Origin of the sequence: Kitasatospora sp. NPDC018619, from assembly GCF_044391605.1 — a bacterium.
In the GTDB taxonomy this organism is placed as follows: domain Bacteria; phylum Actinomycetota; class Actinomycetes; order Streptomycetales; family Streptomycetaceae; genus Kitasatospora.
The window spans coordinates 114,323-227,854 of sequence record NZ_JBISAI010000013.1; the positions used below are offsets into that span (position 1 = coordinate 114,323).

Consider the following 113,532-nt stretch of genomic DNA (forward strand, 5'->3'; position numbering starts at 1 on the left):
CGGCTGGCCGGGCGAGTACCCGTACACCCGCGGTCTGCACCCGACCGGCTACCGCGGCCGGACCTGGACCATCCGGCAGTTCGCCGGCTTCGGCAACGCCCGGCAGACCAACGAGCGCTACCGGATGATCCTGGACGCGGGCGGCGGCGGCCTCTCGGTCGCCTTCGACATGCCCACCCTGATGGGCTACGACTCGGACGACCCGAAGTCGCTGGGCGAGGTCGGCCACTGCGGCGTGGCCATCGACTCGGCCGCGGACATGGAGGTGCTGTTCGCCGGCATCCCGCTCGGCGAGGTCACCACCTCGATGACGATCAGCGGCCCGGCCGTGCCGATCTTCTGCATGTACCTGGTCGCCGCCGAGCGCCAGGGCGTGGACCCCGCCGTGCTCAACGGCACCCTCCAGACGGACATCTTCAAGGAGTACATCGCCCAGAAGGAGTGGCTCTTCGCCCCCGAGCCGCACCTGCGCCTGATCGGCGACCTGATGGCCTACTGCGCCGAGGGCATCCCCGCGTACAAGCCGCTGTCCGTCTCCGGCTACCACATCCGCGAGGCCGGGGCGACGGCCGCGCAGGAGCTGGCGTACACCCTCGCGGACGGCTTCGGCTACGTCGAGCTGGGCCTGTCCCGCGGCCTGGACGTGGACGTCTTCGCCCCCGGCCTGTCCTTCTTCTTCGACGCCCACGTGGACTTCTTCGAGGAGATCGCCAAGTTCCGCGCGGCGCGCCGGATCTGGGCCCGCTGGATGCGCGAGCACTTCGGCGCCAAGACGGACAAGGCGCAGTGGCTGCGCTTCCACACCCAGACGGCCGGCGTCTCGCTGACCGCGCAGCAGCCGTACAACAACGTGGTCCGCACCGCCGTCGAGGCGCTGGCCGCGGTGCTCGGCGGCACCAACTCGCTGCACACCAACGCGCTGGACGAGACCCTGGCGCTGCCCTCCGAGCAGGCCGCCGAGATCGCCCTGCGCACCCAGCAGGTGCTGATGGAGGAGACCGGCGTCGCCAACGTCGCCGACCCGCTGGGCGGTTCCTGGTACGTCGAGGCGCTGACCGACCGGATCGAGCAGCAGGCCGAGGCGATCTTCCAGCGGATCCTGGACAAGGGCCGCGAGGACCACGAGATCGGCCCGATCACCTCGGGCATCCTGCGCGGCATCGAGGAGGGCTGGTTCACCGGGGAGATCGCCGAGGCGGCCTTCCAGTACCAGCAGTCGGTGGAGAAGGGCGACAAGCGCGTGGTCGGCGTCAACTGCCACCCGCGCAGCGTCACCCCCGAGCTGGAGATCCTGCGGGTCAGCCACGAGGTCGAGCGCGAGCAGGTCCGGGTGCTGCGCGAGCGCAAGGCGGCCCGGGACGACGCGGCCGTCCGGGCCGGGCTGGACGCCGTGCTGGCGGCGGCGCGCTCGGGCGAGTCGATGATCCCGCCGATGCTGGACGCGGTGCGCGCCGAGGCGACGCTGGGCGAGATCTGCAACGCGCTGCGGCAGGAGTGGGGGACGTACCAGGAGAACGCCATGTTCTGACCGGCCCGGCCGGGCGCCGCGGAGCCGCCGTACGGGATCCCGTACGGCGGCTCCGCCGTGTCCTGCGCCGTGTCCTGCGCCGGGTCCTCAGTCGGGGAGGTCGGCGAGGAGCGGCCCGAGCAGCAGGTCGCTGAAGCGGCGGGTCCACTCCGGGGTGATCGGCTCGCCGCTGACCAGGACGCGGTGCTCGACGGTGCCCGCGATGGTGTCGAAGATGATGTCGACCTCCTCGCGGGCCGAGGCGGCGTCGGTGTCCGGGCCGAGTTCGCCGCGGGCCTGGGCCGCCGCCCGGCCCTGGCGGACCAGCCGCTTCTGCGGGTCGACGATGGACTCGCGGATCCGGCGCCGCAGCTGGCGGTCGCGGGTGCCCTCGGCGAACAGCGCGAGCAGCGCGGCCTGGGTCTCCGGGCGGGCCAGCAGGTCGGCGAACTGCGCCACCACGGCCTCGATGTCGGCCCGCAGGCTGCCGAGGTCGGGCATCACCAGGTCGTCGAAGAGGCTGGCGACGGCGTCCACCACCAGCTCGTTCTTGGACGGCCAGCGGCGGTACAGGGTGGTCTTGGCGACCCCGGCGCGGCTGGCCACGTGGCCCATGGTGAGCCCGCCCCAGCCGAGTTCGGCCAGGGCCTCGCGGGTGGCGTCGAGGATGGCGCGGTCGGCGGCGGCGCTGCGCGGGCGGCCCTTGGCCCGGGCGGCGGCCGCGGGTTCCGGGGCGGGGCAGGCCGGGGCGGAGCACACCTGGCCGGTGCTCGCCGTGCTGTCCGGGCTCGCTGGGGGCTGGGCGGCCGGCACCGGGCCTCCTTGCGCTTTACTGGTAAGTAACTTGGGTGGGGCTGGTAACCGTAGCGACTGTTCGCCCGTTCGGGCAGCGGGGCGGGCCGGGAAAGTGGGGCAGGTCACGTCGCCGAACCGCCGGTGGGGCTTGCGGGCGGGGCACCGGCTCCAGTTACGCTACGACTCGTAGCGAAAGCAGTGACAACCAGGCGCCGCCTCCCGTGGGACGGGAGCGGCGTGGGCGCGGGTGGGGATCCGCGCCGAACGGTCCAGGCTACCGGGGGAGGGGCACCGCGCCCGGGAACCCGCACCGCGCGGCCCGCGCGGGGCGACTTTCCGGAGGTTGGTGCCCGCGAGCAGCGCGGACGGGGGAGGATGGTGCCATGCAGCCACGGAATTCGCGTCTCAACAGCTCCGCCCTGCGCGGAGCCGTCGACCTCGCCGCAGTGAAGGCGGCCGGCGAAGCCGCCCAGAAGGCCGAGCAGGCCCGGGCCGAGCGGGCCCGCCAGGCGGCCGCCGCCGAATCGGCCGGGGTCGCCCCCGCCCAGCCCGCCTACCAGCTCGTCATCGACGTCACCGAGGACACCTTCGAGACCGAGGTCGTCCAGCGCTCCACCGAGGTGCCGGTCGTCATCGACTTCTGGGCCGAGTGGTGCGGGCCCTGCAAGCAGCTGAGCCCGGTCCTGGAGGGGCTGGTCGAGGAGTACGCCGGCCGCTTCGTGCTCGCCAAGATCGACGTGGACGCCAACCCGCTGCTCTCGCAGCAGTTCGGCATCCAGGGCATCCCGGCGGTGATGGCCGTGGTGGCCGGCCAGCTGGTGCCGCTGTTCCAGGGGGCCGAGAGCGCCGCCAACATCCGCAAGATCCTGGACCAGCTGATCCTGGTCGCCGAGCAGCGCTTCGGCGTGGTCGGCGGCGCGGCCGCCCCGGGCGGGGCCGCTCCCGAGGCCCCGGCGCGCCCGGAGGACCCGGCGCTGTCCGCCGCGCACGACGCGCTGGACGCCGGGGACCTGGGCGGTGCCATCCAGGCGTACCGGAACGTGCTGGCCGACCAGCCGGGCAACGCCGAGGCCAAGCTGGGCCTGGCCCAGGCCGAGCTGCTGCGGCGGGTCGAGGGCCTGGACCTCCAGACCGTCCGGGCGGCGGCCGCCGCCGACCCGAAGGACCTCCGGGCCCAGCTGGAGGCGGCCGACCTGGACCTGGTCGGCGGCCACGTCGAGGACGCCTTCGGGCGGCTGGTGGCCACCGTCGGGCGGACGGCCGGCGAGGACCGGGACACCGCCCGGCTGCGCCTGCTGGAGCTGTTCGAGGTGATCGGCCCGGAGGACCCGCGGGTCGTCGCGGCCCGTACGGCGCTGGCCCGCGTGCTGTTCTGAGCCGGGCTCGGCACCCGCGCCCGGTCCGGCTCCGCGCCCGCGCCGGGTCCGGTGCCTGGCACGGCGGATGACCTGCGGTGTCGCCTGGTGATTTGGCGACAATCCGGTCAACCGGACAGAGGTTTACCAAATCTTGATTTCACCCGTGGGTGGTCACCTTGTGTGACCACCCACGGGTGTTTCGCCGGTGTTTCCGGCAGATTTCCCCGTCACCAATCCTTCAAGGCGTCACGCACGGTGCGAATCACCCCGATTCCGTGATCGCCTCCACCTGATGTTGCATTACCCGTCAGTAAGGCACCTCTTGTGCTTCGCCCGGGATTCAAGCACGATCGGCCACGCCCGGTCCCGGGCTCCACCCCCGACTCCGGTCGGCCACGCGGAGCGCGGGATCCCCACCGGGCGGTCCGCCGGCCCCGGCCGGCGGGAGGGAGGGCAGGGGGGTATCCGCGGTCCCACGGCGGTTCCTGTCCTTCGACCGGCCGCGCGGCCCTGCGCGGTCGCTGGTTGTCGCTCGGGGGTGATCGCCGATGTCGTCGGCCCTGCCCGCCGTCCCGCCAGGACGGCCGGTGCTCGGACGGGAGGCCCGCTGCACGCCGGCCGCTCCCGCGTCCGCCGACGCCCAAGGCGCTCTCCGCTACCGAGGACGTAGCTCTCTCCCATCCCAGGCCCCCACCGGTGCGGGACGCGCCGCCGGGGAGCCGGAGATGTACGTCCTAGAAGGAGGACTCGCATGTCCCAGACCTACGGCAAGACCCGCTGGAAGCGCTTCGCCCTGGTGATGGTGCCGAGCGTCGCGGCCACCGCGATGGTCGGCGTCTCGATCGCCAACAGCGCGCTCGCCGCCTCGTTCAGCATCTCCGGCCAGTCGTTCAAGGTGAGCACCACCCACCTGCACGGGAGCAACTTCGCCCAGTTCGGCACCGTCGACGTCGAGGCCAACGGCACGCTGCACCCGGTCGCCGTCTCGGCCTTCGACCACGCCGACATCGAGAACCTGTGCCAGTCGGTGGTGACCGACCTGTCCGGCTTCGGCCTGGGCAAGATCACCCTCCAGCTCAACGCCGGTACCGAGGCGGGCAAGCCGGTCCAGGCCGACAACCTGCTGATCGACCTGGAGCAGCTGAAGGCGGACGCGACCTTCACCGACATCAACATCGGCCAGGACGCCTCCACCCTCACCGGCTCGGCGACCCAGGGCTGGGCGCCCCACCCGGCCGTCCAGAAGGCGACCGGCAACAAGGGCCTGCCGACCGGCGGCACCGGCTTCGCCCAGGCCGCGAAGGAGGCCGATCTGACCGGCGTCCAGCAGACCGCCCGGGCCACCTCCGCCGGAACGTTCAAGCTGAACGGTCTGAGCCTCTCGCTGAAGAACGGCGACGGCAAGGGCAACGAATGCTTCTGAGCCTCGCCTGACGGCGCGCCGCACGGCGCGCCCGAGTGACGGCCCCGGGCCGGGACGGCGGTGCTCCGCCGCCCCGGCCCACCTCCATCGTTCCTCCCTCGTAGCGACGTCGAGGAGTTGCACCATGTCCAGCGCAACGGTCGAGACGCGGCCCCAGCGGCAGAACCCCGCCGGGTGGCTCTGGCGGCACTTCCGTGAGTTCCGCCGCACCAGGCCCTTCTGGGGCGGACTGCTGGCCATGATCGCCGGCGTCCCGATCCTCTACTTCCCCTACGCGCACCTGTCGTTCGGCGGCCTGACCATCGCGATGTCCACCACGGCGGGCGCCGGCTCGCTGATCATCGGGGTGCTGATGGCCATCCTCGGGCTGACCGCGTGGTTCCAGCCCGCGGTACGGGTCTTCGCGGGCATCGCGACCATCCTGCTGACGCTGGTGTCGATCCCGGTCTCCAACCTCGCGGGCTTCGGGCTGGCGCTGCTGCCGGGCCTGGTCGGCGGCGGGCTGATGGTCTCCTGGGCGCCGCTGCCCGAGCCGTCCGCCGCCCCGGCGAGGGCCCGGCGCCGGCGCCGTCCCGGGGGCGCCGCCCAGGCGACGGCCGGGAACGCCGCCGCCCGTGCCGCCGACGAGCCGCCCACGGCCGTGCTGCCCGCCCAGGGCGGCCGGCCGCAGCCGGAGGACGGGGCCGCCGTCCCGCGGCAGGCCGCGGCCGTGGACCAGGAGGAGGCGCGGTGACCGGGCCGGCCGAGCAAGCCGACGGCACGACCGCTCCCGCACCGCGCTCCGGCCGGCACGCCGCGCCGCGCACGCCGGTACGGGTCCGGCTGCGGGGCCGGGCGCTGGCGATGGCCGCGGTGCCGACCGCGCTGCTGATGGCCGCCGCCTACACGCCCAACCCGGCGGTCGCCGAGTCCGCGGCCGGCAAGCCCTGCGGCACCGCGCCGGCCACCGTGCCGGACGTCGCGCCGATCGAGACGCCGGTGCCCAGGAGCGAGCTGCCCGAGCCGCCGGGCCCGTCCACCGGAGCGGGCCAGGGCCCGACCGCGGCGCCCGCGCCCGGCGCGTCGACCGACCCGGGCTCGGTGCCGACCGGGACGCCGACCACCGCGCCCGCCCAGGCGCCGACCGCGCCGGCCGAGCGCTCCGCCGCGACCGGCGGCGCGACCGGCGGCGCGACCGCGTCCGGCGCGACCGTGTCCAGCGCGGTCTACCGCGGCGACGCCGACGGCGCCGGTACGGCGGACCGGACCGGGCTGATCGACGACCTCGTCAACGGCGTCAACCGGCTGTTCACCCCGAACGGCTCGCCCACCCCGACCCCGGGCGGCGCCCCGACGACCCCCGCCCCGCCCACCGGCCCGGCCACCCCGACGGCCCCCGCCCCGCGCACCGGCACCCCGGCGCAGCCCGCCCAGCCGCAGTCCCAGCCTCCGGCCGCCGCCCCGCAGACCGAGCCGTCCGCGGCCGGCGCCGCGACCGGCGCGCCCTCGCCCGCCGCCACGCCCGCCGCCACGCCGAGCAGCCGGCCGAAGCCGTCCGCGACGCCCTCCGCGGGAGCCCCGGCGACGCCCTCCGGCACCCCGTCCGGCACGCCCACCGAGAACCCCGACTGCGACGTGGACGCGCGGGGCCTGACCGCCGGCGCGGCCGCCCCCGGGCACGTCGTGCCCGAGCAGAACTGGACCCTGAAGACCAGCCGGCTCGCCCTGCACGGCGCGGCCTTCCACGGCGTGTACGACGTACGGACCCCGACCGGCAGCAAGCGCGTCCTGAAGTTCGTGGTCGACAGCGTGGACATCGACAACCTCGACATGTCGACCCTGGAGGGCAACGGCGTCACCTTCCACGTCCAGGGCGGCCCCGGGACGACCTCGACCATGCGCAAGGGCCCGATCACCATGTACGTGGAGCGGCTGTCCGGCCACCTCTCCAAGGTGCTCGGCCTGCCGATCCCGATCGACCTCGGCGAGATCACCCTCACCCCGGACACCCTGCCGCGCTGGCTGTACGACCTGATCGGCGCCATCCCGATCCCGCTCGACCTGGAGCTGACCGGCGTCACCGCCAAGCAGGCCGGCCAGTTCGGCGGCACCCTGCACATCCCGGGGATGCACCTGTTCAACGACGACGCGCCCTACAGCGACAAGTAGCGGACGCCCCAACGCCCGTGGGGCGGCCCTCCCGGAGGAGGACCGCCCCACGGGCGTTCAGGGCTGACGGGGGCTCACTCGCCCCGGGTGCCCAGGTGGTGCACCTGCACCATGTTGGTGGTGCCGGGGACGCCGACCGGGACACCGGCGGTGACGATGACGGTGTCGCCCTGGGCGAGCCGGCCGAGCCTCAGCAGCTCCCGGTCGACCTGCGCGACCATCGCGTCGGTGGTGGCCACCTGCTCCGTCACGTACGCCTCGACGCCCCAGCTCAGCGAGAGCTGGTTGCGGGTGGCGACGTCCGGGGTGAAGGCGATCACCGGGATCGGCGAGCGGTAGCGGGACAGCCGGCGCGCGGTGTCGCCGGACTTGGTGAAGGCGACCAGCGCCTTGCCGTCCAGGAAGTCGCCCAGCTCGCACGCGGCGCGGGCGACGGAGCCGCCCTGGGTGCGCGGCTTGCGGCCCGGGTTGAGCGGCTGGAGGCCCTGGGAGACCAGCTCCTCCTCGGCCTTCTCGCAGATCCGGCTCATGGTGCGGACGGTCTCGACCGGGTACTTGCCGACGCTCGACTCGGCGGACAGCATGACCGCGTCGGCGCCGTCCAGGATGGCGTTGGCGACGTCGGAGACCTCGGCGCGGGTCGGCCGCGAGGCGTGGATCATCGACTCCATCATCTGGGTGGCGACGATGACCGGCTTGGCGTTGCGGCGGGCCAGGGTGATCAGCTGCTTCTGGACCAGCGGCACCCGCTCCAGCGGGTACTCCACGGCCAGGTCGCCGCGGGCGACCATGATGGCGTCGAAGGCGAGGACGATCTCCTCCATGGCCTCGACGGCCTGCGGCTTCTCGATCTTGGCGATGACCGGCACCCGGATGCCGACCTCGTCCATGACCTCGTGGACGTCCTTGATGTCGTCCGCGTTGCGGACGAAGGACAGCGCGATCATGTCGACGCCCAGGCGCAGCGCGAAGCGCAGGTCGTCCTTGTCCTTCTCGGACAGGGCGGGCACGTTCACGGCCGCGCCGGGCAGGTTGATGCCCTTGTTGTTCGAGAGCACGCCGCCCTCGACCACCACGGTCCTCACCCGCGGGCCGTCGACGCTGACGACCTCAAGGGCGATGACGCCGTCGTTGATCAGGATCGGGTCGCCGGGCTTCACGTCGCCGGGCAGGCCCTTGTAGGTGGTTCCGCAGATGTGCTGGTCACCGGGGACGTCCTCGGTGGTGATGGTGAACTCGTCGCCGTTGTCGACGGTCACCGGGCCGTTGGCGAAGGTCGCCAGACGGATCTTCGGACCCTGGAGGTCGGCCAGGACGCCGATGGCCTTGCCGGTGTCCTCCGAGACCTGGCGGACCTTGCGGTACCGCTCCTCGTGGTCCGCGTGGTTGCCGTGGCTCATGTTCAGTCGGGCGACGTTCATGCCCGCCTCGACGATGGCCTTCAGCTGTTCGTAGGAGTCCGTCGCCGGACCCAGGGTGCAGACAATTTTCGCTCGGCGCATATGGATCAGTCTATCCGTTCGTGTTATGGGTGCATTCGGCACGGACCGGGAGGAATCGCCGACGAAAGCTTCCGAGGAGTGAGACGAATCCGTATCAGTCCTCGGACTCCCGGCGTTCCCGGTGCACCAGCGCGAAGGCCTGTCGGGCGATCTCCAGCTCCTCGTCGGTGGGCACCACGGCGACCGCCACCCGGGCGTACTCGGGCGAGACGAGCCGGGCCGCGCCGGACCGCACCGAGTTCAGCTCCGGGTCGACGGCGATGCCCAGCTCCTCCAGCCCCGCGGTGGCCGCCGCGCGCACCGGCGCCGCGTTCTCCCCGACGCCGGCGGTGAACGCGATCGCGTCCACCCGGCCGAGCACCGCGTAGTAGCCGCCGATGTACTTGCGCAGCCGGTGGATGTACGCGTCGAACGCCAGCCGTGCGTCGGCGTCCCCCTCGTCGGCCCGGCGCATGATCTCGCGCATGTCGTTCTCGCCGCACAGCCCGCGCAGGCCGCTGCGGCGGTTGAGCAGGTCGTCGATCTCGTCCACGGACAGCCCGCCGACCCGGTGCAGGTGGAACACCACGCCGGCGTCGATGTCGCCCGATCGGGTGCCCATGACCAGGCCCTCCAGCGGGGTCAGGCCCATCGAGGTGTCCACGCAGCGCCCGCCGCTGACCGCCGAGGCGGAGGCCCCGTTGCCCAGGTGCAGCACGATCACGTTGACCTCGGCCGGGTCCTTGCCGATCAGCCGGGCGGTGGCCCGCGAGACGTACTGGTGGGAGGTGCCGTGGAAGCCGTAGCGGCGCACCCGGTGCTCGTCGGCGACGGCCTTGTCGATCGCGTACCGGGCCGAGTACTCGGGCATCGAGGCGTGGAAGGCGGTGTCGAACACGGCCACCTGGGGGAGGTCGGGGCGCAGCGCCCGGGCGACCTCGATGCCGGTGATGTTGGCCGGGTTGTGCAGCGGGGCGACGGGGATCAGCCGGCGGATCTCCTTGAGCACGTCGTCGGTGACGACGGTCGGCTCGGTGAAGCGCAGGCCGCCGTGCACCACCCGGTGGCCGATCGCGGCCAGCTCGGGGGAGTCCAGCCCGAGGGCGTCGGCGGACAGCTCCTCGGCGACGGCCTTGAGCGCGGCGGCGTGGTCCGGGAAGGCCTGGACGGTCTCCCGGGGCTCGCCGGTGCGCGGGGTGTGCACCAGCCGGCCGCCGGCCTCGCCGATCCGCTCGACCAGCCCGGAGGCCAGCTTCGCGCCGTCCAGCATGTCGATCAGCTGGTACTTCACCGACGAGGAGCCGGCGTTCAGGACCAGGACGCGGGTGCCGTTCCTCATGCGCCCGCCTCGCCGCGCCCGGCGGCCGCGCCGCGGGATCCGCGCCCGGTGGTGGTTCGCTCGTTCACGCCTGCGCCTCCTTGTGGTCCTGGGACTGGATGGCGGTGATCGCGACGGTGTTGACGATGTCCTGCACCAGCGCCCCGCGGGAAAGGTCGTTGACGGGCTTGCGCAGCCCCTGGAGCACCGGGCCCACCGCGACCGCGCCGGCCGATCGCTGGACGGCCTTGTAGGTGTTGTTGCCGGTGTTGAGGTCCGGGAAGATCAGCACGGTGGCGCGGCCCGCCACCGGCGAGCCCGGCAGCTTGGTTGCCGCGACGCGGGCGTCCACCGCCGCGTCGTACTGGATCGGGCCCTCGACCAGGATGTCCGGGCGCAGCTCGCGGACCAGCTCGGTGGCCTTGCGGACCTTGTCGACGTCCGCGCCGGAGCCGGAGGTGCCGGTCGAGTACGAGAGCATCGCGACCCTCGGCTCCACCCCGAACTGGGCGGCGGTGGCGGCCGACTGGATGGCGATGTCGGCCAGCTGCTGGGCGTCCGGGTCGGGGTTGACCGCGCAGTCGCCGTACACCAGCACCCGGTCGGCCAGGCACATGAAGAACACCGAGGAGACGATCGCGGCGCCGGGCGAGGTCTTGATCACCTCGAAGGCGGGCCGGATGGTGGCGGCGGTGGAGTGCGCCGCGCCGGAGACCATGCCGTCCGCGATGCCCTCCTGGACCATCAGGGTGCCGAAGTACGAGACGTCGGCGACCACGTCCAGGGCGAGCTCGACGGTCATCCCCTTGTGGGCGCGCAGCTTCGCGTACAGCTCGGCGAACTGGCGGCGCAGCGGGCTGGTGGCCGGGTCGACGATCCGCACCTGGGCGCGGTCGGCGCCCGGCTCCTCCGCGGGCAGGTCGATGCTCAGGGCCGCGGCCTTGCGGCGGACGGCGTCCGCGTCGCCGAGGAGGGTGAGGTCGCAGATGTTGCGGCGCAGCAGGATCTCGGCGGCGCGCAGCACCCGCTCCTCGGTGCCCTCCGGGAGCACGACGTGCCGGCGGGCGCCCCGGGCGCGCTCCAGCAGCTCGTGCTCGAACATCATCGGGGTGACCCGCTCGGACCGGCCGACCTCGATCAGGTTGGTCAACTCGGCGGTGTCGACGTGCAGTTCGAACAGGCCGAGGGCGATCTCGGCCTTCCGGGGGCTGGCCGAGCCGAGCTTGCCCTCCAGGTGGGTCAGGTGGGCGGCGGTGGGCCAGCTGCCCTCGGGGACGACGGCGACCGGGGTGCCGGGGGCGAGCCGGGCGGCCAGCGCCATCACGTTGGGGCCGGGGTGCTGGCCGAGGGTCAGCAGCACGCCCGCGATCGGCGGGGCGCCGGCGGCGTGCGCGGCCAGTGAGCCGACCACCAGGTCGGCGCGGTCCCCGGGGGTGACCACCAGGGCGCCCTCGGTCAGCGCGTCCAGGAAGGTGGGCAGCATGGCGCCGCCGAAGACGTAGCCGCGCACGTCCCGGGCGAGCCCGGCGGCGTCCCCGACCAGCACCTCGGCGCCGGTCGCCTCGACCAGCTGCGCGACGGTGGGCGCGGCCAGGGCCGGCTCCTCCGGGATGACGTAGGCGGGGATCGGCAGCTTCTCGGTCAGGGTGCGCTGGATGCGCTGCTTGGCGCCGGGGGCGACCCGGTTGGCGATCATCGCCAGGGTCTCGCAGCCGAGGTCGGTGTACGCCCGGTGGGCGTTGCGCACCTCGGCGACGACCGTCTCGGCGTCCCCGCCGTGGCCGCCGACCACCGGCAGCACGGCGGCGCCGAACTCGTTGGCCAGCCGGGCGTTGAAGGCCAGCTCGTCCGGGATGCTGGTGTCGGCGAAGTCGGTGCCGAGGACCAGGACGGCCTGGCAGCGCCGCTCCAGGGCGTGGAAGCGGTCGACGAGGGCGGAGACCAGCTCGTCCTGCCCCTGGGCGGCCTGGAGCGCGGCGGCCTCCTCGTAGCTGAGGCCGTACAGCTCGGTGCTCGGCAGGTCGATCCGGTAGCGGTCACGCAGCAGCTCGACCACGTGGTCCGTGCCCGGGCGGCCGGGCTCGGAGGCGTGCACCAGCGGGCGGAACACCCCGACCCGGTCCACCTGGCGGGTGAGCAGTTCCATGACCCCGAGTTCGACCGCCTGCCGGCCGTCCCCCCGGTCGATGCCGGTCACGTACACGCTGCGCGCCACGTGGGTGTCTCCGTCCCGTCGTCTCGGAAAGTGGTCATATCGACCATACCTTCGCACCCCGAACGGCCGTCCGCGAGCAGAACGGCCGCCTCCGGACAAGGGTCGGAGGTCCTTCCGGAGGTCCTCCGGGGGCCCGCCCCGCGGAGCGGGCCCCCGGCCCTCGGCGCGCGGGGCCTCAGCGGGCGGGGCGGAGCCAGACGGTGGCGAGCGGGGGGAGGACGAGTTCGGCGGAGCGGGGCTGGCCGTCCCACTCCACCGCCTCGGCCTTGACCGGGCGGGAGTTGCCGACGCCGCTGCCGCCGTACTGCTCGGCGTCGGTGTTCAGCACCTCCTCCCACAGCTGCTCGCGGCCCGCCAGCCGGGGCAGGCCGACCCGGTGGCCGTGCCGGACGACCGGCGAGAAGTTGCAGACGGCGACGAGCGGCGAGCCGTCGGCCGCGTACCGGACGTAGGAGAGCAGGTTGTCCTCGGCGGCGCCGCCGTCGAGCCAGCGGAAGCCCTCCGGCACGGTGTCCAGCTCCCACAGTGCCGGGGTGTCGAGGTAGTGCCGGTTGAGGTCGCGGACGAGGCGGCGCACCCCGAGGTGGTCCCGGTGGGCCGGCCACTGCTCGTCGAGCACCCACCACTGCGGGCCCTGCTCGTGGTCCCACTCCGCGCCCTGGGCGAACTCCTGCCCCATGAAGAGCAGCTGCTTGCCCGGGTGCGACCACATGAAGCCGAGGTAGGCGCGGTGGTTGGCGCGCTGCTGCCACCAGTCGCCGGGCATCTTGGAGACCAGCGCCTGCTTGCCGTGCACCACCTCGTCGTGCGAGATCGGCAGGACGTAGTTCTCCGAGAAGGCGTACACCATCGAGAAGGTGATCTCGTTGTGGTGGTACTTGCGGTGCACCGGCTCCTTGGACATGTAGACCAGCGAGTCGTGCATCCAGCCCATGTTCCACTTCAGCCCGAAGCCGAGCCCGCCGGCGTCGGTGGGGCGGGTGACGCCGTCCCAGGCGGTGGACTCCTCGGCGACGGTCACCACGCCCGGGCAGCGCCGGTAGACGGTGGCGTTCATCTCCTGGAGGAAGGCGGCCGCGTCCAGGTTCTCCCGGCCGCCGAACCGGTTGGGCGTCCAGGCGCCGCCCTCGCGGGAGTAGTCGAGGTAGAGCATCGAGGCGACGGCGTCCACCCGCAGGCCGTCGACGTGGAACTCCTCGCACCAGTACACCGCGTTGGCGACGAGGAAGTTGCGCACCTCCTTGCGGCCGTAGTCGAACTCCAGCGTCCCCCAGTCCGGGTGCTCGGCGCGCAGCGGGTCGGCCGGCTCGTACAGCGGCTCGCCGTCGAAGCGGGCGAGCGCGAAGTCGTCCTTGGGGAAGTGCGCGGGCACCCAGTCGACGATCACGCCGATGCCGTGCCGGTGCAGGGTGTCCACCAGGTACCGGAAGTCGTCCGGGCCGCCGAGCCGGGCGGTGGGGGCGTAGTAGCCGGACACCTGGTAGCCCCAGGAGCCGCCGAAGGGGTGCTCCATCACCGGCATGAGCTCCACGTGGGTGAAGTTCAGGTCCCGGAGGTAGCGCGGCAGTTCCTCGGCGATGGCGCGGTAGCTGGTGAGGTCCGGGCGCCAGGACGGCAGGTGCAGCTCGTAGACCGACATCGGCGCCCGGTGGTGCGCGGTGCGGGCCCGGCGGGCCATCCACTCGCCGTCCTGCCAGACGTGGCCGGAGGAGGTGACCACCGAGGCGGTGCCGGGCGGGCACTGGGCGGCCCGGGCCAGCGGGTCGGCCTTGTCCAGCACCCAGCCCTGCCGGGTGTGGATCTCGTACTTGTAGGTGGCGCCCTCGGCCAGGCCGGGGACGAACAGCTCCCAGACCCCGGAGGAGCCCAGCGAGCGCATCGGGTGCCCGGTGCCGTCCCAGTGGTTGAAGTCGCCGATCAGCCGAACGCCGACGGCGTTCGGCGCCCAGACCGCGAAGGCGGTGCCGCGCACCCCGTCGACGGTGCGCACGTGCGAGCCGAGCGCCCGCCACAGCTGCTCGTGCCGGCCCTCGGAGATCAGGTGCAGGTCGAGCTCGCCGAGGGTGGGCGGGATGCGGTAGCCGTCGTGCTGGCGCAGCGGCTCGCCGCCGGGGTACGTCACCAGCAGGGTGTACTCGGGGGGCTCGCCGCCGGCCACCAGGCCGGTGAACAACCCGCCCTGCTGGTGGGTGAGTTCGGCCGGCCCGTGGGCGGTCTCGACGACCACCCGCTCGGCGAACGGGCGCAGCACCCGGATCGCCGTGCCGCCGTTTACCGGGTGCGCGCCGAGCAGCGCGTGCGGGTCGTGGTGCTGCCCGCCGACCAGCCGGTCCACCTCGGCGGGCGGCAGCGGCGCCTCGGGCAGCCGCAGCGCCCCGGTGGGGGCCGGGCGGTCGGCCCCCCGGGGCCCCCCGGCGGCGGGCTCCCCGACGGCGGGACGGGCGGCGGGCGGGCGGCCGGCCGGGGACTCCGATCCGGCGCCCCCCGCTTCCTCCTCGGCCGCCCGGGGCGCCTCGCGCTCGCGGCCGGCGCGGCCTTCGGCGGCCCGCCCCTCGGCGGGGAGCGGTCCGGCCAGGAAGGTGGCCGGCACGGGGCGGGTGGGGCGGCCGGTCGGGTCGATCGGCGTCACGGCGGGGTTCCTCCTGCGGCGGGGTGGGTGAACTCCTGCGGGCGGGACAGGGAGCGGGGGGTCAGACGGACAGGGCCAGCCGGTTGATCGCGGCCAGCGGGATCGGCAGCCAGCTCGGCCGGTGCCGGGCCTCGTACACCACCTCGTACACCGCCTTGTCGATCTCCAGCGCCCGCATCAGCTCCGGGGAGGCGGCCGGGTCCGCGCCGCCGCCCGCGGTGTAGCCGGCGCAGTAGGCGGTGCGGTTGCGCTGGGCCCAGGCGGCGGCGAGGTGGGCCAGTTCCGGGTCGACGGGGCCGCCGGCCAGCAGGTGGGCGGCGGCGTAGTCGAAGGAGCGCAGCATCGCGGCGACGTCGCGCAGGGCCGGCTGCGGCTCGCGGCGCTCGTTGACGGACTTGGCCGGCTCGCCCTCGAAGTCCAGCAGCACCCAGCCGTGCGGGGTGCGCATCGCCTGGCCGAGGTGCAGGTCGCCGTGGATGCGCTGGACCGGCAGGCCGTCCGGGTGGGCGTCGGCGAGCTGCTGGAAGGCGGCGCGCAGCGCGGCCCGGAAGCGCAGCAGCCCGGGGACGGCGGCGACGGCGCTGTCCAGCCGGTCGGCCATGGCGCCGGCCAGCCGCCCGGTCTGGGTGCGGTCGAGCCGGGCGACCGGCATCGAGCGGGCCAGTACCCGGTGCACCTCGGCGGTGGCCCGGCCGAGCCGGTGCGCCTCGATGGCGAAGTTGCCCGGGGCGCGGTCCCCCTTGAGCCGGCCGACCTGGTCGAGGGCGAGCTCCCAGCCGTCCTCGGCGTCCGGCAGGTAGCGCTGGAGCAGTCCGAGGGTGGCGGGCTCGGCCCGCTCCATCCGGCTCTCGAACCAGGCGGCGACCCGGGGGATGCGGGTGGAGCCGGCCCGGGAGAGGGCGAGCGAGAGTTCGAGGTCCGGGTTGGTGCCGGGGTGGACGCGGCGGAACAGCTTGAGGATGTACGAGGTGCCGTAGATGACCGAGCTGTTGGACTGCTCGGCGGTGGAGGCGCGGCCGGGGAGGTTGGCGGGCAGCCCGGAGCCGGGGGTGCGGCGGAAGGACAGCGCGCCGAAGCGGTCCCCGGTGGCCAGGTGCTCCAGGAGCCGCCCGGTGAGCTCCGGGTCGTGCACCGCGTCGTAGAGGGTCGCGCCGTCGTACGGGCCCTGGCTGAGCCGCCCGAGCACGGCGGCGGGCCCGATGTCCCGGACCCCGCCCGAGCGGATGCCGAGCAGCAGCTGGTAGATGTCGCCGTGCGGGGCGCCGGCCGTGCTGGCGTGCTCGACCCGCAGCAGCAGGTGGAGCAGGGCCGGGTCGCCGACCTGGAGCGGGGTGCCGACCACCGGGATCAGGGCGGTGATGGGCCGCCCCTTGCCGGCGTACCAGCGCTGGGTGGGCAGCCACGAGGCGATCAGGGGCAGGGCGGCTTGGACGAGTTCGCTGACGCCCAGGGCGGTTCTCCGGACCCCGGTGCCCCGGGGGCCCGCCGCGGGGGCGGAACCGGTGGGGGCGTCGCCCCGGAGGTCGGCTTGAGAACGGGAGGTTTCGGACATGGCTCCCTTTCCCCGGAAGCGCGCGGACGGCCCGACGGGTCGTGGCCGGGTCCGTCAGTCTTCCGGATTGCGGCGGCGCGGCGGTCGCGGCACGCGAGCGGGGCTCGGGTGTCACGCCTTCGTGTGGGTGGCCGTTGGGCTGTTCTCCGTACGCGGTGGTGCAGAGAACTCCGGGGGCGCCGGCGTTCGAATCGCGCCCCCGGAGGGTCTGGTGGTGCTGTTCACGGCTGCTGTGCCAGGTGTGGCGGATCGTTACTTCGATCGCCTGGTCCCGCTCAGGCGCGGGGGCTGCCGGAGCTGGAACCAGTAGAAGCCGTGCCCGGCCAGGGTGAGCAGGTAGGGCCACTCGCCGATCGACGGGAAGCGCACCCCGCCGATCAGCTCGACCGGGTACCGCCCGCCGTACTGCCGCAGGTCCAGCTCGGTCGGCTGCGCGAACCGCGAGAAGTTGTTCACGCACATGACCAGGTCCCCCTCGTACTCGCGTACGAAGGCCAGCACGGCGGGGTTGCTGGAGGGCAGTTCGGCGTAGCTGCCGAGGCCGAACGCCGGATTGAGCTTGCGGATCTCGATCATGCGACGCGTCCAGTGCAGCAGCGAACTCGAACTGCTCTGCTGCGCTTCGACGTTGGTCACCTGGTAGCCGTACACCGGGTCCATGATGGGCGGCAGACTGAGCCTGCCCGGGTCGGCCGAGGAGAAACCCGCGTTGCGGTCCGGGGTCCACTGCATCGGGGTGCGCACGCCGTCCCGGTCGCCGAGCCAGATGTTGTCGCCCATGCCGATCTCGTCCCCGTAGTAGAGCACCGGCGAGCCGGGCAGGGAGAGCAGCAGGGCGGTGAACAGCTCGATCTGGTTGCGGTCGTTCTCCAGCAGCGGGGCCAGCCGGCGGCGGATGCCCACGTTGGCGCGCATCCGCGGGTCCTTGGCGTACTCCGCGTACATGTAGTCGCGCTCCTCGTCGGTGACCATCTCCAGGGTCAGCTCGTCGTGGTTGCGCAGGAAGATGCCCCACTGGCAGCCGCCCGGGATCTGCGGGGTCTTGGCGAGGATCTCCGACACCGGGTAGCGGGACTCGCGGCGCACCGCCATGAAGATCCGCGGCATCACCGGGAAGTGGAACGCCATGTGGCACTCGTCGCCGCCGGAGGCGAAGTCGCCGAAGTAGTCGACGACGTCCTCCGGCCACTGGTTGGCCTCGGCGAGCAGCACGGTGTCGGGGTAGTTGGCGTCGATCTCCTTGCGGACCCGCTTGAGGAACTCGTGGGTCTCCGGGAGGTTCTCGCAGTTGGTGCCCTCGCGGGCGAACAGGTACGGCACCGCGTCCAGCCGGAAGCCGTCGATGCCGAGGTCGAGCCAGAACCGCAGCCCGGCGATCATCTCGTCCTGGACCCGGGGGTTGTCGTAGTTGAGGTCGGGCTGGTGCGAGAAGAAGCGGTGCCAGAAGTACTGCTTGCGGACGGGGTCGTACGTCCAGTTGGACGTCTCGGTGTCGACGAAGATGATCCGGGCGTCCGGGTACTGCTTGTCGTCGTCGGCCCACATGTAGAAGTCGCCGTACGGCCCGTCCGGGTCGGACCGGGAGGCCTGGAACCACGGGTGCTGGTCGCTGGTGTGGTTCATGACGAAGTCGATGATGATGCGCATGCCGCGGGCGTGCGCGGCGTCGACGAACTCCATGAAGTCGGCGAGGTCGCCGAACTCCGGCAGCACCGAGGTGTAGTCGGACACGTCGTAGCCGCCGTCGCGCAGCGGGGAGGCGAAGAACGGGGGGAGCCAGAGGCAGTCGATCCCGAGCCACTGGAGGTAGTCGAGCTTGGCCGTGAGCCCCTTGAGGTCCCCGACCCCGTCGCCGTTGCTGTCCTGGAAGGACCGCACGAGCACCTCGTAGAAGACCGCACGCTTGAACCACTGGGGGTCGAGCTTCTTCTTCGAGGTCTCGGGGAAGGTGTCGGGGACGGGCTCGTTCACTGTCACGCTGGGTTCCTCCGAACCGTGAGGAGGTGAGCCGGCTCGGCTGAGGGATCGAGCCGGACGTAGTTGTGCCGGCCCCAGGTGTAGACGGCGCCGGTGAGCTCGTCGTGCACCGCGTACGGGCCGTCGCCGTCCAGCGTGACGGTGGCCTCCTGGACGTGGTGCGGGTCGAGGTTCACCACGGTGATGACCTGGTCGGTGAGCCCCTCGGGGGTGGTCGCGGTCTTGGAGTAGGCGATCACCTGGTCGTTGTCGGTGGGGTGGAAGCGCAGGTCGCGCAGCTGCTGGAGGGCGGGGTGGCGGCGGCGCAGCCGGTTCAGCACGGTCAGCAGCGGGGCCAGGGTGTCGGTGCGGCTCCAGTCGCGCGGGCGCAGTTCGTACTTCTCCGAGTGCAGGTACTCCTCGGAGCCCGGGTGGGCCGGCTCGTTCTCGTACAGCTCGTAGCCGGCGTAGACGCCGTAGCTGGGGGAGAGGGTGGCGGCGAGCACCGCGCGGACCGCGAAGGCGGCCCGGCCGCCGTGCTGGAGGTACGCGTGGAGGATGTCCGGGGTGTTGGCGAAGAAGTTGGGCCGCATGTAGGCGGCGTCACCGGTGAGCTCGGTGAGGTAGTCGGTGAGTTCCTGCTTGGTGGTGCGCCAGGTGAAGTACGTGTACGACTGGTGGAAACCGATCTTCGCCAGGGTGTGCATCATCGCCGGCCGGGTGAAGGCCTCGGCCAGGAACACCACGTCGGGGTCGGTCCGGGCGACGTCGGCGAGCACCTTCTCCCAGAACACCACCGGCTTGGTGTGCGGGTTGTCGACGCGGAAGATCCGGACGCCGCGGGCCATCCAGAACCGAAGGATCCGGATGGTTTCCTTGACGATTCCGTCCATGTCCTGGTCGAAGTTGATCGGATAGATGTCCTGGTACTTCTTCGGCGGATTCTCGGCGTACGCGATGGTGCCGTCCGCGCGGTGGCTGAACCATTCCGGGTGCTTGTTCACCCAGGGGTGGTCCGGCGAGCACTGGAGGGCGAAGTCCAGCGCCACCTCCAGGTGCAGCGCCTGCGCCTCGGCGACGAAGTGGTCGAAGTCCTCCAGGGTGCCCAGGTCCGGGTGGACGGCGTCGTGGCCGCCCTCGGGGGAGCCGATCGCCCAGGGCGAGCCGACGTCGTGCGGACCGGCCGTCAGGGTGTTGTCCGGGCCCTTGCGGAAGGCTCGCCCGATCGGGTGGACGGGCGGCAGGTAGACCACGTCGAAGCCCATCGCGGCGACGGCGGGCAGCCGTTCGGCGGCGGTGCGCAGGGTGCCCGACCGCGGCGGCTCGACGCCGGTCGGGTCCACCACGGCGCCCTCCGACCGGGGGAAGAACTCGTACCAGGAGCCGAACAGCGCGCGCTCGCGGTCCACCTGGAGCGGCAGCGGGCGGGAGGCGGTGAGCAGCTCGCGCAGCGGGTGGCGGGCCAGCGCGTCGAGCACCTCGGGGGCGAGCGCGGCGGCCAGCCGGGACAGCGGCGGCAGGGACGGGTCGCGCAGCGCGTCGGCGGCGGCCAGCACGTCGGCGCGGCCCTCCTTCTTGGGCACGCCGCGCGCGGCCTGCTCCAGCAGCCGGGCGCCCTCCTCCAGGACCAGTGCGGTGTCGATCCCCGCGGGCAGCTTGACCGAGGCGGTCCTGCGCCAGGTGGCGATCGGGTCGCTCCACGCCTCCACCAGGTACGACCAGCGGCCGGGCGCGGTCGGCGTGACGTGCGCCCCCCAGCGGTCGGTGCCCTCGGCCAGTTCGCGCATCGGCGTCCACGGGCCGCTGCGGCCGCGCGGGTCGCGCAGCACCACGTTGGCGTTGACGGCGTCGTGGCCCTCGCGGAAGACCGTCGCGGTGACGGCGAAGGTCTCGCCGACGACGGCCTTGGCCGGGCGGCGGCCGGCGTCGATCTGGGGACTGACGTCCAGGACGGGGATGCGGCCGATCACGGTGTCGCTCTCTGTCGTCTTGCGGGCGGCGGGCTTGCGAGCGGCGGGCTTCCGGGTGGTCGCCCTGGTGGCCGGGGCCTTCGGGGCCGCGGACCCGGCGGCGCCCTGCTCGGCGTCGGTCCGCGGGCTCGCGGCCTTCGGGGTGGCGGCGGTGGTGCGGCGCGTGGTGGTGGTGCGCCTGCGGGGTGCCGCCGTCCGCTCCTCCTCGCCCCCGGGGTGTCGGGGCGCCGCGGAGGCCTCGGATTCGGAGGATCCGGTACGGACGGTGCCCGACGCCCTCGGCGCCGGCATCGCCGGATCTGTCCGAGTGTCAGAATCCATCCGGCCGGCGGATTCCGCGACCGCTGCGTCGGGGCCTTCGGCCACCGGTGTGGACTGGTCCCGCGTGTCGCCGTGCATGCCAAGCTCCTGCCCGAGATCGGCGGCAGCTCCCCGCGGGCCTGGGCGGGCCGGGGGAGTACCGGAGGACTGCTGGGTGGGGAGGACGTGCGACCGGAAGCCTGCCCGCGCCGCTGTTCCCGGCAACCTGCCCGGCGCCCGCCGAGCCGGCGGTGGGACGCCCCGGAGCCCGTGTGCGTCCCGGCGCACGCCTCCGCGGGGCGCGCCCCCGGCCGACCCGGTCCACCCGTGAACGAGCGGACCGGGCGCGAGGACACGCGTCCGAGCGCGGTGAGCGCCGAATGGGCTAAGAAGGGCGGGAACAGCCAACGCGAAAAGGATTCGGACGTGCTGCTTCGCGGGGGACGCCACCCGTCGTCGCACTCCCCACAGCATCAACGACCTTCGGTCATCCTCGCACTGCCGACAAGGTTTTCGCAGCGGTACGACAGCAGTTTCGAGCCTTCTCCCGGGGGGATCCGCCGCCGGAAATGAACCCGTACCGAAGAGTTCACGTATTGGTAGCGCGGGCCCCCGAAATGTGCGCCTCGCGCGCCCCCCGTGCAGACCAATGCGCCGAATGCGATCTCATCAATAGGCCGAACGGATGCCCAATAGCCCACTTGACGCACTGTGGGGCCGGCCGCCGCGGCTACGCTTCACGCCGTGAAGGCAATCCGCAGATTCACCGTCCGCACCGTCCTGCCCGAACAACTCCAGCCGTTGCACGAGCTGGCCCTCAACCTGCGCTGGTCCTGGCACCCCGAGACCAGGGACCTCTTCCGGTCCGTGGACCCGGAGGTCTGGGCCGCGACCGGCGAGGACCCGGTGCGCCTGCTCGGGGACGTCCCGGCCGCCCGGCTGGCCGCGCTCGCCACCGACCGGCGCTTCCTGCGCAGACTCGGCGACCTCGCCGACGACCTGCGCGAGTACCTGACCGGCCCCCGCTGGTACCAGGCCCGGCAGCAGTCCGACGACGCCGCCCCGCTCCCCGCCGCGATCGCCTACTTCTCGCCCGAGTACGGCATCGCCGCCGCGCTGCCCCAGTACTCCGGCGGCCTCGGCATCCTGGCCGGCGACCACCTCAAGGCCGCCAGCGATCTCGGCGTGCCGGTGGTCGGCGTCGGCCTGTTCTACCGGCACGGCTACTTCCGCCAGTCCCTGAGCCGGGACGGCTGGCAGCAGGAGCGCTATCCGCTGCTCGACCCGGACGAACTGGCGGTCAGCCTGCTGCGGGAGGCCGACGGCACCCCCTGCCGGGTCGACCTCGCCCTGCCCGGCGGCCGCACCCTGGCCGCCCACGTCTGGAAGGCCCAGGTCGGGCGGGTCCCGCTGCTGCTGCTCGACTCCGACATCGAGGCCAACTCGCCCGCCGAGCGGGACGTCACCGACCGGCTGTACGGCGGCGGCAGCGAGCACCGGCTGCTCCAGGAGATGCTGCTCGGCATCGGCGGGGTCCGGGCGGTGCGCGCCTACTGCCGGCTCACCGGGCACCCCGCCCCCGACGTCTTCCACACCAACGAGGGCCACGCCGGCTTCCTCGGCGTCGAACGCATCCGCGAACTGGTCGCCGACGACCGGACGGGCCTCGACTTCGCCGCCGCCCTGGAGGCCGTCCGGGCCGGCACCCTCTTCACCACCCACACGCCCGTCCCGGCCGGCATCGACCGCTTCGACCGCGAGCTGGTCGCCCGGCACTTCGGCGGGGACGCCGCGATGCCCGGCGTCCCGGTCGACCAGGTGCTCGCGCTCGGCGCCGAGAGCTGGCCCGACGGGGATCCGAAGCTCTTCAACATGGCCGCCATGGGCCTGCGGCTGGCCCAGCGCGCCAACGGGGTCTCCACCCTGCACGGCGAGGTCAGCCGCTCGATGTTCAACGGCCTGTGGCCCGGCTTCGACGCCGTCGAGGTGCCGATCACCTCCGTCACCAACGGCGTGCACGCCGCCACCTGGATCGATCCGGCGGTGGTCCGGCTCGGCGCCGCCGAACTCGGTGCCGAGCGCGCCGAGGAGGCGATGACCACCGGCGAGACCAAGCGCTGGACGGGCCTGGAGCGGATCGGCAACACCGAGGTCTGGGAGCTGCGGCGCGCGCTGCGGGCCCAGCTGGTGGAGGAGGCCCGCCGCCGGCTGCACGCCTCCTGGCGCCGGCGCGGCGCCGGCGAGGCCGAGCTCGGCTGGGTCTCCTCGGTGCTCGACCCCGACGTGCTCACCATCGGCTTCGCCCGCCGGGTGCCCTCGTACAAGCGGCTCACCCTGATGCTGCGCGACCCGGAGCGGCTGCGCGCGCTGCTGCTGCACCCCACCCGGCCGGTGCAGATCGTGGTCGCCGGCAAGGCCCACCCGGCCGACGACGGCGGCAAGCGGCTGATCCAGCAGATGGTCGCCTTCGCCGACGACCCGGCGGTGCGGCACCGGATCGTCTTCCTGCCGGACTACGACATGGCGATGGCCCAGCGGCTCTACCCGGGCTGCGACGTCTGGCTGAACAACCCGCTGCGCCCGCTGGAGGCCTGCGGCACCTCCGGGATGAAGGCCGCGCTCAACGGCTGCCTCAACCTGTCCGTGCTGGACGGCTGGTGGGACGAGTGGTTCGACGGCCGCAACGGCTGGGCGATCCCCACCGCCGACGAGGGCGGCCGGGTGCTCGATCCGGACAGCGGCGAGGCCGAGCGGCGCGACGACATCGAGGCGGCCGCGCTCTACGACCTGATCGAGAACCAGGTCGCCGCCCGGTTCTACGACCGGGACGCGGACGGGCTGCCGCAGCAGTGGATCGCGATGGTCCGGCACACCCTGGTCACCCTCGGGCCCAAGGTGCTGGCCGGGCGGATGGTCCGGGAGTACGTCGAACGGCTGTACGCCCCGGCGGCGCAGGCCCAGCGGGAGCTGGCCGGGCAGCAGGGCCGCGGCGCGCGCGAGCTGGCGGAGTGGAAGGCGAAGGTCCGCGAGGCCTGGCCGGCCGTCCGGGTGGAGCACGTCGAGGCGGACTGCCCGACCGAGGCGCAGGAGCTCGGCAGCTCGCTGGCGCTGCGGGTGCAGGTCGCGCTCGGGACGCTGCGGCCGGGCGACGTCGAGGTGCAGGCCGTCTCCGGCCGGGTGGACGAGCGGGACCGGATCTCGGACGCCTGCCTGCTGGCCCTCAAGCCGGTCGGCGGCCCGGACCTGGACGGCCGCACCCGCTACGAGGGCTCGCTGGAGCTCTGCCGGACCGGCCCGTTCGGCTACACCGTCCGGGTGCTGCCCGCGCACCCGCGGCTGGCCTCGCCGGCCGAGCTGGGGCTGGTCGCCCTGCCGGCCGAGTCGGCCGGGATGGACGCCGGGCTGCTGCGCTGAGCCCTCGGTACGCCCGCGGGCGGCCGCGCGCCTGAACCGGGTGCGCGGCCGCGCCCGTACGACTACCGGGAAGTGGGGAATGCCCGGCCGGGTGCGTGACGGCGCACCCGGACGGGCACATTCATGGGGCCGCAGCCGCTAGACGAGGCTGTCCCGCCAGGCCCGGTGGAGGGCGGCGAACCGGCCGGAGCCGTCGATCAGCTCCTGTGGAGAGCCATCCTCCACGATCCGGCCCTGATCCATCACCAGGACACGGTCGGCGATCTCCACGGTGGAGAGCCGGTGGGCGATGATCACGGCCGTGCGGCCCGCCAGCACGGTGCGCATCGCCCGCTGAACGGCCTGCTCCCCGGGGACGTCCAGCGAGCTGGTCGCCTCGTCCAGGATCAGCACCGATGGGTCGGCCAGCAGCGCGCGGGCGAAGGCCACCAGCTGGCGCTGGCCGGCCGAGATCCGCCCGCCGCGCTTGCGCACGTCGGTGTCGAAGCCGTCCGGCAGGGCCGCGACGAACCCGTACGCGCCGATGTCCCGGGCGGCCTGCTCGACCTCCTCGCGGGTGGCGTCGGGGCGGCCGACCGCGATGTTCTCGGCGACGGTGCCGGAGAACAGGAAGGACTCCTGCGTCACCATCACCACCCCGCGCCGCAGCTCCGGGGTGGCCAGGTCGCGCAGGTCCACACCGTCCAGGAGGATCCGGCCGTCCGTCGGGTCGTAGAAGCGGGCCAGCAGCTTGGCGACCGTCGACTTGCCCGCGCCCGTCGCGCCGACCACCGCGACCGTCTGGCCGGCCGGGATCCGCAGGTCGAAGGCCGGCAGCACCTCCTTGCCCGTCCGGTAGGCGAAGCGGGTGCCCTCGAAGCGCACCTCGCGGCCCTTGCCCGAGGCGGCCGGCAGCTCGGCCGGCTCGGCCGGCTCGGCGACGGTCGGCTCGTGGGCCAGCAGGCCGGAGATCTTCTCCAGGGCCGCGGCGGCCGACTGGTAGCTGTTCAGGAACATCGCCAGCTGGTCGATCGGGTCGAAGAGCCGGCGCAGGTAGAGCGCGAAGGCGGTGAGGACGCCGAGCTCCAGCGCGTCGTCCACGACCAGGTAGGCGCCGAGCAGCACCACGCCGGCCGTCCACAGGTTGGCGATGGCGCGGGAGAGGCCGACGTAGCGGGCGATCTCCAGCAGGCCGTCCGCCGTCGCGGTGGCGGACTGCCGGTTGACCACCGCGAAGGCGGCGTCGTTGGCCTTCTCCCGGCGGAAGGCCTGCACGGGGCGGATGCCGTTCATGGTCTCGGTGAAGCGGACGATCAGCGAGGCGGCCGAGGTGCGCGAGCGCCGGTAGACCCGGCGCGAGCGGCGCCGGAAGGACCGGGCGACCAGCGCCAGCGGCAGGAACGCCGCCAGCGAGACCAGGCCGAGCTTCCAGTCGAGCGCCAGCAGCAGCACCGAGATGTAGCAGACCGACAGCAGGACGGTCAGCAGCTCCTGGAGGCCCTCGGAGAGCAGCTCGCGCAGCGCGTCGATGTCGCTGGTGGCGCGGGAGATGATCCGGCCCGAGGTGTAGCGCTCGTGGAAGTCCAGGCTGAGCCGCTGGGCGTGCCGGAAGATCCGCCCGCGCAGCTCCAGCACGATGTCCTGGTTGACCCGGGCGCTGATCTTGATGAACACCCACTGGAGCACCGGGCTGAGCAGCGCGCAGAACAGGTAGGCCGCGACCACCGCGACCAGCGGGCCGGAGTCGTGCTCCCGCAGCGCCGGGATGCCGCGGTCCATCGCCAGCGCGACCAGCAGCGGGCCGGACTGCAGGGCGGCCTGCTGGACGAGGATCACCACCATCGCGACGGTGATCCGGGCCCGGTGCGGGCCGAGCAGCGAGCGCAGCAGCGCCCGGGGCGCGCCCGGCGGGACGGGGATGTCCTCCTCGTCGGCCGGCGGCGGGGGCAGCTCCTCCTCGGCGGCGGTGGGCTCGACCCGTACGGGTTCGGCGGTGGTGGTCATGCACGCGCTCCGTTCGGCATCAGGCGGCCCTCGGGCTCCGGGGCGGCCTCGCCCGACATCAGTTCTCGGTAGTGCGCGCAGTCGCGCAGCAGCTCCTGGTGGGTGCCGACGGCCTCGATCCGGCCGTCCGCCAGCACCGCGACCCGGTCGGCGAGCAGCACGGTGCTGGGGCGGTGGGCGACGACCAGGGCGGTGGTGGTGCCGAGGACCTCGCGCAGCGCCCGCTCGACCAGCGCCTCGGTGTGCACGTCCAGGGCGGAGAGCGGGTCGTCCAGCACCAGGAAGGCCGGGTCGCCGACCACCGCGCGGGCCAGCGCGAGGCGCTGGCGCTGGCCGCCGGACAGGCTCAGCCCCTGCTCGCCGACCTCGGTGTCGACGCCCTGCGGGAGCTTCTCGACGAAGCCCGCCTGGGCGGTGGCCAGGGCGGTGCGCAGCTGCTCCTCGCCGGCGCCGGGGGAGCCCATCAGGACGTTCTCCCGGACGGTGGCGGAGAACAGGGTGGGCTCCTCGAAGGCGACGGCGACGAGTTCGCGCAGCCGCTGCCGGGGCAGCTCGCGGATGTCCCGGCCGTCCAGCGTGATGGTGCCGGCGGTGGCGTCGTACAGCCGGGGGAGCAGGGCGGTGAGCGTGGTCTTGCCGCTGCCGGTGGCGCCGACCAGGGCCATCGTCTCGCCGCTGCGCACGTGCAGGTCGACGCCGGCGAGCAGGTCGGGGCTGTCGGCGGGGGCGTCCGGGTAGCGGAAGCGGACGCCGGTGAAGCGGATGCCGTCCGGGGCGGGGAGCCCGGCGCCGGCCGGCGCCGCGGCGGGGGCGTCCGCCTCGGGGGTGTCCGCCTCCGGGGTGTCCGCCTCGGTGTCCGGCTCGTCCAGCACCTCGAAGAAGCGGTCGGTGGCGGTGGCGGCCTCGTTGGCGTAGGCGAGCAGCCAGCCGAGGGACTCGACCGGCCAGCGCAGCGCGAGCGCGGTGGACAGGAAGGCGACGAGGGTGCCGGCGCTCAGCTCGTCGTGGGCCACCAGGTAGGAGCCGACGGCGAGGGCGCAGGCCAGCGCGATCTCCGGCAGGCCGACGATGACCGCCCAGAGGTTGGCGAGCAGGTGCGCCTTGCGCAGCTCGGTGCGGCGCAGCGCCTGGGCCTGGGTGCGGAAGCGCTCCGCCATCGACCGGTGCCGGCCGAAGGCCTTGAGGATGCGGATGCCGAGGACGGACTCCTCGACCAGGGTGGCGACGTCGCCGTTCTGGTCCTGGGCGAGCCGGCTGGCGCCGGAGTAGCCGGACTCGAACCGCCGGGTGAGCACGAACAGCGGGACGACCGGGGCGAGGGCGATCAGCGCGAGCCGCCAGTCCTGGGTGAACATCACCACCGTGCCGGCCAGGAACATCACCGAGTTGACGACCAGGAAGACCAGCGGGAAGGCCAGGAACAGCCGCATGGTGTACATGTCGGCGGTGGCCCGGGAGAGCAGCTGGCCGGAGCCCCAACGGTCGTGGAAGGCGACCGGCAGCCGTTGGAGCTTGGCGAAGAGGTCCCCGCGCATCGCCGTCTCCAGCCCGGCGAGCGGGCGGGCCAGCACCACCCGGCGGGTGTAGAACAGCGCGGCCTCGACCAGGCCGAGCAGGAGCAGCAGGCCGACCAGCGGCCAGAGGCCGGCCAGGTCGTGCTCGGCGAGCGGGCCGTCCACGATCAGGCCGAGGACCACCGGGACGGCGAGGGTGCTCAGCATGCCGAGCGTGGCCGCCGCCACCGAGACGGCCAGCCGGCCGCGGACGGCCCGGGCGTACGGCCACAGGCGCAGCAGGGAACGGACCGTGGAGCGCCGCGGCCCGGGCCCGGCGGTGCCGGGTCCGTCCGTCCGGGAGGTCTCCGGGGTCGGGGTCGCGGGGTCCTGCGTGTTCTCGGCCATCGCGGTGAGGGTAAGCAGAGATCCCGTCATTTCTCATCCGGTTTTTCGCCCCTGTCGGCGGCGCCCGTCGAGAACCGGCCACCCGGTTGGGCGGTGGCGGGCGTGGAACGGGGGGCGTGCGCCGCGGTTTGTGCAGGGAGGAATGCGCCGGGCGCCTCTTGCGAGCGCCCGGCGATCAGCCGATGTCATCTCCTGACGGATGTTCAGTGGTACGTGAGTGACAGGAGCGCACAGATGACGGTCGACACCGAACCCACGCCTGGTCCCGGCTCGGCAACCGTGCAGGTGCGGGCCCAGCTCAGTCTCAGCACGACCGCGGCGCGCAACCTGGCGACGACGACCAAGTCGAAGCCGCAGATGCAGGAGATCACCTCCCGCTGGCTGCTCAGGATGCTCCCCTGGGTGCAGGTCAGCGCGGGCACCTACCGGGTCAACCGGCGGCTGAGCTACGCGCCCGGGCGCGGCCGGGTGAGCTTCGCCAAGACCGGCTCCGCGGTGACGGTGATCGCCCCCTCGCTGGCCGAGGTTCCGGCGCTGCGCGGCTACGAGGACGAGGAGGTGCTGACCGAGCTGGCCCGCCGCTTCGTCCAGCGGGACTTCGCCGCCGGTGAGGTGCTGGTGCAGGAGGGGGCGCCGATCGAGGAGGTGTACCTGCTCGCGCACGGCAAGGTGGACCGGATCGGTACCGGCAAGTACGGCGAGGAGACCGTCCTCGGCTCGCTCGCGGACGGCGACTCGATCGGCGACGAGTCGATCACCGAGGGCGGCGGCAGCTGGCCGTACACCGTGCGGGCGAAGACCTCCGGCGTCGCGATGGCGCTGCCCTGGGCGGTGCTCCAGGACCTGATCGGCCGCTCCGAGTCGCTGCGCGAGCAACTGCTGGGCTTCGCCGCCGACGCCGCCCAGGCGCAGAACGAGCACGGCGAGGCGGAGATCGACCTCTCGGCCGGCCACTGGGGCGAGTACGAGCTGCCCGGTGCCTTCGTGGACTACGAGCTGAGGCCGCGGGAGTACGAGCTGAGCGTCGCGCAGACCGTCCTCAAGGTGCACACGAGGGTCGCCGACCTCTACAACAAGCCGATGAACCAGACCGAGGAGCAGCTGCGGCTGACGATCGAGGCCCTGCGCGAGCGGCAGGAGCACGAGCTCGTCAACAACCCGGAGTTCGGCCTGCTCGCCAACGCCGACTTCGACCAGCGGATCCAGACCCGCACCGGGGCGCCCACCCCGGACGACCTGGACGAGCTGCTGAGCATGCGCCGCGACACCGACTTCCTGTTCGCCCACCCGCGGGCGATCGCCGCCTTCGAGCGGGAGTGCAACCGGCTCGGCGTCTACCCGGCCACCGCCGACGTCCTCGGCAAGCGGCGGCCGACCTGGCGCGGGGTGCCGATCTTCTCGTGCAACAAGATCCCGGTCTCCGACCAGCAGACCAGCTCCTTCATCGCGATGCGCGTGGGCGAGGACAACCAGGGCGTGGTCGGCCTCACCCAGGTCGGCATCCCGGACGAGGTGGAGCCGGGCCTGAACGTCCGCTTCATGGGCATCGACGAGAAGGCGATCGCCTCCTACCTGGTCAGCACCTACTACTCGGCGGCGGTGCTGGTGCCGGACGCGATCGGTGTGCTGGAGAACGTCGAGCTCGGCCGCGCGGGCAGCTGAGCCGGGCCGGGGCCACCACGTCGCGCTTCACGGGGCGGGCGCGCGCAGCAGGCGCAGCGAGCGCCCGCCCAGGACGACGGCGCCGTCCGGGGCCGGCCCGCCCGGCCCGTCCGCGGTGTCCACCACGGTGAGCCACCCGGCGGCCGGCGCCCGGGCCGGGTCGCCGGGCAGGGTGAACTCCACCGGCTCGGGGCCCGCGTTGAGCAGCAGCAGGAAGCTGTCGTCGGTGAGCGGGCGCCCGGCGTCGTCCCGTTCGGGCAGCGCGGTGCCGGAGAGCAGCATGCCGAGGCAGGCGGTCGGCGCGAACCAGTCGGCCTCGGTCATCTCGGTGCCCCGCGGGGTGAACCAGGCGAGGTCGGGGCGGCCGCCGGGGACGGTCGCCCGGCCGGAGAAGAACGCCCGGCGGCGCAGCACCGGGTGGGCCCGGCGCAGGCGCACCAGGCGGGCGGTGAGCTCGCACAGCTCCTGCCAGCCGGGCTGCTCCAGCAGCGACCAGTCCAGCCAGCCGACCTCGTTGTCCTGGCAGTAGGCGTTGTTGTTGCCGCCCTGGGTGCGGCCCAGCTCGTCCCCCGCGGTGAGCATCGGCACGCCCGCGGAGAGCAGCAGGGTGGCCGTCAGGTTGCGCAGTTGGCGCAGCCGCAGCCGGTTGATCCGCTCGTCGGTGGTCTCGCCCTCGGCGCCGTGGTTCCAGGAGCGGTTGTCGTCGGTGCCGTCCCGGTTGTCCTCGCCGTTGGCCTCGTTGTGCTTGCGGTCGTAGGAGACGAGGTCGCGCAGGGTGAAGCCGTCGTGCGCCGTCACGTAGTTGACCGAGGCGAACGGGCGGCGGCCGGCCCGCTGGTAGAGGTCGGAGGAGCCGGAGAGCCGGTAGCCGAGTTCGCGCACGTCCGGGCGGGCGCCGCGCCAGAAGTCCCGCACGGTGTCGCGGTAGCGGTCGTTCCACTCGGCCCACAGCGGCGGGAAGCCGCCGACCTGGTAGCCGCCCGGGCCGACGTCCCACGGTTCGGCGATCAGCTTCACCCGGCTGAGCAGCGGGTCCTGGGCGACGGCGGAGAGGAACGGGTGGTCCGCGTCCACGGCGTCGGAGTTCCTGGCCAGGGCGGCGGCCAGGTCGAAGCGGAAGCCGTCCACGCCCATCTCGGCGACCCAGTACCGCAGCGAGTCGGTGATCAGCCGGATCACCTGCGGGCGGCGGGTGTCCAGGGTGTTGCCGCAGCCGGTGTAGTCGGCGTAGCCGCGCGGGCGGTTCGGCGGGAGGCGGTAGTAGGCGGCGTTGTCGATGCCGCGCAGCGAGAGCGCCGGGCCGAGGGCGCCGCCCTCGGCGGTGTGGTTGAACACCACGTCCAGGATCACCTCGATCCCGGCGGCGTGCAGGGCGCGGACCATCCGCTTGAACTCGCCGACCTGGCCGCCGCGCGAGCCGGAGGCGGAGTAGCCGGCGTGCGGGGCGAAGTAGCCGATCGAGTTGTAGCCCCAGTAGTTGACCAGCCCGCGGGCCTGGAGGTGGTCCTCGCTGGCGAACTGGTGCACCGGCAGCAGCTCGACGGCCGTCACCCCGAGGCGGGTCAGGTGGGCGAGGGCGGCGGGGTGGGCCAGGCCGGCGTAGGTGCCGCGCAGCTCGGGCGGGACGTCGGGGTGGCGCATGGTGAAGCCGCGCACGTGCAGCTCGTAGAGCACCGTCTCGGCCCACGGGGTCTTCGGGCGGCGGTCGTCGCACCAGTCGTCGTCGTCGTGGACGACCACGGATCTGGGCACGTACGGCGCGGAGTCGCGGTTGTCCCGGACGGTGTCGGCGACGTCCGCCTCGGGCCAGTTGCGCACGGCGGAGCAGGCGGCGTCGTGGGAGGTGTAACAGCCGTCGACGGCGCGGGCGTACGGGTCGAGCAGCAGCTTGGCGGGGTTCCAGCGGGCGCCGGTCCACGGGTCCCAGCGGCCGTGCACGCGGTAGCCGTAGCGGGCGCCGGGGCGCACGCCGGGGAGGAAGCCGTGCCAGACCTGGGCGTCCTGCTCGGTGAGGCGGTGCCGGCTCTCCCGGCCGTCCTCGTCGAACAGGCACAGGTCGACGGCTTCGGCGCCGGCGGCCCAGAGGGCGAAGTTGGTGCCGGGGCGGCCCTGGCGGTCGGTGTGGTGGCGGGCGCCCAGGGGGTGCGGGCTGCCGGGGGTCAGCTCCTGCTCCGACGCCATGGCGGGGGCCTCCCTGGGTGGGGTGTTCCGGGTGCATTCACCTTCTCTTTCCCCCGCCGCGGCCCTCTCCGCACCCCGTCGTCTCCACGGCCCCCTCCCGCCCCGCGCACCGGTGGGGCGGGAGGGGGCGGGGTTGCCGCTGTGGCGTGTCTTCGGCGGCCGGGGGCTCGTTGTCCCGGGCGTCGGACGTGAACAGTGGGAGGCCCCGTGATGCGGCGCCGAGGACGGGTGTGGGCGCGGGGTGCGGCGGCGGTGGCCTGCTGCGTTGCCGTTCTGACGGGCTGCGGCGGGCCGCCGGTGCCGCCGGGCGGGGACGCCGTCGCCGCGCGCGGCCGGGCGGCGCCCGCGCCGTCGCGGGCGGTGATCGCGGTGCAGCCGGCGGACGGGGCGCAGGACGTGCGGCCCGAGGGGGCCGTGCGGGTGAGCGCGGCGCAGGGGCGGCTGGTGTCGGTGCGGTTGGCCGACGCCAAGGGGGCCGAGGTGCCCGGCACGATCGGCCCGGACGGCTCCGGGTGGGCGCCGGACGGCCCGCTGCCGCTCGGGACGGCCTTCACACTGGACGCGGTGGCCGAGGACGAGCAGGGGCAGAAGGCGGCCCAGCACTCGGCGTTCACGACCGTCACCCCGACGCACACCTTCGTGGCGTTCTTCACGCCGGAGGACGGCTCCACGGTCGGGGTCGGGATGCCGGTGTCGCTGCGGTTCAGCCGGCCGATCACCGACCGGGCGGCGGTGGAGCGGGCCGTGCAGGTCGCCGCGGACCCGCCGGTGCCGGTGGCCGCGCACTGGTTCGGCAACCAGCGCCTCGACTTCCGCCCGCAGCAGTACTGGGCGGCCGGCACCAGGGTGTCGGTGGCGCTGCGGCTCAGGGACGTGCAGGGCGCGCCGGGGGAGTACGGCACCCAGAGCCGGGACCTGCGCTTCACCGTCGGGCGGGCGCAGGTCTCCAGCGTCGACCTGGACGCCCACACGCTGACGGTGCGGGCCGGGCAGGGCGGCAAGGTGGTCCGGGTGCTCAAGGTCTCCGGCGGCAGCCGCGACCACTCCACCTACCGGGGGGTGATGGTGGTGTCGGAGAAGTACAAGGTGACCAGGATGAACTCGCAGACCGTCGGCATGGGCGACGAGTACGACATCAAGGACGTCCCGCACGCGATGCGGCTCACCGCCTCCGGCACCTTCGTGCACGGCAACTACTGGGCGGATCCGGGGGTGTTCGGCACCGCCAACACCAGCCACGGCTGCATCGGGCTGGCCGACGCCAAGGGCGGGGCGAGCAAGGACTCCCCGGCGGGCTGGCTGTTCGAGCACACCATCCCGGGGGACGTGCTGGAGGTGCGGGCCTCGTCCGGGGACTTCGTGCCGCCGCAGAACGGGCTCAACGGCTGGAACCTGCCGTGGGAGCAGTGGGTGGCCGGGAGCGCCCTGCGGCCGGGGGCGTCGGCCGGTCCGTCCGCCGGTCCGTCCGCTCCGTAGGGGCGCTTCCGGCCGTTCTGTCCGCCTTTACGACTGCTTCACATCCCGTCAACCAGACTCCTCCCAGACTTCACTCGGAAGGCTTAGTTATCCTGCTCCGGCGCGTCCGGGGTCCGGCCGGAAAGATCGGCCGGACGGTGCAACTCATGGGGGCACTCAACGCGTCAATCGAGTGGATACCGGGAGGGGAGAAACCGTGAAGACGGGTAAGACGGCCGGCGCGGCGATACGCACCACCAACCGCTACGGGCGCCGGAGCGCGATGGCACTGGTCATGGGCGGGGTCCTGCTGCTCACCGCGGCCTGCAACGACGACAAGGACGGCGGCTCGGGCGGCTCGGGCGGCGGCAGCGCGGCTTCGGCGCCGGCCGCGGCGGACGGGGGTGCTCCTTCCACCCCGAAGCCCTCGGCCGCGGTGCTCGCCGTGCAGCCGGCCGACGGCGCCCAGGACGTCCCGCCGAACGGGCTCCAGGTGTCCGTCTCCAACGGCAAGCTGACCACCGTCGAGGTGACGGACAAGGACGGCAAGCCGGTCGAGGGGGCGATCACCCCGGACGGCTCCGGCTGGAAGCCCGCGGCGGCGCTCGCGGTCGGCATGGCGTACAAGGTGAACGCGCAGGCGAAGGACGGCGAGGGCCTGGTGGCCGCGTCCACCACCTCGTTCACCACGCTGACGCCGGAGAAGAAGGTCTCCACCAACGACAACATCAGCGACGGCGCCACCTACGGCGTCGGCATGATCGTCTCGGTGAACTTCAACAAGGACGTCAAGAACAAGGACGCCGTCGTCAAGGGCATCAGCATCGAGTCCAGCAACGGCACCGTGGTCAAGGGCCACTGGTTCGGCGACCGCCGGGTGGACTTCCGCCCGGAGCAGTACTGGGCGCCGGGCACCAAGGTGACGATCAAGTACCGGCTGAAGAACGTCGAGGTGGCGCCGGGCATCTACGGCGACGTGGACAAGGACGAGCCGTTCACCATCGGCCGCTCGATGATCTCTACCGCGGACGCCAAGACGCACCAGATGACCGTCGAGCGGGACGGGCAGAGCACCACGCTGCCGGTCACCCTGGGCGCGGACGCCACGCCGTCCTGGGGCGGGACGATGGTGGTCATGTCCAAGGAGAAGGTCACCCGGATGAACTCGCAGACCGTCGGCCTCGGCGGCGAGTACGACATCCAGGACGTGCCGCACGCGATGCGGCTGACGACCTCGGGCACCTTCGTGCACGGCAACTACTGGGCCAGCCCGTTCGGCAAGACCAACGCCAGCCACGGCTGCGTGTCGATGCAGGACGTGAAGGGCGGCAGCGACAGCTCGGTCGCGGGCAAGTTCTTCAACGACTCGATGATCGGCGACCCGATCAAGATCGTGAACACCAAGGAGAAGACCGTCGCGCCCTCCAACGGGCTGGGCGGTTGGAACGTGGACTGGGCCAACTGGTAGGCCCTACCCGCCGTTCGGCCCGGGTATCCGGGGCCTGCGGCGAGTCCTTCTCCGCGCGGCCCGATCCTCACCCGTTGGGGGCGGGCCGCCGCGGTTTCCGGCGCGGCGGGTGCCGCGCACGGAGCAACCTTTCCGAAGGCCGGGTGGAGGTACCGGTCGGGTCCGTCGGGTCCACGGGGAGTTTCTCGGATCTTCTGAGGGAGGGATCGACGTTGGGGTCGATACGCAGGACGGTGGCGGTCGGTCTGGTCGGCGGGGCGATGGCGCTGACGGCCGCCTGCGGCGGGGCCGGTGGGGGCAGCGGGGGCAGCGGGAGCGGTGCGGGGAGCGCGGCCAAGGCCGACCTGGGGGCCGGCGCGGCCGCCGCCGGGCCCGCGGCGGCGGCCACGGCGGCGCCCTCGGCGGCGCCCGGCAGTGCGGCGCCGAAGGCCTCCACGGCGGTCGTGAGCATCGAGCCCGGGCCCGGCTCGGTGGACGTGGCGCCGAACGCGCTCAGGGTCGGCGCGACGGGGGGCAGGCTCACCACCGTCAAGGTGAGCGACAAGGCGGGCAGGGAGGTCCCCGGCAGCATCGCCGCGGACGGCTCCTCCTGGACGCCCGCGGCCCCGCTGGAGGTGGGCACCGCCTACCGGGTCAGCGCGATGGCCGCGGACGCCGGGGGTGCGGTCGCCACGGCGGACAGCAGCTTCACCACGCTGACCCCGACGGCGCTCGCCAAGGCCGCCGACAACGTGGACAACGGCGCCACGTACGGCGTCGGCATGATCGTCTCGGTGAACTTCAGCAAGGACGTCAGGAACAAGGACGAGGTCGCCCGGGGCATCGGCTTCGAGACCGACAACGGCACCGTGGTCAAGGGCCACTGGTTCGGCGACCGCCGGCTCGACTTCCGCCCGGAGCAGTACTGGGCGCCGGGCACCAAGGTGGTCGTGCACTACCGGCTCAAGAACGTCGAGATCGCCCCGGGGGTGTACGGCGGGGACCGGGACGAGCCCTTCACGATCGGGCGGTCCCAGGTTTCGACGGTTGACGCCGCCGCGCACAAGATGACGGTCGTATCGGATGGGCAGACGAGCGAGATCGACATCAGCGCCGGTGCGCCCGAACACCCCACCTGGAACGGGACGATGGTGGTCATGTCCAAGGAGGGCGTGGTGCGGATGCAGTCCAGCACGATGCCCGGGATGACCGGCGCGCCGTACGACCTCCAGGTCCCGCACTCGATGCGGCTCACCGACTCCGGCACGTACGTGCACGGCAACTACTGGAGCCGGAGCAGCACCTTCGGCGAGGACAACGTCAGCCACGGCTGCGTGGGCCTCAAGGACGTCGAGGGCGGCGGCGCCGGCACCTCGGCGGGGCGGTTCTACGACGGCTCGCTGGTCGGCGACGTGATGGTGGTCAAGAACTCGGTCAGGAAGGAGACGCTCGACCCGGCGAACGGGCTGAGCGGGTGGAACCTGCCGTGGAGCGCCTGGTGAGCGGCTGCTGAGACGGGGGAGGGGTCAACCCCGGCTTGACGGACGTCGCCCGGGGGAGGCCCCTTCTTGCACCCGGCATATGCCGACGCGAAGAGATCGTTTGCTCATTGTCCGTACGCGGCTGCTTGCGTTCCGCAATGATGGTCCGCATGGCGGGTTGGGGCGAAACAGATCAGTCATCAGTTCCCGGGGCCGGTGCGGTGGCCGAGGCGGCCTGGATCGACGTCCAGGGCGGTGGGCTCTCGGCGCTGGAGCGGCTCACCTCCGAGGAGCTGGAGGAGATGTATTCCGGCAGACTGTGCGACCAGTCGGCGCCCAACGAGGTGCGGCTGCCGTCCCGGCCGGAGTCGGGCCCGGTGGCCCGCAGACTGGTGCTCGCCGTCCTGGAGTCCTGGGAGCTCCACCAGCACCTGGAGTCCGGTGAGCTGCTCACCAGCGAGCTGGTGGCCAACGCCGTGCGGCACGCGGCCGGGCGCACCATCGGCCTGCACGTCAGCCGCAAGCCCGGGTGGCTGCGGATCGAGGTCCGGGACTCCTCCCGGGCGCTGCCCTGCATGATCCTCGCCGAGGCGAAGCCGGTGAACGAGCGCGGACGGGGGCTGCGGATCGTCGACGACCTCGCCGACCGCTGGGGCGCGGACCTGCTGCCGCGGGGCAAGGGCGTGTGGTTCGAGCTGAAGGTGCGCGAGCGGGGCTGAGGGGGCGCGAGCGGGGCCGGGGGCGCCGTCCTCCGGGGCCGCGCGTCCCGTCGGGCCCTCCCCGGAAAACACGCAGGGCCCCCGGATTCGCCGTGGTCCGGCGGGTGGGGGCCCCTGCAGGTCATCGCGCCGGCCAAGGGGGTGCGTGCCGCGCGATGGGCGTCGGCAGTGCCAGGTCGGGCCCGCCGAAGTCGTCCGCCCAGGGCGGCGTGCGGTGCTGCCCGCCGTTGGGCTGCTTCGACTATCGCACGAATCTCAGCATGCGGGCAAACCGGGCGGCTTTGATTGCAAGGCTTGTTACCTAGTTCACCTTTGGATTTTGCATAGGTTAACGCTGCCGCCTGTGAATATTCACGATCGCGGCGAAGTGACCATGGCTTGGCGGATTCGGGCGGCATGCGCGCGTACGGCGGCGGGGGAGAGGGCGCCGGGGCGGCGTGGCGGGGCTGTGGGGGCGGCGGGGGCCCTGGGGTCGCGGGAGGTGCGGCAGGTGCGGCAGAGGCCGCCTTGGAGGGCGTGCGGGCGGCAGGGGGTGCGGCAGTCGGTGCACTCGGGGATGCGGACGGCCGGCGGGCCGGGGTGGGGGCGTACCGGGGGCAGCTTGTCGATCAGGCGGCGGCGGGTGAGGGCCGCCGCGCTGTGGACCTGGGTGGGCAGGCCCGAGGTGAGGGCGTTGGTGAAGAGGGCGAGGGTGGCGCCCCGGGCGAACCACTCGGCGGCGAGCGGTGCGAGCGCTTCGCAGTCGGCGGCGGAGAGCGAGAGGCGGGCGTCCGCGAGGCCGAGGGCGGCGAGGGCGGTGTAGGCGACGGAGGGGAGGTGGGCGCGGTTGGGGGTTCGCTCGTCCGGGGGGTCCGGCGCGGAATCCGTTGACGCGTCCCGGGTGGCGGCCGTGGCCGCGTCGGCCTCCCTGGCCTCCCCGGTGGCGAGGAAGTGGTTCCACCAGGCGTCGGAGCGGGGCGTCCGGGAGAAGTAGGTGCGGAACACCCACTGGGGGCGTTCGGCGTCGACCCGCTCCCGGACGCGACGCAGGTGACCTGCGGCGGAGAGCTTGTTGAGGGCCGAGCGGACGGCCATCTGCCCGAAGAGGGGCTGGTGCACGGCGAGGGTCTTCACGTCCATCGCGGCGCCGTCGGGGAGCTGGTTGATCAGGCTGGCGAGGTAGGCCTCGCGGGCCGGGAGGTGGGAGAAGTCGTCGGCGGCCGGAGGAAGTTGCCCGGGAGCGGACTGCTTGCCGTATCCGGGGGAGGCCATCGCGATAGAGTGGTGAGTAGCCACAGGATCGAGCTCGATTCGATCGTGCCGGTCAGGCCCCCGTTCGGTGTTGGTAGCACCGGCGGGGGCTGTTTCGTTGGTGTGCACGCTACAGGGGGACACGGCCTGTGGAAAAGTCGTGACGATAAGTCATATCTGCTGCAAGCAGGGGTGGTTGGTAGGTGGTTACCCACCCGTTCCACTAAGGGGTCACTCGGCCTCGGTGACTTGAGCTTCGGCGGCGAAGGCGACGAAGGCGGACCAGGCGGCGGGGGTGAAGGAGAGGGTCGGGCCGGCCTTGTCCTTGGAGTCGCGGACGTGGACGGTGGAGGGGCAGGTGGCGACTTCGACGCAGTTCCCGCCGTCGTCGTTGCTGTAGCTGGACTTGGCCCAGGAGACGGCGACTTCGACGCACGCACCGCCGTCGTCGTTGCTGTAGCTGGACTTCACCCAGGAGACGGCGACTTCGACGCAGTTGCCACCCTGCGAGTCGCTGTGGCTGGACTTGAACCAGGCGGCTTCGGCGCTCATAGCTCCTCCGAGATCTTCTCGATGAACTCTACGGACTCCTCGATACTGAGGGCCTGCATGCGGATCATGCCATGCCGCTGTGCGAGGACGTTGACCCTGTCCGGATCGGTGTGCAGCACACCGGTTTTGTGTCCCTCCACATAGGCCAGCTGCTCGTGATCGGCCGTCTCCAGCAGGATGATGGGGCCGGTGAGAGCTGCGTAGGCGGCGCGGTTCGCGGGGAGCACCTGGATCGCGACGTTCCGCAGGCTGCTCCTGTCGATGATGTGCGCGAGCTGCCTCCTCATGAGGCCCGCGCTGCCGACCCTTGCCCGCAGCGCGGCTTCGTAGATCACGAAGCCGAACAGCACCCTCGGCGAGTTCGTCAGCTTCTCCTGGCGTTGCATCCGGCCCGTGACGCGCGCTTCGACGGTGTCGTCGTCCAGGGGTGGCAGTGCGTGGCTGATCAGCTCGCGGGCGTACTCCTCGGTCTGGAGCAGCCCCGGGATGAGCAGGGCTTCGTAGGTGTGGATCGCGATCGCGTCGGCCTCGGTCTGCGTGTAGCCCTGCGAGTAGGACGGGAACTTCTCCGGCGTCATGAACGCCGCCGCGCCGAGCAACATCCCCTTAGCGTCGCACAACTCATCGGCGGCCTGAAGCAGTTGGAGCGTCGGCTTGCGCCGCCCCGCCTCCATCGAGCGCACGCTCTCGATGTCGTAGTGGGCCGCCTGGCTCAGTTGCTCCCGACTCACGCCCGCGAGGGTGCGCCACCGCTTGACCTGATCGCCGCAGTACCTCCACGACATCGGGTTCTGCTTCGGCGTGCTCACGGCCCCGCGCCCCTTCCTGCCCTGGTCACCGGGCGGTCAAAGCTCTCGCTGTACGTACGGCGTTACTGCTGAGGCTATGCCCGCCTGCCGACGCTTGAAGGGTGAATCGGCCGAACTCGGCCCTCACGAGTGAAGCCCTCCGTACACCCCAAGGACTCTGATGCTCACTCAGCCCGTCGACGTCGTCGAGTGGATGTTCCCCCGGCTCCCCCGCAGCGCCGGCCGTGCCCGTGTCCGCTTCATCCGGCAGGCCTTCGAGTGGGAGGTGCCCGTCGACTCCGCCGAGACCGGCCTGATCCTCCTCAGCGAGCTCGTCACCAACGCCTGCCGCCACGCCCGGGGCCCGCGTGACCGGATGATCGGCGTGCGCGTCCTGCTCCCCGACCCCTCCCTCCTGCGGATCGAGGTCTCGGACGCGAACTCCGACCTCCCGACCCTCCGCGACGCCACTCCCGCCGACGAGTGCGGCCGGGGGCTCGCCCTCGTCGCCGCCCTGGCCACCTCCTGGGGTGCCCACCTGCGCGGCGGCGACTACATCGGCAAGACCGTCTGGTGCGAACTCGCCCTCCCGACCCCGGCCAACCCGCACGGCTGATCACCGGACGGGCTTGGCCAGCTCCCGGGCGAGCGCCGCCAGGTCGGGCAGCCGGCCCGACTGGTCGGAGGTGCACCGGAGGTTCACCACCCGGTCGCCGATGCGGACGAGGACCGTCTCGTTGCTCCGGTAGGCGCCCTGCGGGGAGATCCTGACGTCCAGCGCCTCGTCACCCAGGCCGTCCACCGGCTCGGCGGCGAGGCGCACTTCCGGGTTGCTGCCGCCCGTGCCCATGCCCTTGGCGACGAACGACGGGCAGCGCGCCACGAAGTCCCGGATGGTGGCCAGCTGCTTCGTGGCCTCGCCGGCACGGAAGGAGGCCATCGTCACCAGGGCGGGGTACCGGCCGTCGCTCGACTCCAGCTGCTGGCTGGCGTAGGCCGCGTAGCCGTCCAGGACGGTCATGTTGCTCATGGTGTCGCACGGCGCCGTGGGCCCCAGGGTGGTGGCGCCGGTGAGGACCTGCGCCCCGCTGTCCGACTCGTGCGCGGAGCCGAACTTGGTGTTGAGGACCCAGCCCGACGGGACGGTCTCGGCGGTGGGCAGATAGGTCTTGAGCACGCTGCCGAGGACGACGGCGGGATCCCCGCTCGGCCGGTCCGGCGTGGGCGTGGGAGTCGGCGTCGGCGTCGGCACCGGTGCGGGCGGGAGGCTGCTCGGGGCCGCCGTGGTGGCGGCCGGCCGGCTCTGCTCCGCCGACCCGCCGTCCGAACACCCGGCGACGCCGGCCAGCGCGAGGGCGATCCCCGCTGCCACCAGAACGCGCACCTCGGCCATGTGGACCCCGCTCCCCTCCCACTGACATGACATGCCGTCAACCACGCTACTCCGCTTCACCCCCACCCGCCGGGGCGATCACGCCGACCCGGAAGCCGGCCCGCCCGATGCACAGAAGAGCCCGACGCGCTGCAACTGCATCCGTGGTCCACGAAGCGGACAGGCCCCCGGGAGGAGCGGCCGGCGGAGTCCGGCCGCGGGCACGAAGTGCGCGAGAAGTCGGCCGGGCCGACTTCTCGCGCGGCGGGCCCGGCCGGGGTCAGGAGAGCGAGAAGCCCATCCGGTTCACCACCGGGGTCATCGGCACGTACATCACCTGGGCGTAGCAGGTTGTCGGGTGGGCCGTCGAGCCGGTCGGGCAGCCGACCTCCGAGCGGGCGGCGACGATCACGCCGCGGGCCTCCATGTCGCCGTTCGGGCCGGACGGGTTGGCGACGGCCGGGCCGCCGCTGTCGCCCTTCGCGGCGATCGCCCGGCGGTCGCCGCCCTTCGACTCGGCGACGTCCACCGGCTTGATCCTGGTGCCCTCGTCGTTCGTCGTCTCCACGTCGACCCGCTTGATCTGCACGTCGCACTTCCACCCCGACTGGGCGCCGCTGAGGCAGACCAGGTCCCCGACGTTGTTCCGGCCGGCGCCGTAGGTGTGCCGGGAGGAGCCGCCCCTGTCCGACCAGGCACCGTCGTAGAACCGGCCGCCGCCGTTGCCGTTGACGGCGACCATGGCGACGTCGAGGCCGTCCCCGACCGAGGAGAGATCGCCGATGTAGCTGCCGGTGCCGTTGTAGTACCGGCCGCCGCCGCAGTGCGCGGCGGTCAGCACCACCTTCACGGAGCCCTTCCAGCCGCTGAACGCCGTCGAGCAGAACGACGCCTTGCCGGTGCTCACCTCGGCGCCCGCGTAGTACGGCGCGCTGTCGGAGTGCCGGCTGCCGGACAGGGCCACCGGCGTGCCCTCGACGCCGGCCGTCACCGGCATCCCGGCGATCTCGGCGGCCTGCCGGGAGTACGCCTGCGGGGCCGTGTCGCCGCCGGTCAGCCGCTTGGCCTTCGCCGGCTCGTAGGTGATCGCGATGGCGGTGCCGTCCTCCTGCGGGCCGATCGACGTCCAGGCGTCGCGCTCCACGGCGGCGGTGAACCGGTCGATCGCGGCGCGCATCTCCGCGCGGGAGTACGGGCTCGGGAGGACGGCGACGGTGTAGCCGGGGCCGACGTCCGCGGCGTTGGCGTCGAGCAGGGCGCGGACCTGGGGCGGGGCCTCGCCCTTCCAGTAGATGTCGGCGTGCTGGTTCGCCGCGTCGATCACCGTCCCGGCGTAGCCGGCCGCCGCCGGATCGCGGGACTCCACCCACTCCTGCACCGGGTCCGTCATGCGGTGGAGCAGCTGCTGGGCCTGGGGGTCGCGGAGCACCGGGAGGGTCACGGACAGGTAGGGCTCGTCCTGCGCGACGTCGGCGGCGACCAGGGCGGAGGCGACCACGGCGGTCAGGGCCAGGGACAGCACGAGGCGGGAGCGGCGCACGAGCGGGTCCTTCCGGTGAGCCGATGGATGGACACTCAGGGTAGGGGTGGATGAACGTTCCGCTACCTCGGGAGGCGGCGGGCCGGGCCACCGGTGGTTGCACGGGCGGGGCGGCGCGCCCCCGGGAGGGGCGGGGCGGCGCGCCGGGGGCGCGTGGGGTGCCTGCGGCCGGGGTGTCCTGCGGCCGGGGCGCCTGTGGCCGCGCTGCCTGTGGCTGGGCGGTGCGCCGTGCGTGGGAAGTCGGGCCTGTCGACTTCCTGTGCGGGCGGATAGCATCGGGCCCGTGGACTCGTACTGGCACGTCGTGCTGCCACCGCTCAGCGCCTGATCGGGCGCGCGCGACGGTGGCCTGACCCCGGACCCCTGACCCCTGCGGCCCCGGCCGGCCCTGGCCGGCCCGATGGCGGCCGCCGTGGGCTGACGGCGTGCGCCCGTTCTCGGAACCAGTTCCCCTGACGGTCTTCGACGACGGAAGTTCACGACTGTGCCGAATCGTTTGTCCTCGCCTGCCCGCCCGCTGCCCACGGGCCCCCGCCGCCCCCGCCGTCCCCGCCGCGCCGACCGCACCCGCCCGCGCGGTGGGGCGGTGCCGATCCTGGTCGCCGCCGTGCTCTGGGGCACCACGGGGACGGCCGGTTCGCTGGCGCCTGCGGGTGCCCCGGCCGCCGGGATCGGGGCCGCCGCCCTGACGCTCGGCGGGCTGCTGCTGTTCCTCGCCGACCGCTCCGCCCGTACCCTGCCCCGGCGCTGCGGGCGGCGCGAGCGGTGGCTGCTCGCGGCCGGGGCGGTCGCGGTGGCGGGGTACCCGCTGACCTTCTACCCGGCGGTGAGCCGTACGGGCGTCGCGGTGGCCACCGTGATCGCGCTCGGCAGCGCGCCGGTGTTCACCGGGCTGCTCGGCCGGCTCGCCCGGCAGGGGTGGCCCGGCGGGCGGTGGGCCGGGGCCACAGTGCTGGCCGTGCTGGGCTGCACGGTGCTGGTGCTCGGGCCCGAACTCGCCGGTGCCGGCGGGCAGGTGGACTCGCTGGGGGTGCTGCTGGCGGCGCTCTCCGGGCTCTCGTACGCCGTCTACTCGCTGATCGGCGGGCGACTGATCGCGGCCGGGCGGCCCTCGGGCGGGGTGATGGGCGCGATGTTCGGCGGCGGGGCGCTGATCGTCCTGCCGGTGCTGGTGGCGGGGGACGTGCAGTGGCTCGGCTCGGCGCGCGGGGCGGCCGTCGTCCTGCACCTCGCCGTGGTCACCACGTTCCTCGCGTACTGGCTGTTCGGCCGCGGCCTGCGGCACACCACCGCCCAGACGGCCACCACGCTGACCCTCGCCGAGCCCGCCGTCGCCGCCGTCCTCGGCGTCGCCGCCCTGGGCGAGCGCCTGCCGACGGCCTCGTGGTGCGGCCTCGCCATCCTCGCCGCCGGGCTGGCCCTCCTCGCCCTCCCGCCCCGGCGGTAGGGGCGCGCCCCGCTGCGTGAGAAGTCGGCTGGGCCGACTTCTCACGCGGCGGGAGTGGGTCGTGTTGGTGGCCGGGGTTGGTTGCGCAGGAAGTCGGCTGCGCCGACTTCCTGCGCGCGAGCCTGGTTCGTCGTGTCCTCGGCGCCCGGTTGGTGTGGGGGTGATGGATGCCTCCTCCCGGCGCGGCGGTAGGGGTGTGCCCTGCTGCGTGGGAAGTCGGCTGGGCCGACTTCCTGTGTGAGCGGCGCGGTGCGAGTTGGAGGGGCTGTCTCGTGTCCGGCGCCCGGTTGGTGGGGGGATGGCGGCTGCCCCCTTTGGCGGGGCGGTAGGGGTGTGCCCTGCTGCGTAGGAAGTCGGCTGGGCCGACTTCTCACGCGGCGGGAGTGGGTGGCGGTGGTGGCCGGGTTGGCTGCGTAGGAAGTCGGCTGGGCCGACTTCTCACGCGGCGGGAGTGGGTGGCGGTGGTGGCCGGGTTGGCTGCGCAGGAAGTCGGTTGGGCCGACTTCTCACGCGGCGGGAGTGGGTGGCGGTGGTGGCCGGGTTGGTTGCGCAGGAAGTCGGTTGGGCCGACTTCCTGCGCGCGAGCCTGGTTCGTCTTGTCCTCGGCGCCCGGTTGGGGGGTGGGGTGGGTATGGCGGATGCCCCTGTCGCGGCGGGGCGGCAGGGGCGTTTCCTGCTGCGTGGGAAGTCGGTTGGGTCGACTTCCTGTGTGGGCAGTGCCGTGCGAGTTGGAGGGTGTGTTCGTCTTGTCTCCGGTGCCCAGTTGGTGCGGGGATGGCGGATGCCTCCTCCCGGCGCGGCGGTAGGGGTGTGCCCTGCTGCGTAGGAAGTCGGTTGGGCCGACTTCCTACGCACGAGCCCGGCCGCTCGCGGTGTGGAACTCCGCCTTCATCCGGTGGCAGGGGCCGGGAGGCGCTGGGACCGGCCACCACCGCACCGGACGTCGCGATGCGGGCGAGCACGATGCCTGCTCCTGGGCCTCCCACCGCCCGCGGGTGGCGGGCGGCGGGGTGCCCACGGCGGTGCGCAGTGCCCGGAACGGCAGGGCTTTCCGTCGGTGGCGACCAGGGAGCTCTCCGCCGGGGCGGACGGCCCTGGCCGGCCCTGGCCGTCCGGTGGAAGGGCGGGTGGCGGTCGCGAGCGGCGAGAAGCCGGAGCCCGTGTGCGGCAGGGGTGCGGGTGGGGGGTGGCGGGTCGCGGTGGTGGCGGGCGCGGGCGGGTGGCGGCCGTGAGCGGCGAGACGCCGGAACCCGCATACGGGGTGAGCGCCGGGCGGCGGGAGGCCCACGGCGGTTCGCAGCGCCCGGAACGGCGGGGCTTTCCGTCGGTGGCGACCAGGAGCTCTTCGCCGGGGCGGACGACCCGGCCAGGGCCGGAGTGCCGGGCGGGAGGCGGCCGTGAGCCGCGATTTGTCGGAGCCCGTGTGCGGCGGGGGTGCGGGTGGGGGGTAGCGGGTCTCGGTGGCGCTGGGCGCTCGGGGCTGGTGGAGGGTGGCGGCCGTGAGCGGAGAGTTGCGGGAGCCAGCGTGCGGGGTGGGTACAGCACGGGCGCGGGTGGGGGTGGCGGGTCTCGGTGGTGCTGGGCGCTCGGGGCTGGTGGAGGTGGCGGGCGCGGGGCGTGGGCGAGTTGCGGGAGCCAGCGTGCGGCAGGGGTGAGGGTGGGGGCCTGGTGGCGCTGGGTGCTCGGGGGCGGCGGAGGGCGGCGCGGAGGGCTCCCTCCGCCCGGGGTGGCCGGTGGGTGGTGCTCAGAGGGCGAAGTGGGTGGTGATGCCGTCGAGGACGGCGTCGAGGCCGGTGGTGAAGTGCCAGTCCGGGTCGTCCTTGCGGGTGGCCTCGTGGAGGTAGCGCTGGTAGTTGGGGTAGCGGCCGGTGCCCATCAGCCAGGTCATCCGGGGGGCGAGGCCGGCCCGGGTCTGGTCGCCGTCGGTCCAGCCCTGTTCGCGGCGGAGGGCCGCCAGGGTGACCTCGGTGGTGACGGAGCCGTGGACGTAGCCGGTGACGGCGCGGAAGACCGCCATGGTGGTGTCGGCGTCCAGGCCGTGCTCGGCGAGGGCGGCGAACGCGTACTCGGGGACGGCGAGTTGGTGGGGGCTGAGAGAGAACGGGGTGGACGTGCGGACGGTCCACGGGTGGGCCAGGTGCATGGCCCGCAGGGCGAGGGCCAGGGTGCGCATGGTGTCCCGCCAGCCCCCGGCGGGGGCGTCCAGCGGGAGCCGGCTGTAGACGAAGTCGACCATCAGCTCGATGAGTTCGTCCTTGCCGGAGACGTACCGGTAGGCGGCCATCGGGGCGACGCCCAGTTCGGCGGCGAGCCGGCGCATGGTGACGGCGTCCAGGCCCTCGGCGTCGGCGACGGCGACGGCGGCCTCGGCGATCCGCTGCGGGGTGAGGGTGGTGCGCGGGGCGGGGGCCGGGCGGGCGAGGCGCTCCCAGAGTGAGACCTGGGGCTTGTCGCTGGGCTTGTCGCTGTCGCCACTGGGGGCCTGCTGGGCGGGCATGGGGCGGGCTCCTTCCGGCCGGGTGGTCCCACCGTAGCACCTTCACGTGTACGGCGTATCGGCAGTGGACGCCGTACGCATCGCTGTGTACGTTGTATTCGGCAGATACGCCGTACACAGCGTTCGTCCCGGAGGGGGATTCCCATGTCCACGAAGCAGGACTCCACGAAGCAGGACTCCACGGAGCAGCACCTGAAGGTCGCCGTCCTCGTCGGCAGCACCCGGGAGGGCCGGTTCGGCCCGGTGGTCGCCGACTGGCTGCTCGGCCACCTCGCAGCACGCGGCGACCTGGCCGTCGACCGGATCGACCTGGTGGAGACCCCGCTGCCCACCACCTTCCCGTCCTTCGGCGGCGAACTCCCGGCGGACGACGCCGCGTTGCTGGCCGCCGTGTCGCCCCGGCTGGAGGCGGCCGACGCGTTCGTGATCGTCACCCCGGAGTACAACCACAGCTTCCCGGCCCCGTTGAAGAACGCCATCGACTGGCACAACCGGCAGTGGCACGGCAAGCCGATCGGCTTCGTCTCCTACGGCGGCCTGTCCGGCGGCCTCCGGGCCGTCGAGCAGCTCCGCGTGGTGATGGCCGAGCTGAACGCGACGACGATCCGCAACACGGTCAGCTTCCACGGCGCCGCGCAGTGCTTCGACGCCGAGGGCCGGGCGGTCGACCCGGCCGCCGACGCCGCCGCCAAGGCCATGATCGACCAACTCGCCTGGTGGGCAGAGGCGTTGCGGGACGCCCGGCAGGCCCGCCCGTTCGCCGCCTGAGCCGGGACGGGGACGACAGATGGCCACGGAACCGGTGGCGGAGGAGCGCGCCCGGCCGCCGCTGCTCGGCGTGGTCGGGCTGATGCTCGGCATCTTCCTCGCGGCCCTCGACGGGCAGATCATCAGCACCGCGCTGCCCACCGTCGTCGGCGACCTCCGCGGGCTGGAACACCTCTCCTGGGTCGTCACGGCCTACCTGCTGACGTCCGCCGCCACCACCCCGCTCTGGGGCCGGCTCGGAGACCTGTACGGGCGCAAGGGCGCCTACCAGTGGGCGGTGGCGGTGTTCCTGGTGGGCTCGGTGCTCTCCGGGCTCGCCCAGTCCATGGTGCAACTGGTCGCCTTCCGGGGCCTCCAGGGGATCGGCGCGGGCGGGCTGATGGTCGGCGCGCTCTCGGTGATCGGGGTGCTCGTCCCGCCCTCCGACCGGGCGCGGGTGCAGTCGGTGATCGGCGTGCTGATGCCGATCGCCTTCGTCGGCGGGCCGCTGCTCGGCGGCTTCCTCACCGAACGCCTCAGCTGGCGCTGGGCGTTCTACGTCAACCTGCCGATCGGGCTGTTCGCGCTGCTGGCGGTCGGTGTCGGGGTGCACCTGCGGACGGAACGGGTGCGCGCCCCGTTCGACTGGACCGGGGTGGCGCTGCTGACCACCGGCATCACCGCGCTCACCCTGGTCGGCACCTGGGGCGGCGTCGCCTACTCCTGGACCTCCCCGCAGCTCCTCGGCGCGGCGGCCGTCGCGGCGGTCGCGCTGGCCTGGTTCGTCCGGGTCGAACGGCGCGCCCCGGGGCCGCTGATCCCGCCCGCGCTGTTCCGCGTGCGCAACTTCACGGTCGCCCAGGTGCTCGGCTTCCTGGGCGGCGCGCTGATGATCGCCCTGATCGGCTACCTGCCGCAGTACTTCCAGTTCGTCCAGGGCGCCTCGCCCACCGTCGGCGGCCTGCTCCTGCTGCCGCTGATGCTCGGCATGATGGGCACCCAGCTGGTGACGGCGCGGCTGATGGCCCGGCCCGGCGGCGAGCGGCGCTACCCGCTGCTTGGCGGCGCGCTGGCGCTGGCCGGCTCCGCGCTGCTGCTGCTCCTGCGCACCGACACGCCGACGGCGGTGGCCTCCGCGCTGACCGCCGTCGCCGGGGTCGGGATCGGTCTGCTGACCCAGAGCACCCTGCTGACCTCGATGGGGACCGTCCCGCCGCAGTCCATGGGCGCGGCGATGGGCGTCGTCACCCTGCTGCGCAGCATCGGCGGTTCGCTGGGCATGGCCGTGCTCGGCGCCGTCTACTCGGCGCGGCTCAGCGGCTCGCTCGCCGCCGCCCTGGGGGCCGACGAGGCCGGCCGGCTCACCGGCGGCGGCAGCCTGACGCCGTCCGCCCTCGCCGGGCTCCCGGCCGGGGTCCGCGACGCCGTCGGGACCGCCGTCACCGGCGGGCTGCACGGCACGGCCGCGGGCGGCGCGCTGCTGGCGGCGGTGGCCACGGCGGTCGCCTGCCTGGCCCGGCCGGGGCGGCAGGAGCCCCGGGAGCCCACGACGGCCGGCAAGCCCGAGACGGCGGACGCGGTCCGCTGAGCCGCGTACGCGCGGGAAGGCCCCCGGCGGAGCAGCACTCCGCCGGGGGCCACGAGCACGCCAGGACGCCGGACCGCCAGCACGCCGGACCGCCGGACCGCCAGGACGCCGGACCGCCAGGACGCCGACATGCCGGCACGCCGGCACGCCGACACGCCCGCCGGTCAGCCCGCCGGGATCAGCACTCGATGACGTTCACGGCGAGCCCGCCGCGCGAGGTCTCCTTGTACTTGATCTTCATGTCGGCCCCCTTGGCTACCATGCCGCTGACCTGGAATCCGGCCAGCCACTCGCGGGGCAGGCCGGGCACCAGGGAGTCTCCAGGGAGATTTTCGTTCGGGGGAGTGCTGGGAGCCTCGGGCTCGAACCAGCTGTCCATCACGGCGAGGCCGTGGGCGCCGGATCCCGGCATGAAGTGAGCATACCGCTCCAGGGTGATCACGGGAGAGGCATGCCCCATCCACACCGACAGCGTCACGGGGTCCACGCGCTCGGCGAGCTGGACGCTGGCGTAGGTGTGGCGCAGGCAGTGCATCCCGTACTCGCGCGGGTCCGACCACCGGAACCGGCGCAGCCGCCTCTGCCGCGCAGCCTCCTCCGGGGTGTCCGGCTCGATGCGGTAGATCAGCCCGGCGGCGGTGAGCGCCGGCTTCCACGAGCGGTCGTTGAACGTCCGGTAGTAGATCGGGTTCTGCCGGGTGGTCGTCAGCAGCAGCCGCACGGTAATCGGCTTGCGCTGCCGGGCCTCCAGCTCGCTGGTCGGCGGCGCGGGGTCCAACCACGGCAACGTCGTCTCCACCGGCGGGAAGGCCTCGATGTGCGCGCGCACCCGAGCGGCGAGCCGCGGCGTCAGCGGGACGTTGCGCGTCTTGTCGCCCTTGGGCAGGGTGAAGTAGAACTTCCCCTTCAACGTCGCCCGGAGCTGACGCCGGACGCGGATCACGCCCTCGTCGAAGTCGAGATCCTCGACGGCCAGGCCGAGGATCTCACCCTGCCGCAGGCCGGCACCCACGCCGAGGTCAACCGCGACACGGTACCAAGCCTGGAGACCAGCCCGGATCGCGTCGACCGTCGGCCGCTGCCAGGCGCGCGCCTTCTTCTCCACCTTCTTCGGCGGCCGGACGCTGCGGTTGACCTTGCACGGGTTCTTGAGGAGGCGCTTGTCCTCGACGGCGGCGGCCAGGATGGTACTCAGGTGTATCCAGATCACCTCAGCCGTCGACGTGTCGACCCGGGCGAGTAGCTGCTTCTTCCACTCCCGCAGCGCGGCGGCGTCGATCCGGCGAAGCGGCAGCTCGCCGATCGGCAGACCCTCGATGTGGTTGCGGACCTTGCTCTCCATCGCCGTGCGGGTGGTGAGCTTGTCGGTCCGGCCGGGCCAGAAGTGGTTCTGGATGTAGTCGGTCAGCAGCATGTCACCGTCCCGCGGGTCGACGAACTCGGCCCGTCGGGCGTCGGCCTGCGCCTGGGCGAGCCACTTCTTCGCGTCGCCGGAGGCATCGAAGGACCGCGAGCGCACGCCGGGTATGCCGGCGACCTTGTAGCGGCGACCCTTTCCCCAGAGCGCGGTGCGCTCGCGTTTGCCGGTGACCGAGTCCGGGGTCTTGTTCAGCCAGCGATCTTCGATGTACCCAGCCACGACGGGGCCCCCTCCAGGTCGGCCGCACGGGTGCGGAGGATCCAGCCGGTCACGCCGAGCTCGGCGGCAAGCTCGGCCTCTGAGTTCGCCCACTGCCGGGCCGCGCAGAAGTCGCTGAGCGCGACCAGCTTCCGGGCTGCGTGGAGGTCGGCGAGGCGTTCGGCGCGCAGGCCGACTGCACCGCCACAGCCTGTGTCGCCGGCGAGGATGTGCTCGATCTCGTGTGCCAGTACACACCGCTCCTCGACCGGGCTGAGTCCCTGGGCGAGGAGCACGACGCCGTGCGTCGGGGACCACGCGCCGTAGGTGTCCCGCAGCCACATGCGGATGACGGGTATCCCCATCTGGTCCAGCGTGGCGAGCGGGTCGTACTGCTCTACCTCGGCGTCAGTGCCGACGGTTGTGGGCATGCCTCTCCCCCTGAGTCCTGACGTGTGGGAGGCATGCCGGAGGCTGAATTCTGGCATATGAACCGAGGAAACGTGAGGAAATAAGCACGTTAAGTCACGCGCGCCCCGGGGTATGTCGGGAGTTTACGGCTGTCTCTTGCCCTGTTCGTACGCCTCCAGCGCCTGTCGGATCCGAGCCGCGTCGTCATCCGGGACGCCTGGTTCACCCTCCGCCCAGCCATGTGGTCGGTAGGCGGCAAGCCCGAACTCGGTCTGTGTCGGGGGCTCAACCTTCCGCTGCGGGATCGACTGGAGTAGGCGGTCGGCCGCGATCTCCAGGAGGTCGCGCAGAGCCGGGTCGCCGCCCGCCGCTACCGCCGCACGCGCGAAGCGTCCGACCCCTGGGTACAGGTCCAACGGCGACGCAGTCGTCGATGGTGCCGGATCCGGCACCGTGTCGGCCGAGACCTCGACGCCATGCAGGTAGCCGTCAACCTGGTCGGGCCCCCACCTGAAGATCTCACCGACCTTGTAGTAGCCGTCCGGCACCCGGTCGGTTCGGGCGGGCGGTCGCCCGTTCTCGTAGTTGCTGATCGACTTCCGATCCAGGCCGGCAGCGAGGGCCAGCTCCGTCTGCGTCATGCCGCTCTTCACCCGTGCGCGCCGGATCCTGCGGCCGATCGCGGCCCAGTCGAGGTCAGCCTGTCTGGCTGCACTCATCACTGCTCCCGGGTTCCTCGTGACGGACAACGTTAGGCAACAGCATCTCAGATCGCTTCCCGTCTGTGCGCGTCAGGTTCCCGCCATTTCCCCAGGTGAGAGGCTGCGTTCCGCTTCGTTCCTCATCACTCCTTGCCATTGCTCATCGTTGCCCATATGGTTCTCAATGTGAGAGCGCACGGACCGAACATCCGGCACAGGCGCGAACAGTCGGGCTATGGCCTGCGGCGGTTCGCCGCCCTGGTCGGTGTCTCACCTGCGCACCTGTCCCGGATCGAACGTGGACAGCGAGGCGCCCAGCCTGAGGTGATCAAGAGGATTGCCGCTGCGCTGAACGCCGAGATAGCTGAGATCGCCGATCTCTCCTGATGAGCAATGGAGGGGAGCAATGAGCACCGTCGGACCCGTGAGGCACCTTCTCACCCTGGAGGAGGCCGCGGCCTACATCGGTCGGTCGACCAAGGGCCTCCGCGGCCTCCGCGAGCGGCGGAGCGGGCCGCCTGGATTCCGCGCCGGCGGCCGCGTGATGTTCCGGCTCGCCGCGCTCGACGCCTGGCTCGCCGAGCAGGAGGCGAACGACTCGCGGTCGAACCTTGCGCTCGACCCGACCCGCAAGGCCCCCGAGCCGCGCCGCGCGAAGCGCCGGCAGCCGCTCGCCGCCTGACCCCCAGACATGGGTCGGGCCGCCCCTCAACTACCACGCCGAGGGCGGCCCTGGCCTACCGATCAACCCGAACAGGAAGGAGGTAGGCCCGCATGGAGCCTACCCTCGCCAGCGCCGGGATCAGCCCGGCGTCCCTCCCCGCTATCCCCATCCGGACGGTGCTCGCCGGGATTGCGGTACTCGCCCGCCGATCCGGCGTGCCCGCGCCGACGGATGCCGACGTCGAGTTCGCGGCCGACCGGCGGCGCGTCACCCTGACTGCCCGCTCGATCAGCGAGCTGTCCGCCTGGTACGCCGCAGTGTCGCCGCGCGGTGTCGCGGTCGGCGGCCAGTACGAGACCAGCGCCGCCGACCGTCTGTACGTCCGGGGCCGCTTGGACTGGGTGCTGTCGTACGGCCCGGTCCCCGGGGCGCCCGGCATCGACCTGTACGTCGTCGCGGCCTCGGAGGCCCGGCTGCCGGACACGGAGCTGGTCCGCGCGATGTGCCCGTGGGCCCTGGCCGCCCCGACAGCGGGAACGGCGGTGGCCGCGTGATCTGGCTGCTGATCGTGTGCGTCGGCTGGGTCGGCGCCGGCCTGTTCGTGACCCGCGAGGAGCTCGCGGACGTCATCCGCACCATGGTGATGGGCGGTGCCCAATGAGTACGCACTCCTACACCTCGTGGTCCAAGCGGGGCTACGCCGACACCGTCGGCTTCAGCGACGGGTCACTGCACCTCTTCCCGAACGGCACCGCGGGTGACCAGTTCACGGTCTACCGCCGCAAGGACCTGACGGACGCCGAGATGCTGGCGGTCGCCGACCGCGTGCTTGCGGGGGTGCAGCAGTGGCGGGACGGCGTGGCCGCCGCCGTGGAGCGCAACCGCAGCACGCTGGACAAGCTGGCTGCCGCCGAGGCCCGGATCGCCGAGCTGGAGCGCGGCACCGAGGACGGTACCCGGTGAACGCCCTCGGCCCGGTCGCGTCCGCCGCGATCCTCGCCGCCCCGGTCGCCGTCGCGGCCGCGATCGCCTACTGGCCGAGCCGCGAGCAGCTCGACCGCCGTCGCCGTCGCCGCGCCTACCGGCGCGCCCGCACCGTCACCATCCCCCGCCCGCGCATCCCCGAGAAGGACGACACCCGATGAACGCCTTCAGCTTCCAGCCGGCCACTCGCGAGCAGGCCAAGGCCCGCATCGCGCTGCAGGGCCCCGGCGGCTCCGGCAAGACCAAGTCGGCCCTGCGCATCGCCGAGGGCCTCGCCCAGGGCGGCACGATCGGTGTGGTCGACACCGAGCGCGGCTCCGCCCTGAAGTACGCGCCGGTGCCCGGCCGGCCGGACCTCGGCGGCCACACCTTCGGCCACCTGCCGCTCGCCGTGTGCAGCCCCGAGAACTTGATCGCCGTCGTCGCGGCCGCCGAGCAGGCGCGCGTCGCCGTCCTGATCATCGACTCCTGGTCGCACTTCTGGGCCGGTAAGGGCGGCCTGCTCGCCCGCGTCGACCAGGAGTCGAAGAAGCCCGGCCACTTCGGCGGCTCGTACACCGCCTGGGCGCCGGTCAACGAGCTGGAGCAGACGATGCTCGACGCGCTTCTCGGCTTCCCCGGCCACGTCATCGTCACCATGCGGACGAAGAACGACTACGAGATGACCGGCAGCAAGGTGACCAAGGTCGGCGTCAAAACCGTCCAGCGCGAAGGCGCCGAGTACGAGGTCGACGTCGTCATCGACATGGTCGAGGGCACCGGCACCGTCACGAAGACCCGGTACGAACCGTTGAACGGCCTGACGGTCCACCATCCGGGGGAGGCGCTCGCGGAGACGATCCTCGAGCAGCTCGGAGCCGGTGTCGACCCGGTGCAGCAGATCCTCGACGAGCTTTTCGCGGACGGGATGACGTACTTGGGTGCGCTGGAGCTGCACGCCCGGGCGAAGGCCCGCAGCCTGCTCGCGGCGTCGGCGGCCCGCCCGGACACGGGCGAGGTGTCCACGCTGGGTGAGCTGATCGTCGGGCACGGGAAGTCGCTGAAGCCGGCCGCGGTCCCGGCTGCTGCTCCGGCCCCTGGGCCGTCCCCGGAGGCGCCTGCTGCTATCAGGCCGGAACCCACCCCGGCCTCGGACGGCTCGGAACCCGCGACCGCGCCGCAGATGCGCCGCATCCACGCCGTGCTCAACGAGGTCGGCATCCGCGACCGGGACGAGCGGCACGCGATCCTCGGCGCGGTGGTCGGCCGCCCGCTCAGCAGCGCGAACGAGCTGTCCACGGCGGACGCGCGTGACGTCATCGACGCCCTGGACGCCGCGCTCGGCCAGGACGACCCGGCCCGGTTCCTGCGGCTGACCGCCGAGCGCACCGCCCAGGCCGACGCGGCCTGACCCACCCCCGAACTGGGCGGGGGCGCGCGCCCCCCCCCCCCGCGCGGGCCCCCCCCCCCCCCCCCGGGGGGGGGGCCCCGCCCCCCCCCCCCGCGCGCGCCCCCGCCCCACCCCCTCTGAGAGGAGGTACACCCCTTGGTCACCCCAACCCCCGAGCAGGCCGACGCGATCGCGGCGTACGGCGACGGTACCGACCTCGTCATTCAGGCCGGCGCCGGGTGCGGCAAGTCCAGCACGTTGAAGCTCATCGCCCGGGCGGACTCGCGCCGGCGCATGGCGTACGTCGCCTACAACCGCAGCATCGCCGCCGACGCGAAGAAGTCTTTCCCCGCCAACGTCAGCGCGTCGACCGGGCACGGCCTCGCGTTCGACCCGCGGTACCTGCCGCGCATCCAACGCCCGCGCCAGACCGCTCTCCAGGCCGCCCAGGCGCTCGGCGTCGACCACATCACCGGCGGCATCCAGCGCATCGCCACCGACCTCGGCCACGTCAAGGCCATGACGTCGAAGATCGTGATGCGCGCCGCGCTGGAGACCGTCACCCGCTTCTGCCACAGCGCGGACGACGACCTGGCGGCCCGACACATCCCGCGCTACGACGGGCTCACCAGTCGGGACGCCCGCAACGCCTTGGCCGAGCTGGTGCTGCCGGTCGCCCGTGCCGCGTGGGCCGACCTCCGACGCGAGGACGGCGTGCTGAAGCTCAGCCACGACCACTACCTGAAGCTGTGGGCGCTCGGCCGGCCTCGGCTGGCCGCCGACGTCGTGCTGCTCGACGAGGCCCAGGACACCAACGACGTCCTGGCCGCTGTGCTGCTCGACCAGGACCACGCCCAGCGCATCGCCGTCGGCGACTCCGCGCAGCAGATCTACGCCTGGCGCGGCGCTCGGGACGCGCTCGGCACCTTCGAGCGCGAGCTCGGCGCCCAGCTCGCCACCCTCAGCCAGTCGTTCAGGTTCGGCCCGGCCGTCGCCGACGCCGCGAACCAATGGTTGTACCTGGTAGGCACCAAGCTGCGACTCACCGGCTGGCAGGCCTGCGAGAGCACCGTCGGCACGGTCGACCAGCCGGACGCGATCCTGTGCCGCACCAACGCGGGCGCCGTCGGTGTGGTCCTCGAGGCCCTCGGCGCCGGCCGGAAGGCCGCGTTGGTCGGCGGCGGCGGGGACATGAAGCGCTTGGCGTGGGCCGCCCGCGACCTTCAGCAGGGCAAGGGCACCGACCACCCGGAGCTGCTGGCGTTCCCCTCCTGGTCGGCGGTGCGCGAGTACGCCGAGGAGGAGGACGGCAGCCTCCGCACCCTGGTCCGCCTCATCGACGAGTTCGGGGCGGAGGAGATCGCCGAGGCGGCGGACGCGCTCGCCTCCGAGGATGCGGCCGAGCTGGTCGTCAGCACGGCTCACAAGGCGAAGGGCCGCGAGTGGGAGCAGGTCAGGATTCACGGGGACTTCCGCGCCCCGAAGCCGGACCCGGCCACCGGGCACCGGATTCTGCCCCGGGAGGAGGCCCGCCTGGCCTACGTCGCGGTGACCCGGGCCCGGCAGCGCCTCGACAACGCCGCGTTGTCGTGGGTGAGCACCGTCACGGCGGTGAGCGACTGATGGCCCACATCCGCTCGCACACCAGCCGGTACGTGCCCGGCAGCATCGAGTTCCTGCGGCGCCGCCCGTGCATCTGGGTCAGCACCACCGACACCACCACCGAGGACGACGTCGACCTGGTCGCTGTCGAACGGGCCGCGAACGGACGCGAGCCGATCCCGCCGCTCAGCGATGCGGAGAAGGCGCTCGCGGTACGTGTGATGTGGCGGGCCGGGGTGTCCTACGAGGACATGGCCGTCCGCGCCGGTCTGCTTCCGCGCCGCGTTGCCCGCTGGGTCGCGAAGGAGAAGCAGCTGCTCGAGGGGGCGTTGTGACGGGCCCACGCCGGTGTGGGGCCGGCCGGACCCCGTGCGGCCGGCGGGCCCGCCTGTACCCGGTTGGGTGGCGGTGCCCCGCGCACACCCCGGCCGCCGAGCACGGGCGGCCCGAGCCGGAGCCCGGGCCCGGCTACACCCCGCAGTCGCTGCCCACCCCGCGGTCCGCCAGCGCCCTCGTGGACGCCCGGGCGGTCGCGTCGGGCAAGCGCCGCAGCAGCCCCCAGGACTACCGCCTCGCCCGGGCCGCCACCGGCCGCACCAGCTGAGAGGAGAGGACCCTCATGGACACCCAGACCGCCGTCGCCGTCTCCATGTACAAGGCTGGCGACACCGTCGCCGCCATCATCGAGGCAACCGGCCTGACCCAGGAGCAGATCGGTGCGGCCGTCACCGCCTCGCACATCCCGTTCGTCGCCGACCGCACCACCGCGGGGCCGCCTCCCGGTCCGGCCGCGGCGCTGATCTCCTGGGGCATGGCGCACCCCAACGCCCGGATGCAGCGGCTGGCCGACCAGGCCCGCAGCGCGCTCGCCGACCTTCAGCAGGCCCAGCGCCGCGCGACGGTCGTCGCGGCCGCGGAGGAGCGCGTGCGCCAGGCCGAGCAGCAGCTGGCCGCCGCCCGCCAGGCGCTCCGGAACGTGAAGGGCCGCCCGGCCGGTCCGGCCGCCGGGCGGCCGGACCGGGCGGAGCTCGCCGAGATCCGGGCCTGGGCAGCAGCGCACGGCCACCAGGTCGCGCCGGTCGGCCTGGTGCCGCGCGCTGTGGTCACCGCCTACCGCGAGGCCAACGCGGGGCCCGTCCAGGCGGCCTGATCCCGGCCCCGAGGACCGCTGGCGTCGACGGTTGCCACCCCGGCCGCCGACGCCAGCACCAACCATCGAACGAAGGACCGCACGTGGGAATCCGCCTGATCGTCGAGGTGCTGCGACACGCGCCGGAGACGCTGACGCACCGGGAGAAGCTCCTCCTGGTCGTCCTGGCGGAGGACGCGAACGACGACACCCGGCTCACATGGTCCAGCATCGAGGACCCCAAGATCCTCGACGGAGCAAAGGTCAACCGGGCCCAGCTCTACGACGTGATCAAGAAGCTGATCGCCAAAAACACCCTGGCCAAGGTCACCGCCGGGCAGCGCCACGCCGCCGCGAAGTACAAGGTCCTTAACCTCGTTCAGAGTCAGGAAATCCCGGACTCTGAACCCGAACTTCAGAGTCAGGAAATCCCGGACACAGACCACCTTCAGTGTCCGCAAATCCCTGACACAGAGAAGGGGGTCAGTGTCAGCGAATCCCTGACACGGCCCGAGTCTCAGTGTCAGGAAATCCCGGACCTCAGTGTCAGGGAATCCCTGACCCCTACTCCTCTTCTCCTCGAGGTAGATAACTCTCTCTTCCCTCGTGCCACACCTGCACCGCCGCAGGCTGACGAGTTCGACGCGTTCTGGAAGGCCTACCCCCGCAAGGTCGGCAAGGGCGATGCCCGAACCGCCTGGAAGAAGGCCCTGAAACGAGGAGCAGACGCGGCCGCCATCGTCGCGGTGGTCCCCCGGCATGCCGCGTTCTGGCGGACCGCCGGCACCGACCCGAAGTTCATCCCGCACCCGAGCACCTGGCTGAACGGCGAGCGCTACGACGACGAGCTCGCCGACCCCCGCCCCGCCGCGCAGCAGCCCCAGCAGCAGACCTACGCAGACCGAGGGATCTTCTGATGACCACCACCGCCCCGCCGCCCCTCGAGGACGACTTCGAGCGGTCCCGCCCGAACGACGTCGGCGCGGAGCAAGCCTTCCTCGGCCGCGTGCTCCTGGCCGCCGACGGCCGCCGCCTGCTCCGGGACCACCCGATCGCCGCCAGCGACTGGTACCGCCCCGCCCACCAGCTCATCCACGACGCCATGCGGGCCCTCGCCGAGCACGGCCAGCCCATCGACCCGTACACCGTTGCCGACCACCTCCAGACCCAGGGCATCATCGTCCGCGCGGGTGGCCCGTCCTACCTCCACACCTGCATCCAGGCCGCTTCCTACGGCGGCGACGCCGAATGGCTGGCCTGGCACATCCGCGACCTCGCCCAGCGCCGCGCCCTCATCGAGACCGGCCAGCGCATCGCCGACCTCGGCTGGATACCCGAGAGCGACGCCGACGCCGGGGAACTCGCCGAGACCGCCGTCGCCATGGCCCGCGAGGTCCGCGACGCCGGCCGCGCCGCCGAAGACCAACCCGTTGAGGACGTCCACGACTTCCTCGCCCACCCGGACGAGGGCTACGACTGGGTCCTGCCCGGCCTGCTCGAGCACACCGACCGCGTGGTGTGGACGGCGGGCGAAGGCGGAGGCAAGTCGGTGTTGCAGCGGCAGATCGCCGTCACCACCGCGGCCGGGATCCTTCCGTTCGGCGGCGAACCCAACGCCCTCGGCCCGCAGCGGGTCCTGGTGTTGGACTGCGAGAACAGCGCGCGGCAGTCCCGCCGCCATTACCGCGCCCTCATGAACATCGCCGAACGCCAGCGCACCCCCGTCCGCCGCGGCCAACTCCACATCGACCTTCGCCCCGAGGGCGTCGACCTCACCCGCCCCGACGGCCGCGCCTGGCTGATGCGCCGCGTCGAAGCCGTCATGCCCGACCTCCTGATCGTCGGCCCGATCTACCGCCTGCACGCCGGCGACCCCAACTCGGAGGAGCTCGCCCGCAAGGTCACCGTCGTCCTGGACGAGGCCCGGGCGACCGCCGGGTGCGCGCTCTCCCTCGAGGCGCACTCCCCGCAGGGCGGCGCGATGGGCCCGCGCGCCCTCCGCCCCGTCGGCAGCTCGTTGTGGCTGCGCTGGCCGGAGTTCGGCTACGGCCTGCGCCCCGTTGAAGACGAGCGCACCGCCGACGAGGACCGTGGGCGCCGCGTCATCCCCTGGCGCGGCGCCCGCGACGAACGCCAGTGGCCCGCCTTCATCTGCCAGGGCGCCGAGGGCGGCTGGCCCTGGCGCTCCTACCGCCCCATCGACACCGGCATCACCGGCTACTCACCCACCGGAGCCCTCTCGTGACCTTCACCTTCCGCCAGTGGCTCGACCAGCAGGACGTCCCGTCCCGCCTGGACGGCCCGACCGTCGGAACCATCCACGGCCCTAGCTTCCTGCGCCGCCTCGCCGCACAGGTCGACGAGCCCTGGGACAGCCCCTTCACCCTCCTCGCCCACCTCGGCCCCGACGAGGAGTGGCCGGCCGAACTCACCGACGACGCCCGCGAGCACTACAACCGGGCGTTCCGCGAGAGCATCGGCCCCCGCATCGGCCCCGAGCACAGCCCGCTCTTCGAGCGCACCCTCTGGGCCCGCCGCATCGGCCACACCCAGTACCTGTTCAGCGTCTGGCCGGACTGCCTCGAGGTCTGGCGGATCCCCGAGAACACCCCGCCCCGCCGCACCCACACCTTCCCGAAGGAGTCCTGACCATGCCTCTGCCCACCATGACCGGCGTCGGCCGCGTCGTTGCCGATCCCGAGCTCCGCTTCACCCAGAACGGCACCCCGGTCGCCAAGATTCGACTCGTCTTCCAGAACCGTCGTCTCAACTCCCAGACCCAGCAGTGGGAGGACGGCGACACCCTCTGGATCGACGGCACCGCCTGGCAGCAGCTCGCCGAGCACATCACCGAGACCCTCACCCAGGGCATGGAGGTCCTCGTCACCGGCGAACCCCGCACCGAGACCTGGGAGAAGGACGGCCAGAAGCACTCCCGGGTCTCCCTGACGATCCGGTCGATCGGCCCGTCGCTGGCCTACGCCACCGCGAAGGTACAGAAGGCCCAGGGCGGCGGACAGCGCCAGCAGCCCCAGCGGCCCCAGCAGGCCCGCCAGCAGGCCCAGAACGACCCCTGGGCCACGAGCACCGACCCCGGCGTCGAACCCCCGTTCTAGCCCCCTCCAGCCGCCGGGGACGCGTTGTCCCCGGCGGCCTTACCCCCTAGGACCGCCATGACCCGCCGCCTCCGCCGCAGCGACTACAAGGACGACCGCACCGCCCTGTTCGGCGGCCGCGTCGACCACGTCGTCCGCGCCGGCAGCAGCCCCGACATCGTCATCACCGCCTGCGGCAAGATCGGCCGCCGCGCCACCCAACCCACCGGCCGCCCCTGCACCCCCTGCACCCGGCTGCCGTGGACCCTCGACCAGCGCACCTACCAGCCCGCCTCGGAGACCTGATGAGCGCCTACCCGCACCGCCTCCGCCACTACCGCACCCGCACCGTCCACGCCGCCGAGGCCGTCAACCTCGCCACCGGCCGGACCATCCTGATCACCGCCCACGGCGACCACGAGGGCCCCCGAGACGAGCGCATGCCCGACACCGCGACCGTCACCTGCACCTCCGACGCCTGCCAGCTGGCCGTCCTGCCGCCCCTGGGCGCCGCCACCCGCCAGCCCGCCCGCTGACCCACCGCCCGCACAGCGCACCAGGAGATCCCTCATGACCAGCACCGCCCACACCGACCTCACCCACATCGCCGCCCGCTGGCCCGTGCTGCGCGAGCTCCTCGAGGCCTCCACCCCCCGCACCTGGCCGCCGGCCGGACGGATGGCCGACCACCAGCGCACCATCGACGACGCCCTGGACGGCATCGAGGTGGTCGCCCAGCAGGCCGCCGCCGAGCGCGCCGAGCGCACCGCCCTCGCCCCCGGCGAACACCCCGCCCCGCTCCGCGTCGCCGCGCTCGACACCATCCTCGACATCGAAGCCGACCTCCTCGCCCTCGCCGACAGCATCGCCAGCAGCATCCAGCGCCCCGCGTTCACTATCCGCGGCGCCAGCCCCGCCGACACCGTCGCCCGCGACATCGCCCTCATCAGCCTCCACGACGCCCAGGACCCCCGCCGCTGGTCCTGGACCGCCGCCGGCCGCACCGGCCGTCAGGCCGCCACCTGGCTCGCCGCCCGCCTCGGCCCCGCCACCGGACCGTTCCGCGCGCTCACCGGCGTCCAGCTCGACCAGCTCGCCGCCGACGTCGCCGCGATCCGCCGACGCGTCGACCGGCTTCTCGACGGCCGCCCCGCCAACGGCGCCCACGCGACCGGTCGGCAGTGCGAGTGCGGCGGCGAGTTCCAGGTCACCAACGGCCAGGACGACTTCGTTATCGGCTGCCCCAGCTGCGGATCGTCCTGGACGGGCACGGCCCTCCTCAACGGCCTCACCGGCGCCGCCTGAAACCCACCCACCGTGAGGGCGCTCACGCCCGCGCCGAGAGCGCCCTCACCCACCGGAGACCACCACCATGAGCACCCTCACCATCGGCGCCTGGCACACCGCCGAACTCCACGGCATCGCCGGGCCCTGGACCGTCCACGGCCACGCCACCATCTGGAACGTCACCACCACACCCGACGGCACCCAGCACGCCACCATCGAGGTCAGCACCCCCGGCAGCCGCGACCACGACCCCCACTACACCTACGCCACCGGCACCGTGAACACCCTCACCGACGGCCGGATCGGGCTCACGGACGTGATCACCCCCCAACCCGGGCCCACCCGCGTCATCCTCAGCGCGACCCCCGACTGCGTCCTCGGCGACACCGACGCCGACTACCACCGCGCCCGCGCCGTGAGCACCCTCACCGACTGGCAGCCCATCCCCGACGACGACAGCCCCCTCGACGTGAGCGCGCTCCCGTGGCTCGCCCGCGCCGTCCAGCGCGCCCAGAGCGCACGCGACGCCGCAGCCGAACGCGACCGCCTAGTCCGGCGCCTCGACGCCGGCGGAGTCGGACACGACCTCATCGCCCGCACCATCGGCCGCCACCGCTCCCGCGTCGCTCAACTCCGCCGCGCGGCAGCCGCTTGACGTACGCACACCAGATGATCCACACTGGCCCCACGTCCGGCGTGCCCGGACACAACAGCTGACCGAGAGCCCCGCAAGCCACACTGCGGGGCTCTCGGCGTTCCCAGACCAGCGGCCCGCCAACTCCCCCCGTGGCGGGCCGCTCACCAACCGCGGCGGCCCGGACCAGCTGATGCAGTGTCCGGACAGCGCAGGCCCGCACTCCCTGCCCGGGCCGCCGCTACGACTCCGAGGGCGTACCAGCCGACACCCTGCCGTCTGATCGCAGCAGGACCAACCCGGCCACCAGAACCGCCACCCCCAGGATCACCAACTGCCAGCCCCCCACCGACCGGCCGGCCAGATCCACCAGGCAGTCCTCCCGAACACTGCGCGGCGAGAACCCGGAGCCGCACTCGTCCCCAACCGGCCACAGGCCGAACACGAACCCGAGTCCGGCCAACGCGCCGCCGCCGGCAGCGACCGCCCTACCCGTCCTGCTCACCACACACCATCCCCACCATCGACACAGGGCGCCCAACCTACTGCGGAGGCGATCACGTGACCAGACGTCGGGCCTTCGCCATCTGCTCCCAGCCGGGCTGCCCCGAGTACACCGACCGGGGCCGCTGCCCCGACCACCGCCGTGAGGCCGAGCAACGCCGAGGCAGCGCGCGGCAGCGCGGCTACGACCGCGAGCACGAACAGTTCCGCGCAGCCGTCCTCGCCCGCGACCCCGTCTGCGTCCTGTGCCACCGCGCACCCAGCGTCCACGCGGACCACCATCCGTTCAGCCGGCGCGACCTCGTCGCCGCAGGGCAGGACGCCAACGACCCGACGCGCGGCCGCGGCCTCTGCCAGCGCTGCCACAGCAGGGAGACAGCAGTGCATCAGCCCGGAGGATGGGCCGCCGGCCGTCACGGAGGGTGACCATACCCAGGGGGATGACCCCCACGATGATCTTCTTCCGGACCGCCGGGGAGGGCTATCGATGGTCGGGCAGGTTCAAAACTTTCACGGCCGCTCACTGCCGCTTCTCTTCATGACTGTGCGTAGTTGCTTGCTGGAGGTGTCCCATGGCCAGTGGTGGCGCGCGCTCTCGGTCCGGGCCGGCACCGGACCCGTTGGCGCTTCGGCGTGAGCGGGACGTGGGTGAGTGGACGATTCTTCCGGCTGACGGCCGCGTCCTCGAGGTGCCTCGGTGGCCGTTGGAGGACTGCACGGCACGTGAGGACGCTCTGTGGGGCCAGCTCTGGTCGATGCCGCAGTCGCTGATGTGGGAGCGGTACGGTCAGCAGCTCGAGGTCGCGCTGTACGTGCGACGCCTGGCCGAAGCCGAACAGCCCGCGTCACGGGTCAACCTGTCCACGCTGGTGCGGCAGATGGCCGACTCGCTGGGGCTGACGACACCGGGGATGCGGGCGAACCGCTGGCGGATCGCCCAGGACGAGATCGGCGAGCGCCGCCAGGAGCGCGAGCGTACGTCAGCGCGTTCCGGCAGCGTCGCTTCGCCGACCCGAGCACGCTTCAAGGTCGTGACCAGTGGCTCCGGCGAAGGCTGAGCCGCGCGTCATCGACTTCCCGACCCTTGGCATCCTCGCCGCCGACTGGGTGCAGCAGCACTGCGTCATCCCGGACGGCTTCGACGTCGGCAAGCCCTACGTCCTCACCGATGAGCAGGCCTGGTTCTACGTCAAGCACTACCAGCTGAAGCCGACGGCCCGGTGCGGACAGTTGGCGCCGGCGTTCGCCCATCGGCGCTCGCTGCTGGTCAGGCCCCAGAAGTGGGGCAAGGGTCCGCTCACCGCTTCGCAGGTCACCCTCGAGGCGGTCGGGCCGGCGCTGTTCGCTGGCTGGGCCGAGGGCGGGGAGGCGTGGGACTGCCGGGACCACGGTTGCGGCTGCGGCTGGGTGTACGAGTACGAACCCGGCGAGCCCATGGGGAGGCCGTGGCCGACCCCGCTGATCCAGGTCACGGCGTTCTCCGAGGAGCAGACCGGGAACATCTACGACGCGCTGCGGCCCATGATTGAGAAGGGCCCGCTGTCAGAGCTGATCCCCAAGACCGGCGAGGAGTTCATCCGCCTGCCGAACGACGGCCGGATCGACATCGTCACGTCCTCGGCCCAGTCCCGGCTCGGCCAGCGCGTCACGTTCGTACCGCAGGACGAGACGGGGATCTGGACCGAGCAGAACAAGATGGTCAAGGTTGCTGAAACCCAGCGCCGCGGCCTGGCCGGTATGGGCGGCCGCGCCGTCGAGACGACGAACGCATGGGACCCCAGCGAGAACTCGGTGGCCCAGCGAACGTTCGAGTCGAAGGCGCGGGACGTCCACCGCGACTACGTGCGGCCGCCGGCCGAACTGCGCTACGAGGTCAAGGCAGAGCGGCGCCGGATCCACAAGGTCGTCTACGGCGACTCGTGGTGGGTCGACCTGGACGCCATCGAGGCCGAGGCCGCCGAGCTCGCGGAGAAGGACAGCGCACAGGCGGAGCGGTTCTTCGGCAACCGGATCGTGGCGGGGTCCGGCGCATGGCTGCACCGGGATCGGTGGGACTCCCGTGCTCGGCCGCGCCATGTTGCCCCCGGTGCGCGGATCGTGCTCGGTCTGGACGGCTCCGATCTGGACGACTGGACCGGCATCCGCGCCGAGACCCTCGACGGCTACCAGTTCACCCCGACGTACAGCTCGCTGAAGTTGCCGACGGTGTGGAATCCGGCGGAGTGGGGCGGCCAGACGCCGCGCCTGGAAGTCGCTGCCGCCCTCGACGAGCTGATGCACACCTACGACGTCGTTCGCGCGTACATGGACCCGCCGTACTGGGAGACGGAGATCGACGGGTGGGCGGACCAGTACGGGGACCGCGTGGTGCGCTGGTACACCCAGCGGGCCGTGCAGATGCATGCGGCCGCCGAGCGCCTGCGCACCGACGTAGCGAAGGCCGATTCCGGGTTCTGGCACGACGGGTGCGAGACAGCGTCCCAGCACGTTGGGAACGCCCGGCAGGCTGCGAGGCCCGGTGACCGGTACGTACTTCGTAAGGCGTCGGTCCATCAGAAGATCGACGTCGCGATCTGTTCAATCCTCGCCCACGAGGCGGCCGGCGACGCCGTCGCCGCAGGCCTCGCCCGATCCGAACCCGAGAGCACTGTGGTGGTGATGCGCTGATGATGGACCTGGACGCGGTCAGCTGGGTGAAGCGCCTCGCCGAGGCCCACGACCGGCAGCGGACCCAACTGGAGCTGTGGAACGCCTACTACGAGGGCCGGCAGCCGCTCTCCTACATGGCGCCCGAGCTGCTGCAGGAGGTCGACGACCGGCTGCGGCAGGTGGTCATCAACTGGCCGCAGTTGGTCGTCGACTCCCTCGAGGAGCGTCTCGACATCGAGGGGTTCCGGCTGGGCGGCCAGGAGCAGGCGGATCAGGACTTGTGGACGGCCATCTGGCAGCCCAACGACCTGGACGAGGAGTCGCAGCTCGCCCACGTGGACGCGCTGGCGATGCGCCGCTCCTACGTGATCGTCGGCGCCGGTGACAGCCCGGGTGACCCGCCGGTCATCACGGTGGAGAGCCCGCTGCAGGTGTACGCCGAACGGGATCCGCGGACCCGGTGCATCGTGGCGGCGCTGAAACGCTGGCAGGAGCCGCGGATGGACGGCGGCTGCGAGGAGTTCGCGGCCCTCTACCTGCCGGACGTCACCGTGCAGCTGCACAGGGACGGCCCGTCGGGCTCCTGGGCGGAGTCCGAGCGGGACGAGCACCGCCTGGGCGCGGTGCCGGTGGTGGCGCTGGTCAACCGGTCCCGGGTGGCCGACCGGGACGGCGTGAGCGAGCTGGCGGCGATCGTGCCGCTGTCGGACGCCGCATGCAAGATCGCCTCGGACATGATGGTCGGCGCCGAGTTCCACGCCCTGCCGCGCAGGTGGGCCACCGGCCTGGCGGACGACGACTTCAAGGACCCGTCCGGACGCCCGGTCTCGTCCCTGTCGAAGATCATCGGCAGGGTCTGGGCGAGCCGCAACGAGAAGGTCAGCTTCGGGCAGTTCCCCGAGGCCAGCCTCAGCAACTTCCACGAGACGCTCAACTCGCTGGCCCGGATCACCGCGTCCCTGTCCGGTCTGCCGCCGACCTACCTGGGCCTGGCGACGGACAACCCTCCGAGCGCGGACGCGATCCGCGCGGCCGAGTCGAGGCTCGTGAAGCGCGCCGAGCGCCGCCAGCGGGCATTCGGCGGGGCATGGGAGGACGTGATGCGCTTGGCCCTGCTGGTGCGCGACGGCCGGGTGAGCCCGGAGGCGGAACGGATGGAGACGATCTGGCGCGACCCGGCGACGCCGACGTTCGCGCAGCAGGCCGACGCCGTCACCAAACTCTTCGCCGCCGGCCTGCTGCCGCGCGAGATGGCGTGGGAGCGTCTCGGGTTCTCCGCCGGCCAGATCGCGCGCATGCAGGCGATGGAGGACGACGCGCTGACCCGGATGACCGCCGCCGACCTGCACGCCCTGGCCACCGCGCCGCCCGGCCCGCAGCCGGCCGCGCCGGACCACACGGCCGGATGGTCGGCGGACAGCGCCGATGGCTGACGACCGACACGAGGCGATCGTCGCCGCGTACGGGCAGTCCCAGCAGCGGGCCGTCGCCGGGTCGCTGGCCACGGTCGACGCGCTGTGGGCCCAGCTCGCCGCCGACGATCTGACCGGCTCGTGGCTGGCCGGGATCGGCGAGCGGATCCTGCGCGCCGTCATGGCCGGCAAGCTGCTGGCCGCCCTGACCGGGCAGCCCTACGTGGACGCCATGGTGGCCGCCGACGGCCTCGCCCAGGACTACCTGCCGGGCGCCACCCGGGTGAACGCCTCCGCGCTCGCCCGCACCGCGGCCGACGGCCGGGCACTGGACAGCCTGCTGTACCTGCCCGTCATCCGCACCAAGGCGCTGTTGAACGGCGGCCTCACGCTCCAGCAGGCGATGCTCCGGGGCATGCTGGACATGCAGCGCATCGTCGCCTCCGAGGTGGCGGACGCCGGATCCAGCGCGGCCGGAGTCGCCATGGCCGGCAACCGGCGGGTCACCGGCTACGTCCGCCGCGTTCGCGCTGGCGCGTGCGCGCGGTGCGCGATCCTCGCGGGCCGCTGGTACCGGTACGACGCCGGATTCCAGCGGCACAAGCGCTGCCAGTGCTACGGCGTCCCGGCGACCGAGGCACGTCCGGGTGAACGCCTCGATCCGATGCGGTTCTTCAACCGGCTGTCTGCCGCCGAGCAGAACCGCCGCTTCACCCGGGCCGGCGCCCAGGCGATCAGGGACGGCGCCGACATCTACCAGGTCGTGAACGCCCGCAGGAGCGTGACCGTCCTGGACTCCTACGGACGGCGAGTGCTCGCCACACTGGAGGGCACGAGCCGCCGCTCCGGGTTCTACCGGCAGATCCGCGCCGAGACGGAGGCCCGCACCGGGATCCGCTTCGCCCGCGGACCCGCAGACCTGGAGCAGGGGCTGCCCCGTTTCCAGCTCCGCACTCCCCGGCTGATGCCGGAGGAGCTCTACAAGCTCGCCACCGACCGGGACGATCTGATTCGTCTGCTGGTCCGGTTCGGCTATCTCATCTGACCTGCGCGCAACGCCAGGTTGGTCCACCCCCGCAACGGGAGACATCATGCAGCACATCCGCACGCCCTGGTTCGACCTGGGCCGTCACGATGACGACCCGGACCCGGCCACCCCGCCGGCCGCCGGCGAGCCGGGCGACGACGGCACCGCCGCGCTCGGCGACCCCGGGAAGCGCGCGCTCGACGCCATGAAGGCCGAGCGGGCCGCCGCCCGCCAGCAGGCCGCCGCCGAGAAGAAGCGCGCCGACGAACTGGCCGCCAAGGTCGCCGAGTTCGAGGACCGTGACAAGACCGAGCTGGAAAAGGCCACCGCCGCCGCTGAGCAGGCGTCGCGCCGCGCCGAGGCGGCAACCGCCCGGGCCGTGCGCGCCGAGGTGAGGGCCCTGGCCGCCGGGCAGTTCGCCGATCCCGACGACGCCGCGGCCTTCCTCGACCTCGCCACCTACGCCGACAGCTCCGGCGAGATCGACACCAGCACCATCACGGCCGACCTCGCCGCGCTGCTGGAGCGCAAGCCCCACCTCGCCAAGACGGCCGAAGGCCCGCGCGGCCCGCGCCCGGACTCCGCACAGGGACACCGCACGCCGCCTGCCCCCGCTGACTTCACCACCGCCGACCGGCCCACGTTCGCGGCCGAGCTCGCCAAGTACGGGCTGCGGCCCCGCTCGTGATCCACGTGCGTGCCCGCCTGGGCGCCGGCCTCACCCACATCGAGGTGACCGGCCACGAGGACCGCGAGCAGGACGGCCGCGTCTGCGCCGCCGTGTCGGCCATCACCCAGACCGCTCTGCTCGGCCTCGACCAGGTGGCCGCGCAGTACCCGGACCTCGTGTCCGTCGAGATCACCCAGGAGTAGCCCATGCCCACGCTCGCGTCGTGGTTCAGCCTCGGACGGCACGCCGTCCGCCCCCAGCTGCCCGTCCCCATCCAGGCGATCATGCAGAACGGCCTGCTCGACAAGACCTTCCAGGATGCCCTCGTCCCGGAGTTCCTTTTCCCTCGGGTCGCCGACTCGCAGCCCTGGCAGGGCGGCCTCGGTGACACCCGCACCTTCACCCGCAAGGGCCTGCTGGCGACAGCGACCACGCCGATCACCGGCTCGGACACCTCCGCGGCCACCTACGCGGTCGAGCAGTACAGCGTCACCATGGACCAGTACGGGCAGGCCATCGACACCAACATGCTGTACAGCAGCATGACCCTGGCCTCGAAGTTCCTGGCCGACGCACAGACGCTCGCCATCAACGCCGGCCAGTCGATCAACCAGCTCGCCCGCAACAAGATGTACTCCGCGTACGCCGGTGGGCGGACCTGGTGCACCACCGCAGGCGGTTCGGACACATCGATCGTCGTGCAGTCCGTCGCCGGATTCAGCACCGTGCTCGTCAACGGCGTACCCACGCCGGTCTCCGGCGCCAACCCGCTGAACGTCACCATCGCCGGTGTCGCGAACACCGTCACCGGCGTCAACGCCAGCACCAACACCCTGACGCTCGGCACCGCCCGGGCGGACGTGGTCGGTGACGCGGTCGTTGCCTCGACCGCCCCCGTGACGATCCGCGCGACCGGTACCAACACCGCCTACGACCTGACCAGCTCGAACCTCGCGACGTTCGCCATGTTCCGCTCGGCGGTGGCCCGCCTGCGGAAGATGAACGTGCCGACCCTCGGCGGCTACTACGTCGCCCACATCGACCCCGACACCGAAGCTGAATTGTTCTCCGATCCGGATTTCAAGCAGGCCTTGCAGGGGAGGGTCGACAGCCCCGTCTTCCGGGACCTTAGCATCGGCCGGTTCGGCGGCATCGACTGGGTCCGCAACATCGAGTGCCCCACCGTACTCGGCGGCTCGGCCGGCACCCTGACCGTGCACCGGCCGATCGTCATGGGCGCGAGCGCCCTGGTCGCCGCCCCGTTCGAGGGCATGGGCAGCCTGCTGTCCGGCACCGGCGTGGAGGACGTTCCTGACATCCAGATGATCGACGCCGCCCCCGGCGTTCAGGTCGCGCGGATCGTGCGTCCGCCACAGGACCGCCTGCAGCAGGTGCTGTCCACCTCCTGGTCGTACGTCGGCGACTACGGCGTCCCCTCGGACGCGCTGACCGGCGACGCAGCGATGTTCAAGCGGGCCGTGGTCCTGGAGCACGCCTGACCTGCCCGGCGGCCGCCCGTACGGCGGCCGCCCCGACCACGAGGAGACCGCCGTGCGCGTGCGCCTGCTGAGCAAATACCGCCTGTACTGGGACTACGCCGTCCACGAGCTGCGAGAGGGCGCCGAGTACGTCGGCGACTTCGCGCGGCACCTCGCCTCGACCGGTGCGCCGGTCGAGGTCATCGAGCACGACCCCGAGCCCGATCCGGTTCCCGACCAGCCCCCAGCGCCGGCGGCCGGGCCAGGCCCGGACGGCGCGGGGCAGCCCCCGGCGCCGGACGGACTGGACATCGCGGGCACCATCGACACCGTCCTGACCTGGGTCGACGGCGACCCAGGGCGTGCACAGCTCGCCCTGGACGCCGAGCGCGCCAAGGGCGACTCGGCCCGGGCCACCCTCACCACGCGCCTCGACGCGATCCTGTCCACGCCGTGAGCCCGGGAGGTGAGCCGTGGCCGCCCCACCGCTTGCGACCGTGGACGACCTCCAGGCCGCGATGCAGCGCAGTGTCGACCCGACACAGGCCGCGCTCGCGATCCGGCGGGCCTCCGCACAGGTCCGCCGGTACACCCGGCAGACCCTGACGTTCGTCTCCCAGGAGACGATCGTGCTGCCGGGCGGCGAACGGGTCCTGCGGCTGCCGGACCGACCACTCGTCGTCGACGATCAGAACCCGCTCGCGATCGTCGAGTTGGCGGATCTGGGCGGCGTGGAGATCACCTGCCTGGAGAACCGCGACTACCTGCGGCTCGGTGACGAGCTGACCCGCGGGTACCCGTGGTACGCGCCGGGCCGGCTGATGGGATGGCCCCGGCGCAACCTCGGCGTCTGGGCGCCCAGGGTCCGGATCACCTACAGCCACGGTTACCGGGACGTCCCCGACGACATCCTCGACGTCGTCCTCGACCTGGCCACGATGAGCATGACCAACCCGCAGGGGTTGCGGCAGGAGACCATCGACGACTACTCCCGGACGTTCGCGTCCGAGACGATCGGCGGCGCGACCCTGTCCGACGGCCACAAGGAGGCCCTGGCCCCGTACCGGGTGTCGCTGACCTCGGTCAGGCCGTCGTGAGCGGCCCTCTCGACCAGGTCCTCGGTGCCGGCCGGGCCGCCCACCAGCAGCTGATGCTGGACAGCTGCACCATCACCCGCGCCGGCACCCCCGTGCTGGACCGCACGACCAGCGCCCTCACCCCGGGCCCGGCGACCGTGCTGTACACGGGGGCCTGCCGGGTCAAGCCCGAGCGGCTGCCGCGCGACCGCCGCGCCGGCGAGCGCCTCGCCATCACCGCCCGCTACCAGGTCGCGCTGCCGTTCGGGGCGATGACCTCGGCGCGGCTGCAGGTCGGCGACACCCTGACCGTCACCGAGTCCGGCGACACCCGGCTCGTCGGACGCGCCATGGCCGTCATGAGCGTCGACTACGGGTCCACGGCGACCGCCTGGCGGCTGACCGTCGAGGACACCACTTGAGGAGGCCTGCCGTGCCGACCCCCGCCGTGCTGCCGCACATCGACGCCGTCACCGCCGTCCTGACTGCCGCCCAGCTGACCGTCTACCTCGGGGGCGCCCCGCAGGGCGTCGACCCGCCGTACGCGGTCCTCTACCCGAGCCCGGGCACGCCGGTGCGCGCGTCCCTCGCGGACGACCGCGTCGACTGGCGGGGCACCGTGCAGGTCACCTGCGTCGGGAAGACCGCCGAGCAGGCCCTCAACTACAGCGACAGAGTCACCGCGGCCCTGGACGCGCCGCTCGTCGTGGCCGGCCGCACCGGATGGCGGCCCGAGGCCCTCGATGGGCAGCCCGTCGTGCGCGACGACGAGGTGACGCCCCCCGTCTTCTACACCGCCGCCCGCTGGAGGCTGCGGTCCACCCCCAGCTAGGAGCACCCCATGGCTGTGCTGACCGTCCAGGCCATCAAGGCCGGAGGCATCTCGCCGACGTACGCCTCGGCGACGTCCGGCGGCGACAAAGTCCCGCTCACCGCCGCGAACACCTTCCTCCACGTGAAGAACGGGTCCGCGTCCAGCGTGACCGTCACCATCACCACCCAGAACAACAACTACAAGGGCCTGACGGTGCCGGACCGCACGGTGACCGTCGCCGCGTCGGGCGAGCAGATGATCGGCCCCCTCGACCCGGCCCTGTTCGCCGACATCAACCAGCAGGCCTCCATCGGCTACAGCGCATCGGCGTCGGTGACCGTCGCCGCGTTCCGCCTCTGACCAGGAAGGAATCACGAGATCATGGCTGACCTGATCAGCGACGGCAACATCAAGGTCGCGTGGGTGAACTCCATTGCGAACATCCAGTCGCCGACCGTCGGCGAGCTCACCGCGGGCTACGACTGGACGACCCGGCTGACCCCCGACGGGCTGAAGACCGACCCCACCACGGCGGACGTCAACACCTCCTCCCTGGCGAGCACGTTCGAGACCACCGTGCCCGGCCGCAAGGCGTACAGCGCCGAGATCACGTTCAAGCGCGGCACCACCCCGCAGGAGGACCAGCCGTACAACACGCTGGCCTACGGCGTGTCCGGCTACCTCGTCGTGCGCCGCGGCACCCCCTACGCGGGCGCGTTCGCCAGCGGGGACCGCGTCGAGGTCTACCCGGTGACCGCGACCGAGCCTCAGAACATCGCCCCGGCCGCGAACGAGGTCCTCAAGGTCCAGGTCAAGCTGTCCGTGACCTCCGACCCGGCGACGCGGGCGGTCGTGGCCTGATGCCCGACATCAGCCGCCTCCTCGACGGCGCGAGGCCGCGCGAACAGGCGGTGCTGGTGTGCCTGGACGGCGGCGCGGCGGCCGAACTCGGGGCCTTGGAGGATGAGCTCGCCGCCCTCGACGGATGGCAGCCGACTTCGCTCGGTGACACCGATCCGCGCACCGAGCTGGCCGCCCGGGTCGCCGAGCGCCGCTCGGTCCTGGCCGCCGCCAGCGTGGAGTTCCGGTTCCAGGCCCTCGGGCACAGGGCGTTTTCCGCGCTGGTGGCCGCCCACCCGCCGCAGCACGGCAGCAGCGACCTGTACGGGCCGACGTTCCTGCCCGCCCTGCTGGCCGCCTGCTGCACCTCGCCGACGCTCAGCCCGGGCCAGGTCGACCAGCTCCTCGACCGCGTCAACCACGGAACCGCCCAGGAGCTGTTCGCCGCCGCTCTCGCGGTGAACGAGGAGCCCAGCCCGCTCCCTTTCTGACCGGGCGTCTGCGAGACGGGCGCCTGCCGTTCCGGCGCGAAGTCGAGGCCGCCCGCGCCTGGGGCATACCCCGTTCCATCCTGCTCGGCCGGCCGATGCCCGGTCCCGGTGAGCCGCTGTGGCTGCCGGAGGACCGCTGGTGGGCGCTCGCCCTGCTGGAGGTCGAGGCCGAGGCCTGCCGGGACTGCGGACACCCGGTCCACGACACCACGGCCGCGGCCGCCGAGTTCGCGTACGACGCCCAGGTCGTGCGGTGCCACGCGTGCGCGGCCGGCGCCCGGCGCATGGCCGCCGTCCAGGAGGACGGCACCCGCCCGGACGGCCTCCAGGTCAGCATCTACCGGAAGGAGACGCCGAGTTGAGCGTCATCGTCACCGGACTGCAGGAACTCGTCGCCTCGTTCGAGCAGGCGCCGCTGCGTCTGCGCGTGCTCGCCGCGACGGCCGTCGAGGTCACCGCACGCCGGGTCCGCGACGACGCCCGGCAGCGGATCTCCGGACACCGCTACCTGCCCCGCTACCCCCACTCCATCACCTACGACATCAAGGCCACCGCTCGCGGCGTCGAGGCCGAGATCGGCCCGGACAAGGGCCGCCCTCAGGGCCCGCTCGGCAACATCATCGAGTACGGCACCTCGAAGAACGCCCCGCTGCCGCACCTCGGCCCGGCCCTGGACGCCGCCGAGGCGGACGCCGAGCACGGCATCACCACCGCAGTGCGCGACGCGCTGCTCTGACCCCGCGAGGACGCCATGACCACCCGCAAGTCCACACCCGCACCGGCCCGGCTGACGTTCACGCAGATCCGCGAGCGCATCAGCCGGCCCCGCCGGATCGTGGCGCTGACGCTGGACGCCGAGGCCGCCGCCCAGGTCGAGGCTCTGGACGAGCTGTGCGACCGGCTGCGGGCCTCCGGCGCCGAGGACGACCAGCTCGCCCAGGCGACTGCGGCTCTGCGGCAGGCCGAGCAGGACGCCGAGGCCTCCCGGGCCGAGCTCGTGCTGGAGGCGGTCTCGCACCGCGCCTACCAGGAGCTGCGCTCCCAGCACCCGGCCACGCGCGAGCAGATCGACGAAGCCAAGCGCCTCGGGGCCCCGGAGCCGGCGTTCGACGCCGACGAGTTCGCGCCCGCCCTCGTCCACGCCCAGCTCGTCCAGCCGCGACCCGACAACCGGGCCGAGTTCGACCAGTTCTGGGGTGAGCTGTCCGACGGGCAGCTGAGCCGCCTGTGGAACGGCGCGCTCGGCGTGCAGCTGCAGATCACCGACCCGCGGGGGCGCTGACCCCGCCCCCAGCACCGAGGAGGCGCCCCGTGGCCGATCGCACAGTGACCGTCCGGGTCGTCGCGGACACCTCCCAGTTCGACAGCCGCATGCGCGGCGCCGGCACGTCCGCGCTCGCGCTGGAGCAGTCGGCGATGCGGGCCGGCCGTGGCGCGGCGCTGATGGGCGCCGAGGCCGGTGCCGCGCAGGCCGGCCTCGCCGCGATGGGCACCGGTGCCCGCGGCGGTGCGGCGGCCGTACGTGAGGCCGAGCAGGCCACCGCCACCGCCGCCCGCGGTGTGCGTGCGGTCGGCGCCGAAGTCTCTGCCGCTGCACCGCTGTTCGGACAGATCGGCACCGCCGCCCGCGGCGGCATGCAGACCGTCCAACGCGGCACCGAGGGCGCCCTCGGCTCCGTTCAGCACCTGGGGCTGCTGCTGGCCGGCGGCACGATCCTGTACGGGCTCCACGAGATCGTCCACGCCGGCAACGAGTACCAGGACTCGCTGCTCAAGTTCATGGAAGTCACCCGGGCGACCGGCGGCCAGATGGAGCTCGCCGGCCGCGAGGCCCGCGCCCTGGGCGCCGACATGAAGCTCCCCAGCGCGAACGCCGCCGAAGCGGCCGAGGCGATGACCGAGCTGGCCAAGGCGGGCCTGTCCGCCGAGGACGCGATCAAGGCCGCGCGCGGCACCATCCAGCTGTCCGCGGCTGCCCGGACCGACGTCGCCACGGCGGCCCGGATCGAGGGCGACATCATGGACCAGTTCGCCCTCAAGGCGTCCCAGGCCACCAGGGTCGCCGACGTCCTCGCCAACGCCACCAACTCGGCGTCCGGCGAGCTCATGGACATGTACTACGCGATGAAGTACGTCGGCCCCACCGCCAACTCGCTCAGCATCAGCATCGAGGACACGGCGACCGCGATCGGCCTGCTCGGCAAGTCCGGCATCATCGGCGAGACCGCCGGCACCTCCCTGCGCGGCGCGCTCGTCAACCTCGCCAAGCCGACCAAGCAAGCCGCCATCGGCCTGAAGACGCTCGGCATCGAAGCCTGGGACTCGCAGGGGCACTTCAAGGGCCTGAGGTACGTCGTCGACCAGTTGCACGACGCCCAGCACAACTTGTCCGAGCAGCAGTTCACCGCCTCCGCCGCGATGGCGTTCGGGAAGCCCGCCCTGTCCGCGATGACCGCGCTCGCCCACCAGGGCGCTGAAGCCTGGGACGCGTTCGCGATCCAGGTCGGCCGTGCGGGCGGCGCCGCCGCGCTGGCGGCCGCCGAGTCCAAGGGCCTGGGCGGCGCGATGCGCGGCCTCGGTAAGCAGCTGCAGGCCGCGTTTCTGGAGATCTACCTCGGGATCGCCCCCCACCTGGAGAGCATCACCCGCGGCATGGCCGACGCCGTCTCGCGGGCCATCCCCTACATCAAGCGCGGCATCGAGATCGCCGGGAACCTGTGGGAGCTGTACGGGCCGCGGGTCGAGCACGTCCTCGCGGCCGGGGGCACGCGCATCCTGCACGCCGCGAAGGCGCTCGCCGAACCCGTAGGCGATGTGCTGGCGCGCATCGCCACCCGCGCCATTCCTATTGTCGCCCACGACATGGACACCATCGCGGAGGTGTACCGCAACGCGCGCTCGGCGCTGCGGCCGTTCGTCGACGCCGTCCGGGAGACCGGGACCGCGCTCCTGGGGCACGCCGGCGCCCTGGAGGTGCTGGCCGGCCGGGTCCACGCCGGCGTGGGCCTGCTCTCCGGCGCCTCGCGGGAACTGGGCCCGCTGGCCAGCATCGTGGGCTCGGTCGCGCACGCCTTCGCCGAACTGCCCGGGCCGCTCCAGCTGTCCGTCCTCGGCATGATCGCGCTGCGGCCGTTCCGGCCGCAGGTGCAGGCCCTGCGGGACACCGTCGTCGGCTACGGCCGCGCCGGGGTCGAGGCGTTCCGCGGCGTCGGCGACTCCATCCTCTACCAGCGTGTCCTCGCTGCCGGTGCGGGACGCGACATCAGCCAGTTCGGTGGCGCGCTCGCCGCGCTTCAGTACCACGTGCCGGTGATCGGCCGGATGGCGACCGCGTTCCGCGACACCTCGGCCGCGGTCGAGCAGGGCGGCGGCCGCCTCGCCGGGTTCCGCGGCGCGCTCGCGGGCACCGCGATGGCCGTCGGAGTCGGCGCGGGGGCGGGCCTCATGGGGGCGATGCGCGGCCTGTGGTCGTTCCTCGGCGGCCCCTGGGGCATCGCCATCGCCGGCGCGATGATCGGCCTGGACTACCTCGCGAAGAAGCAGCAGGAGGCGGCAGCCGCAGCGGAGGCCCACCGGGTCCGGATCACGTCCCTGACGTCGGCCCTGCAGCAGTCGCACGGTGCGGTCGACGCGTCGGTCCGCGCCGCAGCGGTACAGATCCTCGCCGACGCCAAGCTGAAGGACGGCAAGACCAGCCTGCTGGACACGATGAAGGCGGCCAAGGTCTCCGCGACCGAGCTGACCAACGCCTACCTGGGCGAAGGCGCCTCCATCCCGCAGCTGCGACAGCGCCTGCTCGATCTGGCGCAGGCCCACACCACCCTGCTGAAGGGCACCACCACCCCGGTCTGGGTCACCGACAACGAGGGCAACGCCTACAAGAAGGCGGCGGAGGCGTTGAAGGGCCTCGACGGCGAAGTGCCCGCCGCGATCCAGCGCCAGAAGGATCTGGCGGCCGCACTGCAGGGCTCGGGCTCCGCAGCAGGGGACGCGACCAATCCGACCGGCCGGCTGAAGGCCGCTATCGACACCCTGAGCAAGTCGGAGGCGGACGCGGACACCAAGTCGCGCGCCCTACGGGACGCCCTGCGGCTGCTGTCCGGCGGCCAGCTGGACGTGGAGGCCGCGATGGCCACGATGAACCGGCAGCTGCTGGACCTGAACGCGGCGTGGGCCAACGGAGTCGACCATGCCCAGGGGTTCGGGGCAGCGCTGATCGGCGTCGACGGGTCGCTGAACACGGCGACGGAGAACGGCCAGCAGCTGTGGAACAAGCTACAGGCGCTGACGGAGGGAACGGCGGCGGCAGCGCAGGCCACCTACGACCTCGCCCGTTCCCAGGGCGTCGACCTGGCGACGGCGCTCAACCGTGCACAGGCGCCCATGCAGACCGCGTGGGAAGCCGCGGTGAAGGCTGGCGAGGAGTTCGGCCTCACCGCCGACCAGGCCAAGTTCCTGGCCTATCGGATGGGCCTGATCCCCTCGTACCTGGCGATCACCATGTCCACCCCGGGCATGAGCCAGACCCAGAAGGAGCTGCTCTACGTCCAGGGCCTGACCACGCACCTGGCCGAGGGAACCAAGATCACCGTTTCGGCGCTCACCGCCGAAGCCGTCAAGAACCTGACGGACGTCGGCATCGCCGTGCGCGAGCTGCCCGGCGGCCGACAGATGGAGATCACGGTTCCCACCCAGGCCGCGCAGGCGAACCTGAACGCCCTGATCAACAGGATCAACGCCATCCCGACCAGCAAGTCCGTGAACGTCAGCGTGAACTACTCGGGCGCCGCCATGCACCAGTTCGGGGACAAGCCGAACGAGCAGGCCAACGGGAGCGTGCGGCGTTACGCCGACGGCGGGATCCGAGCGGCTGCCGACGGCCTGTCCGGGCGCCAGGCGATGATGTCGTCCCAGCCGATCCTATGGGCCGAGGCCGGGCCAGAGGCGTACATCCCCCTCTCCACGGCCAAGCGCGGCCGCAGCATGGCTCTGTTGAGCGAGGTCGCCGGGATCTTTGGCCAGCAGCTCATCCCAGCTACTCCGATGGCCAGTCAGCTGATTCCGGCCCGGCGGCTCGCCTCCCCGATGGCTGCGGCGGCCGTGGGCGGTGGCGGCCGCACCACCAATATCACCCTCTACGGCGCCCAGCAGGGCATCCACGAACAGCTCGCCGACCTGGTGCGGCACCAGCAGTTCATTACCTGAGGAGGCGCTGATGGCCGGCTTCCCTCCGGGCCTGGTCCTCGGCCGCCAGGTCACCCTCGGCCAGCTGCAGCTGGGCGCGGTCGACGGCGCTGGGGTGGCGTGGACGGTGGCCCCCGACGGCCTCAAGGGCTGGTCGGGTGCCACGGTTCGCGCCCAGTACTCCGACCGCGAGGCGGACCACGGCGCGTGGGCGGGGCCGAGCTACCTGGGCCCGCGGGTCATCACCCTGGCGGGCACCGTCACCGCCCCGTCCCTGGCCGCTCTGGACGCGGCCGCCGAGCAGCTGTACGCGGCGGCCGCGATCACGGACACGCTGCTGACCGTGGCGGAGACCGTCCCCAAGCAGGCCACCGTCCGTAGGTCGGGCGAGGTGCTGCTGGAGTACGAGACCGACCGGGTCGCCCGGTACAGCGTGATGCTCACCGCCGCCGATCCGCGCCGGTACTCGACCACGCTGCAGTCCCAGTCCACCGGACTGCCGGTGGCGGCCGGCGGCCTCACCCTGCCGATCACCCTGCCCCTGGTCATCACGGCCGGCGGCTCCCCGGGCACGCTCACCCTGACCAACACCGGGACGATCGCCACCCGGCCGACGTTCACGATCACCGGCCCCGTGCCCGGCTTCGTCCTGCTGGTGCAGTACGCCACCGGCGAGGTCCGCCAGCTCACCTACACCGACACCCTGCTCGCCGGCGACGTCCTCGTCATCGACACCGACGCCCACACCGCCACCCTCAACGGCACCGCGTCCCGGCGCCGCTACCTGTCCGGCACCTGGCCGGAGGTCCCTGCCGGGCAGAGCGTCACCGTCCAGTGGACGTCTGCCGGCACCAGCCCCACCGCACTGCTGACCGCCACCGCGCGCTCGGCCTGGATCTGAGGAGGCCATGTGCCGACCGACCCGCTCTGGCTGCCCTCGCTCTCCTACGACGAGACCGAACTCCGCAAGCTCGACCTGCCGTTCGTCATGTCGGACGGCACTTCGCTTGGAGCCCGTCCCGGCATCCGCCCCGGCGACCCCGGCCTGACCGTCACCCTCAGCGGCACCACGATCAACGTCTCCGCCGGGCCGGCCATTCTGTGGCGCGCGGGCCAGGGCCTGTACCGGGCCCAGCTGCCCGCCAGCAGCCCGGGAACGCTGGCCCCCGCGTCCGCGACGTGGTCCCGGATCGACCTCGTCTACCTGCGGGTGTGGGACACCGCGGTGGACGGCACCGGCCTGCGCAAGGCGGACACGGTGTACCTTCCGGGCGTCGCGTCGGCCACGCCGAGCACGCCGGTGCCGGGCGCGACCGAGATCTACATCCCGCTCGCTACGATCACCGTGCCGTCCACGGCCGGCGGAGGCACCGGGGCGGCGACGGTCTCCAGCGCGGTGCGGCAGCTGACCGTGGCGCCGGGCGGCATCCTGCCCGTCTCCTCCGCCGCCGACATCGCCCTCTCCGGGGTCTACGTCGGCCAGGCCCGGTTCAACACCGTTCGGATGCTACCCGAGTACTGGAACGGCACTGCGTGGTCCGCACAAGGAGACTTCACGAGCTTCACCCCCACGTGGACGGCCGGCGCGACGAACCCGACGCTCGGCAACGGAACCCTGGTGTCGCGGTGGACGCGCGTCGGCCGGATGATCACCTGGATGGGCAGCCTCACCCTCGGCAGCACCTCCAACGGCGGCACCGGCATCTGGTCCCTGAGTCTGCCGGTCCAGGCCGCCACCAACGGTATCCTGCAACTCGGCCCGGCCGACTACGTCAACGCGGGCGACAACGAGTACCTGGCCGAAGTCCAGATCACGTCCGGCTCCACCACCGCCGGATTCGTCGTCAAGACGGCGTCCAGCGCCCAGTCCACGGGCACCGTCTCCAACACCGTGCCGGTGGGCGCCTCCTCCAGCAGCAGCCTCAGCTGGAACATCAACTACGAGGCAGCGTCCTGATGGCCGCCGTCGAGCTGACGTGGCTGGGCTGCGACCTCCGTACCGGGGCGATCGCCGAGGAGCTCCGGTCCCTCGGGCCGGCGAGCACCATCTCGAGGCGCCTCGGCGCCATCACCTCCGGCAGCTTCGACCTGGCGCTCGCCGGGGCGCCCGCCGGCTGGGAAGCCGCTTGCGACCCGGGCCGCACGCTGCTGGTCGCGGTCGACACCACCACCGGAACGCCCGTGTGGACCGGCGCTGTGCTGGCGCGGGAGGGCGGCTCCGGCTCCGTGGTCCAGCTCGGCGCCGCGACCCCGGAGGCCTACCTCGACCGCCGCTACCCCGGCGACTACACCGCCACCGCCACCGACCAGACGACCGTCATGGCCGCCCTCGCCACCCCGGCGCTGAGCGGCGGCCCGCCGATCGCCCTGGACACCACCGCCACCGGCACGCCGATCGACTACACCGTCACCGACGCCGACGACCGGACGGTCCTCTCCTACCTGCAGGAGATCAGCGCGATGTCGGGCGGCCCGGAGTGGACCGTGGACACGGTGTGGGCGGACACCGCCCAGACCCGCGTCCAGCTCGTCCTGCGCATCCGGCCGACCGTCGGCATCGTCGACCCGCAGCCGGAGCCGGTGTTCGACCTGCCCGGCTGCATCTCCGAGTACCGGCTCGCCGAATCCTACGAGCAGAACCGCGGCGCCACGTCCGTGATCGCCCGCGGCGACCGGGCCGACGGCGTCCGCGCCACCAGCACCACCCACACCAACACCGCCCTCCTGGCGGCCGGATGGCCGCTGTGGGAGCGCCGCTGGAGTCCGGCTCAGGGCATCACCGACGTCGCCCAGCTGGAGCGGCACGCCACCGAGGCCCTCGCCCTGATGGGCACCGGCGCCCGGTCGTGGTCGGTCACCGCCACGGCTTCCCAGGCGCCGCGGGTGGGCACCGAGTGGGGCCTGGGCGACAGCGTCCGCGTCGCCATCGCCCGCAGCCCCCGGCACCCGGCCGGCATCGAGACCGTGGCCCGCGCGTACGCCTGGGAGCTCGACCCGCGCGCAGACCGCCTCTCCCCGATCCTCCTGGAGGACGCGTGAGTACCCGCCTCGACCAACTGCCACACGGCTCGAACTGGCTGGCCGCCCGGGTCCAGAGTCTGGAGTCGGCCATCGCCCAACTGCGTGCCCAGCAGCCGGACATGTCCGCCGCGGACGGCCTCCTGGCTCCGCAGGACGTGGACTCCACCCGGTGGCCGCAGACCACCAGCAGCGCCTATGCGACGATCGCCCGCTGCTACAACGTGGCGTGGAAGCGCCAGATCCGCGTCATGGCGGCGACCACGGTGACGAGCGGCACCACCGGGAAGGTCCGGGCCCTCGTCAACGGCGTCCAGCTCGGCGCCGCGGTTCCGGCGGGCACCCTGCTGGACGTCACCGCCGCCCTGCCCGCCTCGGCGCCGATCGGCGCCCAGTACCTGCTGACCATCGAGGCGTCCCGCACCTCCGGCAGCGGCACCGTCGCCGCCCAGGTCCAGCTCATCCGCGCCGTCGACTAGGAGACCTAGTGCGCTTCGTGAACACCGTCCGTGCCGACGACCAGGCCCAACTCGCTGAGCGGCTCCGCCCGTTCGCCGACGACGAGTACCGCGCCGGCCGAGCGGGTCGGCTCTCCGCCCCGCAGGGCGGCCAGCCCCAGATCCCGGCCGAGCTCTGGCTCCTCGCCGTCCCCCGGATCAGCGCCGACCCCGGGGAATGGACGATCTACGGCCTCACCTCGGACGAGGACATCCCCGGCTGGCCGTACAACGTCGGCTACTACACCGGCGGGGTACGGCACCCGCGCGACATCGCGGCCGCCCTGGCCGCCGCCGGCCACCAGGTCATGCTCCGCCACTACCGGTCGTTCGGTGTGACCTGCACCGACGAAGCCGTCTCGCTCACCTAGGAGACCCATGTCCCCACAGTGGAAGCTGCTGCTCGACCACGTCCAGTCCGTCCCCGAGCGGGTGTACGAGGGCTGGTCCAGCGAAGGCTACGACAACGACACCCCGTGGGGGCGCCGCTTCGGCGAGAACGGCGTGCCCTGGTGCGTGATTTGGGACTGGTGCATGTACGACGATGTTGGCCTCGCCGGGATCGTTCCGCGGGTCGACAACGTCGGCGCGTTCACCGAATGGGCCCAGCGCCGCGGGCAGTTCAGCCAGTACCCCAGCGTGGGTGCGTGGGTGAACTTCGGCGGCGGCTCGCACACCGAGCTCGTCATCGGCTTCGACAGCGTGAACGTCTACACCAAGGGCGGCAACAGCGTCCAGCAGGGCAGCACGGACGGCGGCCAGGGCAACGGCGTCTGGTCGCACACCACGCTGAGACGGTCGAGCCGGATCGTCGGCTACTTCGCGCCCCGTTTCCCAGACGGCCAGTGTCCGCCGACCGCCGACCCGAACGACCCGCGCGGCGGCCGCGCACAGACCTCGTACCGCTGGCCCGGCCCCGACCCGACGCCAGCCCCGACCATCCAGGAGGACGACATGACCCCTGACGAACTGCTGAGCACCAGGCTCGGCGGCCAGTACGCGGACGGCGGCTACGACATGAGCGTCGCCGACGCCCTGCACGGCGGGGCCTACGCCACCCAGCGTGCCGAGCAGGCTCTCGCCGCTGTGCAGCAGCTCCGCGCTGATCTGCCGGACATCCTGAAGTCCGTGCTGTCGGAGCCGATGCCGGACTTCACCGCCCTGCCCAACGGGTACCGGCCGAGCCTGATCGAGGCATCCAACGGCGCCAAGGAGGCCGACAGCAAGCTCGACCAACTCACCAACACGGTGCAGACCCTGGCCGCGTCCGTCGACCAGCTCAAGGCCCAGCTCACCTCGAAGGAGTCCTGATTATGCGGAAGTTCCTCATCGATCTGGTCGAGCGCACGGTCGCGACGTACGCGGTAGCGTTCCTGGGACTGCTGCTGGCGGACCAGTTCGACCTGACGTCGCTGTCCGCGGTGAAGGCGGCGGCGGTGGCGGCGCTGCCCGCCGCGCTGACCGTCCTGAAGTCGGCCATCGCGACGTTCGTCGGCGACCCGACGACCGCCGGCCTGCTGCCGCGGAGCCGCCAGTGACCAGCCCGGGCCCGGATGTCGGGGTGTCCGTGGCGCTGGAGCTCGCCGAACTACGCCGGTCTGTGGACGTGGGCAACGCCACCACGCAGGGCCAGTTGCAGCTGCTCGTGCAGCGGGGTGACCAGACGGACAGGCGCCTCGATGACCATGAGGGGAGGCTCGATTCGCTGGAACGTGGCCGGTGGCCGTTGCCCGCGATCGGCGCGCTGACCGGTCTCGCCGGGCTGGTTGCTGGTGTCGCGCCGCTCCTCTCCCGCTGAACGCGACGACGCCCCCGCCCTCCTCCGGGAGGGCGGGGGCGTCGTCGCGTTCAGGGCTGGTAGAGGATGACGCCGCCCGCAGCGGGTGGCCTCGGGCAGGCGCTCGATCACGGGGATCGGTTCGGCGCGGCCGGTGCGGGCGATGCGCCTGAGGTGCGCCTCGCCGTAGAGGATCGTGCCCGGCTGAGCAGCGGTGCCGGTCATGCAGATCACCGGGTCGGTGACGAACGTCCCGCCGTCCTGGCGGGCGACCGTGAGCTCGGCGTCGTTAACCTCGGCCTCGGCTACGTCGAGTGGGGTCTGGCAGCTGGGGCAGATCAACTCGGCGAGCCTGCCGCTGGCCCACCGCGCGTTCCAGCCGTCGGCGCTGGCCGGATCGTCGGCCGCTGCGGTTCCGCAGCGGCCGCATGTGAGGTTGTTCAGCATGTGCAGACGGTAGCGCCCCGCTCGGCCAGGCGGGCGTCTTCGTGCGTTCCGGCCCGGGCGGCCGCCGGGCAGCGCCATGATGACCGCCATGACCACCACCATCGGCATCGCCCGCCGCGAGGGCACCGCCGGCCCGATCGCCGACGCTGCCGCCACCTACACCTCCGCCGCCACCGGCCGCACCGCCGTCGCCCTGGTCGACGGGATGGGCCACGACCCGGACATCGTGCGGCTCGCACCGATGCTGGCGGAGACCGCCGCGCGGGTCGGTGCCGGCCGCGGCGCGCTCGCCGGGCTTTTGTCGGCCGGGCTGCTGGTGGCCGACCCGGGCCCCGACGGAGTCGGCGTTCTGGCCGTCCTGCGGGACGACGGCAGCGCCGAACTCGTCTGGGCCGGGGACTGTCGCGCGTACCGCTGGGTCGGCGGCGAGGGCAGGCCGCTGACGACCGACCACAATTTCGCGGCCTACCTCACCCGGGCGGCCCGTGGCGCCGGGGAGGTCCCGGTCTCGGCCCTCGCGGACGTCGTCGGGGTCAGCCTCGGCCTGGCCGTCCCCGCCACGACCCCGTACGTCTCGGTGCCCGTCGACGGGCTGCTGATCCTCACCTCGGACGGCGTCCACGACCAGGTCCCGGCGGACGTCCTCGAGGGCCTGGTCCGCGAGCACCAGGACGACCCGCAGGCCCTGGCCGACGCCCTCGTCGCCAGCGCCGAGCCGAATGCCGCGGGGTACCGCGACGACGCCACGGCCGTGGTCGTGCCGCTCCGGCCCTGAGACGGACCGCGCCCCCGCTCGGCCGCCGGGCGGCGCCATCATGGTCGGAGGAGTTGGTGAGGTAGCGCATGCCGTTTGTTGGCCGCAGGACCACCCAACCGGCGCTACACGGCCTACCCTGCTTGCAGGACACCCAGAGCTGGGGGCAGCATGAGCGACACCACCGTCGGCGAGCGCATCCGCGAGCACCGAAAACTTCGTCACCTGACCGTCCGCGAGTTGGCCGGCCGGTTGAACATCTCCGTCAGCGCCCTGGAGAAGTACGAGAACGGATCGCGGAACCCGGCCCCGGGTCTGGTCGTCCGCATGGCCCGGGCGCTGGGTGTCGGGCAGGACCGGCTCACCGGCCAGCCCTACCTCAACGGCGCCGAGTCCGAGGACGGCGTCCAGGCCGTGATCCCGGAACTCCGTCGCATCATGCTGACCTACAACAGCCCGGACGACCTTGACGCCGCACCCCGCCCGCTCCCTGTTCTAGGGGCGGAGATGCAGCAGGTGGCCCGGATGCGCCAGGACGGCGCGTACGTGCCGATGGCCCCGTTGCTGCCTGCGCTGCTGTCCGAGTTGACGCACGTCGCCCTGTCCACGACCGGGTACCAGCAGATGCAGGCGTTCGGCTGGCTGGCCCGCGGCTACCGAGCGGCGAACAGCCTGTCCCACAAGCTCGGCTACCACGACCTGAGCCTGACGGCGATCGACCGCGTGCACTGGGCCGCTGACCGCTCCGGCGAACCCCTCCTCCAGGTGACGGCCGCGTACCTCCGCGCCGGTGCGATGATGCGCACCGGCTCGTTCGGCTCGGCGCGGCGCATCCTCACCGAGCTCATTGCGGAGGTCGAGCGCCTCGCCCCGGAGGGCTGCCCGACCGAGCACGACAACGCGGTGATCGGCGCCATTCTGCTCAAGCTCGCCGTCCTGGAGGCCCGGGACGGGCATCCGGAACGGTCGACTCAGTACCTGCGCGAGGCCCAGTTCCTAGCGGGGCTGCTGGGTGACACCACCGTCCAGGAGTTGTCGTTCGGCCCCACGAACGTGCGCATCCACCAGGTGGCTGCGCTGCTCGACATCGGCGACACCGAGCAGGCGCTCGCCCGTCTGGCGGAGTGGGGCGCCGAGCAGGGTGCGGAGGAGTGGACCCTCCCGACCGGCCTGGCCGCCGAGCGGTCGTCGCACCACCACATCGACGTGGCATCGGCGCGGCTGGCCGCAGGCGACCGCGGGCTCGCCTTCGCATCCCTCCAGCGAGCCCGGCGTGCGGCGCCGAACCACACCCGTTTCCACCCGACCACCCGGTCCACGGCGGCCACGCTGGTCCGCCTGGACCGGCACGCTACGGACGAGGTGACCGCGTTCGCACGCTGGGCCGGTGCCTGACACCCTGTCAACCCGATCGAGCCGATTCACTCCGCACAATGTGTGCGGAAACTCGCCGGCGCCGGTGGAACGATCCCCTCACTGACTCAGAGTGAGGGGATCGTTCCATGTCGGCACCGCCGCTCGATGCCGCCCGCGCCTGGCTGGCCACTGGCACACCGGACCCGGCCCACGCCTACCGGTGGTGGGAGCACAACCCGGACGGCGTTGCCATCATGCCGATGGGGCGCCTGTTCGACGCGGTCGAGATCCGGCCGCCGCTGAGCGCCTCGATCCGACCCGGCGCCCCACTGGTCGGGCCCACCTTCGCGTACGCCCAGCAGGTCTACGTCCTGGTGCCGGCGGGTACCGCCGACGTCTGGACCAGCCCCCTGGCCCGCTGCCTCGGAGATGGCCACTACCTGTCCATCCCGGACCCCAGCAGGTGCGACCCCGTGGGCGCCTACTGGATTACCGCCCCCGACGGCACCGGCGCCGTCACCGACCCGGACATGCTGCTGGGGGTCATCGTGGAGGCCGCAGCGCGCCACGGTGAGGCGGTCGGCGAGTGATCACCGAGCCCCTCACGGTGTCGATCGACGGACACCTCGACCCCATCACCCGGCCCCCCGTGGAGGCCCTGGCGGCCGTGTGGCACACGCTGCAACCGCTGCCCATGGACGGCCCCCAGTACCGGGCCGCCCGGCGCATGTTCGGGGGCGGCCGGACCGACGACCTCGAACGCTGGATGCACGGCGACGAGAGGACCGACGTGCCGATCGGCCTGGCCGACGGCAGCGCCGTGATCGTGCGCGTCGAGTACGGCGACCGCATGACCTGCCGGCAGCGCGTGGGGGCGCGGTACGTCGCCCGGCGGGTGGAGCGCCCGCCGGGCCGGTCCGAGCAGTGGGAGGTCTGGGACACCGTCACCGACGCCCCGGCCACGGACTGGCTGCCGCGACCTGCGGCGACCGAATGGATCCGCCGCCAGGTCCAGAACGCCACGTTCCAGCGCGGCGCCCAGGCGGACGCCCGGTGACCGGCGGCAGCGAGACGGCACAGCTCGCGTGTATCACCGCAGCACTCGACCAGATCAACGCCGTTGGGCGGGAGTGGCTGCGGGCCCGCGCCGAGGACAGCCAAGCCCCTGCCCCTGCCGTCCTGGCGCTGGGCCTCCGGGCCGTCGCCGCGGCAGTTGAGTCCGAGGAGAACAGCATGACCGATGTCGGAGACACCGCCTTCCTCGACCAGGCGTACGCCGCACGCGGGCACTGGCTGCGGCTCCAGGCCGACCGCGGCGCCCGGAGGACGGGCGAGATCGACGCGGTGGACGCGCCCTCCTGGGTGCGCGACGCCATGGAGGCCATGATCGCCGCCCGCAATGAGGGCCGGCTGATGCACTGCGGGCACCTGACCAGCATCCAGCCGTACGTGGTCCCGGCCGAGTCGCCCGCGGAACTCCGCTGCCCGCCGTGCCACGAGACGGCGCAGACGGATCGGCTGTGCCACCGCTGCGGCACCCCGGCCGGCACCGCGTCGCTGCACGGCGGTCGCGAGCAGCGGGTCGTCGGGGTCGGGGCCATGTACTCTCGCCTCCTCTGTCCGCCGTGCGCCGACCCGACCAGCCCCGGCGGAACGTTCGGAGTCGGGCGGTGAGCGCCGCTCGTCGCGCCCCCGTCGCCGGGGGCGCCCGGGTCCCTCAGCCCGTGCTGCCCCACGCGCACCCGCGCTGTTCCGTGTGTACCGACCTGACCGCAGCCCACACCGAGGCGGAGCAGGCGTTCGACCGCTCGGCCGCGGTCGATGTGCGCGTCTGGATGCGCCGGCACCAGGCCGAGGCGCACGCGGGGAGAACGCCGTGAGCGACAGGATCCCTCCGAGCAGCCAGGGCAGGTGGCAGGACTGGCGAGGCGTCGGTCCGCGCCGCCCGCCCCGGTCGCCGCGGCATCCCATGACTCATCCCCCGGTGCCGCCGTGGGGCCTGCTGCCGGGAGGGCTCGACTTCCGGCAGGACCCGCCGAAGTAGCACCACTCTCCGGCCGGCCGTACGGCGGTGCGGTCGGCCACGCCCATCAGCCAGGGGGGCCGACACCGGGAGCACGCCCTGACCACCTACACCCTCACCGTCGAAGGCCTGGTCGAACCGACCACGCACGACGACCTCCAGGGCGCGCTCGACGCCCTGGCCAAACTGTTGAAGCGCACGCCGATCTGTCCAGACCGCCTCTACGCGTACCTGTGGATGATCAGCAGCGAGGGGGCCCTGGACCGCGTCGGGGACTTCCTGCAACGGGATGGCGAGTTCCACCTTCGCTTCACGGCCTCGGATCGCCGGTACGTCGCCGTGATCCGCCAGTGCTAGCGCTGGAGCTCCCGCCTCGCCCACCAGTACAGCAGCTGCGGCACCGTGGTCACGCTGGCCATCACCTTCAACTCGCTCAGCCGGCTCGTCACCGTCCGGCGGGACACCTCGAGCTGGGCTGCCGTCTCGTCCTGCTCCAAGCCGCGCGCCAGGCACGAGAGGATCCCCGTGTGGATCGGGAGGAGCTCCATCTCCTGAGCGCCGCCCCACGGCTCGGAGTGGGCCCAGTCCCGCTCAAACGAGGCGCAGACCAAGGCGACGAGCACCTCGTCCGTCACGACGGCCGCGCGGTCCGGCGCTACCTCGGTCGAACTCCAGGGTTCCAGTACAGGCACGACGGCCGCGCGCCGGTCGATCACGATGGCTCGCCCGAATGTGCGGCCTGTCCGGATCTGGGCTCCGCGCTCGGTCATTGTCAGCGCCCATCGGGCCGTCGGGCCATCCGCACGGACGCTCGGCAGGTAGATCGTGCGCAGGGCAGCACCGCGCTTCAGGACACCGAGGTCCCGCTGGTAGGAGAGTGCCAGGAGCTCGGCTCGGCGGGGGCCGGTCGGCTGCGCGGTGAGGAGCTCGCGTGTGCAGCTGTTGACGAGCGTCTCGAGGCGCTCGTTGATGGCCTTGAGGCCGGTGATGATCTCGACGCCGGGGCTTACACTGCGGCCGGGGTGTGCGGCGCGGTAGGCGGAGGCCATCCCGGCAAGCTGGGTTGGGAACGATTGGGCCTCGGAGAGCATGCCGGCGGCCATCTGAACGAGCGACGACTGCCACTGGCGGACCGCAGCGTCCACGTCGAGGGCTTGCATGCGGTCCGGCCGGCCGGGTTCGGGGGCGATGAGGCCGACGCTGATCAGCTGGTCGCGGGCTGGACTCGGTGGAGGGCTGAGTTCCGCGCCGGAGAGGATCTTGAGATAGAGGTCTACTGCTTCCGGTATGAGAAAAAGGCGACCATCAACTGTGTCCGATTCCACCGATTTTACCCCAGACGACCCGTTGTCAGGACTGCGCACATGCGCAGATTTCCGAGCATATCCCGGGAAGGGTTGATTCAACGTCGAACAGTACGAACACTAGTCCATGGAGGAACTCATGCCTCCGGATGAACTTCAGCTACTCCGCCTCAGATGCGAAAGGGGTGCCCGTGCCTGCACGCAGGACCACCGCCCGAGTCCTTGCCGGCGTTCTCGCCGGCGCCGCCCTGGTTGCCGGGATCGCGGCTTCCGCCGCGGGCACCACTGGTCTGCAGCGCAGCGTTGCCGACTCCGTGTGGGGTGCCGTGGCGCCGCAACCGGTTGATCCGCCGACTGCCGCCTCGGCCTCGGCCGCCACCCTCGACGACTCCGTCTGGGGCTGACGTCAGCTCTGGTCGGCCGCCGTGCGGACGGCCGACCAGGCTTTGGACTTCCCGTCCGGCAGTGCCCGCTTTCACCGGGCGCTGACGGACGGGAACCTAGGGGTTAGGGTGCCCACTGGCTCGGGAGGCTTGCCGGGCATCCTACCTACCCCAGCAGCCGCCCCGTACCCCCCATGTGGAGGGTGCGGGGCGGCTCTTGTGTGCCGAGCCAGGGAGTCTCCAGGGAGAAAGACACTCCCCAGGGAGTGGATGGGGAGGATTTGCCTGAGGACTCATGAGGAACTGTGAGGCATCCTGAGGAGGACGTTCGTGCAGCTCAGCGCCCTTCCGGTCAGCACTCGATGACGTTCACGGCGAGCCCGCCGCGCGAGGTCTCCTTGTACTTGATCTTCATGTCGGCCCCGGTCTCCTTCATCGTCTTGATCGCCTTGTCCAGCGAGACGTGGTGCCGCCCGTCGCCGCGCAGGGCCATCCGGGCCGCGGTGACGGCCTTGACGGACGCCATGCCGTTGCGCTCGATGCAGGGGATCTGCACCAGGCCGCCGACCGGGTCGCAGGTGAGGCCGAGGTTGTGCTCGATGCCGATCTCGGCGGCGTTCTCGACCTGCTCGGGGGAGCCGCCGAGGACCTCGGCGAGGCCGCCCGCGGCCATCGAGCAGGCGGAGCCGACCTCGCCCTGGCAGCCGACCTCGGCACCGGAGATGGAGGCGTTCTCCTTGAAGAGCATGCCGATGGCGCCGGCCGCGAGCAGGAAGCGGACGATGCCGTCCTCGTCGGCGCCCGGGATGAAGTTCAGGTAGTAGTGCAGGACGGCCGGGATGATCCCGGCGGCGCCGTTGGTCGGCGCGGTGACCACCCGGCGGCCGGAGGCGTTCTCCTCGTTGACCGCCATCGCGTAGAGGGTCACCCACTCCATCGCGTTGGCCGGGCCGATCCCCTCGGCGCGCAGCGCCCGGGCCGCCGCCGCCGCCCGGCGGCGGACCTTCAGCCCGCCCGGCAGGATGCCCTCGCGGGACATGCCGGCCCGCACGCACTCCTGCATCACGGACCAGATCTCCAGCAGGCCGGTGCGGATCTCCTCCTCGCTGCGCCAGGCCTTCTCGTTCTCCAGCATCAGGCCGGAGATGGACAGGCCGGTCTCCCGGGTGAGCCGCAGCAGCTCCTCGCCGGTGCGGAAGGGGTAGCGCAGCACGGTGTCGTCGGGCTTGACCCGGTCCGCGCCGATCGCGTCCTCGTCCACCACGAAGCCGCCGCCGACGGAGTAGTAGGTCTTCTCCAGCAGGGTCGAGCCGTCCGCCGCGTACGCCCACAGGGTCATCCCGTTGGCGTGGTACGGCAGCGAGCGGCGGCGGTGCAGGACCAGCTGGGTGTCCGGGTCGAAGTCGACGACGTGCTCGCCGAGCAGGCTGATCCGCTTCTCGGCGAGGATCCGCTCGACGTCCTTGTCCGCCTGGTCGACGTCGACGGTGCGGGGCGAGGCGTCCTCCAGGCCCAGCAGGACGGCCTTCGGGGTGCCGTGGCCGTGGCCGGTCGCGCCGAGCGAGCCGTACAGCTCGGCCCGTACGCCCGTCACCCGGTCCAGCAGGCCCTCCGAGCGCAGCCGGCGGGCGAACATCCGGGCGGCGCGCATCGGGCCCACGGTGTGGGAGCTCGACGGGCCGATGCCGATGGAGAAGAGGTCGAAGACGCTGATGGCCACGGGGGACGTCCTTGTCTGGTCTCGTGGAAGGACTTGCAGGCAGGGGAGGCTGACACGGGACGGGGCACCGCACGCACTCGTCCAGTGTGCGCGGTGCCCCGGGGTCCCAGGTACGTCGGCGGGGTGAGACGGGTCACCCCGGCCGGGCCGGACTACTCCTGGTTGGCCAGGTTGGGGTACAGCGGGTACTTCTCGGCCAGGGCGGTGACCCGGGCCTTCAGCGCGGCGGCGACGGTCTCGTCGAAGGCGGGCTTCAGCGCCTCGGCGATGATGTCGGCGACCTCGCGGAAGTCCTCGGCCCGGAAGCCGCGGGTGGCCAGGGCCGGGGTGCCGATGCGCAGGCCCGAGGTGACCATCGGCGGGCGCGGGTCGTTCGGGACGGCGTTGCGGTTGACGGTGATGCCGACCTCGTGCAGCCGGTCCTCGGCCTGCTGGCCGTCCAGCCGGCTGTCGCGCAGGTCGACCAGGACCAGGTGGACGTCGGTGCCGCCGGAGAGCACGGTGGCGCCGGCCTCGGCCACGTCGGCCTGGAGCAGGCGCTCGGCGAGGATGCGGGCGCCCTCCAGGGTGCGCTGCTGGCGCTCCTTGAACTCCTCCGACGCCGCGACCTTGAAGGCGACCGCCTTGCCGGCGATCACGTGCTCCAGCGGGCCGCCCTGCTGGCCGGGGAAGACCGCGGAGTTGATCTTCTTGGCGTACTCGGCCCTGGACAGGATGACGCCGCCGCGCGGGCCGCCCAGGGTCTTGTGGGTGGTGGTGGTGACCACGTCCGCGTAGGGCACCGGGTTCGGGTGCAGCCCGGCGGCCACCAGGCCGGCGAAGTGCGCCATGTCCACCATGAGCAGCGCGCCGACCTCGTCGGCGATCCGGCGGAACGCGGCGAAGTCCAGCTGGCGCGGGTAGGCGGACCAGCCGGCGATGATCAGCTTCGGCTGGTGCTCCTTGGCGAGGCGCTCGACCTCGGCCATGTCGACCTGGCCGGTCTTCTCGTCCACGCGGTACGCGGCCACGTTGTAGAGCTTGCCGGAGAAGTTGATCTTCATGCCGTGGGTCAGGTGGCCGCCGTGGGCCAGGCTCAGGCCCAGGATGGTGTCGCCCGGCTGGATGAGCGCGAACATCGCGGCGGCGTTGGCCTGCGCGCCGGAGTGCGGCTGGACGTTGGCGTGCTCGGCGCCGAACAGGGCCTTGATGCGGTCGATCGCGATCTGCTCGACCACGTCGACGTGCTCGCAGCCGCCGTAGTAGCGGCGGCCGGGGTAGCCCTCGGCGTACTTGTTGGTGAGCACCGAGCCCTGGGCCTCCATGACCGCCACCGGGGCGAAGTTCTCGGAGGCGATCATCTCCAGGGTGGTCTGCTGGCGGTGCAGCTCGGCGTCGACCGCGGCGGCGATCTCCGGGTCGAGGGCGTGCAGGGACTGGTTGAGAACCGTCATGGTGTGGTCTTCCCGGGAGGAGGAGGGAAAGGGGCCGGCGGCGGGACGGACCGCGCTGCCGCGGCCCGTCCCGTCGGGGTGGCTCAGCCCTGGGGGTTGATGAGCGCGTCGTACTGGTCGGCGCTGAGCAGCTCGTCGGTGGCCTCGACGCGCACCTTGAACAGCCAGGCGCTGCCGAACGGGTCCGCGTTCACCGAGGCCGGGTCGTCCACGACGTCCTGGTTGATCTCGGTGACCTCGCCGGTCACGGGGGAGAACAGGTCGCTGACCGACTTGGTGGACTCCAGCTCGCCACAGGTCTCGCCGGCGGTGACGGTGTCGCCGACGGCGGGCAGCTGCACGTAGACGATGTCACCGAGGGCGGTGGCGGCGTGCTCCGTGATGCCGACCGTGGAGACACCGTCCTCGGCGGCCGTCAGCCACTCGTGCTCCTTGGTGTACTGCAGGTGCTGGGGGTTGCTCATGGCGTCATTCTCCAGGATGGGAAGCGGGTACGACGAAGCGGGCCGCCGCTCGGACGGCTTCGACCTGCGTCTATGGGAAATCCGGGGTCCGGCGGACGGCCGGCGGGCGCGTTCGCGGACCGGTCAGCGGGCGCGCTTGTAGAAGGGCAGCGCCACGACCTCGACGGGCTCGTGCCGGCCGCGCACGTCCACCGCGACGGTGGTGCCGGGGGCGGCGTGGGCGGCGTCGACGTAGGCCATCGCGATCGGGCGGCCGAGCGTCGGGGACGGCGCGCCGGAGGTGATCCGGCCGATCGGCTCGCCCTCGGTGGTGACCACGGCGTACTCGGCGCGCGGCACCCGCTTGCCGTCGGAGACCAGGCCGACCAGCACCTTCGGCGGGTTGGCCCCGGCCGCCTCGGCGGCCCGCTCCAGGGCCTTGCGGCCGACGAAGGCGCCGTCGTTGGTGGTCTTGTCGAAGCGCACGACCCGGCCCAGCCCGGCGTCGAACGGGGTGAGGTCGGTGGACAGCTCGTGCCCGTACAGCGGCATGCCGGCCTCCAGGCGCAGCGTGTCGCGGCAGGACAGGCCGCACGGGACGAGGCCGTGGCCCTCGCCGGCGGCGGTCAGCGCCTGCCAGACCGGCTCGGCGTCGGCCGGGGCGCAGAAGATCTCGAAGCCGTCCTCGCCGGTGTAGCCGGTGCGGGCGAGCAGCACCGAGCGGCCGGCCACCTGCGCCGGGAGGATCGCGTAGTACTTCAGCCCGGGCAGGTCGGCGTCGGTGGTCTTCGCCAGGATGCCGGTGGCCTCCGGGCCTTGGACGGCGATCAGCGCGTAGGTGTCGCGGTCGTCGGTGACGACGGCGTCGAAGCCCTTGGCGCGGGCGATCAGCTCGTCGAGGACCAGCTGGGCGTTGGAGGCGTTGGCGACGACCAGGAAGGAGTCCTCGCGCAGGCGGTAGACGATCAGGTCGTCCAGGATGCCGCCGTCCTCGGCGCAGATCATGGTGTAGCGGGCGCGCAGCACGCCCAGCGCGGAGACGAAGCCGACCAGCGCGTGGTCCAGCATCTCGCCGGCCTGCGGGCCGGTGACGGTGATCTCGCCCATGTGCGAGAGGTCGAACAGGCCGGCCCTGGTGCGGACGGCGAGGTGCTCCTCGCGCTCGCTGCCGTAGCGCAGCGGCATGTCCCAGCCGGCGAAGTCGGTCATGGTCGCGCCGAGGGCGCGGTGCAGCGCGTCGAGCGCGGTCAGGCGGAGGGACGACATGGCCAGGAACTCCTCGGTCGGGGCACTCAGGGGTGCACGCGCCGGACCGGGCCCGCTGGCGGGCCGACCCTGCGCGCGGGCATGCGGCGGCGTGGGTCTCCCCATCTGTCGTCGAACCTGAGAGCTTCACCGTCCGCCGCCCGCAGCCGTTTCCAGCTTGGGGGACAGCATGACGGCTTGCACCGTGGGTGGGCGCACGACAGGGCCGGGCGCCGCTTTCCAGATGTGCCTAACCCGTGCGGTAGGGGGGCCTGAGAGATTCCGGGGAGGACTTGCTCCTTCGGCGCCGGCCGTGCCTGGGGGCACTCCGGGCTCTCCCGCGCGGGTTCGAGCGGCCGGTATGGAGTTGTGGGGCCCGCGGCGCATGCCGTCGGACGGGCACATCATGGCACGTCCCGGACGGAGAGGGGAGGGGGGACCCGGTCACACCCGGCGGACCCGAACACGAGTCCCGTCCCGGCCCCCGCGCGCCTCTAGACTGCTGCGCGTCGGCGCAGCAGTGGGCGGCCGAACGGCAGAGGGCGGAATCGGCGGCGCATGGAGTACCCGGTGGAGCAGCAGCAGGGGTGGGGCGGACCGGACGGGGCGCCGGCGGGCGGCTCCTGGCCGGCCAACGAACTGGAGCAGGTGCTGACCGCCGCCCTGGGCGACCCGGGCGCGACGCCGCGGGTGATCGAGGTGCTGGCGCGCAGCCGGGTGTGGGTGCCGCTGCCGGCCGGGGCCGACCCGCAGGGGGAGGCGCTGGACCTGCCGACCGTCGAGCTGGGCGGCGACCCGTACGTGCCGGTGTTCTCCTCGCAGGAGGTGTTCCTCCAGCAGGCGCCGGGGATGGCCTTCGCGATCGCGCCGGTGTGGGAGTTCGCCCGGGGGCTGCCGCTGGGCGTGGGCATCGCGGTGAACCCGGAGGCCGCGGTGGGCCTGCCGGTGCCGCCGCAGGGCGTCGCCGAGCTGCGCCGCGGCCCGCGCGAGGACCGCTGGGAGGGCGCCGGCGACGCCGCGGAGCCGACCGGCGGGCGGGTGGCGCTGCGCGAGCCGGTGCCGGGCGAGGACCCGGAGCACTTCCTGGCCGCCTGCCGCAGCGAGCTGGCGGCCCTGCCCGGGGTGCTGACCGCCCGCCGGGCGCTGGCCAGCATCGAGGGCGAGCCGACCGTGATGTTCGTGGGCGTCCAGTTGGACCCGGCGGCGCCCGCCGACCCGGCCGCGGTGAACGGCGCACTCGGCCGAGCGCTGGGAACCGCGCCGCTGCCCGGGGGCGTCCACCTCGTACTGCTCGACCTCGCCGACGACCCGGTGGTCGAGTGGCTGCTCACCCGGGTACTGCCTTTCTACACGCGGGCGTGAGCGGGGTCCGGATCACAGGCACGCCGCCGTGGCGGGTGGCCGGTGCCGCGCCATAGGGTGCGTGCAGACGGCCGACGGGTCGGCGGGTTGAGGGAAAGAGGCGCGGCGAGGTGGGCGCATGAGTGCGGGAACGGGAGCGGGCGGCGTACCGGGGGCCTGGGGCCAGGCCCCGGCCGCCGGGCGCCCGGGAGCTGATCCCGGCGCGTTGGAGCGCGCCCTGCGCGATGTCGCGCCGGAGCGCTACGACGCGTACGAGCGGCTGCTGCACGCGCTGGCGGACGGCCGGGTCTGGATGCTGCTGTGGCACGGCACGCCGGGCAGCCCGGACGCCCAGTACGGGAACATGGAGATCAGCGGCCACGGCTACGCACCGGCCGTCACCTCGCCCGAACAGCTGACCGCCTCCGGCTGGGCGCGGGCCCACGAGGTCATCTCCGGCCGGGAGATCGCGGCCTCGCTGTACCGCACCCGCTGGGGCCTGTGGCTCAACCCGCACGCGCCCGGCGGCGGCGTCGGGGTGCCCTGGGCGGACCTGCGCAGGGTCGCCGCGGGCCTGGACCGGCTGCCGGCCGGGCCGTTGAAGCTGAGCGAGCCGCAGCTGAACGCCCAGCCGTTCTTCGCGCTGCTGGAGCGGCAGGCCGGCGAGGTGCGCGCGGTACGGGCGCTGCGCCGGGCCTGGGTGCAGCCCGCGGTGGGGGAGTCGTACCTGGCCATCGGCCTTGACCTGTACGAGAGTTCGCCGCCGGCGGTGGAGGCGGTGCGGGCGCTGATGCAGCGCGCGATCGCGGTGGCCCCGGAGGGGCTGGCGGTCTCCACGGTGGCGATGTCGGACGAGTACGACCCGGTGGCGCTGTGGATGCGCGCCAACGCGCGGCCGTTCTTCGACCGGGAGGCGGGCCGCCCGCCGACCGGCCCGTACCCGCCGGTGCCCCCGCCGCCGTACCCCGGGCCGTCGGTGCCGGGCTACGCCTACGGCACCCAGCCGCCCGCGCAGGGCTGGCAGCAGCAGCCGCAGCGGCCGTGGCCCGGGTACCCCGGGCACTGAATCCCAAAACCCATTCCGCGAAGCCGACTTGATCGTCCGTCAAGTCGGCTTCGATGCTTTCCGGACGAATTCCCCGGCGTGTGCTCAGATCATCTTGACATGGCAGTTACAGCTGTGTGAAGAGGTATATGCCGAAGATCGGGGAGGTGCATGCGCGCAGATCACAGTTGGGCATCTGTCGCTTGGCAGGGCTGGCGCAAGCCAGTTCGGATGGCAGAGAGTTCTGCGCAACGCACCGCGCGTACTGGAGCCCCACAAAGGTGAGCGCGCACGCCGACAGTCCCGTCCACGCGACGCCCATCCCGCGTGGTGGCAGTGCCTGTGCACGACGCACTGCCGTCAACACCCGCTCCTCCTAAGCACCTCCGCACGTCCGCAGCCGCACCGCCGAAGCCGGCGACCGGCACCCGTGGGCCGGCCACCGTCGGCGAGGGGACCAACTGACCATGACCGCAACCGTGACCACCGCCGGGAACGAGCCCGAGGCACCCGCCGCCGCGAGCCCGGCCAAGAAGATCGAGGGCCGCTCCCTCGGCCAGATCGCCTGGACCCGTTTCAAGCGGGACAAGGCCGCCGTCGCCGGCGGCGTCGTGGTGATCCTGCTGATCCTGCTCGCCGTGCTGGCCAAGCCGATCGAGTCGGTGTTCGGGCTGGATCCGGACGCCCTCCACCAGGACCTGCTGGACGCCGACCTCGGCGGTCTGCCGTTCGGCGACTGGGGCGGCATGAGCTGGGAGCACCCGCTCGGCATCGACCCGGCGCAGGGCCGCGACCTGCTCACCCGCGTCATCGAGGGCTCCTGGGTCTCCCTGCTGGTCGCCTTCGGCGCAACCCTGCTGTCCAACACCATCGGCACCGTGCTGGGCATCATGGCCGGCTACTACGGCGGCTGGGTGGACACCGTGATCAGCCGGGTGATGGACGTCTTCCTGGCCTTCCCGCTGCTGCTCTTCGCCATCGCGATCTCGACCTCGCTCCAGGGCGGGGCCTTCGGCCTGCACGGCCTGCCGCTGCACATGCTGGTGCTGATCTTCGTGATCGGCTTCTTCAACTGGCCCTACATGGGCCGGATCGTGCGCGGACAGACCCTCTCGCTGCGCGAGCGGGAGTTCGTCCACGCCGCCCGCAGCCTCGGTGCGCGAGGCCCGTTCATCCTGTTCAAGGAGCTGCTGCCCAACCTGGTCGGTCCGATCCTGGTCTACTCGACCCTGCTGATCCCGACCAACATCCTCTTCGAGGCCGGGCTGAGCTTCCTCGGCGTCGGCATCCAGCCGCCCCAGGCCTCCTGGGGCGGGATGCTCCAGGACGCGATCCGGTACTACCAGGTGGACCCCCAGTACATGGTGGTCCCCGGTCTGGCGATCTTCATCACCGTGCTCGCCTTCAACCTGCTCGGCGACGGGCTGCGCGACGCCCTCGATCCCAAGAGCAACTGACCCTCCGCCGCGTGACCGCACGTCAGCGCGGCGCGACGCCAGGTCCTCTCCACCGCCTCCACATCCTCAAGGGGTTGATCTCACCCATGCGTAGGTCCCGTACCGTCGCCCTGACCGCGGCGGCCGCCGCCGCGGTCCTGGTCGTCACCGGCTGCACCAGTTCGTCGAAGGGCGGCTCGTCCTCGTCGTCGTCCGCCGGCTCCGCCGAGGGCGGCTCCGGCGCCAACGCCGCCACCAAGAGCGTCGTCAACGCCTCGGACAAGAAGGGCGGGACGGTGACCTTCGAGATGAGGGGCACCCCGGACTCGCTCGACCCGGGCAACACGTACTACGCGTACATCTACAACTTCGCGCGCCTGTACGCCCGTTCGCTGACCACCTTCAACCCGGCGCCGGGCGAGGAGGGCAACAAGCTCGTCCCCGACCTCGCCGAGTCGATGGGCCAGCCGAGCGCGGACGGCCTGACCTGGACGTACAAGCTGCGCAAGGGCCTGAAGTACGACGACGGCAGTGCGATCACCTCGAAGGACGTCAAGTACGCCGTCGAGCGCTCGAACTACGCGCTGGAGGTGAACTCCAACGGCCCGGTGTACTTCCACGACCTGCTGGTGGACAACGCCACGCCGTACGCCGGCCCGTACAAGGACAAGGAGGGCGGCCTCGACTCGATCGAGACGCCCGACGACACCACGGTCGTCTTCCACCTGAAGCACCCCTTCGCCGACTTCGACTACCTGGTCAGCGCCCCGCAGACCGCGCCCGTCCCGCAGGCCAAGGACACCGGCTCGGACTACGTGAAGAAGATCGTGTCCTCCGGCTCCTACAAGTTCGAGTCCTACGAGGACGGCAAGCAGGCCGTCCTGGTCCCGAACCCCAACTGGGACGCGAGCACCGACCCGATCCGCAAGCAGCTCGCGGACAAGATCGTGCTCAGGATGAACATCGACCAGGCCACCATCGACAAGGACCTGCTGGCTGGCAACGCCCAGGTCGACCTGGTCGGCGGCGGCGTCGACCCGCAGACCCAGGCGCAGATCCTGCAGAACCCCAAGCTGAAGGCCAACACCGACAACGCCTACGGCGGCCGGCTGGTCTACCTGGCGATCAACTCCAAGCTGGCGCCGTTCGACAACGTCGAGTGCCGCAAGGCCGTGCAGTACGCCGTCGACAAGGTCTCGGTGCAGACCGCGCTCGGCGGCCCGATCCGCGGCCAGATCGCCAACACCGTCCTGCCGCCGGACATCCCGGGCCACCAGGACTTCAACCTGTACGAGACCAAGGACGGCAAGGGCGACGAGGCCAAGGCCAAGGAGGCGCTGAAGGCCTGCGGCAAGGAGGGCGGCATCAACACCGTCCTGTCCGCCCGCACCGAGCGCGCCACCGAGATCGCCGCGGCCACCTCGATCCAGGCCGCGCTGAAGAAGGTCGGCATCAACGCCGAGATCCAGCAGTACCCGCAGGGCAAGTACCTGACCGACAGCGCCGGTTCGCCGCAGTTCGCCGCGGAGCACAACATCGGCCTGATGATGATGCAGTGGGGCGCCGACTGGCCGACCGGCTACGGCTTCCTCCAGCAGATCGTCGACGGCCGCACCATCAAGCCGTCCGGCAACAACAACCTGGCCCAGCTGGACGACCCCGCGGTCAACAAGCTGGTCGACGACGCCGCCGTCAACCCCGACAAGGCGGGCCGCGACAAGATCTACGGGCAGATCGACAAGAAGGTCATGGAGCAGGCGGTCTACGTGCCGCTGACGTACTTCAAGGTCTTCCTGTACCGCCCGGACAACGCCACCAACATGGTCTCCACGTCGGCGTTCTCGGGTGAGTACGACTACCTGAACATCGGCACCACCAAGTAAGAGCCTGGCTCCGCATCCCTGAAGGCAGGTGAAGGCAGCGGCGCCCGCCGCCGTCCGGAAGACCCCGGACGGCGGCGGCCGCCGGAGCCGCCCAACTGTGTTTGCCTACATCATCCGCAGGATCATCGCGGCGGCGATTTTGCTGCTGGTCGTCAGCGCGGTCACCTTCGCGATCTTCTTCCTGCTCCCGCGCCTCGCGGGCGAGACGGCCGACCAACTGGCCGCCCAGTACATCGGGAAGAACCCGTCGCCCGAGGCGATCGCGGCCGTCAAGCAGAACCTCGGCCTCGACCAGCCGCTGTACAGCCAGTACGGGAAGTTCCTCAAGGGGCTGGTCAGCGGCGCCGAGTACAACTTCGGACCGGAACCGGCCACCTGCCACGTGCCCTGCTTCGGCTACTCCTTCAAGAACCACCTGGAGGTCTGGCCCGAGCTGACCAAGCGGATCCCGATCACCATCTCGCTGGCCGCCGGCGCGGCGGTGCTCTGGCTGGTCTCCGGCGTCGCCACCGGCGTCGTCTCCGCGCTCAAGCCGCGGTCGATCTTCGACCGGCTCTCCATGGGCGTGGCGCTGGCCGGCGTCTCGCTGCCGGTCTTCTTCACCGGCGCGCTGCTGCTCACGCTGTTCAGCTACGAGTGGCCGATCCTGGACAACCCGCAGTACGTCGACTTCACCGAGGACCCGCTGATGTGGGCCCGCAACCTGATCCTGCCCTGGATCTCGCTGGCCTTCCTCTACTCCGCGCTGTACGCCCGGCTCACCCGCGCCGGGATGCTGGAGACCATGAGCGAGGACTACATCCGCACCGCCCGGGCCAAGGGCCTGGCCGAGCGCAAGGTCGTCGCCCGGCACGGGCTGCGCGCCGCGCTCACCCCGATCGTCACGATCTTCGGCATGGACCTCGGGCTGCTGCTCGGCGGCGCGATGATCACCGAGCAGGTCTTCTCGCTCCAGGGCGTCGGCCACTTCGCCGTCCAGGCGATCTCCGACAACGACCTGCCCAAGATCCTCGGCGTCACCCTGCTGGCCGCCTTCTTCATCGTCGTCTGCAACCTCGTGGTCGACCTCCTGTACGCCCTCGTCGACCCCCGGGTGAGGATCTCGTGACCGACCTCCAGAAGACCCCGGCGGACGCCGCCCCGGCCCCCACCGGCGACCCGTTCCTGTCCGTGCGCGACCTGCGGATCCACTTCGACACCGACGACGGCCTGGTCCGCTCGGTGGACGGGGTCAGCTTCGACCTGCACAAGGGCCGCACCCTCGGCATCGTCGGCGAGTCCGGCTCCGGCAAGTCCGTCACCTCGCTGGGCATCATGGGCCTGCACCGCTCCAAGCGGGCCCGGATCACCGGCGAGATCCGGCTGAACGGCGAGGACCTGATCGCGGCCGGCCCGGACCGGGTGCGCCAACTGCGCGGCCGCGAACTGGCGATGATCTTCCAGGACCCGCTGACCGCGATGCACCCCTACTACACGGTGGGGCAGCAGATCGTCGAGGCGTACCGGGTGCACCACCCCCAGGCCGGCCGGAAGCAGGCCCGGGCCCGCGCGGTCGAGATGCTCGACCGGGTCGGCATCCCGCAGCCGGACCGCCGGGTGGACGACTACCCGCACCAGTTCTCCGGCGGCATGCGCCAGCGCGCCATGATCGCCATGGCGCTGGTCAACGACCCCTCCCTGCTGATCGCCGACGAGCCCACCACCGCCCTGGACGTCACCGTCCAGGCGCAGATCCTGGACCTCATCCGCGACCTCCAGGAGGAGTTCGGCTCCGCGGTCATCATCATCACCCACGACCTCGGGGTGGTCGCCGAGCTGGCCGACGACATCCTGGTCATGTACGGCGGCAAGTGCGTCGAGCGCGGCCCCGCCGAGACCCTCTTCGACGCGCCCGAACACCCCTACACCTGGGGGCTGCTGGGCTCGATGCCGCGGCTGGACCGGGAGCTCCAGGACCGGCTGGTGCCGGTCAGGGGCACCCCGCCCAGCCTGATCAACGTGCCGTCCGGCTGCGCCTTCCACCCGCGCTGCCCGTATGCCGACCGGACCGGCGGGCGCTCCGCGGGCGAGGTCCCGGTGCTGGCCGAGGCCGCGCCCGGGCACTTCGCGGCCTGCCACCTGCCGGCCGACGAACGGCACCGCGTCTTCGCCGAAGAGATCGCGCCCCGGCTGTGAGCCCGGCCTCGTACCACCTTTCTGGAGAGAACCGATGACGGACACTCAGGCGGCACCGCGCGCACAGGGCGAAGGCGCGTCGCCGGCACCCGCCCCCGACCGCGAGCCGCTGCTGAAGGTGGCCGGCCTGACCCGGCACTTCCCGATCCGCGGCGGGCTGCTGCGCCGCCAGACCGGCGCCGTGCGGGCCGTCGACGGCATCGACTTCACCGTCAACGCCGGCGAGACCCTGGGCGTCGTGGGCGAGTCCGGCTGCGGCAAGTCGACCATGGGCCGACTGGTCACCCGGCTCGACGAACCGACCGGCGGGACGATCGAGTTCGAGGGCACCGACATCACCCACCTGGGCGTCGGGGCGATGCGACCGCTGCGCCGCGACATCCAGATGATCTTCCAGGACCCGTACTCCTCGCTGAACCCCCGGCACACCGTCGGCACCATCGTCGGCGCGCCGTTCAGGCTCCAGGACGCGGTGCCGGAGGGCGGCCTCAAGAAGGCCGTCCAGGACCTGCTCGAACTGTGCGGGCTCAGCCCCGAGCACTACAACCGCTACCCGCACGAGTTCTCCGGCGGCCAGCGCCAGCGCATCGGGATCGCCCGGGCGCTCGCGCTCAAGCCAAAGATGGTCGTCGCGGACGAGCCGGTCTCCGCGCTGGACGTCTCGATCCAGGCGCAGGTCGTCAACCTGCTGGACGACCTCCAGCGGGAGCTCGGGCTGACCTACCTGATCATCGCGCACGACCTCTCGGTGGTCCGGCACGTCTCGGACCGGGTCGCGGTGATGTACCTCGGCAAGATCGTCGAGATCGCCGACCGCGACGCGCTCTACCGCAGCCCGATGCACCCGTACACCACCGCGCTGATGTCCGCGGTGCCCGTCCCGGACCCGCGCCGCCGCCAGCGGGCCGGCCGCGAGCGCATCCTGCTCAAGGGCGACGTCCCCTCGCCGATCAACCCGCCCAGCGGCTGCCGCTTCCGCACCCGCTGCTGGAAGGCGCAGGACGTCTGCGCGAGCCAGGAGCCGCCGCTGGTCGCGCTCGCGACCGGGCACCAGGTGGCCTGCCACTTCCCGGAGAACGAGCCCGGGGGCGCGAAGGCCTGAGCCGCGCCGAGCCGGGAGACCGCCCGCCCCGGGCCCGCCGGGGCGGGCGGCCTCCTCGTGCCCGTGCCGCCGCCTCCGCTCAGCGGGCCAGCAGGTCCCGCAGGGCCGCCGCGACCTCGTCGGGCGCCTCCTCGGCCATGAAGTGCCCGGCGCGGGTCAGCCGGTGGTCCAGGTCGGGAGCCCAGGCCCGCCACACCGCGGCGGCGTCGTAGCCCAGCTGGGCGCCCCAGTCCTGCTGGACGACCGTCACGGGCATGGCCAGCTGCGACCCGGCGTCCAGGTCCGCCTGGTCGTGCAGGACGTCGATGCCGGCCGAGGCCCGGTAGTCCGCGACGATCGACGGCACCGCCGCGGCGCTCGCCCGCAGGTACTCGGCCCGCACGTCCCCGGGCAGGGCGGCCGGGTCGCCGGCCCAGGCGTCGAGGAACGAGCCGAAGAAGGCGTCCGCGCTGTTCGCGATCATCGTCTCCGGCAGGCCCGGCGGCTGCGCCATCAGGAACAGGTGGTAGCCGACCGCCGCCGAGGTGCCGTGCAGGACGTTCCACATGTCGAGCGTCGGCACCACGTCGAGGATGCCCAGGTGCGTGACGGCCTCGGGGTGGTCCAGCCCCGCCCTGAAGGCGACCAGGGCGCCCCGGTCGTGGCCGACGAGGGCGAAGCGCTCGTGGCCGAGCGCCGCCGCCAGGGCGACGACGTCGGCGGCCATGGTGCGCTTGGCGTACACCTCGGGGCCGGTGGCCGCGGGCTTGTCGCTGGCACCGTAACCGCGCAGGTCGGGGCAGATCACCGTGTGCCGGTCGGCGAGCCGCTCGGCGACGTGCCGCCACATCAGGTGGGTCTGCGGAAAGCCGTGCAACAGCACGACCGGGCTGCCGCTGCCGCCGACGGCGGCGGCCAGCTCCACACCGTCCGCACCGGGCAGGCGGAGGTGATCGAAGCCGGGAATGGTGAGTGTCATGGGGGGACCAACTTCCGGTCGGGGACTCGACCCGACCAGTCTGGGCGGGGCCGATCAGCAACCGATCAGTGCCGTTGGGCGCAGCCGGCCCCCGGCGCGGAGGATGGGGGCATGCGAATCGACGTGCTCGGCGCGGTGCGGGCCCTCGGCGACGACGGCAGCCCGGTGGACCTGGGGGGACCCCGCCATCGCGAGGTGCTCGCCCGGCTCGTCGCCGCCGGGGGACGGATGGTCACCACCGACACCCTCGTCGACGACCTGTGGACCGACCCGCCGGCCCGCGCCGTGGGCGCCCTGCGGACGTTCGTCGCCGCGCTGCGCCGCGCCCTCGAACCCGGCCGGCCGCCCCGCGACCCGCCGCGCGTCATCGTCACCGAGGGCCCCGGCTACGCGCTGCGCCTGCCGCGCGAGGACGTGGACGTCCACCGGTTCGAGGACACCCTGGCCCGGGCCCGGCGCGACCCCGGGGCGGTGACCGACCTCGGGGCGGCACTCGGGGCCTGGCGCGGCCCCGCCTACGCCGACGTCACCGGCTCCGCGTGGGCGCAGCGCGAGCGGACCCGACTGGAGGAGCTGAGGCTGGACGGGGTGGAACTGCGTGCCCGCATCCTGCTCGACTCCGGGGAAGGGGCCGACCTCGTCGCCGACCTCGACGCCCACGTCGGCGAGCACCCGTGGCGCGAGCCGGCCTGGGAGCTGCTGGCCCGCGCGCTGTACCGGGCGGGCCGCCGGGCCGACGCGCTGGCCGCGCTGCGCCGCGCCCGCGCGATGCTCGTCGACCAGCTCGGACTCGATCCCAGCGCCGACCTCCGGCGCCTGGAGACGGACATCCTCAACGGCGCCGTGCCCGACGAAGGCGCACCCGCGGCGTGGCCCGGCCGCGGTGTCCGGCTCGGCCCGCGCACCACCGTGGACCTCGCCCGCACCCTCGCGCTGGCGGGCGGCGACGCCCTCGTGCGCTCCCGGCGCGACCGCCTCGCCGCCATCCGGGCGGCGGAACGCACCGGAGACCTCGCGCTGACCGCCCGGATCATCGCCGCCTACGACGTGCCCGCCCTCTGGAGCCGGGCCGACGACCCCGAGCAGTCCCGCGCCGTCGTCGCGGCCGCCGAGCGCACGCTCACCGGGCTCGGCCCGGAGGGCCCCGCCGACCTGCGTGCCCGCCTGCTGGCCACGGTCGCCGTCGAGAGCCGCAGCGCCGACCTGTCCGCGACCGAGCGGGAGCGCGCGCGGGAAGCGGCCCGCCAGGCCGAGGCGCTGGCCCGCGGCCTGGCCGATCCCGCCCTGCTGGCGTTCGCCCTCAACGGGGTGCTGCTCCAGACCTTCACCCGCCCCGGCCTCGCGGCGGAACGGGACAGCACCGGCGCGCGGATCCTCGACCTGGCCACCCGGCACGAGCTGCCGAACTTCGCCGTACTCGGCCGGCTCGTCCGCCTGCAGTGCGCCTCGGCCCTCGGCGACCTCGACGCCGCCGCGGCGCACGCCGAGGCCGCCGAACGGCTCGCCGCCGTCACCGAGGCCCCGCTCGTCCCCGTCCTCACCGGATGGTTCCGGGCCCGGGCCGCGGCCGCCCGCAGCACCGAACCCGGCGGACCGAGCGCCGCGACGGCCGCGGCGCTCTACCGCGCCGCCGAGGACGCCCTGCGGACGGCCGGGATGCCGGGGCTGCACCGGGGCCTGTTCCCGCTCGCCCTGCTGGGGCTGCGCCTGCTGCACGACCGGCCCGCCCCCACCGACCCGCACCTCGACTGGGGCCCGTACCGGCCCTGGGCGCGGCCGCTGGTGCTGCTCGCCCAGGACCGGGTCGAGGAGGCCCGCACCGCGCTGGCCGCGGTGCCCGACCCGCCGCACGACCACCTCCAGGAGGCCCTGTGGTGCCTGACCGCCCGCGCCGCCGTACGCCTCGGCGAGCGCGGCCCCGCCGCACGCTCGGCGGCCGCCCTGCGCGAGGCCAGGGCGGAACACGCCGGCGCCGCCAGCGGGATGCTGACGCTCGGGCCGGTGGCGCGGTACCTGGCGGAGGCGGAGGCCTGCGCCGGCTGAGCGCCGGTGAACCGCGGGCCCGGGCCCGTTCGCCCGACGACCCGGTGCCTCCTCAGGCGCCGGCGGCGGCCTCCGGCGCGCGCGGGGCCGGGGCGGCCGCGGCGAGCGGCTGCGGGCCGGGCGCCGGGAAGCGGCGGTCCAGCGCCCGGACCACCCGGCGGCCCAGGTGCTGGAAGGGGATCTCGACCAGCCGGTACGAGAGGTACGCGAGCACCACCAGTGCCGCCAGGTAGCCGAGGGTGAGCGCGGCCTGGCCCTTCAGCCCGACGATCGGCGGCAGGCTCCGGAGCTTCCAGCCGAGGACGTACATCAGCGGGCCGTGCAGCAGGTACACCGAGAAGCTGATCGTGCCGAGCCCGCTGAGCCAGCGCGGGAACCGGCGGCGGCGCAGCAGCATGGCGGCCGCGAACAGGGCCCAGGCCGCCAGGTAGGCGAGCGAGAAGGCCTGCCAGGACGGGGTCCAGGTGTGCCACAGCGCGGTGTCGCGGTTGTACAGGTAGCCGACCGTGACGCCGGTGACGAGCACGAAGGCGCAGCAGAGCAGGGCGGGGAGCCGGTCGAGGGCGCCGTGCTCCCACCGGTACAGCACGGTGCCGGCGAACATCGTCGCGAAGACCAGCATGGTCTCGAAGCCGGTCGACCGGTTGTTCACCGTGATCAGGACCAGCCCCAGGCCGCCGAGCAGCAGCGCGCCCCAACGCGTCAGGTCCGGGCGGGCGGTGGCGATGCAGGCCATCGCCGTCAGCACCACGATCCCGGCCGCGGCCACCAGGTGCCGGGTGGCCGGCAGGTCCACCGAGAGGCCGCCGATCGGCAGCCAGGTGCCGAGCACCAGGGCGACGGCCGCGAAGCCGACCGCGATCGGCGCGCTGTGCCGGTGCCAGCCCCGCACGAAGAGGGCACAGACGAAGTAGTAGAAGACCATCTCGTAGGTGAGCGACCACATCACCCCGAGCGCGCTGGGCACCCCCAGCAGGTCCTGGAGCAGCAGGCCGTTGGCGGCGAACGACAGCCCCGGGTGCTCGAAGGAGAAGGCCTGGACGACCTGGTCGCCGCGGGGCAGCACCAGCAGGCTCGCCGCGACCGCGACGGCCACCGCCGGGTAGATGCGGAACAGCCGGCCGGTCCAGAACGCCCGGACGTCGCCGCGCCGTTCCAGCGAGGCCGGGATGATGTACCCGCTGACCAGGAAGAACAGCATCACGCCGAAGAAGCCGAGGTCCAGGTGGTGCGCGAGGCGGCCCGCGTGGGGGATCTTGTCGAGCAGCCCGAAGTGGTGCATGGCGACGGCGAGGGCGGCGATGCCGCGCAGCGCGTCGAGCCAGCCCAGCCGCGCGGCGGCGGGGGAGTGCGGCGGCTTCGACGGCGTCGGCGGGGTCGACCGCGGCGACCGCAGCGACCGGGGCTTCACGAGCTTCACAGCCGGAGGCTAGCGGACCGAGGACGTTCACCGGGGCGCAGGACGCATCGGGTACACATGGACGGTGACATCCCAGCTCTTCCCGTCCGATGTGCAGCAGTCGCTGGACCTCGTCGGCATCTTCGTCTTCGCCCTCTCCGGGGGCCTGCTCGCCGTCCGCAAGAACATGGACATCTTCGGCATCGGCGTGCTGGCCGAGGCCACCGCACTGGGCGGCGGGGTGATCCGCGACCTGGTGATCGGCGCGACGCCGGTCGCCGCGTTCACCAACCTCGGCTACTTCGTGACCCCGCTGGCCGCCGCGCTGGTGGTCTTCTTCCTGCACCCGGAGGTCGAGCGGATCAACCGGGCGGTGCAGACCCTGGACGCGCTCGGGCTCGGGCTGTTCTGCGTGACCGGCACCGCCAAGGCGCACGACTTCGGGCTCGGCGCCGTCTCGGCGATCGCCCTCGGCATGGTGACCGCGGCCGGCGGCGGCGTGATCCGTGACGTGCTGGCCGGGGAGATCCCCTCGCTGCTGCGCTGGGACCGGGAGATCTACGCCGTCCCTGCCCTGGTCGGGGCCACCGTCGTCGCCCTGCTGATCGCCGCCGACAGCCTCACCGGCCTGACCGGCACCGCCGCCGCGCTCACCGCCTTCGGGCTGCGGATGCTCGCCCTGCGGTACGGCTGGCGTGCCCCCCGCGCCTGGCACCGCAACGGTTCTCGCACCAGCGAGGAGTAGGCGAGCCGCCGTACGCGAGCGAGATCGCCTCGGCCGTGCAGAGCAGTTCCGGCACCATCCGGGCCAGTTCGGCCGGCGGCACCTCGCTCGCCGGGGCGCTCAGCGCGCAGGCCGCGACCGTCCGCCCGCCGCTGCCCGCGACCGGCGCGGCCACGCAGGTCACCGGCTCCCGGTGCTCGCGGGACTCGGCCGCCCAGCCCCGGCGGCGCACCGCCGCCAGCTCCGGCTCCTCGCGCAGGCCGCCCGCGGACAGCCCGGCCAGCAGCACCCGGCCCACCGCCGTCCCCTCGACCGGGGCCCGGCGCCCGAGCCGGGACGGCTCGGTGCCCGGCAGCCCGGCCACCTCGTCCAGGTAGAGCACCTCGCCGTCGTGCAGCACGGCGAGCCGCACGGTGTAGCCGCAGCGGGCGTTGAGGGCGGCGAGGAAGGGCGCGGCGACCTGCCGGACGTCGAAGTCCTCCAGCGCGCGGTGGGCCAGCGACAGCACCCGGCCGCCGAGCCGGTAGCGCAGGTCGGGCTGGCGGCGGGCGAAGCCGTGCTCCTCCAGGGTGCGCAGCAGCCGCAGGGCGGTGGACTTGTGCACTCCGAGGCTGCTGGCGGCCTGCTCCAGCGAGAGCGGCGCGTCGCCGAGTGCGTCGAGCAGGGTCAGCGCGCGGTCGACCGACTGCGACATGGCGTTTCCCGTGGATCCGGCTGACTGGTGGCGTCAGGCTAACCGCTGGGTGGCTCAGTGGTACAAACCAGTGCCGGACGCGGCCGTCCGTCCCTGGTGCGCCGGGGGCGGCGCGGGCGGCCGGCGGTTGGCCGGATCGGTGCCATCGACCCGTGGGCCCGGAGGGCCGCGCGGTACCGCACTCTACAATCGGATGGTTATGCCATACCTGGACCATGCGGCGACCACGCCGATGCTGCCCGAGGCGATCGCCGCGATGACGGCGCACCTGGGGGTGGTCGGCAACGCCTCGGCCCTGCACACGGCCGGCCGCCGGGCCCGCCGGGTGGTCGAGGAGTCCCGGGAGTCGCTGGCCGAGTCGTTGGGCGCGCGCCCCAGCGAGATCGTCCTCACCGGCGGCGGCACCGAGTCCGACAACCTGGCGGTCAAGGGCCTCTACTGGGCCCGCCGGGACGCCGACCCGGCCCGCACCCGGGTGCTGTGCAGCCCGGTCGAGCACCACGCGGTGCTGGACGCGGTGCACTGGCTCTCCGAGCACGAGGGCGCCGAGGTCGAGTACCTGCCGGTGGACGGGTACGGCCGGGTGCACCCGGAGGCGCTGCGCTCGGCGGTCGAACGCGATCCGGCCTCGGTGGCGCTGGTCACCGTGATGTGGGCCAACAACGAGGTGGGCACCGTCCAGCCGGTGCGCGAACTGACCGCCGTGGCCGCCGAGTACGGCATCCCGGTGCATGCCGACGCGGTGCAGGCGCTCGGCCAGGTCCCGGTCTCCTTCGCGGAGTCCGGGCTCACCGCGCTCACCGTCACCGGGCACAAGATCGGCGGCCCGTTCGGCATCGGCGCGCTGCTGCTCTCCCGGGGCGCCACGCCCGTACCGCTGCTGCACGGCGGCGGGCAGGAGCGCGACGTGCGCTCCGGCACCCTGGACGCCCCCGGGTCGGCGGGCTTCGCGGCCGCCGCGGCGCTCGCCGTCGAGCGGCGGGCCGAGCACGCCGTCACGCTGGGCGCGCTGCGGGACGAACTGGTGGCCTCGGTGCTGGCCGCCGTGCCGGACGCCGTCCTCAACGGCGACCCGTCGCCCGGGGGCCGGCTGCCCGCCAACGCCCACTTCTCCTTCCCCGGCTGCGAGGGCGACGCCCTGCTGATGCTGCTGGACGCCCAGGGCATCGAGTGCTCGACCGGCTCCGCCTGCTCCGCCGGGGTGCCGCAGCCCAGCCACGTGCTGCTCGCGATGGGCGTGGACCCGCTGCTGGCGCGCGCCTCGCTGCGGTTCTCGCTCGGGCACACCTCGGTGCGGGAGGACGTGACGGCGCTCGCGCAGGCCATCGGGCCGGCGGTGCAGCGGGCGCGCAACGCGGGGCTGGCCTCCGTCCGGCGCTGATCTCGGCGCCGGGAACAGGCGGGCCACCCCGTACCCTTGTTGCCATCATGACTGACTTCCCGGGTGCCCCGACCACTCCGTCCACCGGCCGGCTGCGCGTGCTCGCGGCGATGTCCGGCGGAGTCGACTCCGCCGTCGCCGCCGCCCGCGCGGTGGAAGCGGGCCACGAGGTGACCGGCGTCCACTTGGCGCTGTCCGGCAACCCGCAGTCCTTCCGGACCGGCGCGCGCGGCTGCTGCACCATCGAGGACTCCCGGGACGCCTGGCGCGCGGCCGACGTGATCGGCATCCCCTTCTACGTCTGGGACCTCGCCGAGCGCTTCCGCGAGGACGTCATCGACGACTTCGTCGCCGAGTACGCGGCCGGGCGCACGCCCAACCCCTGCCTGCGCTGCAACGAGAAGATCAAGTTCGCGGCGCTGCTGGACAAGGCGGTCGCGCTCGGCTTCGACGCCGTCTGCACCGGCCACTACGCCCGGATCGTCGACCTGCCGGACGGCTCGCGCGAGCTGCACCGGGCCGTGGACGGCGCCAAGGACCAGTCGTACGTGCTCGGCGTGCTCGACGCCGACCAGCTCGCCCACTCGCTCTTCCCGCTCGGCGACACCACCAAGGAGGAGATCCGGGCCGAGGCCGAGCGCCGCGGCCTGGCCGTCGCCAGGAAGCCGGACAGCCACGACATCTGCTTCATCGCCGACGGCGACACCCAGGGCTTCCTGGCCAAGCACCTCGGCACCGCGACCGGCGACATCCTCGACGTCGACGGCACCAAGCTCGGCGAGCACGACGGCGCGTACGGCTTCACCATCGGCCAGCGCAAGGGCCTGCGGATCGGCCGCCCGGCGGCCGACGGCAAGCCGCGCTACGTGCTGGACATCTCCCCGGTCGACAACACCGTCACCGTCGGCCCGGTCGAGGGACTCGACGTCACCGGGTTGACCGCCATCCGCCCCCGCTGGTGCGGCACCGAGCCGCCGGCGGGCGGGCGCTACACCGCCCAGCTGCGCGCCCACGGCGAGGAGGTGCCGGTGAGCGCCTCGGTGGTGGACGGCGAGCTGAGGGTCCGGCTCGACACCCCGGTGCGCGGCATCGCCCCCGGCCAGGCCGTGGTCCTCTACGACGGGACGAGGGTCGTCGGCTCCGCCACCATCGCCACCACCGAGCGCCCGGCCGTCACCGCCTGAGCGGCGTGATAGACCAGACGCCATCATGAATATCTCTGTCTTCTGCTCCGCGTACTCGCTCGACGACCGCTACTCCGCCCCGGCCGCGGAGTTCGCCCGACTCCTGGGGGAGGGCGGGCACACCCTGGTGTGGGGCGGCTCGAACGCCGGGCTGATGGGACTGCTGGCCGACGAGGTGAAGGCGGCGGGCGGCAGGCTCGTCGGCGTGATGGTGGAGATGCTGCGGCACAAGGCGTACGTCGGCGCCGACGAGCTGCTGTGGACGCCCGACCTCGCCGAACGCAAGCGGGAGCTGGTCTCGCGGGCGGACGCGATCGTGGTGCTGGTCGGCGGGCTGGGCACCCTGGACGAGGTCACCGAGGTCCTGGAGCTCAGGAAGCACGGGATGTTCGACAAGCCGGTGGTCGTCCTGGACACCGAGGGCTTCTACGCGGGCCTGCGCACCCAGCTGGAGCGGATGGCCGCCGAGGGCTTCCTGCCCCGCCCGCTCACCGAGCTGATCACCTTCGCGGACACGCCCGCCGAGGCCTTCGCGCAGCTCAAGGCCTGAGAGGATCGGGACCATGGCTGCACATCTGATCACCGGCGCGGGCTCCGGCATCGGCGCCGTCCTGGCCGAGAAGCTCGCCGAGCGCGGGGACGAACTCTGGCTGCTGGCCCGCGACGCCCGTCGGGCCGCCGAACTGCGCGAGCGCTTCCCCGGGGCGAAGACCCTCGTCGGGGACCTCGGCGACCCGGGCAAGCTGTCCTGGGCCTTCGGGCACCAGCAGCTGCCCGTCGAGCTGGACTCCCTGCTGCACGTCGCGGGGGTCGTCGAGCTCGGTCCGGTCGGCGACCTGACCCCCAAGGCCTGGCAGGAGACGCTCAACGTCAACCTCGTCGCCCCCGCCGAGCTGACCCGCCTGCTGCTGCCGTCCCTGCGGCTCGTCAAGGGCCACGTGCTCTTCGTGAACTCCGGCGCCGGCCTCAACGCCCACGCCGAGTGGTCCGCGTACGCGGCCAGCAAGCACGGCCTCAAGGCGCTCGCGGACGCGCTGCGCGCCGAGGAGCACCCCCACGGCGTCCGGGTCACCTCCGTCTACCCCGGCCGCACCGCCACCGCGATGCAGGTCAAGGTGCACCGGCAGGAGGGCAGGGAGTACGACGCGGACCGCTGGATCGAGCCCGGGTCCGTGGCCAGGGCCATCCTCGCCGCCCTCGACGCCTCGCGCGACGCGGAGATCACCGACATCACCGTCCGCCCCGGGCGGTAGCGCCCGTACGGGGAGCCGGCCCGGCCGGCCTCCCGTACGCGGCGGAGCCCCTGACGGCCCCGCCGCCGAGCCGCGCGCTCGGCGGCGGGGCCGTCCGTGCTTCCCCGGTGGCCTGCGGAATTGTCGTTGGCGCGGCCCCTGCGGTTGTGGAATGATCCGCTCCGCCCTCCAGTCGATCAAGGATGACCAGGCGAGGGCAGAAAGCGTCATTCGCGCTTC

Annotated in this window: 107 protein-coding genes and 1 riboswitch (1 of these 108 running past the window's edge); of the genes, 78 read left to right on the forward strand and 29 right to left on the reverse strand. The window is 72.9% G+C overall.

Annotation, left to right across the window (positions count from 1 at the left end; genetic code table 11):
- On the forward strand, window positions 1-1,528 hold the 3' portion of the coding sequence (locus ACH5AR_RS21655) for a methylmalonyl-CoA mutase (RefSeq protein WP_396303073.1). 158 nt of this gene lie to the left of the window's left edge; the window shows 1,528 of its 1,686 coding nt (coding positions 159-1,686); its start codon lies off the left edge, out of view; its stop codon occupies window positions 1,526-1,528.
- 87 nt (window positions 1,529-1,615) lie between these two features.
- On the opposite strand, the gene ACH5AR_RS21660 is transcribed toward ACH5AR_RS21655, so the two are convergent.
- Window positions 1,616-2,266: a TetR/AcrR family transcriptional regulator gene (locus ACH5AR_RS21660; RefSeq protein WP_396303206.1), complete on the reverse strand. Its 651-nt coding sequence runs from the start codon at window positions 2,264-2,266 to the stop codon at window positions 1,616-1,618.
- A 419-nt stretch (window positions 2,267-2,685) separates the two neighbouring features.
- On the opposite strand from ACH5AR_RS21660, the gene ACH5AR_RS21665 reads away from it, so the two are divergent.
- From ACH5AR_RS21665 to ACH5AR_RS21680, 4 genes are all read left to right on the forward strand, one after another.
- A complete protein-coding gene (locus ACH5AR_RS21665; protein WP_396303074.1) occupies window positions 2,686-3,678 on the forward strand; it encodes a tetratricopeptide repeat protein in 993 nt (330 codons plus the stop codon).
- A 733-nt stretch (window positions 3,679-4,411) separates the two neighbouring features.
- Window positions 4,412-5,083 (forward strand): DUF6230 family protein, encoded by a 672-nt coding sequence (locus ACH5AR_RS21670; protein WP_396303075.1) that lies wholly within the window; start codon window positions 4,412-4,414, stop codon window positions 5,081-5,083.
- Window positions 5,084-5,207: 124 nt separating this feature from the next.
- Window positions 5,208-5,816 (forward strand): DUF6114 domain-containing protein, encoded by a 609-nt coding sequence (locus ACH5AR_RS21675; protein ID WP_396303076.1) that lies wholly within the window; start codon window positions 5,208-5,210, stop codon window positions 5,814-5,816.
- Window positions 5,813-7,231, forward strand: coding sequence for a hypothetical protein (locus tag ACH5AR_RS21680; protein ID WP_396303077.1), 1,419 nt, complete (start codon window positions 5,813-5,815; stop codon window positions 7,229-7,231). The genes ACH5AR_RS21675 and ACH5AR_RS21680 overlap by 4 nt, the downstream gene beginning before the upstream one ends.
- Before the next feature lie 74 nt (window positions 7,232-7,305).
- Here ACH5AR_RS21680 and pyk read toward each other — a convergent pair whose 3' ends face one another.
- The 7 genes from pyk to ACH5AR_RS21715 form a co-directional block, all read right to left on the reverse strand.
- Window positions 7,306-8,733 carry a pyruvate kinase gene (gene pyk, locus ACH5AR_RS21685; protein WP_396303078.1) on the reverse strand — a complete coding sequence of 476 codons (1,428 nt, stop codon included), beginning with the start codon at window positions 8,731-8,733 and terminating at the stop codon, window positions 7,306-7,308.
- Between the two features lie 94 nt (window positions 8,734-8,827).
- Entirely contained in the window at window positions 8,828-10,051 is a 1,224-nt protein-coding gene (locus ACH5AR_RS21690) for an acetate kinase (protein ID WP_396303079.1), read from the reverse strand.
- Between the two features lie 64 nt (window positions 10,052-10,115).
- The gene (gene pta, locus ACH5AR_RS21695) at window positions 10,116-12,245 is read right to left on the reverse strand and encodes a phosphate acetyltransferase (RefSeq protein ID WP_396303080.1); all 2,130 of its coding nucleotides are present in this window, start codon (window positions 12,243-12,245) and stop codon (window positions 10,116-10,118) included.
- A gap of 175 nt (window positions 12,246-12,420) precedes the next feature.
- The gene (glgB, locus tag ACH5AR_RS21700; protein WP_396303081.1) at window positions 12,421-14,874 is read right to left on the reverse strand and encodes a 1,4-alpha-glucan branching enzyme; all 2,454 of its coding nucleotides are present in this window, start codon (window positions 14,872-14,874) and stop codon (window positions 12,421-12,423) included.
- Window positions 14,875-14,935: 61 nt separating this feature from the next.
- Window positions 14,936-16,426 (reverse strand): phosphotransferase, encoded by a 1,491-nt coding sequence (locus ACH5AR_RS21705; RefSeq protein WP_396303082.1) that lies wholly within the window; start codon window positions 16,424-16,426, stop codon window positions 14,936-14,938.
- 252 nt (window positions 16,427-16,678) lie between these two features.
- A complete protein-coding gene (gene treS / locus ACH5AR_RS21710; RefSeq protein WP_396303083.1) occupies window positions 16,679-18,403 on the reverse strand; it encodes a maltose alpha-D-glucosyltransferase in 1,725 nt (574 codons plus the stop codon).
- Window positions 18,400-20,352: an alpha-1,4-glucan--maltose-1-phosphate maltosyltransferase gene (locus tag ACH5AR_RS21715; protein WP_396303207.1), complete on the reverse strand. Its 1,953-nt coding sequence runs from the start codon at window positions 20,350-20,352 to the stop codon at window positions 18,400-18,402. Before ACH5AR_RS21715 ends, treS begins: the two co-directional genes overlap by 4 nt.
- A 1,044-nt stretch (window positions 20,353-21,396) precedes the next feature.
- Between ACH5AR_RS21715 and glgP the strand changes: the two genes are divergently transcribed.
- Complete coding sequence (gene glgP / locus ACH5AR_RS21720; protein ID WP_396303084.1) at window positions 21,397-24,066, forward strand: alpha-glucan family phosphorylase; 2,670 nt, start codon at window positions 21,397-21,399, stop codon at window positions 24,064-24,066.
- A 138-nt stretch (window positions 24,067-24,204) separates the two neighbouring features.
- On the opposite strand, the gene ACH5AR_RS21725 is transcribed toward glgP, so the two are convergent.
- Window positions 24,205-26,049: an ABC transporter ATP-binding protein gene (locus ACH5AR_RS21725; protein WP_396303085.1), complete on the reverse strand. Its 1,845-nt coding sequence runs from the start codon at window positions 26,047-26,049 to the stop codon at window positions 24,205-24,207.
- Entirely contained in the window at window positions 26,046-27,950 is a 1,905-nt protein-coding gene (locus tag ACH5AR_RS21730) for an ABC transporter ATP-binding protein (protein WP_396303086.1), read from the reverse strand. Before ACH5AR_RS21730 ends, ACH5AR_RS21725 begins: the two co-directional genes overlap by 4 nt.
- A gap of 234 nt (window positions 27,951-28,184) precedes the next feature.
- Here ACH5AR_RS21730 and ACH5AR_RS21735 point away from each other — a divergent pair, with 234 nt between their 5' ends.
- Window positions 28,185-29,612, forward strand: a complete 1,428-nt coding sequence (locus ACH5AR_RS21735) for a family 2B encapsulin nanocompartment shell protein (protein ID WP_396303087.1) — start codon at window positions 28,185-28,187, stop codon at window positions 29,610-29,612.
- A gap of 27 nt (window positions 29,613-29,639) precedes the next feature.
- Here the strand turns inward: ACH5AR_RS21735 and glgX are convergent, their stop codons facing one another.
- Window positions 29,640-31,793: a glycogen debranching protein GlgX gene (gene glgX, locus ACH5AR_RS21740; RefSeq protein WP_396303088.1), complete on the reverse strand. Its 2,154-nt coding sequence runs from the start codon at window positions 31,791-31,793 to the stop codon at window positions 29,640-29,642.
- A 210-nt stretch (window positions 31,794-32,003) separates the two neighbouring features.
- Here glgX and ACH5AR_RS21745 point away from each other — a divergent pair, with 210 nt between their 5' ends.
- The 4 genes from ACH5AR_RS21745 (at window position 32,004) to ACH5AR_RS21760 (ending at window position 36,895) form a co-directional block, all read left to right on the forward strand.
- Window positions 32,004-33,269, forward strand: coding sequence for an Ig-like domain-containing protein (locus ACH5AR_RS21745; protein ID WP_396303089.1), 1,266 nt, complete (start codon window positions 32,004-32,006; stop codon window positions 33,267-33,269).
- A gap of 196 nt (window positions 33,270-33,465) precedes the next feature.
- Window positions 33,466-34,716 (forward strand): Ig-like domain-containing protein, encoded by a 1,251-nt coding sequence (locus tag ACH5AR_RS21750; RefSeq protein WP_396303090.1) that lies wholly within the window; start codon window positions 33,466-33,468, stop codon window positions 34,714-34,716.
- 212 nt (window positions 34,717-34,928) lie between these two features.
- On the forward strand, window positions 34,929-36,197 hold the full coding sequence (locus ACH5AR_RS21755; protein WP_396303091.1) for an Ig-like domain-containing protein: 1,269 nt from the start codon (window positions 34,929-34,931) through the stop codon (window positions 36,195-36,197).
- A gap of 200 nt (window positions 36,198-36,397) precedes the next feature.
- Entirely contained in the window at window positions 36,398-36,895 is a 498-nt protein-coding gene (locus ACH5AR_RS21760) for an ATP-binding protein (protein WP_396303092.1), read from the forward strand.
- A 351-nt stretch (window positions 36,896-37,246) separates the two neighbouring features.
- Here ACH5AR_RS21760 and ACH5AR_RS21765 read toward each other — a convergent pair whose 3' ends face one another.
- From ACH5AR_RS21765 to ACH5AR_RS21775, 3 genes are all read right to left on the reverse strand, one after another.
- Window positions 37,247-38,146 carry a hypothetical protein gene (locus ACH5AR_RS21765; RefSeq protein WP_396303093.1) on the reverse strand — a complete coding sequence of 300 codons (900 nt, stop codon included), beginning with the start codon at window positions 38,144-38,146 and terminating at the stop codon, window positions 37,247-37,249.
- Between the two features lie 210 nt (window positions 38,147-38,356).
- Entirely contained in the window at window positions 38,357-38,677 is a 321-nt protein-coding gene (locus tag ACH5AR_RS21770; RefSeq protein ID WP_396303094.1) for a DUF397 domain-containing protein, read from the reverse strand.
- Complete coding sequence (locus tag ACH5AR_RS21775) at window positions 38,674-39,486, reverse strand: helix-turn-helix domain-containing protein (RefSeq protein ID WP_396303095.1); 813 nt, start codon at window positions 39,484-39,486, stop codon at window positions 38,674-38,676. Before ACH5AR_RS21775 ends, ACH5AR_RS21770 begins: the two co-directional genes overlap by 4 nt.
- A gap of 160 nt (window positions 39,487-39,646) precedes the next feature.
- Here ACH5AR_RS21775 and ACH5AR_RS21780 point away from each other — a divergent pair, with 160 nt between their 5' ends.
- Window positions 39,647-40,081, forward strand: coding sequence for an ATP-binding protein (locus ACH5AR_RS21780; protein ID WP_396303096.1), 435 nt, complete (start codon window positions 39,647-39,649; stop codon window positions 40,079-40,081).
- Here ACH5AR_RS21780 and ACH5AR_RS21785 read toward each other — a convergent pair whose 3' ends face one another.
- Together ACH5AR_RS21785 and ACH5AR_RS21790 are read right to left on the reverse strand one after the other, a co-directional pair.
- A complete protein-coding gene (locus ACH5AR_RS21785) occupies window positions 40,082-40,858 on the reverse strand; it encodes a hypothetical protein (protein ID WP_396303097.1) in 777 nt (258 codons plus the stop codon).
- A 259-nt stretch (window positions 40,859-41,117) separates the two neighbouring features.
- The gene (locus ACH5AR_RS21790; protein ID WP_396303098.1) at window positions 41,118-42,377 is read right to left on the reverse strand and encodes a hypothetical protein; all 1,260 of its coding nucleotides are present in this window, start codon (window positions 42,375-42,377) and stop codon (window positions 41,118-41,120) included.
- 586 nt (window positions 42,378-42,963) lie between these two features.
- On the opposite strand from ACH5AR_RS21790, the gene ACH5AR_RS21795 reads away from it, so the two are divergent.
- Window positions 42,964-43,824: a DMT family transporter gene (locus ACH5AR_RS21795; RefSeq protein ID WP_396303099.1), complete on the forward strand. Its 861-nt coding sequence runs from the start codon at window positions 42,964-42,966 to the stop codon at window positions 43,822-43,824.
- Window positions 43,825-45,568: 1,744 nt separating this feature from the next.
- Here ACH5AR_RS21795 and ACH5AR_RS21800 read toward each other — a convergent pair.
- Complete coding sequence (locus ACH5AR_RS21800) at window positions 45,569-46,321, reverse strand: TetR/AcrR family transcriptional regulator (protein ID WP_396303100.1); 753 nt, start codon at window positions 46,319-46,321, stop codon at window positions 45,569-45,571.
- A gap of 144 nt (window positions 46,322-46,465) precedes the next feature.
- Between ACH5AR_RS21800 and ACH5AR_RS21805 the strand changes: the two genes are divergently transcribed.
- Together ACH5AR_RS21805 and ACH5AR_RS21810 are read left to right on the forward strand one after the other, a co-directional pair.
- Window positions 46,466-47,089 (forward strand): NADPH-dependent FMN reductase, encoded by a 624-nt coding sequence (locus tag ACH5AR_RS21805; RefSeq protein WP_396303101.1) that lies wholly within the window; start codon window positions 46,466-46,468, stop codon window positions 47,087-47,089.
- A 19-nt stretch (window positions 47,090-47,108) separates the two neighbouring features.
- Entirely contained in the window at window positions 47,109-48,656 is a 1,548-nt protein-coding gene (locus ACH5AR_RS21810; RefSeq protein WP_396303102.1) for an MDR family MFS transporter, read from the forward strand.
- A 178-nt stretch (window positions 48,657-48,834) separates the two neighbouring features.
- Here the strand turns inward: ACH5AR_RS21810 and ACH5AR_RS21815 are convergent, their stop codons facing one another.
- From ACH5AR_RS21815 to ACH5AR_RS21825, 3 genes are all read right to left on the reverse strand, one after another.
- Complete coding sequence (locus tag ACH5AR_RS21815) at window positions 48,835-50,295, reverse strand: tyrosine-type recombinase/integrase (RefSeq protein ID WP_396303103.1); 1,461 nt, start codon at window positions 50,293-50,295, stop codon at window positions 48,835-48,837.
- Window positions 50,265-50,705, reverse strand: a complete 441-nt coding sequence (locus ACH5AR_RS21820) for an ImmA/IrrE family metallo-endopeptidase (protein WP_396303104.1) — start codon at window positions 50,703-50,705, stop codon at window positions 50,265-50,267. The genes ACH5AR_RS21815 and ACH5AR_RS21820 overlap by 31 nt, the downstream gene beginning before the upstream one ends.
- A gap of 123 nt (window positions 50,706-50,828) precedes the next feature.
- Entirely contained in the window at window positions 50,829-51,404 is a 576-nt protein-coding gene (locus ACH5AR_RS21825; RefSeq protein ID WP_396303105.1) for a helix-turn-helix transcriptional regulator, read from the reverse strand.
- Between the two features lie 132 nt (window positions 51,405-51,536).
- Between ACH5AR_RS21825 and ACH5AR_RS21830 the strand changes: the two genes are divergently transcribed.
- The 43 genes from ACH5AR_RS21830 to ACH5AR_RS22040 all read left to right on the forward strand — a co-directional run bounded on the left by ACH5AR_RS21830 (window position 51,537) and on the right by ACH5AR_RS22040 (window position 83,348).
- On the forward strand, window positions 51,537-51,773 hold the full coding sequence (locus ACH5AR_RS21830; RefSeq protein ID WP_396303106.1) for a helix-turn-helix domain-containing protein: 237 nt from the start codon (window positions 51,537-51,539) through the stop codon (window positions 51,771-51,773).
- 37 nt (window positions 51,774-51,810) lie between these two features.
- Window positions 51,811-52,068, forward strand: a complete 258-nt coding sequence (locus tag ACH5AR_RS21835; protein ID WP_396303107.1) for a helix-turn-helix transcriptional regulator — start codon at window positions 51,811-51,813, stop codon at window positions 52,066-52,068.
- A gap of 92 nt (window positions 52,069-52,160) precedes the next feature.
- Complete coding sequence (locus ACH5AR_RS21840) at window positions 52,161-52,604, forward strand: hypothetical protein (protein ID WP_396303108.1); 444 nt, start codon at window positions 52,161-52,163, stop codon at window positions 52,602-52,604.
- Between the two features lie 103 nt (window positions 52,605-52,707).
- Window positions 52,708-53,013: a hypothetical protein gene (locus ACH5AR_RS21845; protein ID WP_396303109.1), complete on the forward strand. Its 306-nt coding sequence runs from the start codon at window positions 52,708-52,710 to the stop codon at window positions 53,011-53,013.
- Window positions 53,010-53,195, forward strand: coding sequence for a hypothetical protein (locus ACH5AR_RS21850; protein WP_396303110.1), 186 nt, complete (start codon window positions 53,010-53,012; stop codon window positions 53,193-53,195). Before ACH5AR_RS21845 ends, ACH5AR_RS21850 begins: the two co-directional genes overlap by 4 nt.
- Complete coding sequence (locus ACH5AR_RS21855; protein WP_396303111.1) at window positions 53,192-54,424, forward strand: AAA family ATPase; 1,233 nt, start codon at window positions 53,192-53,194, stop codon at window positions 54,422-54,424. The genes ACH5AR_RS21850 and ACH5AR_RS21855 overlap by 4 nt, the downstream gene beginning before the upstream one ends.
- 135 nt (window positions 54,425-54,559) lie before the next feature.
- Entirely contained in the window at window positions 54,560-56,026 is a 1,467-nt protein-coding gene (locus tag ACH5AR_RS21860; protein WP_396303112.1) for a UvrD-helicase domain-containing protein, read from the forward strand.
- Window positions 56,026-56,340, forward strand: coding sequence for a hypothetical protein (locus ACH5AR_RS21865; RefSeq protein WP_396303113.1), 315 nt, complete (start codon window positions 56,026-56,028; stop codon window positions 56,338-56,340). Before ACH5AR_RS21860 ends, ACH5AR_RS21865 begins: the two co-directional genes overlap by 1 nt.
- A gap of 284 nt (window positions 56,341-56,624) precedes the next feature.
- Complete coding sequence (locus ACH5AR_RS21870) at window positions 56,625-57,155, forward strand: histone-like nucleoid-structuring protein Lsr2 (RefSeq protein WP_396303114.1); 531 nt, start codon at window positions 56,625-56,627, stop codon at window positions 57,153-57,155.
- An 83-nt stretch (window positions 57,156-57,238) separates the two neighbouring features.
- The gene (locus ACH5AR_RS21875; protein WP_396303115.1) at window positions 57,239-58,051 is read left to right on the forward strand and encodes a hypothetical protein; all 813 of its coding nucleotides are present in this window, start codon (window positions 57,239-57,241) and stop codon (window positions 58,049-58,051) included.
- Entirely contained in the window at window positions 58,051-59,379 is a 1,329-nt protein-coding gene (locus ACH5AR_RS21880; RefSeq protein WP_396303116.1) for an AAA family ATPase, read from the forward strand. The genes ACH5AR_RS21875 and ACH5AR_RS21880 overlap by 1 nt, the downstream gene beginning before the upstream one ends.
- Window positions 59,376-59,783, forward strand: coding sequence for a hypothetical protein (locus tag ACH5AR_RS21885; protein WP_396303117.1), 408 nt, complete (start codon window positions 59,376-59,378; stop codon window positions 59,781-59,783). The genes ACH5AR_RS21880 and ACH5AR_RS21885 overlap by 4 nt, the downstream gene beginning before the upstream one ends.
- 2 nt (window positions 59,784-59,785) lie before the next feature.
- Window positions 59,786-60,250 carry a single-stranded DNA-binding protein gene (ssb, locus tag ACH5AR_RS21890; protein WP_396303118.1) on the forward strand — a complete coding sequence of 155 codons (465 nt, stop codon included), beginning with the start codon at window positions 59,786-59,788 and terminating at the stop codon, window positions 60,248-60,250.
- Window positions 60,251-60,307: 57 nt separating this feature from the next.
- Entirely contained in the window at window positions 60,308-60,535 is a 228-nt protein-coding gene (locus tag ACH5AR_RS21895) for a hypothetical protein (protein WP_396303119.1), read from the forward strand.
- A complete protein-coding gene (locus tag ACH5AR_RS21900) occupies window positions 60,535-60,765 on the forward strand; it encodes a hypothetical protein (protein ID WP_396303120.1) in 231 nt (76 codons plus the stop codon). Before ACH5AR_RS21895 ends, ACH5AR_RS21900 begins: the two co-directional genes overlap by 1 nt.
- 34 nt (window positions 60,766-60,799) lie before the next feature.
- Entirely contained in the window at window positions 60,800-61,534 is a 735-nt protein-coding gene (locus ACH5AR_RS21905) for a hypothetical protein (RefSeq protein WP_396303121.1), read from the forward strand.
- Between the two features lie 67 nt (window positions 61,535-61,601).
- On the forward strand, window positions 61,602-62,171 hold the full coding sequence (locus ACH5AR_RS21910; RefSeq protein ID WP_396303122.1) for a hypothetical protein: 570 nt from the start codon (window positions 61,602-61,604) through the stop codon (window positions 62,169-62,171).
- A gap of 540 nt (window positions 62,172-62,711) precedes the next feature.
- The gene (locus ACH5AR_RS21915) at window positions 62,712-63,080 is read left to right on the forward strand and encodes a holin (protein WP_396303123.1); all 369 of its coding nucleotides are present in this window, start codon (window positions 62,712-62,714) and stop codon (window positions 63,078-63,080) included.
- Window positions 63,081-63,409: 329 nt separating this feature from the next.
- Window positions 63,410-63,712, forward strand: a complete 303-nt coding sequence (locus ACH5AR_RS21920; protein ID WP_396303124.1) for a hypothetical protein — start codon at window positions 63,410-63,412, stop codon at window positions 63,710-63,712.
- Window positions 63,693-65,321, forward strand: coding sequence for a hypothetical protein (locus tag ACH5AR_RS21925; RefSeq protein WP_396303125.1), 1,629 nt, complete (start codon window positions 63,693-63,695; stop codon window positions 65,319-65,321). The genes ACH5AR_RS21920 and ACH5AR_RS21925 overlap by 20 nt, the downstream gene beginning before the upstream one ends.
- Complete coding sequence (locus ACH5AR_RS21930) at window positions 65,321-66,736, forward strand: phage portal protein (RefSeq protein ID WP_396303126.1); 1,416 nt, start codon at window positions 65,321-65,323, stop codon at window positions 66,734-66,736. The genes ACH5AR_RS21925 and ACH5AR_RS21930 overlap by 1 nt, the downstream gene beginning before the upstream one ends.
- Window positions 66,729-67,760: a hypothetical protein gene (locus tag ACH5AR_RS21935; RefSeq protein ID WP_396303127.1), complete on the forward strand. Its 1,032-nt coding sequence runs from the start codon at window positions 66,729-66,731 to the stop codon at window positions 67,758-67,760. Before ACH5AR_RS21930 ends, ACH5AR_RS21935 begins: the two co-directional genes overlap by 8 nt.
- A 46-nt stretch (window positions 67,761-67,806) precedes the next feature.
- Entirely contained in the window at window positions 67,807-68,430 is a 624-nt protein-coding gene (locus ACH5AR_RS21940) for a hypothetical protein (RefSeq protein WP_396303128.1), read from the forward strand.
- Entirely contained in the window at window positions 68,427-68,615 is a 189-nt protein-coding gene (locus ACH5AR_RS21945) for a ribosomal-processing cysteine protease Prp (protein ID WP_396303129.1), read from the forward strand. Before ACH5AR_RS21940 ends, ACH5AR_RS21945 begins: the two co-directional genes overlap by 4 nt.
- 3 nt (window positions 68,616-68,618) lie before the next feature.
- Window positions 68,619-69,911, forward strand: coding sequence for a hypothetical protein (locus tag ACH5AR_RS21950; RefSeq protein ID WP_396303130.1), 1,293 nt, complete (start codon window positions 68,619-68,621; stop codon window positions 69,909-69,911).
- 52 nt (window positions 69,912-69,963) lie between these two features.
- Window positions 69,964-70,347: a hypothetical protein gene (locus tag ACH5AR_RS21955; protein ID WP_396303131.1), complete on the forward strand. Its 384-nt coding sequence runs from the start codon at window positions 69,964-69,966 to the stop codon at window positions 70,345-70,347.
- A gap of 16 nt (window positions 70,348-70,363) precedes the next feature.
- Window positions 70,364-70,987 (forward strand): hypothetical protein, encoded by a 624-nt coding sequence (locus tag ACH5AR_RS21960; RefSeq protein WP_396303132.1) that lies wholly within the window; start codon window positions 70,364-70,366, stop codon window positions 70,985-70,987.
- Window positions 70,984-71,388: a DUF6093 family protein gene (locus ACH5AR_RS21965; protein WP_396303133.1), complete on the forward strand. Its 405-nt coding sequence runs from the start codon at window positions 70,984-70,986 to the stop codon at window positions 71,386-71,388. The genes ACH5AR_RS21960 and ACH5AR_RS21965 overlap by 4 nt, the downstream gene beginning before the upstream one ends.
- Window positions 71,389-71,399: 11 nt before the next feature.
- Complete coding sequence (locus ACH5AR_RS21970) at window positions 71,400-71,798, forward strand: hypothetical protein (protein ID WP_396303134.1); 399 nt, start codon at window positions 71,400-71,402, stop codon at window positions 71,796-71,798.
- 9 nt (window positions 71,799-71,807) lie between these two features.
- Window positions 71,808-72,140 carry a hypothetical protein gene (locus ACH5AR_RS21975; protein ID WP_396303135.1) on the forward strand — a complete coding sequence of 111 codons (333 nt, stop codon included), beginning with the start codon at window positions 71,808-71,810 and terminating at the stop codon, window positions 72,138-72,140.
- A 21-nt stretch (window positions 72,141-72,161) separates the two neighbouring features.
- Window positions 72,162-72,641 carry a hypothetical protein gene (locus ACH5AR_RS21980; RefSeq protein ID WP_396303136.1) on the forward strand — a complete coding sequence of 160 codons (480 nt, stop codon included), beginning with the start codon at window positions 72,162-72,164 and terminating at the stop codon, window positions 72,639-72,641.
- Window positions 72,641-73,111, forward strand: a complete 471-nt coding sequence (locus ACH5AR_RS21985) for a hypothetical protein (RefSeq protein ID WP_396303137.1) — start codon at window positions 72,641-72,643, stop codon at window positions 73,109-73,111. The genes ACH5AR_RS21980 and ACH5AR_RS21985 overlap by 1 nt, the downstream gene beginning before the upstream one ends.
- A 95-nt stretch (window positions 73,112-73,206) precedes the next feature.
- On the forward strand, window positions 73,207-73,473 hold the full coding sequence (locus ACH5AR_RS21990; RefSeq protein ID WP_396303138.1) for a hypothetical protein: 267 nt from the start codon (window positions 73,207-73,209) through the stop codon (window positions 73,471-73,473).
- Window positions 73,470-73,847: a hypothetical protein gene (locus tag ACH5AR_RS21995; protein ID WP_396303139.1), complete on the forward strand. Its 378-nt coding sequence runs from the start codon at window positions 73,470-73,472 to the stop codon at window positions 73,845-73,847. Before ACH5AR_RS21990 ends, ACH5AR_RS21995 begins: the two co-directional genes overlap by 4 nt.
- A 15-nt stretch (window positions 73,848-73,862) precedes the next feature.
- Complete coding sequence (locus tag ACH5AR_RS22000) at window positions 73,863-74,393, forward strand: hypothetical protein (protein WP_396303140.1); 531 nt, start codon at window positions 73,863-73,865, stop codon at window positions 74,391-74,393.
- A gap of 29 nt (window positions 74,394-74,422) precedes the next feature.
- Window positions 74,423-78,316, forward strand: a complete 3,894-nt coding sequence (locus tag ACH5AR_RS22005) for a phage tail tape measure protein (RefSeq protein ID WP_396303141.1) — start codon at window positions 74,423-74,425, stop codon at window positions 78,314-78,316.
- Window positions 78,317-78,326: 10 nt separating this feature from the next.
- On the forward strand, window positions 78,327-79,196 hold the full coding sequence (locus ACH5AR_RS22010; RefSeq protein ID WP_396303142.1) for a phage distal tail protein: 870 nt from the start codon (window positions 78,327-78,329) through the stop codon (window positions 79,194-79,196).
- Window positions 79,197-79,205: 9 nt separating this feature from the next.
- Window positions 79,206-80,252 (forward strand): hypothetical protein, encoded by a 1,047-nt coding sequence (locus ACH5AR_RS22015; RefSeq protein WP_396303143.1) that lies wholly within the window; start codon window positions 79,206-79,208, stop codon window positions 80,250-80,252.
- Window positions 80,252-81,334: a hypothetical protein gene (locus ACH5AR_RS22020; protein ID WP_396303144.1), complete on the forward strand. Its 1,083-nt coding sequence runs from the start codon at window positions 80,252-80,254 to the stop codon at window positions 81,332-81,334. The genes ACH5AR_RS22015 and ACH5AR_RS22020 overlap by 1 nt, the downstream gene beginning before the upstream one ends.
- Window positions 81,331-81,792, forward strand: a complete 462-nt coding sequence (locus ACH5AR_RS22025) for a hypothetical protein (protein WP_396303145.1) — start codon at window positions 81,331-81,333, stop codon at window positions 81,790-81,792. The genes ACH5AR_RS22020 and ACH5AR_RS22025 overlap by 4 nt, the downstream gene beginning before the upstream one ends.
- An 8-nt stretch (window positions 81,793-81,800) precedes the next feature.
- A complete protein-coding gene (locus ACH5AR_RS22030) occupies window positions 81,801-82,181 on the forward strand; it encodes a hypothetical protein (RefSeq protein ID WP_396303146.1) in 381 nt (126 codons plus the stop codon).
- Window positions 82,182-82,188: 7 nt separating this feature from the next.
- Window positions 82,189-83,121 (forward strand): hypothetical protein, encoded by a 933-nt coding sequence (locus ACH5AR_RS22035; protein WP_396303147.1) that lies wholly within the window; start codon window positions 82,189-82,191, stop codon window positions 83,119-83,121.
- A 2-nt stretch (window positions 83,122-83,123) separates the two neighbouring features.
- Window positions 83,124-83,348, forward strand: coding sequence for a holin (locus ACH5AR_RS22040; RefSeq protein ID WP_396303148.1), 225 nt, complete (start codon window positions 83,124-83,126; stop codon window positions 83,346-83,348).
- Between the two features lie 50 nt (window positions 83,349-83,398).
- On the opposite strand, the gene ACH5AR_RS22045 is transcribed toward ACH5AR_RS22040, so the two are convergent.
- Window positions 83,399-84,034, reverse strand: coding sequence for a hypothetical protein (locus tag ACH5AR_RS22045; protein ID WP_396303149.1), 636 nt, complete (start codon window positions 84,032-84,034; stop codon window positions 83,399-83,401).
- 88 nt (window positions 84,035-84,122) lie between these two features.
- Here ACH5AR_RS22045 and ACH5AR_RS22050 point away from each other — a divergent pair, with 88 nt between their 5' ends.
- From ACH5AR_RS22050 to ACH5AR_RS22075, 6 genes are all read left to right on the forward strand, one after another.
- On the forward strand, window positions 84,123-84,809 hold the full coding sequence (locus ACH5AR_RS22050; RefSeq protein ID WP_396303150.1) for a hypothetical protein: 687 nt from the start codon (window positions 84,123-84,125) through the stop codon (window positions 84,807-84,809).
- 150 nt (window positions 84,810-84,959) lie between these two features.
- On the forward strand, window positions 84,960-86,183 hold the full coding sequence (locus ACH5AR_RS22055; protein WP_396303151.1) for a helix-turn-helix domain-containing protein: 1,224 nt from the start codon (window positions 84,960-84,962) through the stop codon (window positions 86,181-86,183).
- Between the two features lie 107 nt (window positions 86,184-86,290).
- Window positions 86,291-86,734 (forward strand): hypothetical protein, encoded by a 444-nt coding sequence (locus tag ACH5AR_RS22060; protein ID WP_396303152.1) that lies wholly within the window; start codon window positions 86,291-86,293, stop codon window positions 86,732-86,734.
- Complete coding sequence (locus ACH5AR_RS22065) at window positions 86,731-87,201, forward strand: hypothetical protein (protein ID WP_396303153.1); 471 nt, start codon at window positions 86,731-86,733, stop codon at window positions 87,199-87,201. Before ACH5AR_RS22060 ends, ACH5AR_RS22065 begins: the two co-directional genes overlap by 4 nt.
- Before the next feature lie 176 nt (window positions 87,202-87,377).
- Window positions 87,378-87,818: a hypothetical protein gene (locus ACH5AR_RS22070; protein WP_396303154.1), complete on the forward strand. Its 441-nt coding sequence runs from the start codon at window positions 87,378-87,380 to the stop codon at window positions 87,816-87,818.
- Between the two features lie 397 nt (window positions 87,819-88,215).
- Complete coding sequence (locus tag ACH5AR_RS22075) at window positions 88,216-88,524, forward strand: hypothetical protein (protein WP_396303155.1); 309 nt, start codon at window positions 88,216-88,218, stop codon at window positions 88,522-88,524.
- On the opposite strand, the gene ACH5AR_RS22080 is transcribed toward ACH5AR_RS22075, so the two are convergent.
- The gene (locus tag ACH5AR_RS22080) at window positions 88,521-89,492 is read right to left on the reverse strand and encodes a hypothetical protein (RefSeq protein ID WP_396303156.1); all 972 of its coding nucleotides are present in this window, start codon (window positions 89,490-89,492) and stop codon (window positions 88,521-88,523) included. The genes ACH5AR_RS22075 and ACH5AR_RS22080 overlap by 4 nt on opposite strands.
- A gap of 128 nt (window positions 89,493-89,620) precedes the next feature.
- On the opposite strand from ACH5AR_RS22080, the gene ACH5AR_RS22085 reads away from it, so the two are divergent.
- A complete protein-coding gene (locus ACH5AR_RS22085) occupies window positions 89,621-89,875 on the forward strand; it encodes a hypothetical protein (protein WP_396303157.1) in 255 nt (84 codons plus the stop codon).
- A 331-nt stretch (window positions 89,876-90,206) separates the two neighbouring features.
- Here ACH5AR_RS22085 and ACH5AR_RS22090 read toward each other — a convergent pair whose 3' ends face one another.
- The 4 genes from ACH5AR_RS22090 to gcvT form a co-directional block, all read right to left on the reverse strand.
- Window positions 90,207-91,574, reverse strand: a complete 1,368-nt coding sequence (locus ACH5AR_RS22090; protein ID WP_396303158.1) for an L-serine ammonia-lyase — start codon at window positions 91,572-91,574, stop codon at window positions 90,207-90,209.
- Window positions 91,575-91,726: 152 nt separating this feature from the next.
- Window positions 91,727-93,007, reverse strand: a complete 1,281-nt coding sequence (glyA, locus tag ACH5AR_RS22095; RefSeq protein WP_396303159.1) for a serine hydroxymethyltransferase — start codon at window positions 93,005-93,007, stop codon at window positions 91,727-91,729.
- Window positions 93,008-93,090: 83 nt separating this feature from the next.
- Entirely contained in the window at window positions 93,091-93,471 is a 381-nt protein-coding gene (gene gcvH, locus ACH5AR_RS22100) for a glycine cleavage system protein GcvH (protein ID WP_396303160.1), read from the reverse strand.
- 123 nt (window positions 93,472-93,594) lie between these two features.
- Window positions 93,595-94,716: a glycine cleavage system aminomethyltransferase GcvT gene (gene gcvT, locus ACH5AR_RS22105; RefSeq protein WP_396303161.1), complete on the reverse strand. Its 1,122-nt coding sequence runs from the start codon at window positions 94,714-94,716 to the stop codon at window positions 93,595-93,597.
- Between the two features lie 229 nt (window positions 94,717-94,945).
- A riboswitch (glycine riboswitch) is annotated at window positions 94,946-95,046 on the reverse strand.
- Window positions 95,047-95,253: 207 nt separating this feature from the next.
- On the opposite strand from gcvT, the gene ACH5AR_RS22110 reads away from it, so the two are divergent.
- The 7 genes from ACH5AR_RS22110 to ACH5AR_RS22140 all read left to right on the forward strand — a co-directional run bounded on the left by ACH5AR_RS22110 (window position 95,254) and on the right by ACH5AR_RS22140 (window position 103,677).
- Complete coding sequence (locus ACH5AR_RS22110; RefSeq protein WP_396303162.1) at window positions 95,254-96,057, forward strand: enhanced serine sensitivity protein SseB C-terminal domain-containing protein; 804 nt, start codon at window positions 95,254-95,256, stop codon at window positions 96,055-96,057.
- A 118-nt stretch (window positions 96,058-96,175) separates the two neighbouring features.
- Entirely contained in the window at window positions 96,176-97,102 is a 927-nt protein-coding gene (locus ACH5AR_RS22115; protein ID WP_396303163.1) for an enhanced serine sensitivity protein SseB C-terminal domain-containing protein, read from the forward strand.
- Window positions 97,103-97,548: 446 nt separating this feature from the next.
- A complete protein-coding gene (locus tag ACH5AR_RS22120; protein ID WP_396303164.1) occupies window positions 97,549-98,538 on the forward strand; it encodes an ABC transporter permease in 990 nt (329 codons plus the stop codon).
- 86 nt (window positions 98,539-98,624) lie between these two features.
- Entirely contained in the window at window positions 98,625-100,400 is a 1,776-nt protein-coding gene (locus tag ACH5AR_RS22125) for an ABC transporter substrate-binding protein (protein ID WP_396303165.1), read from the forward strand.
- Between the two features lie 97 nt (window positions 100,401-100,497).
- Window positions 100,498-101,508: an ABC transporter permease gene (locus ACH5AR_RS22130; RefSeq protein ID WP_396303166.1), complete on the forward strand. Its 1,011-nt coding sequence runs from the start codon at window positions 100,498-100,500 to the stop codon at window positions 101,506-101,508.
- Window positions 101,505-102,575 (forward strand): ABC transporter ATP-binding protein, encoded by a 1,071-nt coding sequence (locus tag ACH5AR_RS22135; protein ID WP_396303167.1) that lies wholly within the window; start codon window positions 101,505-101,507, stop codon window positions 102,573-102,575. The genes ACH5AR_RS22130 and ACH5AR_RS22135 overlap by 4 nt, the downstream gene beginning before the upstream one ends.
- A 34-nt stretch (window positions 102,576-102,609) precedes the next feature.
- Window positions 102,610-103,677: an ABC transporter ATP-binding protein gene (locus ACH5AR_RS22140; protein WP_396303168.1), complete on the forward strand. Its 1,068-nt coding sequence runs from the start codon at window positions 102,610-102,612 to the stop codon at window positions 103,675-103,677.
- A gap of 79 nt (window positions 103,678-103,756) precedes the next feature.
- On the opposite strand, the gene ACH5AR_RS22145 is transcribed toward ACH5AR_RS22140, so the two are convergent.
- On the reverse strand, window positions 103,757-104,635 hold the full coding sequence (locus ACH5AR_RS22145; RefSeq protein WP_396303169.1) for an alpha/beta fold hydrolase: 879 nt from the start codon (window positions 104,633-104,635) through the stop codon (window positions 103,757-103,759).
- A 111-nt stretch (window positions 104,636-104,746) separates the two neighbouring features.
- Here ACH5AR_RS22145 and ACH5AR_RS22150 point away from each other — a divergent pair, with 111 nt between their 5' ends.
- Complete coding sequence (locus tag ACH5AR_RS22150; protein ID WP_396303170.1) at window positions 104,747-106,678, forward strand: BTAD domain-containing putative transcriptional regulator; 1,932 nt, start codon at window positions 104,747-104,749, stop codon at window positions 106,676-106,678.
- A 52-nt stretch (window positions 106,679-106,730) separates the two neighbouring features.
- Here ACH5AR_RS22150 and ACH5AR_RS22155 read toward each other — a convergent pair whose 3' ends face one another.
- Window positions 106,731-108,098, reverse strand: coding sequence for an acyltransferase family protein (locus tag ACH5AR_RS22155; RefSeq protein WP_396303171.1), 1,368 nt, complete (start codon window positions 108,096-108,098; stop codon window positions 106,731-106,733).
- Between the two features lie 64 nt (window positions 108,099-108,162).
- On the opposite strand from ACH5AR_RS22155, the gene ACH5AR_RS22160 reads away from it, so the two are divergent.
- Window positions 108,163-108,822 (forward strand): trimeric intracellular cation channel family protein, encoded by a 660-nt coding sequence (locus ACH5AR_RS22160; RefSeq protein ID WP_396303172.1) that lies wholly within the window; start codon window positions 108,163-108,165, stop codon window positions 108,820-108,822.
- Here the strand turns inward: ACH5AR_RS22160 and ACH5AR_RS22165 are convergent.
- Window positions 108,728-109,495 carry an IclR family transcriptional regulator gene (locus ACH5AR_RS22165; RefSeq protein ID WP_396303173.1) on the reverse strand — a complete coding sequence of 256 codons (768 nt, stop codon included), beginning with the start codon at window positions 109,493-109,495 and terminating at the stop codon, window positions 108,728-108,730. The genes ACH5AR_RS22160 and ACH5AR_RS22165 overlap by 95 nt on opposite strands.
- A 199-nt stretch (window positions 109,496-109,694) precedes the next feature.
- Between ACH5AR_RS22165 and ACH5AR_RS22170 the strand changes: the two genes are divergently transcribed.
- From ACH5AR_RS22170 to ACH5AR_RS22185, 4 genes are read left to right on the forward strand one after another with little or no spacing between them, the layout of a single operon-like run.
- Window positions 109,695-110,876, forward strand: a complete 1,182-nt coding sequence (locus tag ACH5AR_RS22170; protein ID WP_396303174.1) for a cysteine desulfurase family protein — start codon at window positions 109,695-109,697, stop codon at window positions 110,874-110,876.
- Between the two features lie 47 nt (window positions 110,877-110,923).
- The gene (gene mnmA, locus ACH5AR_RS22175; protein WP_396303175.1) at window positions 110,924-112,060 is read left to right on the forward strand and encodes a tRNA 2-thiouridine(34) synthase MnmA; all 1,137 of its coding nucleotides are present in this window, start codon (window positions 110,924-110,926) and stop codon (window positions 112,058-112,060) included.
- A 25-nt stretch (window positions 112,061-112,085) separates the two neighbouring features.
- The gene (locus tag ACH5AR_RS22180; RefSeq protein ID WP_396303176.1) at window positions 112,086-112,610 is read left to right on the forward strand and encodes a TIGR00730 family Rossman fold protein; all 525 of its coding nucleotides are present in this window, start codon (window positions 112,086-112,088) and stop codon (window positions 112,608-112,610) included.
- A 13-nt stretch (window positions 112,611-112,623) separates the two neighbouring features.
- The gene (locus ACH5AR_RS22185; protein ID WP_396303177.1) at window positions 112,624-113,313 is read left to right on the forward strand and encodes an SDR family oxidoreductase; all 690 of its coding nucleotides are present in this window, start codon (window positions 112,624-112,626) and stop codon (window positions 113,311-113,313) included.
- Window positions 113,314-113,532: the final 219 nt, after the last annotated feature.

Coding starts and splice junctions, on each gene's coding strand:
- ACH5AR_RS21665 (WP_396303074.1), top strand. CDS start 2,686: ATGCAGCCACGGAATTCGCGTCTCAACAGCTCCGCCCTGCGCGGAGCC.
- ACH5AR_RS21670 (WP_396303075.1), top strand. CDS start 4,412: ATGTCCCAGACCTACGGCAAGACCCGCTGGAAGCGCTTCGCCCTGGTG.
- ACH5AR_RS21675 (WP_396303076.1), top strand. CDS start 5,208: ATGTCCAGCGCAACGGTCGAGACGCGGCCCCAGCGGCAGAACCCCGCC.
- pyk (WP_396303078.1), bottom strand. CDS start 8,733: ATGCGCCGAGCGAAAATTGTCTGCACCCTGGGTCCGGCGACGGACTCC.
- ACH5AR_RS21690 (WP_396303079.1), bottom strand. CDS start 10,051: ATGAGGAACGGCACCCGCGTCCTGGTCCTGAACGCCGGCTCCTCGTCG.
- ACH5AR_RS21705 (WP_396303082.1), bottom strand. CDS start 16,426: ATGTCCGAAACCTCCCGTTCTCAAGCCGACCTCCGGGGCGACGCCCCC.
- ACH5AR_RS21725 (WP_396303085.1), bottom strand. CDS start 26,049: ATGACCACCACCGCCGAACCCGTACGGGTCGAGCCCACCGCCGCCGAG.
- ACH5AR_RS21730 (WP_396303086.1), bottom strand. CDS start 27,950: ATGGCCGAGAACACGCAGGACCCCGCGACCCCGACCCCGGAGACCTCC.
- ACH5AR_RS21735 (WP_396303087.1), top strand. CDS start 28,185: ATGACGGTCGACACCGAACCCACGCCTGGTCCCGGCTCGGCAACCGTG.
- glgX (WP_396303088.1), bottom strand. CDS start 31,793: ATGGCGTCGGAGCAGGAGCTGACCCCCGGCAGCCCGCACCCCCTGGGC.
- ACH5AR_RS21745 (WP_396303089.1), top strand. CDS start 32,004: ATGCGGCGCCGAGGACGGGTGTGGGCGCGGGGTGCGGCGGCGGTGGCC.
- ACH5AR_RS21765 (WP_396303093.1), bottom strand. CDS start 38,146: ATGGCCTCCCCCGGATACGGCAAGCAGTCCGCTCCCGGGCAACTTCCT.
- ACH5AR_RS21770 (WP_396303094.1), bottom strand. CDS start 38,677: ATGAGCGCCGAAGCCGCCTGGTTCAAGTCCAGCCACAGCGACTCGCAG.
- ACH5AR_RS21780 (WP_396303096.1), top strand. CDS start 39,647: ATGCTCACTCAGCCCGTCGACGTCGTCGAGTGGATGTTCCCCCGGCTC.
- ACH5AR_RS21785 (WP_396303097.1), bottom strand. CDS start 40,858: ATGGCCGAGGTGCGCGTTCTGGTGGCAGCGGGGATCGCCCTCGCGCTG.
- ACH5AR_RS21800 (WP_396303100.1), bottom strand. CDS start 46,321: ATGCCCGCCCAGCAGGCCCCCAGTGGCGACAGCGACAAGCCCAGCGAC.
- ACH5AR_RS21805 (WP_396303101.1), top strand. CDS start 46,466: ATGTCCACGAAGCAGGACTCCACGAAGCAGGACTCCACGGAGCAGCAC.
- ACH5AR_RS21810 (WP_396303102.1), top strand. CDS start 47,109: ATGGCCACGGAACCGGTGGCGGAGGAGCGCGCCCGGCCGCCGCTGCTC.
- ACH5AR_RS21820 (WP_396303104.1), bottom strand. CDS start 50,705: ATGCCCACAACCGTCGGCACTGACGCCGAGGTAGAGCAGTACGACCCG.
- ACH5AR_RS21825 (WP_396303105.1), bottom strand. CDS start 51,404: ATGAGTGCAGCCAGACAGGCTGACCTCGACTGGGCCGCGATCGGCCGC.
- ACH5AR_RS21840 (WP_396303108.1), top strand. CDS start 52,161: ATGGAGCCTACCCTCGCCAGCGCCGGGATCAGCCCGGCGTCCCTCCCC.
- ACH5AR_RS21845 (WP_396303109.1), top strand. CDS start 52,708: ATGAGTACGCACTCCTACACCTCGTGGTCCAAGCGGGGCTACGCCGAC.
- ACH5AR_RS21855 (WP_396303111.1), top strand. CDS start 53,192: ATGAACGCCTTCAGCTTCCAGCCGGCCACTCGCGAGCAGGCCAAGGCC.
- ACH5AR_RS21865 (WP_396303113.1), top strand. CDS start 56,026: ATGGCCCACATCCGCTCGCACACCAGCCGGTACGTGCCCGGCAGCATC.
- ACH5AR_RS21870 (WP_396303114.1), top strand. CDS start 56,625: ATGGACACCCAGACCGCCGTCGCCGTCTCCATGTACAAGGCTGGCGAC.
- ACH5AR_RS21880 (WP_396303116.1), top strand. CDS start 58,051: ATGACCACCACCGCCCCGCCGCCCCTCGAGGACGACTTCGAGCGGTCC.
- ssb (WP_396303118.1), top strand. CDS start 59,786: ATGCCTCTGCCCACCATGACCGGCGTCGGCCGCGTCGTTGCCGATCCC.
- ACH5AR_RS21895 (WP_396303119.1), top strand. CDS start 60,308: ATGACCCGCCGCCTCCGCCGCAGCGACTACAAGGACGACCGCACCGCC.
- ACH5AR_RS21900 (WP_396303120.1), top strand. CDS start 60,535: ATGAGCGCCTACCCGCACCGCCTCCGCCACTACCGCACCCGCACCGTC.
- ACH5AR_RS21905 (WP_396303121.1), top strand. CDS start 60,800: ATGACCAGCACCGCCCACACCGACCTCACCCACATCGCCGCCCGCTGG.
- ACH5AR_RS21910 (WP_396303122.1), top strand. CDS start 61,602: ATGAGCACCCTCACCATCGGCGCCTGGCACACCGCCGAACTCCACGGC.
- ACH5AR_RS21920 (WP_396303124.1), top strand. CDS start 63,410: ATGCCGCAGTCGCTGATGTGGGAGCGGTACGGTCAGCAGCTCGAGGTC.
- ACH5AR_RS21930 (WP_396303126.1), top strand. CDS start 65,321: ATGATGGACCTGGACGCGGTCAGCTGGGTGAAGCGCCTCGCCGAGGCC.
- ACH5AR_RS21935 (WP_396303127.1), top strand. CDS start 66,729: ATGGCTGACGACCGACACGAGGCGATCGTCGCCGCGTACGGGCAGTCC.
- ACH5AR_RS21940 (WP_396303128.1), top strand. CDS start 67,807: ATGCAGCACATCCGCACGCCCTGGTTCGACCTGGGCCGTCACGATGAC.
- ACH5AR_RS21950 (WP_396303130.1), top strand. CDS start 68,619: ATGCCCACGCTCGCGTCGTGGTTCAGCCTCGGACGGCACGCCGTCCGC.
- ACH5AR_RS21975 (WP_396303135.1), top strand. CDS start 71,808: ATGGCTGTGCTGACCGTCCAGGCCATCAAGGCCGGAGGCATCTCGCCG.
- ACH5AR_RS21980 (WP_396303136.1), top strand. CDS start 72,162: ATGGCTGACCTGATCAGCGACGGCAACATCAAGGTCGCGTGGGTGAAC.
- ACH5AR_RS21985 (WP_396303137.1), top strand. CDS start 72,641: ATGCCCGACATCAGCCGCCTCCTCGACGGCGCGAGGCCGCGCGAACAG.
- ACH5AR_RS21990 (WP_396303138.1), top strand. CDS start 73,207: ATGCCCGGTCCCGGTGAGCCGCTGTGGCTGCCGGAGGACCGCTGGTGG.
- ACH5AR_RS22000 (WP_396303140.1), top strand. CDS start 73,863: ATGACCACCCGCAAGTCCACACCCGCACCGGCCCGGCTGACGTTCACG.
- ACH5AR_RS22010 (WP_396303142.1), top strand. CDS start 78,327: ATGGCCGGCTTCCCTCCGGGCCTGGTCCTCGGCCGCCAGGTCACCCTC.
- ACH5AR_RS22020 (WP_396303144.1), top strand. CDS start 80,252: ATGGCCGCCGTCGAGCTGACGTGGCTGGGCTGCGACCTCCGTACCGGG.
- ACH5AR_RS22035 (WP_396303147.1), top strand. CDS start 82,189: ATGTCCCCACAGTGGAAGCTGCTGCTCGACCACGTCCAGTCCGTCCCC.
- ACH5AR_RS22040 (WP_396303148.1), top strand. CDS start 83,124: ATGCGGAAGTTCCTCATCGATCTGGTCGAGCGCACGGTCGCGACGTAC.
- ACH5AR_RS22045 (WP_396303149.1), bottom strand. CDS start 84,034: ATGCTGAACAACCTCACATGCGGCCGCTGCGGAACCGCAGCGGCCGAC.
- ACH5AR_RS22050 (WP_396303150.1), top strand. CDS start 84,123: ATGACCACCACCATCGGCATCGCCCGCCGCGAGGGCACCGCCGGCCCG.
- ACH5AR_RS22055 (WP_396303151.1), top strand. CDS start 84,960: ATGAGCGACACCACCGTCGGCGAGCGCATCCGCGAGCACCGAAAACTT.
- ACH5AR_RS22060 (WP_396303152.1), top strand. CDS start 86,291: ATGTCGGCACCGCCGCTCGATGCCGCCCGCGCCTGGCTGGCCACTGGC.
- ACH5AR_RS22070 (WP_396303154.1), top strand. CDS start 87,378: ATGACCGATGTCGGAGACACCGCCTTCCTCGACCAGGCGTACGCCGCA.
- ACH5AR_RS22085 (WP_396303157.1), top strand. CDS start 89,621: ATGAACTTCAGCTACTCCGCCTCAGATGCGAAAGGGGTGCCCGTGCCT.
- glyA (WP_396303159.1), bottom strand. CDS start 93,007: ATGACGGTTCTCAACCAGTCCCTGCACGCCCTCGACCCGGAGATCGCC.
- gcvH (WP_396303160.1), bottom strand. CDS start 93,471: ATGAGCAACCCCCAGCACCTGCAGTACACCAAGGAGCACGAGTGGCTG.
- gcvT (WP_396303161.1), bottom strand. CDS start 94,716: ATGTCGTCCCTCCGCCTGACCGCGCTCGACGCGCTGCACCGCGCCCTC.
- ACH5AR_RS22110 (WP_396303162.1), top strand. CDS start 95,254: ATGGAGTACCCGGTGGAGCAGCAGCAGGGGTGGGGCGGACCGGACGGG.
- ACH5AR_RS22115 (WP_396303163.1), top strand. CDS start 96,176: ATGAGTGCGGGAACGGGAGCGGGCGGCGTACCGGGGGCCTGGGGCCAG.
- ACH5AR_RS22120 (WP_396303164.1), top strand. CDS start 97,549: ATGACCGCAACCGTGACCACCGCCGGGAACGAGCCCGAGGCACCCGCC.
- ACH5AR_RS22125 (WP_396303165.1), top strand. CDS start 98,625: ATGCGTAGGTCCCGTACCGTCGCCCTGACCGCGGCGGCCGCCGCCGCG.
- ACH5AR_RS22140 (WP_396303168.1), top strand. CDS start 102,610: ATGACGGACACTCAGGCGGCACCGCGCGCACAGGGCGAAGGCGCGTCG.
- ACH5AR_RS22145 (WP_396303169.1), bottom strand. CDS start 104,635: ATGACACTCACCATTCCCGGCTTCGATCACCTCCGCCTGCCCGGTGCG.
- ACH5AR_RS22150 (WP_396303170.1), top strand. CDS start 104,747: ATGCGAATCGACGTGCTCGGCGCGGTGCGGGCCCTCGGCGACGACGGC.
- ACH5AR_RS22165 (WP_396303173.1), bottom strand. CDS start 109,495: ATGTCGCAGTCGGTCGACCGCGCGCTGACCCTGCTCGACGCACTCGGC.
- ACH5AR_RS22170 (WP_396303174.1), top strand. CDS start 109,695: ATGCCATACCTGGACCATGCGGCGACCACGCCGATGCTGCCCGAGGCG.
- mnmA (WP_396303175.1), top strand. CDS start 110,924: ATGACTGACTTCCCGGGTGCCCCGACCACTCCGTCCACCGGCCGGCTG.
- ACH5AR_RS22180 (WP_396303176.1), top strand. CDS start 112,086: ATGAATATCTCTGTCTTCTGCTCCGCGTACTCGCTCGACGACCGCTAC.
- ACH5AR_RS22185 (WP_396303177.1), top strand. CDS start 112,624: ATGGCTGCACATCTGATCACCGGCGCGGGCTCCGGCATCGGCGCCGTC.